The sequence below is a fragment of the Ramlibacter sp. GCM10027632 genome, assembly GCF_042675325.1.
GTDB lineage: Bacteria > Pseudomonadota > Gammaproteobacteria > Burkholderiales > Burkholderiaceae_C > Ramlibacter.
This window is the reverse complement of sequence record NZ_JBHTGW010000001.1, coordinates 432,412-543,610: the sequence shown is the minus strand read 5'-3', so window position 1 is coordinate 543,610 and position 111,199 is coordinate 432,412. Positions and strand designations below refer to the sequence as shown.

The 111,199-nt window shown below is 71.3% G+C and carries 108 protein-coding genes and 1 tRNA gene (2 of these 109 running past the window's edge); 61 read left to right on the top strand and 48 right to left on the bottom strand.

The features are described from left to right. Positions 1-1,790, top strand: the 3' portion of a protein-coding gene (locus ACFQZY_RS02450; RefSeq protein ID WP_377412154.1) for an NADP-dependent malic enzyme. The gene continues 502 nt to the left of window position 1, outside the view; only the last 1,790 of its 2,292 coding nucleotides appear in the window; its start codon lies off the left edge, out of view; it ends in the stop codon at positions 1,788-1,790. Here the strand turns inward: ACFQZY_RS02450 and ACFQZY_RS02445 are convergent. After that, a complete protein-coding gene (locus ACFQZY_RS02445) occupies positions 1,787-2,938 on the bottom strand; it encodes a four-carbon acid sugar kinase family protein (protein WP_377412151.1) in 1,152 nt (383 codons plus the stop codon). The genes ACFQZY_RS02450 and ACFQZY_RS02445 overlap by 4 nt on opposite strands. Continuing rightward, the gene (locus ACFQZY_RS02440) at positions 2,935-3,741 is read right to left on the bottom strand and encodes a DeoR/GlpR family DNA-binding transcription regulator (RefSeq protein ID WP_377412148.1); all 807 of its coding nucleotides are present in this window, start codon (positions 3,739-3,741) and stop codon (positions 2,935-2,937) included. The genes ACFQZY_RS02445 and ACFQZY_RS02440 overlap by 4 nt, the downstream gene beginning before the upstream one ends. Positions 3,742-3,877: 136 nt before the next feature. Between ACFQZY_RS02440 and ACFQZY_RS02435 the strand changes: the two genes are divergently transcribed. The 10 genes from ACFQZY_RS02435 to ACFQZY_RS02390 all read left to right on the top strand — a co-directional run bounded on the left by ACFQZY_RS02435 (position 3,878) and on the right by ACFQZY_RS02390 (position 12,571). Beyond that, positions 3,878-4,873, top strand: a complete 996-nt coding sequence (locus tag ACFQZY_RS02435; protein WP_377412145.1) for a Bug family tripartite tricarboxylate transporter substrate binding protein — start codon at positions 3,878-3,880, stop codon at positions 4,871-4,873. Between the two features lie 30 nt (positions 4,874-4,903). Next, a complete protein-coding gene (pdxA, locus tag ACFQZY_RS02430) occupies positions 4,904-5,941 on the top strand; it encodes a 4-hydroxythreonine-4-phosphate dehydrogenase PdxA (RefSeq protein WP_377412142.1) in 1,038 nt (345 codons plus the stop codon). After that, positions 5,935-7,104: an exo-alpha-sialidase gene (locus tag ACFQZY_RS02425; protein ID WP_377412138.1), complete on the top strand. Its 1,170-nt coding sequence runs from the start codon at positions 5,935-5,937 to the stop codon at positions 7,102-7,104. The genes pdxA and ACFQZY_RS02425 overlap by 7 nt, the downstream gene beginning before the upstream one ends. Before the next feature lie 13 nt (positions 7,105-7,117). After that, the gene (locus ACFQZY_RS02420; protein ID WP_377412135.1) at positions 7,118-8,287 is read left to right on the top strand and encodes an iron-containing alcohol dehydrogenase; all 1,170 of its coding nucleotides are present in this window, start codon (positions 7,118-7,120) and stop codon (positions 8,285-8,287) included. An 8-nt stretch (positions 8,288-8,295) separates the two neighbouring features. Then, positions 8,296-9,066, top strand: a complete 771-nt coding sequence (locus ACFQZY_RS02415; protein WP_377412131.1) for an HpcH/HpaI aldolase/citrate lyase family protein — start codon at positions 8,296-8,298, stop codon at positions 9,064-9,066. A 12-nt stretch (positions 9,067-9,078) separates the two neighbouring features. Beyond that, positions 9,079-9,768 (top strand): SDR family NAD(P)-dependent oxidoreductase, encoded by a 690-nt coding sequence (locus ACFQZY_RS02410; protein ID WP_377412128.1) that lies wholly within the window; start codon positions 9,079-9,081, stop codon positions 9,766-9,768. A gap of 63 nt (positions 9,769-9,831) precedes the next feature. Continuing rightward, entirely contained in the window at positions 9,832-10,797 is a 966-nt protein-coding gene (locus tag ACFQZY_RS02405) for a Bug family tripartite tricarboxylate transporter substrate binding protein (RefSeq protein ID WP_377412126.1), read from the top strand. A gap of 100 nt (positions 10,798-10,897) precedes the next feature. Beyond that, positions 10,898-11,173: an SWIB/MDM2 domain-containing protein gene (locus ACFQZY_RS02400; protein ID WP_377412123.1), complete on the top strand. Its 276-nt coding sequence runs from the start codon at positions 10,898-10,900 to the stop codon at positions 11,171-11,173. A 102-nt stretch (positions 11,174-11,275) separates the two neighbouring features. Continuing rightward, on the top strand, positions 11,276-11,989 hold the full coding sequence (locus ACFQZY_RS02395) for a hypothetical protein (RefSeq protein WP_377412120.1): 714 nt from the start codon (positions 11,276-11,278) through the stop codon (positions 11,987-11,989). A 168-nt stretch (positions 11,990-12,157) separates the two neighbouring features. Beyond that, complete coding sequence (locus ACFQZY_RS02390; RefSeq protein ID WP_377412117.1) at positions 12,158-12,571, top strand: hypothetical protein; 414 nt, start codon at positions 12,158-12,160, stop codon at positions 12,569-12,571. 53 nt (positions 12,572-12,624) lie between these two features. Here the strand turns inward: ACFQZY_RS02390 and ACFQZY_RS02385 are convergent, their stop codons facing one another. Beyond that, complete coding sequence (locus ACFQZY_RS02385) at positions 12,625-13,566, bottom strand: inositol monophosphatase family protein (RefSeq protein WP_377412114.1); 942 nt, start codon at positions 13,564-13,566, stop codon at positions 12,625-12,627. Between the two features lie 90 nt (positions 13,567-13,656). Between ACFQZY_RS02385 and ACFQZY_RS02380 the strand changes: the two genes are divergently transcribed. Both ACFQZY_RS02380 and cysE read left to right on the top strand, forming a co-directional pair. Further along, positions 13,657-14,388, top strand: coding sequence for an RNA methyltransferase (locus ACFQZY_RS02380; RefSeq protein WP_377412112.1), 732 nt, complete (start codon positions 13,657-13,659; stop codon positions 14,386-14,388). 10 nt (positions 14,389-14,398) lie between these two features. Next, on the top strand, positions 14,399-15,166 hold the full coding sequence (gene cysE, locus ACFQZY_RS02375) for a serine O-acetyltransferase (protein ID WP_377412109.1): 768 nt from the start codon (positions 14,399-14,401) through the stop codon (positions 15,164-15,166). Between the two features lie 12 nt (positions 15,167-15,178). On the opposite strand, the gene ACFQZY_RS02370 is transcribed toward cysE, so the two are convergent. The 3 genes from ACFQZY_RS02370 to yjgA form a co-directional block, all read right to left on the bottom strand. Further along, on the bottom strand, positions 15,179-15,748 hold the full coding sequence (locus ACFQZY_RS02370) for an NADPH-dependent FMN reductase (RefSeq protein WP_377412106.1): 570 nt from the start codon (positions 15,746-15,748) through the stop codon (positions 15,179-15,181). Between the two features lie 107 nt (positions 15,749-15,855). Next, on the bottom strand, positions 15,856-16,449 hold the full coding sequence (gene mog, locus ACFQZY_RS02365) for a molybdopterin adenylyltransferase (RefSeq protein ID WP_377412103.1): 594 nt from the start codon (positions 16,447-16,449) through the stop codon (positions 15,856-15,858). Then, the gene (yjgA, locus tag ACFQZY_RS02360) at positions 16,442-17,101 is read right to left on the bottom strand and encodes a ribosome biogenesis factor YjgA (protein WP_377412100.1); all 660 of its coding nucleotides are present in this window, start codon (positions 17,099-17,101) and stop codon (positions 16,442-16,444) included. The genes mog and yjgA overlap by 8 nt, the downstream gene beginning before the upstream one ends. Before the next feature lie 60 nt (positions 17,102-17,161). On the opposite strand from yjgA, the gene pmbA reads away from it, so the two are divergent. Then, a complete protein-coding gene (gene pmbA / locus ACFQZY_RS02355; RefSeq protein WP_377412097.1) occupies positions 17,162-18,538 on the top strand; it encodes a metalloprotease PmbA in 1,377 nt (458 codons plus the stop codon). A gap of 57 nt (positions 18,539-18,595) precedes the next feature. Here the strand turns inward: pmbA and ACFQZY_RS02350 are convergent, their stop codons facing one another. From ACFQZY_RS02350 to nirB, 12 genes are all read right to left on the bottom strand, one after another. Then, entirely contained in the window at positions 18,596-19,042 is a 447-nt protein-coding gene (locus ACFQZY_RS02350; RefSeq protein ID WP_377412094.1) for a GatB/YqeY domain-containing protein, read from the bottom strand. Positions 19,043-19,142: 100 nt separating this feature from the next. After that, entirely contained in the window at positions 19,143-19,355 is a 213-nt protein-coding gene (rpsU, locus tag ACFQZY_RS02345) for a 30S ribosomal protein S21 (RefSeq protein WP_012346814.1), read from the bottom strand. A 148-nt stretch (positions 19,356-19,503) separates the two neighbouring features. Then, complete coding sequence (locus tag ACFQZY_RS02340) at positions 19,504-20,259, bottom strand: amino acid ABC transporter ATP-binding protein (RefSeq protein WP_377412091.1); 756 nt, start codon at positions 20,257-20,259, stop codon at positions 19,504-19,506. Then, positions 20,260-21,393, bottom strand: a complete 1,134-nt coding sequence (locus ACFQZY_RS02335; RefSeq protein WP_377412088.1) for an amino acid ABC transporter permease — start codon at positions 21,391-21,393, stop codon at positions 20,260-20,262. It abuts the gene before it with no gap. A gap of 4 nt (positions 21,394-21,397) precedes the next feature. Next, positions 21,398-22,432 carry an amino acid ABC transporter permease gene (locus tag ACFQZY_RS02330; RefSeq protein WP_377412085.1) on the bottom strand — a complete coding sequence of 345 codons (1,035 nt, stop codon included), beginning with the start codon at positions 22,430-22,432 and terminating at the stop codon, positions 21,398-21,400. Then, entirely contained in the window at positions 22,429-23,448 is a 1,020-nt protein-coding gene (locus ACFQZY_RS02325; RefSeq protein ID WP_377412081.1) for an amino acid ABC transporter substrate-binding protein, read from the bottom strand. The genes ACFQZY_RS02330 and ACFQZY_RS02325 overlap by 4 nt, the downstream gene beginning before the upstream one ends. 81 nt (positions 23,449-23,529) lie before the next feature. Then, positions 23,530-24,765, bottom strand: coding sequence for an NAD(P)/FAD-dependent oxidoreductase (locus ACFQZY_RS02320; RefSeq protein WP_377412078.1), 1,236 nt, complete (start codon positions 24,763-24,765; stop codon positions 23,530-23,532). Between the two features lie 59 nt (positions 24,766-24,824). Beyond that, positions 24,825-25,595, bottom strand: a complete 771-nt coding sequence (gene cobA / locus ACFQZY_RS02315; RefSeq protein WP_377412075.1) for a uroporphyrinogen-III C-methyltransferase — start codon at positions 25,593-25,595, stop codon at positions 24,825-24,827. A 17-nt stretch (positions 25,596-25,612) separates the two neighbouring features. Continuing rightward, a complete protein-coding gene (gene ybiB, locus ACFQZY_RS02310) occupies positions 25,613-26,557 on the bottom strand; it encodes a DNA-binding protein YbiB (protein ID WP_377412072.1) in 945 nt (314 codons plus the stop codon). Between the two features lie 44 nt (positions 26,558-26,601). Then, positions 26,602-29,376, bottom strand: a complete 2,775-nt coding sequence (locus tag ACFQZY_RS02305) for a molybdopterin-dependent oxidoreductase (protein ID WP_377412627.1) — start codon at positions 29,374-29,376, stop codon at positions 26,602-26,604. A gap of 2 nt (positions 29,377-29,378) precedes the next feature. Beyond that, positions 29,379-29,768 carry a nitrite reductase small subunit NirD gene (gene nirD / locus ACFQZY_RS02300; protein WP_377412068.1) on the bottom strand — a complete coding sequence of 130 codons (390 nt, stop codon included), beginning with the start codon at positions 29,766-29,768 and terminating at the stop codon, positions 29,379-29,381. 2 nt (positions 29,769-29,770) lie between these two features. Beyond that, positions 29,771-32,230 (bottom strand): nitrite reductase large subunit NirB, encoded by a 2,460-nt coding sequence (nirB, locus tag ACFQZY_RS02295; RefSeq protein WP_377412065.1) that lies wholly within the window; start codon positions 32,228-32,230, stop codon positions 29,771-29,773. 57 nt (positions 32,231-32,287) lie between these two features. Here nirB and ACFQZY_RS02290 point away from each other — a divergent pair, with 57 nt between their 5' ends. Continuing rightward, the gene (locus ACFQZY_RS02290; protein ID WP_377412063.1) at positions 32,288-34,006 is read left to right on the top strand and encodes a bifunctional protein-serine/threonine kinase/phosphatase; all 1,719 of its coding nucleotides are present in this window, start codon (positions 32,288-32,290) and stop codon (positions 34,004-34,006) included. Positions 34,007-34,024: 18 nt separating this feature from the next. On the opposite strand, the gene ACFQZY_RS02285 is transcribed toward ACFQZY_RS02290, so the two are convergent. Beyond that, positions 34,025-35,254 (bottom strand): nitrate/nitrite transporter, encoded by a 1,230-nt coding sequence (locus ACFQZY_RS02285; protein ID WP_377412060.1) that lies wholly within the window; start codon positions 35,252-35,254, stop codon positions 34,025-34,027. 211 nt (positions 35,255-35,465) lie between these two features. Here ACFQZY_RS02285 and ACFQZY_RS02280 point away from each other — a divergent pair, with 211 nt between their 5' ends. Beyond that, positions 35,466-36,749 carry an ANTAR domain-containing protein gene (locus ACFQZY_RS02280; protein WP_377412058.1) on the top strand — a complete coding sequence of 428 codons (1,284 nt, stop codon included), beginning with the start codon at positions 35,466-35,468 and terminating at the stop codon, positions 36,747-36,749. Positions 36,750-36,791: 42 nt separating this feature from the next. Here ACFQZY_RS02280 and ACFQZY_RS02275 read toward each other — a convergent pair whose 3' ends face one another. From ACFQZY_RS02275 to ACFQZY_RS02260, 4 genes are all read right to left on the bottom strand, one after another. Further along, on the bottom strand, positions 36,792-37,607 hold the full coding sequence (locus ACFQZY_RS02275) for an ABC transporter ATP-binding protein (protein WP_377412054.1): 816 nt from the start codon (positions 37,605-37,607) through the stop codon (positions 36,792-36,794). Then, a complete protein-coding gene (gene ntrB / locus ACFQZY_RS02270; RefSeq protein ID WP_377412051.1) occupies positions 37,604-38,518 on the bottom strand; it encodes a nitrate ABC transporter permease in 915 nt (304 codons plus the stop codon). The genes ACFQZY_RS02275 and ntrB overlap by 4 nt, the downstream gene beginning before the upstream one ends. A 12-nt stretch (positions 38,519-38,530) precedes the next feature. Further along, positions 38,531-39,775 carry a CmpA/NrtA family ABC transporter substrate-binding protein gene (locus ACFQZY_RS02265; RefSeq protein ID WP_377412048.1) on the bottom strand — a complete coding sequence of 415 codons (1,245 nt, stop codon included), beginning with the start codon at positions 39,773-39,775 and terminating at the stop codon, positions 38,531-38,533. 273 nt (positions 39,776-40,048) lie between these two features. Further along, complete coding sequence (locus ACFQZY_RS02260; protein WP_377412046.1) at positions 40,049-40,675, bottom strand: ANTAR domain-containing response regulator; 627 nt, start codon at positions 40,673-40,675, stop codon at positions 40,049-40,051. Positions 40,676-40,764: 89 nt separating this feature from the next. On the opposite strand from ACFQZY_RS02260, the gene tsaD reads away from it, so the two are divergent. Next, positions 40,765-41,805 carry a tRNA (adenosine(37)-N6)-threonylcarbamoyltransferase complex transferase subunit TsaD gene (gene tsaD / locus ACFQZY_RS02255; protein ID WP_377412044.1) on the top strand — a complete coding sequence of 347 codons (1,041 nt, stop codon included), beginning with the start codon at positions 40,765-40,767 and terminating at the stop codon, positions 41,803-41,805. A gap of 7 nt (positions 41,806-41,812) precedes the next feature. Here tsaD and ACFQZY_RS02250 read toward each other — a convergent pair whose 3' ends face one another. Further along, the gene (locus ACFQZY_RS02250; RefSeq protein WP_377412042.1) at positions 41,813-42,196 is read right to left on the bottom strand and encodes an Hsp20 family protein; all 384 of its coding nucleotides are present in this window, start codon (positions 42,194-42,196) and stop codon (positions 41,813-41,815) included. Positions 42,197-42,344: 148 nt separating this feature from the next. Here ACFQZY_RS02250 and ACFQZY_RS02245 point away from each other — a divergent pair, with 148 nt between their 5' ends. From ACFQZY_RS02245 to ACFQZY_RS02125, 25 genes are all read left to right on the top strand, one after another. Then, positions 42,345-43,505 (top strand): pyridoxal phosphate-dependent aminotransferase, encoded by a 1,161-nt coding sequence (locus ACFQZY_RS02245; protein ID WP_377412040.1) that lies wholly within the window; start codon positions 42,345-42,347, stop codon positions 43,503-43,505. Between the two features lie 107 nt (positions 43,506-43,612). Beyond that, positions 43,613-43,873 carry a 30S ribosomal protein S15 gene (gene rpsO / locus ACFQZY_RS02240; RefSeq protein WP_377412038.1) on the top strand — a complete coding sequence of 87 codons (261 nt, stop codon included), beginning with the start codon at positions 43,613-43,615 and terminating at the stop codon, positions 43,871-43,873. Between the two features lie 182 nt (positions 43,874-44,055). After that, entirely contained in the window at positions 44,056-46,254 is a 2,199-nt protein-coding gene (gene pnp, locus ACFQZY_RS02235) for a polyribonucleotide nucleotidyltransferase (RefSeq protein ID WP_377412035.1), read from the top strand. 84 nt (positions 46,255-46,338) lie between these two features. Then, positions 46,339-47,325, top strand: a complete 987-nt coding sequence (locus tag ACFQZY_RS02230) for an NAD(P)H-quinone oxidoreductase (RefSeq protein ID WP_377412033.1) — start codon at positions 46,339-46,341, stop codon at positions 47,323-47,325. Between the two features lie 8 nt (positions 47,326-47,333). Beyond that, positions 47,334-48,101 carry a triose-phosphate isomerase gene (gene tpiA, locus ACFQZY_RS02225; protein ID WP_377412030.1) on the top strand — a complete coding sequence of 256 codons (768 nt, stop codon included), beginning with the start codon at positions 47,334-47,336 and terminating at the stop codon, positions 48,099-48,101. A 25-nt stretch (positions 48,102-48,126) separates the two neighbouring features. Next, positions 48,127-48,519 (top strand): preprotein translocase subunit SecG, encoded by a 393-nt coding sequence (secG, locus tag ACFQZY_RS02220; RefSeq protein ID WP_377412028.1) that lies wholly within the window; start codon positions 48,127-48,129, stop codon positions 48,517-48,519. Positions 48,520-48,635: 116 nt separating this feature from the next. Then, a tRNA-Leu gene (locus ACFQZY_RS02215) sits at positions 48,636-48,720 on the top strand. Between the two features lie 53 nt (positions 48,721-48,773). After that, on the top strand, positions 48,774-49,145 hold the full coding sequence (locus ACFQZY_RS02210; protein WP_377412026.1) for an NADH-quinone oxidoreductase subunit A: 372 nt from the start codon (positions 48,774-48,776) through the stop codon (positions 49,143-49,145). Positions 49,146-49,184: 39 nt separating this feature from the next. After that, a complete protein-coding gene (locus ACFQZY_RS02205; RefSeq protein ID WP_377412023.1) occupies positions 49,185-49,664 on the top strand; it encodes a NuoB/complex I 20 kDa subunit family protein in 480 nt (159 codons plus the stop codon). Between the two features lie 13 nt (positions 49,665-49,677). Continuing rightward, positions 49,678-50,292 (top strand): NADH-quinone oxidoreductase subunit C, encoded by a 615-nt coding sequence (locus ACFQZY_RS02200; protein WP_377412021.1) that lies wholly within the window; start codon positions 49,678-49,680, stop codon positions 50,290-50,292. Between the two features lie 11 nt (positions 50,293-50,303). After that, on the top strand, positions 50,304-51,557 hold the full coding sequence (locus ACFQZY_RS02195) for an NADH-quinone oxidoreductase subunit D (RefSeq protein ID WP_377412018.1): 1,254 nt from the start codon (positions 50,304-50,306) through the stop codon (positions 51,555-51,557). Beyond that, positions 51,554-52,042, top strand: coding sequence for an NADH-quinone oxidoreductase subunit NuoE (nuoE, locus tag ACFQZY_RS02190; protein WP_377412016.1), 489 nt, complete (start codon positions 51,554-51,556; stop codon positions 52,040-52,042). The genes ACFQZY_RS02195 and nuoE overlap by 4 nt, the downstream gene beginning before the upstream one ends. A gap of 2 nt (positions 52,043-52,044) precedes the next feature. Beyond that, entirely contained in the window at positions 52,045-53,388 is a 1,344-nt protein-coding gene (gene nuoF / locus ACFQZY_RS02185) for an NADH-quinone oxidoreductase subunit NuoF (RefSeq protein WP_377412624.1), read from the top strand. A gap of 5 nt (positions 53,389-53,393) precedes the next feature. Next, entirely contained in the window at positions 53,394-55,529 is a 2,136-nt protein-coding gene (gene nuoG / locus ACFQZY_RS02180) for an NADH-quinone oxidoreductase subunit NuoG (RefSeq protein WP_377412014.1), read from the top strand. Continuing rightward, positions 55,526-56,608 carry an NADH-quinone oxidoreductase subunit NuoH gene (gene nuoH / locus ACFQZY_RS02175; RefSeq protein WP_377412012.1) on the top strand — a complete coding sequence of 361 codons (1,083 nt, stop codon included), beginning with the start codon at positions 55,526-55,528 and terminating at the stop codon, positions 56,606-56,608. Before nuoG ends, nuoH begins: the two co-directional genes overlap by 4 nt. 4 nt (positions 56,609-56,612) lie before the next feature. Beyond that, positions 56,613-57,131, top strand: a complete 519-nt coding sequence (gene nuoI / locus ACFQZY_RS02170) for an NADH-quinone oxidoreductase subunit NuoI (RefSeq protein ID WP_377412010.1) — start codon at positions 56,613-56,615, stop codon at positions 57,129-57,131. 21 nt (positions 57,132-57,152) lie between these two features. Next, complete coding sequence (locus ACFQZY_RS02165; RefSeq protein ID WP_377412007.1) at positions 57,153-57,785, top strand: NADH-quinone oxidoreductase subunit J; 633 nt, start codon at positions 57,153-57,155, stop codon at positions 57,783-57,785. Beyond that, positions 57,782-58,090: an NADH-quinone oxidoreductase subunit NuoK gene (nuoK, locus tag ACFQZY_RS02160; protein ID WP_377412005.1), complete on the top strand. Its 309-nt coding sequence runs from the start codon at positions 57,782-57,784 to the stop codon at positions 58,088-58,090. Before ACFQZY_RS02165 ends, nuoK begins: the two co-directional genes overlap by 4 nt. A gap of 13 nt (positions 58,091-58,103) precedes the next feature. Then, a complete protein-coding gene (gene nuoL / locus ACFQZY_RS02155; RefSeq protein ID WP_377412003.1) occupies positions 58,104-60,140 on the top strand; it encodes an NADH-quinone oxidoreductase subunit L in 2,037 nt (678 codons plus the stop codon). Between the two features lie 21 nt (positions 60,141-60,161). After that, positions 60,162-61,637, top strand: coding sequence for an NADH-quinone oxidoreductase subunit M (locus tag ACFQZY_RS02150; protein WP_377412001.1), 1,476 nt, complete (start codon positions 60,162-60,164; stop codon positions 61,635-61,637). 21 nt (positions 61,638-61,658) lie between these two features. Next, positions 61,659-63,146 carry an NADH-quinone oxidoreductase subunit NuoN gene (gene nuoN, locus ACFQZY_RS02145; protein WP_377411999.1) on the top strand — a complete coding sequence of 496 codons (1,488 nt, stop codon included), beginning with the start codon at positions 61,659-61,661 and terminating at the stop codon, positions 63,144-63,146. A gap of 22 nt (positions 63,147-63,168) precedes the next feature. Continuing rightward, positions 63,169-63,471: a DUF2818 family protein gene (locus ACFQZY_RS02140; protein WP_377411997.1), complete on the top strand. Its 303-nt coding sequence runs from the start codon at positions 63,169-63,171 to the stop codon at positions 63,469-63,471. Between the two features lie 31 nt (positions 63,472-63,502). Continuing rightward, complete coding sequence (locus ACFQZY_RS02135) at positions 63,503-64,087, top strand: NUDIX domain-containing protein (protein ID WP_377411995.1); 585 nt, start codon at positions 63,503-63,505, stop codon at positions 64,085-64,087. Beyond that, entirely contained in the window at positions 64,084-64,548 is a 465-nt protein-coding gene (locus ACFQZY_RS02130) for a DUF1178 family protein (protein ID WP_377411993.1), read from the top strand. The genes ACFQZY_RS02135 and ACFQZY_RS02130 overlap by 4 nt, the downstream gene beginning before the upstream one ends. A 74-nt stretch (positions 64,549-64,622) precedes the next feature. Next, complete coding sequence (locus ACFQZY_RS02125; protein WP_377411991.1) at positions 64,623-65,117, top strand: VOC family protein; 495 nt, start codon at positions 64,623-64,625, stop codon at positions 65,115-65,117. 28 nt (positions 65,118-65,145) lie between these two features. Here ACFQZY_RS02125 and ACFQZY_RS02120 read toward each other — a convergent pair whose 3' ends face one another. Next, positions 65,146-66,933, bottom strand: coding sequence for an ABC transporter transmembrane domain-containing protein (locus tag ACFQZY_RS02120; protein WP_377411989.1), 1,788 nt, complete (start codon positions 66,931-66,933; stop codon positions 65,146-65,148). A 65-nt stretch (positions 66,934-66,998) separates the two neighbouring features. Between ACFQZY_RS02120 and ACFQZY_RS02115 the strand changes: the two genes are divergently transcribed. From ACFQZY_RS02115 to ACFQZY_RS02055, 13 genes are all read left to right on the top strand, one after another. Further along, entirely contained in the window at positions 66,999-67,499 is a 501-nt protein-coding gene (locus tag ACFQZY_RS02115) for a MarR family winged helix-turn-helix transcriptional regulator (RefSeq protein WP_377411986.1), read from the top strand. Then, a complete protein-coding gene (locus tag ACFQZY_RS02110; protein WP_377411985.1) occupies positions 67,496-68,962 on the top strand; it encodes an efflux transporter outer membrane subunit in 1,467 nt (488 codons plus the stop codon). The genes ACFQZY_RS02115 and ACFQZY_RS02110 overlap by 4 nt, the downstream gene beginning before the upstream one ends. Before the next feature lie 26 nt (positions 68,963-68,988). Then, positions 68,989-70,215: an efflux RND transporter periplasmic adaptor subunit gene (locus ACFQZY_RS02105; protein ID WP_377411983.1), complete on the top strand. Its 1,227-nt coding sequence runs from the start codon at positions 68,989-68,991 to the stop codon at positions 70,213-70,215. A gap of 2 nt (positions 70,216-70,217) precedes the next feature. Beyond that, positions 70,218-71,849, top strand: coding sequence for a DHA2 family efflux MFS transporter permease subunit (locus tag ACFQZY_RS02100; RefSeq protein ID WP_377411981.1), 1,632 nt, complete (start codon positions 70,218-70,220; stop codon positions 71,847-71,849). A 44-nt stretch (positions 71,850-71,893) separates the two neighbouring features. Continuing rightward, positions 71,894-72,574 (top strand): response regulator, encoded by a 681-nt coding sequence (locus tag ACFQZY_RS02095; RefSeq protein WP_377412622.1) that lies wholly within the window; start codon positions 71,894-71,896, stop codon positions 72,572-72,574. Then, entirely contained in the window at positions 72,555-73,970 is a 1,416-nt protein-coding gene (locus ACFQZY_RS02090) for a sensor histidine kinase (RefSeq protein ID WP_377411979.1), read from the top strand. Before ACFQZY_RS02095 ends, ACFQZY_RS02090 begins: the two co-directional genes overlap by 20 nt. A gap of 123 nt (positions 73,971-74,093) precedes the next feature. Beyond that, a complete protein-coding gene (locus ACFQZY_RS02085; protein WP_377411977.1) occupies positions 74,094-74,792 on the top strand; it encodes a TerC family protein in 699 nt (232 codons plus the stop codon). Positions 74,793-74,826: 34 nt separating this feature from the next. Further along, on the top strand, positions 74,827-75,264 hold the full coding sequence (locus ACFQZY_RS02080; RefSeq protein ID WP_377411974.1) for a universal stress protein: 438 nt from the start codon (positions 74,827-74,829) through the stop codon (positions 75,262-75,264). A gap of 92 nt (positions 75,265-75,356) precedes the next feature. Continuing rightward, the gene (locus ACFQZY_RS02075; RefSeq protein WP_377411972.1) at positions 75,357-76,520 is read left to right on the top strand and encodes a PilT/PilU family type 4a pilus ATPase; all 1,164 of its coding nucleotides are present in this window, start codon (positions 75,357-75,359) and stop codon (positions 76,518-76,520) included. Between the two features lie 203 nt (positions 76,521-76,723). Then, positions 76,724-77,905 carry a muconate cycloisomerase family protein gene (locus tag ACFQZY_RS02070; RefSeq protein ID WP_377411970.1) on the top strand — a complete coding sequence of 394 codons (1,182 nt, stop codon included), beginning with the start codon at positions 76,724-76,726 and terminating at the stop codon, positions 77,903-77,905. Positions 77,906-77,929: 24 nt separating this feature from the next. Continuing rightward, on the top strand, positions 77,930-78,220 hold the full coding sequence (gene catC / locus ACFQZY_RS02065; RefSeq protein ID WP_377411968.1) for a muconolactone Delta-isomerase: 291 nt from the start codon (positions 77,930-77,932) through the stop codon (positions 78,218-78,220). Positions 78,221-78,242: 22 nt separating this feature from the next. After that, positions 78,243-79,220, top strand: a complete 978-nt coding sequence (locus ACFQZY_RS02060) for a tripartite tricarboxylate transporter substrate binding protein (RefSeq protein WP_377411966.1) — start codon at positions 78,243-78,245, stop codon at positions 79,218-79,220. Positions 79,221-79,256: 36 nt separating this feature from the next. Further along, positions 79,257-80,231, top strand: a complete 975-nt coding sequence (locus ACFQZY_RS02055; protein WP_377411964.1) for a Bug family tripartite tricarboxylate transporter substrate binding protein — start codon at positions 79,257-79,259, stop codon at positions 80,229-80,231. 21 nt (positions 80,232-80,252) lie between these two features. Here the strand turns inward: ACFQZY_RS02055 and ACFQZY_RS02050 are convergent, their stop codons facing one another. The 9 genes from ACFQZY_RS02050 to mutL all read right to left on the bottom strand — a co-directional run bounded on the left by ACFQZY_RS02050 (position 80,253) and on the right by mutL (position 92,840). Further along, positions 80,253-82,685: a hypothetical protein gene (locus ACFQZY_RS02050; RefSeq protein WP_377411962.1), complete on the bottom strand. Its 2,433-nt coding sequence runs from the start codon at positions 82,683-82,685 to the stop codon at positions 80,253-80,255. Positions 82,686-82,744: 59 nt separating this feature from the next. After that, positions 82,745-83,803, bottom strand: coding sequence for a lipocalin-like domain-containing protein (locus ACFQZY_RS02045; protein WP_377411960.1), 1,059 nt, complete (start codon positions 83,801-83,803; stop codon positions 82,745-82,747). After that, positions 83,803-86,478 (bottom strand): ABC transporter permease, encoded by a 2,676-nt coding sequence (locus ACFQZY_RS02040; RefSeq protein WP_377411958.1) that lies wholly within the window; start codon positions 86,476-86,478, stop codon positions 83,803-83,805. The genes ACFQZY_RS02045 and ACFQZY_RS02040 overlap by 1 nt, the downstream gene beginning before the upstream one ends. A 45-nt stretch (positions 86,479-86,523) precedes the next feature. Beyond that, positions 86,524-87,027, bottom strand: coding sequence for a hemerythrin domain-containing protein (locus tag ACFQZY_RS02035; RefSeq protein WP_377411956.1), 504 nt, complete (start codon positions 87,025-87,027; stop codon positions 86,524-86,526). A 90-nt stretch (positions 87,028-87,117) separates the two neighbouring features. Beyond that, positions 87,118-87,780, bottom strand: coding sequence for an ABC transporter ATP-binding protein (locus tag ACFQZY_RS02030; protein WP_377411955.1), 663 nt, complete (start codon positions 87,778-87,780; stop codon positions 87,118-87,120). After that, on the bottom strand, positions 87,777-88,793 hold the full coding sequence (gene miaA / locus ACFQZY_RS02025; protein ID WP_377411953.1) for a tRNA (adenosine(37)-N6)-dimethylallyltransferase MiaA: 1,017 nt from the start codon (positions 88,791-88,793) through the stop codon (positions 87,777-87,779). The genes ACFQZY_RS02030 and miaA overlap by 4 nt, the downstream gene beginning before the upstream one ends. After that, positions 88,786-90,018 (bottom strand): multidrug effflux MFS transporter, encoded by a 1,233-nt coding sequence (locus tag ACFQZY_RS02020; protein WP_377411950.1) that lies wholly within the window; start codon positions 90,016-90,018, stop codon positions 88,786-88,788. Before ACFQZY_RS02020 ends, miaA begins: the two co-directional genes overlap by 8 nt. A 44-nt stretch (positions 90,019-90,062) precedes the next feature. Further along, positions 90,063-90,920: an alpha/beta hydrolase gene (locus ACFQZY_RS02015; RefSeq protein ID WP_377411948.1), complete on the bottom strand. Its 858-nt coding sequence runs from the start codon at positions 90,918-90,920 to the stop codon at positions 90,063-90,065. Positions 90,921-90,953: 33 nt separating this feature from the next. Further along, positions 90,954-92,840 (bottom strand): DNA mismatch repair endonuclease MutL, encoded by a 1,887-nt coding sequence (mutL, locus tag ACFQZY_RS02010; RefSeq protein WP_377411946.1) that lies wholly within the window; start codon positions 92,838-92,840, stop codon positions 90,954-90,956. An 84-nt stretch (positions 92,841-92,924) separates the two neighbouring features. Between mutL and ACFQZY_RS02005 the strand changes: the two genes are divergently transcribed. Continuing rightward, positions 92,925-93,581, top strand: a complete 657-nt coding sequence (locus tag ACFQZY_RS02005) for a DedA family protein (protein ID WP_377411944.1) — start codon at positions 92,925-92,927, stop codon at positions 93,579-93,581. Positions 93,582-93,587: 6 nt separating this feature from the next. Here ACFQZY_RS02005 and ACFQZY_RS02000 read toward each other — a convergent pair whose 3' ends face one another. Both ACFQZY_RS02000 and tsaE read right to left on the bottom strand, forming a co-directional pair. Continuing rightward, the gene (locus ACFQZY_RS02000) at positions 93,588-94,919 is read right to left on the bottom strand and encodes an N-acetylmuramoyl-L-alanine amidase (RefSeq protein ID WP_377411942.1); all 1,332 of its coding nucleotides are present in this window, start codon (positions 94,917-94,919) and stop codon (positions 93,588-93,590) included. Next, positions 94,916-95,407: a tRNA (adenosine(37)-N6)-threonylcarbamoyltransferase complex ATPase subunit type 1 TsaE gene (gene tsaE / locus ACFQZY_RS01995; protein WP_377412620.1), complete on the bottom strand. Its 492-nt coding sequence runs from the start codon at positions 95,405-95,407 to the stop codon at positions 94,916-94,918. Before tsaE ends, ACFQZY_RS02000 begins: the two co-directional genes overlap by 4 nt. Positions 95,408-95,434: 27 nt before the next feature. Here tsaE and queG point away from each other — a divergent pair, with 27 nt between their 5' ends. Further along, on the top strand, positions 95,435-96,493 hold the full coding sequence (gene queG / locus ACFQZY_RS01990; RefSeq protein ID WP_377412618.1) for a tRNA epoxyqueuosine(34) reductase QueG: 1,059 nt from the start codon (positions 95,435-95,437) through the stop codon (positions 96,491-96,493). On the opposite strand, the gene ACFQZY_RS01985 is transcribed toward queG, so the two are convergent. After that, complete coding sequence (locus ACFQZY_RS01985) at positions 96,482-97,399, bottom strand: AEC family transporter (RefSeq protein ID WP_377411940.1); 918 nt, start codon at positions 97,397-97,399, stop codon at positions 96,482-96,484. The two genes, queG and ACFQZY_RS01985, sit on opposite strands and share 12 nt — an antisense overlap. A gap of 97 nt (positions 97,400-97,496) precedes the next feature. On the opposite strand from ACFQZY_RS01985, the gene ACFQZY_RS01980 reads away from it, so the two are divergent. The 3 genes from ACFQZY_RS01980 to ACFQZY_RS01970 all read left to right on the top strand — a co-directional run bounded on the left by ACFQZY_RS01980 (position 97,497) and on the right by ACFQZY_RS01970 (position 100,067). After that, entirely contained in the window at positions 97,497-98,468 is a 972-nt protein-coding gene (locus ACFQZY_RS01980; protein WP_377411937.1) for a tripartite tricarboxylate transporter substrate binding protein BugE, read from the top strand. 14 nt (positions 98,469-98,482) lie between these two features. After that, on the top strand, positions 98,483-99,388 hold the full coding sequence (gene xerD, locus ACFQZY_RS01975) for a site-specific tyrosine recombinase XerD (RefSeq protein WP_377411935.1): 906 nt from the start codon (positions 98,483-98,485) through the stop codon (positions 99,386-99,388). Positions 99,389-99,578: 190 nt separating this feature from the next. Continuing rightward, complete coding sequence (locus tag ACFQZY_RS01970; protein WP_377411932.1) at positions 99,579-100,067, top strand: hypothetical protein; 489 nt, start codon at positions 99,579-99,581, stop codon at positions 100,065-100,067. A gap of 76 nt (positions 100,068-100,143) precedes the next feature. On the opposite strand, the gene ACFQZY_RS01965 is transcribed toward ACFQZY_RS01970, so the two are convergent. From ACFQZY_RS01965 to ACFQZY_RS01925, 9 genes are all read right to left on the bottom strand, one after another. Next, a complete protein-coding gene (locus tag ACFQZY_RS01965; protein ID WP_377411930.1) occupies positions 100,144-101,025 on the bottom strand; it encodes a sugar phosphate isomerase/epimerase family protein in 882 nt (293 codons plus the stop codon). A gap of 7 nt (positions 101,026-101,032) precedes the next feature. Beyond that, on the bottom strand, positions 101,033-101,902 hold the full coding sequence (locus ACFQZY_RS01960; RefSeq protein ID WP_377411927.1) for a VOC family protein: 870 nt from the start codon (positions 101,900-101,902) through the stop codon (positions 101,033-101,035). Between the two features lie 32 nt (positions 101,903-101,934). After that, positions 101,935-102,816 (bottom strand): shikimate dehydrogenase, encoded by an 882-nt coding sequence (locus tag ACFQZY_RS01955; RefSeq protein ID WP_377411923.1) that lies wholly within the window; start codon positions 102,814-102,816, stop codon positions 101,935-101,937. A gap of 5 nt (positions 102,817-102,821) precedes the next feature. Next, positions 102,822-103,829 carry a TRAP transporter substrate-binding protein gene (locus ACFQZY_RS01950; RefSeq protein WP_377411920.1) on the bottom strand — a complete coding sequence of 336 codons (1,008 nt, stop codon included), beginning with the start codon at positions 103,827-103,829 and terminating at the stop codon, positions 102,822-102,824. A gap of 28 nt (positions 103,830-103,857) precedes the next feature. Continuing rightward, complete coding sequence (locus ACFQZY_RS01945) at positions 103,858-105,138, bottom strand: TRAP transporter large permease subunit (protein WP_377411918.1); 1,281 nt, start codon at positions 105,136-105,138, stop codon at positions 103,858-103,860. Continuing rightward, positions 105,135-105,689 (bottom strand): TRAP transporter small permease, encoded by a 555-nt coding sequence (locus ACFQZY_RS01940; RefSeq protein WP_377411915.1) that lies wholly within the window; start codon positions 105,687-105,689, stop codon positions 105,135-105,137. Before ACFQZY_RS01940 ends, ACFQZY_RS01945 begins: the two co-directional genes overlap by 4 nt. A 164-nt stretch (positions 105,690-105,853) precedes the next feature. After that, complete coding sequence (locus tag ACFQZY_RS01935) at positions 105,854-106,504, bottom strand: TetR/AcrR family transcriptional regulator (protein WP_377411913.1); 651 nt, start codon at positions 106,502-106,504, stop codon at positions 105,854-105,856. A 21-nt stretch (positions 106,505-106,525) separates the two neighbouring features. Beyond that, positions 106,526-107,308, bottom strand: a complete 783-nt coding sequence (locus ACFQZY_RS01930; RefSeq protein ID WP_377411912.1) for a formylglycine-generating enzyme family protein — start codon at positions 107,306-107,308, stop codon at positions 106,526-106,528. Between the two features lie 45 nt (positions 107,309-107,353). After that, positions 107,354-108,850 (bottom strand): sulfatase-like hydrolase/transferase, encoded by a 1,497-nt coding sequence (locus tag ACFQZY_RS01925; RefSeq protein ID WP_377411910.1) that lies wholly within the window; start codon positions 108,848-108,850, stop codon positions 107,354-107,356. Between the two features lie 205 nt (positions 108,851-109,055). Here ACFQZY_RS01925 and ACFQZY_RS01920 point away from each other — a divergent pair, with 205 nt between their 5' ends. After that, entirely contained in the window at positions 109,056-110,063 is a 1,008-nt protein-coding gene (locus ACFQZY_RS01920; RefSeq protein WP_377411907.1) for an ABC transporter substrate-binding protein, read from the top strand. A gap of 42 nt (positions 110,064-110,105) precedes the next feature. On the opposite strand, the gene ACFQZY_RS01915 is transcribed toward ACFQZY_RS01920, so the two are convergent. Both ACFQZY_RS01915 and ACFQZY_RS01910 read right to left on the bottom strand, forming a co-directional pair. After that, positions 110,106-110,918 (bottom strand): ferritin-like domain-containing protein, encoded by an 813-nt coding sequence (locus ACFQZY_RS01915; RefSeq protein WP_377411905.1) that lies wholly within the window; start codon positions 110,916-110,918, stop codon positions 110,106-110,108. Between the two features lie 23 nt (positions 110,919-110,941). Beyond that, a protein-coding gene (locus ACFQZY_RS01910; RefSeq protein ID WP_377411903.1) for an EAL and HDOD domain-containing protein crosses the window boundary here: on the bottom strand, positions 110,942-111,199 show its 3' portion. It continues 984 nt past the right edge of the window; only the last 258 of its 1,242 coding nucleotides appear in the window; its start codon lies off the right edge, out of view; the stop codon is at positions 110,942-110,944.

Genomic DNA, 111,199 nt, shown 5'->3' with positions numbered 1-111,199 from the left:
ACGACCAGCACGGCACCGCCATCATCTCGGCGGCGGCCATGCTCAATGGCCTGGAGCTGGTGGGCAAGGAGATCGGCCAGGTCAAGGTGGCCGTCTCCGGCGCCGGCGCCGCGGCCCTGGCCTGCCTGGACGTGTTCGTCGGCCTGGGCGTGAACCCGCGCAACATCTTCGTGTGCGACTCCAAGGGCGTGATCTACGAAGGCCGCCCCGGCGGCTACGACGAGTCCAAGGCCCGCTACGCGCAGGACACCGGGGCCCGCACCCTGGCCGACGCGGTGAAGGACGCCGACGTCTTCCTCGGCTGCTCCGCCCCCGGCGTGCTGACCGCCGAGATGGTCAAGACCATGGCCAGCAAGCCCATCATCCTGGCGCTGGCCAACCCCGAGCCCGAGATCCGCCCCGAGCTGGCCAAGGCCGTGCGGCCGGACTGCATCATCGCCACCGGCCGCTCGGACTACCCGAACCAGGTGAACAACGTCCTGTGCTTCCCGTACATCTTCCGCGGCGCGCTGGATTGCGGGGCCACCAAGATCACCGAGGCGATGAAGCTGGCCTGCGTGCGCCAGATCGCCGACCTGGCCAAGGCCGACATCAGCGAGGAAGTGGCCAGCGCCTATGCCGGCCAGGACCTGGCCTTCGGCCCCGACTACCTGATCCCCAAGCCCTTCGACTCGCGCCTGATCCTGCGCATCGCCCCGGCCGTGGCCAGGGCGGCCGCCGAGTCCGGCGTGGCCACCCGCCCCATCACCGACTGGGAGGCCTACCGCCAGCAGCTGCAAAGCTTCGTCACCCAGACCGGCCTGCTGATGCGGCCGGTGTTCAACGCCGCCAAGGCCCGCCCCGCCGACGCCAAGCGCGTGGCCTATGCCGACGGCGAGGACGAGCGCGCGCTGCGCGCCGCGCAGATGGCGATCGACGAAGGCGTGGCCACGCCGATCCTGATCGGCCGCCCGGCGGTGATCGCCGCGCGCATCGAGAAGGCCGGCCTGCGCATGCGCCTGGGCGTGGACGTGGAGAACGTCAACCCCGAGTCCGACGCGCGCTTCCGCCAGTACTGGGAGGCCTACCACCGCCTGATGAAGCGCAATGGCGTGAGCCCCGAGACGGCCAAGGCCACGGTGCGCCGCTCCAACACCGTGATCGGCTCGCTGATGGTCGCCCTCAAGGACGCGGACGCCCTGATCTGCGGCCTCGCCGGCGACTGGATGACGCACCTGGAGCGCGTCGACTCCATCCTGGGCCGGCGCGCCGGCGTGCGCAATTACGCCGCGGTCAATGCGCTGATGACGCCGCGCGGGCCGCTGTTCGTCGCCGACACCTACGTCAACGAGGACCCCACCGCCGAACAGCTCGCCGAGATCGCCGCCATGGCGGCCAAGGAAGTGGCGCGTTTCGGCATCGTGCCCAAGGTGGCCTTCCTCTCGCACTCCAGCTACGGCTCGTCCAAGCGCGCCTCGGCCCGCAAGATGCGCCTGGCGCGCGACCTGTTCGTGGCCCAGCACCCCGACATCGAGTGCGACGGCGAGCTGCATGGCGACGCCGCCCTGGAGCCGAACATCCGCAGCGTCTACCTGGACGACAGCACGCTCACCGGCTCGGCCAACCTGCTGGTGTGCCCGAACCTGGATGCCGCCAACATCCTCTACAACGTGCTCAAGACGACCACCAGCGGCGGCGTGACCGTGGGTCCGATGCTGCTCGGCGTGGCCGGCTCGGCCCACATCCTGACGCCGGCGGCGACGGTGCGCCGGGTGTTCAACATGACCGCGGTCGCCGCGGCGTCGGCTTAAACGCTGCCGACGACCTCCAGCAGGTCCCGGGGCCCGCCGAAGGCCCCGGACCGGGTGTGGCACACCAGCCCGTCCCAGCGGCCGCCCACCATGCGCGCGCAGCCCCAGCCGGGGCGGTCCAGCGGCACCTGCGAGGTGAGGCCGGTGGCGCCCAGGTGGCGGCACAGCGCCAGCAGCGTGTCGCCGCCCACCACCACGAGCACGCGCGGGCGCGGCGCATGAGCCGCGAGCGCGCGGGCCTGGGCGTCGAGCAGCTGCGCGGCTTCCCCGGGGGACAGGCGCCCGCTGGCGCACAGGTCGACCAGGGGCGGGTAGCCGCGGGCATCCCGCGCCAGCGTGCGCGGGTCCTCGGCATGGAGGCAGTCGCCGCCGCGCGGCGAGCCGCGCAGCACCTGCCACTGTTCGCGCGAGACCGGGTGGTGGCTGGCGCTGACCAGCATCACCGGGCCCCCGGCGTCGCCGGCGGCCCGGACGTCCGGTGAGGCGGGCGAGGCCGGTGCCGCCGAACCCGCGGGCCGGGCGGCCGGCAGCCGCCGCGCGAGCGCATGCGCCAGCCCCGCGCTGCCGCACCACAGCCAGCCGGCGCCGGCGTCCACGGCCCGGGCCGCGACGGCATCCATGTCGGCATCGCCACGCACGTCGGGCACCCAGGCGACGAGGCCATCGCCCATCGCGGGCGCGGGCGGCGTGGCCCCGGTCTCCACGCGCCAGCCGCGCGCGGCCAGGGCCTCCCGGATCGAGGCAGCCACCGCGGTGCGCGTGCCGTCGGCCTTGACCCACCACTGCTGCCCGCCCTCGGTGAGACGCCCCTGCGCCGGGAAGGCGGGCGCGAACGCCAGGCCGCGCAGGCCGGCGGCGCGGGCCAGGTGGTCGGCCTCGTCGAAGGTGTTGCCACGCAGCAGGCTGTCCACCTTCTTGAAGGCGAGGTCCGCCCCGCGCAGCCAGGGCACGCAGGGCGCCAGCAGGCTGGGCAGGTCCGCCACCGGCACGTCGCGCGTGGCGGTGGCCACGAGGTCCAGGCCCGGGGCCTCGGGCGAGGCCGGCCGTCCCAGGTGCACCGGCGCGCCGGCGCCGAAGGCGGCGGCGCAGTCCAGCGCGCCGGTGAGGTCGTCGGCCAGGATGCGAAGGCGCTGCACCGCGCCGGTCATGGCTGGACCACCGTGAGCTTCAGGGGCAGGGCGCGCAGGCGCTCCTCGTCGGCGGCGGGCAGGGCGCGGTCGGTGATCACCTCCTCGAAGTCGGCGAGCGAGCCGAACTGCTTGAAGGCGCGCGGCCGGAATTTGGAGGAGTCCACCAGCAGGCGGCGGCTGTTGGCCGCGCCCATGAGGGCGCGCTTGACGGCGGCCACTTCGGCGGAGGTCTCGGAGAGGGCGTCGCCGGTCACGGCATGCGCCCCCATGAGAAGCAGCTCGGCGCGCAGGGTGCCGGCCTGTTCCACCAAGGGCTGGCCGATGACGGTGTGGCTGCCCGGGCGCAGCACGCCCCCGAGCACATGCACCTGCACCAGCGGCGATTGCCCCAGCACCTGGGCGATGGCCAGGTCGTTGGTCACCGCCGTCAGCGGGATGCCGCGGCGGACCGCGGCGCGCGCCGCCTCCAGCACCGTGGTGCCGCTGTCGAAGATCACGCTCTGGCGCGGCACCAGCGCCGCGGCGGCGGCCTGGCCGATGGCGGCCTTCTCGCGCGGCGAGAGTTCCGCGGCGGCCTCCGCCTCCGGCTCGAAGGTGGTGTAGGCCGGGGCCTGCTGCCGCAGCAGCGCGCCGCCATGGGTGCGGTCCACGATGCCCTCGGCCGACAGCGTGTCCAGGTCGCGGCGCAGGGTGGACAGCGAGGCCCCCAGGGCCTGCTCCAGCTGGCCGATGGTGACCGCACCGTGGCGCTGCAGGAAGTCCACGATGCGCTGGCGGCGCTGCGCCGGCATCAGGGGAGGGGCCGTCAACTCGTTGCTCATGGGGCGTCCGGGGTGGGGTGGCGCGGGGCCACGAAGTTCGCACATCTTGCCATAACCGGTCATCGGGTTTGACCGATGTTGCGCGTTTATGATTGTTTGTGGTTGAATCCGCTCCAAATCAACCAGGAGACCTCCCATGACCGACCTGAAGCTCGCCTCCCGCCGCCAGTTCATCGCCACCGCGGGTGGGGCTGCCGCGCTCGCCGCCTGGGGCAGCCCGGCCTTCGCGCAGGCCGCCTTCCCGAGCAAGACCCTGACCTTCGTCGTGCCGTACCCCGCCGGCGGCGCGAACGACATGCTGGGCCGCCTGATCGGCCAGAAGATGGCCGACGCCCTGGGCGGCAGCGCCATCATCGACAACAAGCCCGGCGCCGGCGCCATGCTCGGCGCCTCCGCCGTGGCCCGCGCCCAGGCCGATGGCCACACGCTGCTGATCGGCGGGCTGGCCACCCACGCCGCCAGCCCGCACATGCTCAAGGCCGACTACGACCCGCTGAAGGACTTCGAGCCGGTGGGCATGATCGGCAGCGCGCCCATCATCGCCATCACCTTCAACGAGTCGCCGTTCAAGACGCTCAAGGAAGTGGTCGACGCCGCCCGCAAGGACCCCAAGGGCGTGATGTACGGGTCGTCGGGCAACGGCTCGCCGCTGCACCTGGCGGGCGAGCTGTTCGTGTCGCAGACCAAGGTCGACATGACCCATGTCCCGTACAAGGGCGGCAACGCGCACATCATGGACCTCATGGGCGGCCGCGTGCCGGTGATCTTCGACACCGCCACCAACTGCATGCCCCTGCTCAAGTCGGGCAAGGTCCGCGCCCTGGCCGTGGGCACCTCCGCCCGCCTGGCCGACCTGCCGAACGTGCCCACCTTCGCCGAGGCCGGCTTCCCGCAGTTCGACTTCGCCGCCTGGTACGCGGTGTTCGCGCCGGCGAAGACGCCCAAGGACGTGGTGGCCAAGCTCTCCGCCGCCCTGGGCACCGCCTTGAAGAATGCCGACGTGATTGCCAAGCTGAATGGCGTCGGCGTGGCCGTCGGCACCGGCGAGGCGGCGCAGCTCGCCCGCTTCCTGCCCGGCGAGAACGAGCGCATCGGCCGCCTGATCAAGGCCGCCAACATCAAGCCCGATTGATCCCCACCCCTTGCGAAAAGGACACTCCGAATGACCCCCCCCATCCGCCTGGCCTTCACCATGGGTGACCCCGCCGGCATCGGCCCCGAGATCGCCGCCAAGGCCACGCGCCAGATGGCCGGCCTGGCCCGCAGCGGCCGCGCCGAGTTCATCGTCCTGGGCAGCGCCGCCGCGATCCGCGAGGCCGAGGCCCGCATGGGCCTGCCGGCCACCGACGACGAGGGCCGCCCGTTCTACCGCATGGTCGACGTCGGCCCGGTGGACCCGCCCTTCACCACCGGCCAGGTCAGCGCCGCGGGCGGGGAGTGGTCCTACCGCGCCGTCGCCAAGGCAGTGGAGCTGGTCCAGGCCGGCGAGGCCGACGCCATCGTCACCGGCCCCCTGTGCAAGGAAGCCCTGCACCTGGCCGGCCACCCGTTCGAGGGCCACACCGAGATGCTGGCCCACCTCACCGGCCAGCGTGACGCGGTGATGATGCTGGCCCACGGCGCCATGCACGTGACCCACGTCACCACCCACTGCGCCCTGGCCGACGTGCCGGGCCGCATCACCCCGACCCGCCTGCGCCGCGTCTTCGACGTCACCCTGGACGCCCTGCGCGCCCTGGGCATCGAGAACCCGCGCGTCGCCGTGGCCGGCCTCAACCCGCACTGCGGCGAGGGCGGCATCCTGGGCAAGGAGGACGACGAGATCATCGCCCCCGTGATCCGCGAGTACGCGGCCAGGGGCGAGGGCGTCACCGGCCCCTGGCCCGGCGACACCGTGTTCATCAAGCTGCGCGCGCGCCAGTTCGACGCGGTGGTGGCCATGTTCCACGACCAGGGCCACATTCCGGTCAAATTGCTCGGCTTCCAGGTCGACCCGGAGACGGGCAAGTGGAACGCCATCAACGGCGTGAACATCACCCTGGGCCTGCCGATCCTGCGCACCTCGGTGGACCACGGCACCGCCTTCGACATCGCCGGACAGGGCATCGCCAACGCCGACAGCCTGGTCGAGGCCGCCGAGTACGCCTTCAAGCTGATCTCCGGCCAGCGCGCCACCGCCAAGGAGGCCTCCGCATGCTGACCGGGCACCTCCACACCCACCCCGAGGACCCGGCCCGCCAGGTTGCCGACCTGCCCACCGCGCGCGTGCAGGCCCACGCTGCCAACCTGATGGAACTGCCCGATGGCACGCTGGCCTGCGTGTGGTTCGGCGGCTCCATGGAAGGCCGCTCGGACATCTGCGTCTTCATGTCGCGCCTGGCCCCCGGCAGCACGCAGTGGACCGAGCCGGTGCAGCTGTCCGACGACCCGGACCGCTCCGAGCAGAACCCCATCCTGTTCAACGCGCCCGACGGCAGCCTGTGGCTGCTGCACACCGCGCAGAGCGCCGGCCACCAGGACACCGCCGTGGTTCGCCGCCGCGTCTCGCACGACAACGGCCTGACCTGGGGCCCGGTCGAGACCATCGCCGACGCCGGCACCGGCACCTTCGTGCGCCAGCCGGTGGTGGTGCAGGCCGACGGCTCCTGGCTGTTGCCGATCTTCCGCTGCAAGCCGGTGCCGGGCCGCGCCTGGGACGGCAGCCTGGACGACAGCGCCGTGCTGCGCTCCACCGACCAGGGCAAGACCTGGACCCGCATCGAGGTGCCGGACAGCCTGGGCTGCGTGCACATGAACATCATCGCCTGCAAGGACGGCGGCCTGGTCGCCTTCTTCCGCAGTCGCTGGGCCGACCACGTGTGGCGCACCCGCAGCAGCGACGGCGGCCTGACCTGGGAAGCGCCGAAGCCCACGACCCTCCCGAACAACAACTCCTCGATCCAGGCGATCCGCCTGGCCGACGGCCGCCTGGCGATGATCTTCAACGCCAGCAGCGCGCTGGACGCCACCGGCCGCCGCGAGTCGCTGTACGACGAGCTCGAGGACGAGGGAGACAAGAAGCCCGAGGCCGCCGCCCCCGCCGTGGCCGCCCCCGAGCGCCGTGCCTTCTGGGGCGCGCCGCGCGCCCCGCTCACGCTGGCCCTGTCCGACGACGACGGCCTGACCTGGCCCTGGCAACGCAACCTCGAAACCGGCGACGGTTTCTGCATGACCAACAACAGCGAGCAGCGCCTGAACCGCGAGTATTCCTACCCCTCGATCCGCCAGGGCGCGGACGGCGCGCTGCACCTGGCCTACACCGTCTTCCGCCAGCACATTCGCCATGCCCGCGTGATGCCCGAGTGGGTCACGCGCGTGGCCTGACCCCAGGTATTCCATGACGACCCAACCCTACCTCCTGCTCAATCCGGGCCGCGTGCACTCCGGTGCCGGCAGCCTCGGCCAGTTGCCCGAACTGGCGCGTGGCCACTTCCGCGCGCGCCGCGTGCTGATCGTCAGCACGAAGCGCGTCGCCGCTACCGGCCACCTCGAGGCCACCCGCCGCAACCTGGAAGCGGCCGGCATCGCCGTCACCGTCATCGCCAACACCCCCGCCGAGCCCGATGTGGCTGACGTTCAGGCCATCGAAGCCACCGCCCGCGCCGCCGGCCCGTTCGACCTGGTGGTCGGCATCGGCGGCGGCAGCGCGATCGACGTTGCCAAGATCCTCGCCGTCATGCTGCCCCAGGGCCAGGACCTGCGCGACCTGCTGTCGAAGAAGGTGGAGATCACCGCGCGTGGCCTGCCGAACATCATGGTGCCCACCACCTCGGGCACCGGCGCCGAGGCCACGCCCAACTCCATCATCCTGGTGCCCGAGGACGAACTGAAGATCGGCATCGTCAGCCCCTACCTGCTGCCCGACGCGGTCATCCTCGACCCGCTGCTCACGCTCACGCTGCCGGCCGACGTGACGGCCTCCACCGGCATGGACGCCCTCACGCACTGCATCGAGTGCTACTGCTCGAAGAAGGGCAACCCCTTCAGCGACCTGTACGCGCTGGAAGGCATCCGCCTGATCGGTCGCAGCATCCGCCGCGCCGTGGCCGACGGCGGCGACATCGCCGCCCGCGAAGACATGCTCATGGGCGCCTACTGGGGCGGCGTGTGCATCGCCACCTCCAGCACCACCGCGGTCCATGCGCTGGCCTACCCGCTGGGGGGCAAGTACCGCATGCCGCACGGCCTGTCGAACGCCATCCTGCTGCCCTCGGTCATGGCCTACAACCGCGTCGGCAACGAGGCGCGCTTCGCCGCCATGGCGCGGGCGATGGGCCTGTCCGTCGACGGCCTGTCCGACGCCGCCGCGGCCGACGCCTTCGTCGCCGCCCTGACCCAGCTGAACGCCGACCTCGGCATCCCCGACACGCTGCGCCATGTCGGCATCGGCGAGCAGGACCTCGACGGCCTGGTCGACGGCGCCGCCAAGGTCACCCGCCTCCTGGACAACAACCCCCGCCCCATGGGCCGCGCCGAGATGCGCGCGATCTATGCCGCGCTGATCTGAGAACAACGATGAACAACTCCCTGCCCGTCAACCAATTCAAGCGCGCCCTGGCCGAGAACCGCCGCCAGGTCGGCCTGTGGGTCACCTTCGCCCACCAGCAGATCGCCGAGGTCGTGGCCGACTCCGGCTTCGACTGGCTGCTGTTCGACATGGAGCACAGCCCCACCGACCTGTACGACGTGGGCCAGCAGCTCCTGGCCTGCCGCGGCCGCGACGTCGCCCCCATCGTGCGCGTGCCGATCCTCGACATGGGCTGGATCAAGCGCGTGCTCGACGCCGGCGCGCCCAACATCATGATCCCCAACGTGCGCAACGCCGCCGAGGCCCGCGACGCCGTGGCCTTCACCCGCTTCGCGCCCGAGGGCGTGCGCGGCGTGGCCGGCAGCACCCGCGCCGGCAACTACACCCGCTACAAGGACTACATGGCCCGCGCCAACGACGAGATCGGCGTGATCGTGCAGATCGAGTCGCGCGAGGCGCTGGATGACCTGGACGCGATCTGCCGCGTGCCCGGCGTCGATGCCGTCTTCATCGGCCCCTCGGACCTCGCCGCCGCCCTGGGCTACCGCGGCCAGGCCAACCACCCCGAGGTGCAGGCGGCCATCCGCCAGGCCTTCGCCGTGGCCACTGCCGCCGGCAAGGCCAGCGGCGTGCTGGCCGCCGACGGCAAGGCCGACCACTACTTCGAGGGCGGCGCGACCATGGTGGGCGTGGGCACCGACCTGCACCTGCTGATCGCCGGCGCCGACGCCGTGGCCGCGCGCTACCGCCTGGCCTGAGGTCCTGCCCCCATGGCCGCATCCACCCCGCGCCACGCCGTCATCACCGGCGTCTCCTCCGGCATCGGCCGCGCCATCGCGCTGCGGCTGCTGCAGGAGGGCTGGCAGGTCACCGGCCTGTGCCGCTCGCAGCCGGCCGACACGCACGAGCGCCTGCGCATCGTGCAGGCCGACGTGGCCGACCCGGCGCACATTGATGCCGCCTGCGCAGGCATCGGCCGGCTCGACGCCCTGGTCCACGCCGCCGGCTTCATGCGCACCGCGCCCCTGGGCGAGCTCGACGCCGAGGCCTCGCAGGGCATGTGGCAGGTGCACGTGCAGGCCGCCGAGCGACTGGCCAACCAACTGGTTGGCCGCATGAACGACGGCGGCCGCATCGTCCTCGTGGGCAGCCGCGTCGCCATCGGCGCGCCGACCCGCAGCCAGTACGCCGCCACCAAGGCCGCCCTGGTCGGCATGGCGCGCTCCTGGGCCGCCGAACTCGCGCCGCGCGGCATCACCGTCAACGTGCTGGCGCCCGGCGCCACCGACACCCCTTTCCTGCGCGATCCCGCGCGGGCGCAGACCCCGCCGCGCATGCCCCCCATCGGCCGCCTCGTGCGTCCTGAGGAAGTGGCAGGCATGGCGGCCTTCCTGGTGGGCCCCGAGGGCGGGGCCATCACCGGGCAGCAGATCGTGATGTGCGGCGGGGCCTCCCTCTGAACCGCGCCGCGCGACCCCGCATCGCTACCCTCTGCAACCCATAACCATCCAATGGAGACAACCATGCGCCGCAAGCTTCTCACCCTGATCGCCGCGTCCGCCGCCCTGGCGGCCGCTCCCTGGCCCGCGCTGGCCGACAACTACCCGAGCAAGCCGGTTCGGGTGATCATTCCCTTCCCGCCGGGCGGCACGCTCGACGCCGTGGGCCGTGGCCTGGCGCAGAAGCTCAGCGAGCAGACGGGGCAGCAGTTCGTGGTCGAGAACCGCCCGGGCGGCAACGGCATCATCGGCGCGGACGCGGTGGCCAAGGCCCCCGCCGACGGCTACACGCTCCTGTTCAACGCCTCCACCTTCACCACCGCGCCGATGACGATGAAGCAGGTGCCGTACAGCGTGGTCAACGACTTCGCGCCGGTGGCCATGGTCGCCAAGGCGCCGCTGTCGGTGGCGATCAACAAGAACCTGCCGGTCACCGACATCAAGTCGCTGATCGCCTACGCCAAGGCCAACCCGGGCAAGATGACCTTCGCGGTGGGCTCGGTCGGCTCGGCCGGCCACCTGGCCACCGAACTCCTCAAGCGCACCGGCGGCCTGGACTACACCGTGGTCCCGTACAAGGGCACGGCGCCGGCCTTCCAGGACCTGATCGGCGGCCAGATCGATGGCTTCATCGACCCCATCCTCGGCTCGCTCCAGTACCACAGGAACGGCCTGCTGCGGGTGGTGGCGGTGACGTCCAACACGCGCACGCCCAACCTGCCGGACGTGCCGACGGTGGCCGAGACCATTCCCGGCTACGAGGCCTACAGCTGGTACGGCCTGTGGGCGCCGGTCAAGGTGGCCCCGGAGATCCGCAGCCTGCTGAACGCGCAGGTGAACAAGGCCCTGGCCGGCGAGATGCGCGATCGCCTCGTGCAGCAGGGGCTGCTGGTGTCCACCGGCAGCATCGAGGACTTCCGCAAGTTCCAGGCGGACGACATGGCCAGGTCCCAGAAGATCATCACCGAAGGCCGCATCCGCATCGACTGAGGCATCCCACTAAAGGGGGAGGGCGCGCCATGCGGTTAGGATGGCGTGCCTTTGCACGGGCCGTGCCCGTGCTGCCCACCCCCTACACAAGGAGATACGCATGACCGAAAAAGCCACCCCCGCCAAGCGCGCCGCCAACCCGGCCTTCATGAAGGCCATGAAGCCCAGCGCCGCCCTGGCCGCCGTGATCGGCGCCGAGCCCCAGCCGCGCACCGAAGTGACCAAGAAGATCTGGGAATACATCAAGAAGCACAACCTGCAGGACGCCGCCAACAAGCGCAACATCAACGCCGACGCCAAGCTGCTGGCGATCTTCGGCAAGCCGCAGGTCACGATGTTCGAGATGACCAAGCTGGTGAACGCCCACCTGTCCTGATCCTCCTGCACGGCCCGGCATGACGCCCGGGCCGTGAACCATCGTGGCTCGGGCGTCACGGACCCGGTCGCGGCCTCGCCGGGAGGCCGGACCGGAGCTCCCATGACCTCTCCAGACATCCGCCTCGATGACGCCGCGCAAGCCTGGCGCAACTTCTCCCGGGATACTCCCCCTCCTTCGTCCTTCCAGCGCGCCGTGGCCCGTTTCTGCGGCCGCTACGTGTCCGTGGCGCTCGTGTCCCGGCTGCCGGTTCTGCGTCGCATCGTCACGGCTTGCAGGGACTGGGACTCGCGGGACGCACGCCTGCGCAGTCGATTCGTGAGGGAGAGCCTGCGTGCCGAAGGATGTCGTCTGCCGGTGAGGGTCCTGGCCAGCGTCGTGGACGACATGGCCCCTCGGCAGACGGCTGTCGATGAAAAGACAATTTTTGCGATCTATGGGGCTGTCGGGCGCCTGAACCCGAGGCCGCTCCCCCCTGTCGATCGATCGCTGGAGCTTCCGGCAATGCATGTGACATCGACCGCATCGACGCTGGTGCAGTCGGCCGCCCCGCCGACCGAGTCGCCCAGGGGGCACGGCGATGCGGGCGTGGTGCCCCCCGTGGATCCCGACGATGCGGGGTTGATGTGGGACCTGATCGCGATGCAGGTGGACAACGAGATCCTCGATGACGTCGAGGCCCCTGCCCTGGATCGCTCCATGCTTGAAGATCCGGTTGCCCTGGACCGCTTCAGCGCAGAGGTCGAGCAACATGTGGCACGGATCGAGGGCGCCGAGCGAGCCGTGAAAGTCGCTCGGTCGATCGCGATGAACTGACCGTTTGCAAAACGAGCCTTCCATCGACTAATGTGAGTATGGCGCGCCGATGGCGCCACGCCTTGGCGCTGCGTGCCGAAAGGATCCGCCATGGCCTCTCCCTTCTCAAGACACGTCCGCCGCCCGGACCCGTCCGGGCAGCCGCAGATGCCCGAGGCGAAGGACAGCATGCCCGCTCGCCCCACCGACACCGCCTGGCACCTGGGCGACTGGCTGCGGGCCCGCTTCGAGGGCGCGCGCAGCATGATGCCCTGGGCCATGCCCGCGGGCATGTCGGGCGACTCGTCGATGGTGAGCCGCGAAGGCATGCCGGCGCACGATGTCCATGCCGAGGCGATGCGCCGCATCATGGGCATGTACGAGGACCGGGTGCATGCCGCCGAGGCGCAACTCGATGCGGACGAGGCCCACGCGGTCACGGTGCGCCTCGGTGCCCTGGTCGACGTGCTGGTGTCCAGCATCCAGGACACCCCCGACCACCTGCTGGCGAAGATGCTCGACCACTCGATGATGCAGGACTACGAGCGTCGCTTCGACGAGGTGATGCGCCTGCCGCACCCCTCGGACGGCGACCACCACTGAGGCCGGGGCGGCGCCAGCCGCCCGCAGGCCATCAGCCGGGGATCACCCAGGGATCAGAACGGCGCGTCCTGCGCCGGTGCGTCGCCCGCGGCGGGCGCATCGGCGGCCGGCGCTGCCTCTGCGGCATCGCCGGATTCTTCCGCGGCCGCGGGCACAGCCTGGCGCAGGGCCGCCTTCTCGCCGGCGCCGGCGAATTTGCTGTACTTGTGCAGGATCGGCACCAGCTGGCCGTACACGCGCGGCGCGCCGGCCAGGCATTCCTTCTGCTCGAGGAAGTCGGACTCGCCGGTGAAGTTGCCCACCAGGCCGCCGGCTTCCTGCACCAGCAGCGAGCCGGCCGCCACGTCCCAGGGCGCCAGGCCGGTCTCGAAGAAGGCGTCGGTGAAGCCGGCCGCCACATAGGCCAGGTCCAGCGCCGCGGCGCCGGGGCGGCGCAGGCCGGCGGTGCGGGGCATGATGTCCGCCATCATGCGCAGGTAGTTGTTGAAGTTGTCGCCGGAGCGGAACGGGAAGCCGGTGGAGATCAGGCACTGGCGCAGGTCGGTGCGCTTGCTCACGCGGATGCGGCGCTCGTTCAGGAAGGCGCCGCGGCCGCGGGTGGCGGTGAACAGGTCGTTGCGGGTGGGGTCGTACACCACCGCCTGTTCAACCTTGCCCTTCACGGCCAGGGCGATGCTCACGCAGTACACCGGGAAGCCGTGGATGAAGTTGGTGGTGCCGTCCAGGGGATCGATGATCCAGACGAAGTCGGAGCCCTGGCGGCCCTCGGTGCGGCCCGACTCCTCGGCCCAGATGGCGTGGTCGGGGTAGGCGGTGAGCAGGGTCTCGATGATGGCCCGCTCGCTGGCGTGGTCCACCTCGGTCACGAAGTCGTTCACCTGTTTCTGCGAGATGCGCACGGATTCCACATCAAGCGCGGCGCGGTTGATGATGGCGCCGGCGGCGCGGGCGGCCTTGATGGCCATGTTGAGCATCGGGTGCAGGGTGGACGACATCGGTGGTAAAGGGCTGGGCGCGTCCGCGGGCGGACGGGAAGGCCCGGCGATGCGGGCGGCGACAATAGGCCCGTATTCTACTTTCGACGCGTGAAGACCCGTTTCATCCTCATTCAGACCAGCCACGCCGGCAATGTCGGGGCCGCCGCCCGGGCCATGAAGGTCATGGGTTTCGACGACCTGGTGCTGGTCGACCCCCGCTGGCCCGACGTGCTCCAGCGCGAGGAAACCCTGCAGCGCGCCAGCGGCGCCACCGACATCCTCGAGCGCGCCCGCATCGTCGCCACGCTGGACGAGGCGCTCGACGGCGTCTCCCACCTGTGCGCCACGGCCATGACCCCGCGCGATTTCGGTCCCCCCACTGCGGCCCCGCGCGAGCACCTGGCGGGACTGGTGGCCGCGCCCCAGCCGCCCGATGGCGTGGCCTTCCTCTTCGGCCCCGAGCGCTTCGGCCTGGCCAATGCCGACGTGTACCGCTGCCACGTGGCCCTGAGCATCCCCACCAATCCCGAGTTCGGCTCCCTGAACCTGGCCTCGGCGATCCAGGTGATCGCCTACGAGTGGCGCCAGGCCCTGGGCGGCTACACGGTGGCCCCGCCGGCGCCCCCGGCCGAGGCCGACGCGCAGTCGGTGGCGGGCCTGCTGGCCCACTGGGAGCGCTCCCTGGTGGAGATCGGCTTCCTCGACCCGGCCGCGCCCAAGAAGCTGATGCCGCGCCTGAACCAATTGTTCAACCGGGCCCGGCTCACGCCCGAGGAAATCCATATCCTGCGCGGCGTGGCGAAGTCCATGAGCCAAGCTGCCCGATCCCACAAGGGCTAGACTGCGCGCCATGTTCAGCCGCTTGCGTTCCGATATCCAGTGCATCCTCGACCGCGACCCTGCCGCGCGCAGCAAGTGGGAGGTGGTCACCTGCTATCCGGGCCTGCATGCGCTGGTGCTGCACCGCGTGGCCCACTGGTTCTGGGGGCGCGGCCTGCGCTGGCTGGGGCGCTTCACTTCGCAGTTTTCGCGCTGGGCCACCGGCATCGAGATCCACCCCGGCGCGAAGATCGGTGACGGCGTCTTCATCGACCACGGCATGGGCGTGGTGATCGGCGAGACCGCCGAGGTCGGCGACGGCTGCACCATCTACCAGGGCGTCACCCTGGGCGGCACCTCGCTGACCAAGGGCGCCAAGCGCCACCCCACCCTGGGCCGCAACGTGGTCGTGGGCGCCGGCGCCAAGGTGCTGGGCGGCTTCGAGGTGGGCGACGGCGCGGCCATCGGCTCCAATGCGGTCGTGACCAAGCCGGTGCCCGCCGGCGCCACGGCGGTGGGCATCCCGGCGCGCATCATCCAGGCCGAGGACTCGGCCCGCCGCGAGGAAGTGGCCAGCAAGATGGGTTTTTCCGCCTACGGCATTACCCAGAGCGACGACCCGCTGTCCCAGGCCATGAAGGGCCTGATCGACAACGCCGCCTCCCAGGAGCACCAGATCGCGCTGCTCTGGGCCGCGATCGAGAAGCTCTCCACGAAGCAGCAGGACTGCGTGCCGCTGGATGCGGCCAAGAAGGAGAGCTTCGAGGCCGACAAGCTGCAGCAGCTGGTGGGCAAGTAGCCCGGCGCCCGGTCAGGTGCGTGGCAGCACCGTGAGGACCCGGGCCACGAAGGCCTGCATCTCGACGAGGTAGTTGGCCAGGAACTCCCGCACGCGCTCCTCGGTCACCGTGCCGTCGTCCGTGATCAGCCCGGGCTTGAACTGGATGTAGGCCTCGACGGTGTTCATCAGCGGCGAGTTGCAGAAGCACAGCACGCTGCGAAGGTGGCTCTGCGCCACGGCGGTGCCGATCGAGCCCGGCGAGGTGCCGATCACGCCCGAGGCCTTTTTCGAGAAGGCATTCTGGCCCCAGGGCCGGCTGGCCCAGTCGATCGCGTTCTTCAGGCAGCCCGGGATCGAGCGGTTGTACTCCGGCGTCACGAACAGCACCGCGTCGCAGTCGGCGATGGCCTGCTTGAAGGCGCGCGCCACCGGCGGGTAGTCGGCGTCGTAGTCGGGGCTGTACAGGGGCAGGTCGCGGATCGGGATCTCCACCATCTCCAGCTGCGGCGGGGCCAGCTTCACCAGGGCCCTGGCCAGGAGGCGGTTGATGGAGGTGGAGGACAGGCTGCCGACGAAATAGCCGACCTTGTAGCGGGTCATGGGATCTCCTTCGCGGGGGCGGCGCCGGGACCGCCCCGGCGCCAGGAGTCACTCTAGGAGCCGGGCGCGCCCGCCACAAGCGGCGTCCGTAGCCAGACGCGAAGGGATCAGGCCTTGGGCGGGCGGATCGCGTTCTTGGGCCGGAAGGCCTTGCACACCGCCTCGTCGGCCTCGAGGTAGGGGCCGCCGATCAGGTCGATGCAATAGGGCACGGCGGCGAAGATGCCGGGCACCAGGCTCCTGCCCTCGGCGTCCTTCAGGCCCTCCAGCGTCTCCTGGATGGACTTGGGCTGGCCCGGCAGGTTGATGATCAGGCTGCGGCCCCGGATCACCGCCACCTGCCGCGACAGGATGGCCGTGGGCACGAATTTCAGCGAGATCTGGCGCATCTGCTCGCCGAAGCCGGGCATCTCCTTGTCGGCCACGGCCAGGGTGGCCTCGGGGGTGAGATCGCGCGGCGCCGGGCCGGTGCCGCCGGTGGTGAGCACCAGCGAGCAGCCGGCGTCGACCAGCTCGACGAGGGTGGCGCTGATGCGGTCCTTCTCGTCGGGGATCAGGCGCGGCTCGAAGGTGATCGGGTTGCGCAGGGCGCGGGTCAGCCAGTCCTGCAGGGCGGGCAGGCCCTTGTCCTCGTAGACGCCGCTGGAGGCGCGGTCGCTTATGGAGACGATGCCGATCCTGACCGGGTCGAAATCACTCATCGCCGTCGTCCTCGCCGCTGTCGGCGGCTTCATCCGCGCGGGCCGCGTCGAGCTGCTCGCGCACCAGCTGGAAGATCTCGCGGTAGGCACGGCCCTGGCGCGGGGCCTGGCCCCTGGATACCGCGTCGGCATCCGGCGCGGGCCGGTCCTTGCGGGCCTGGCGCACCAGGGCGCGCAGCTGCTGCGAGTCGGTGCCGGGGTACTGGGTGAGCCATTCGCCCACGGCCTCGTCGCGCTCGATCAGGTCGTCGCGCCAGCGCTCGGCCAGGTGCAGGGCCATCGTCTCGGCGGCCGAGCCTTTCTGCTGCACCTCGAGCGCGGCGCGGATCGCGTCGACCTGCGCCTCGTCGAGCTGGCGCATCAGCTTGCCGACGAACTGCATCTGCCGGCGCTTGCCCTCGAAGTTGGTGATGCGGCCGGCCTCGGCCAGGGCCTCGACCAGCTTGTCGGGCAGCTGCAGTCCGTCGAACAGGTCGCGGCGCAGCGTCATGAGATCCTGCCCGAGCTTCTGCAGCTCGGTGCTCTCGCGTTTCAGGTCGGTCTTGCTGATCTCCGAGCCTTTGAGTTCGGCCTTGAGCTGCAGGTCCAGTTCGCTGCCTTCGGCGACGAACTGGCCGCGCACGAAGTAGCCTCGTTTGGGTTTGCGTGACATGGTGGGAATCAGGGAGCGCGGCCATTGCCGCGACGGGGTCGCAAGTATCATAGCCCCGCCATGACGAAGACCTCCGACCGCGCCGAATCCGGCTTCTCGTACAGCCGTGCCCACTTCGAACACCTGGTGGACACCGCCCTGGCCCACGCCAAGCGGCTGGGGGCCACCGACGCCGGCGCCGAGGCCTCCGAGGGCTGCGGCCTGAGCGTCTCGGTGCGCAAGGGCGAGCTGGAGAACGTGGAGCGCAACCGGGACAAGTCCCTGGGCGTCACCGTCTACATCGGCCAGCGCCGGGGCAATGCCAGCACCTCCGACTTCTCGGAGGCCGCCATCCGCCAGACCGTGCAGGCGGCCTACGACATCGCCCGCTTCACCGCCGAGGACCCGGTGGCCGGCCTGCCCGACGCGCAGGACATCGCCCAGCCCCACGAGCAGCCCGACCTCGACCTGTTCCACCCCTGGGCCATCGACAGCGAGCAGGCGGCGCAGATGGCCCTGGCCTGCGAGGCCGCGGCCCTCAAGACCAGCCGGAAGATCACCAACAGCGAGGGCGCGGGCGTCTCCGCGCAGCAAAGCCACTTCTTCAGCGCCCACACCCGGGGCTTTCGCGGCGGCTACGCCAGCTCGCGGCACTCGCTGTCGGTGGCGCCGATCGCCGGCCGCGGCGACAACATGCAGCGCGACGCCTGGTACAGCTCCATGCGCGACGCCCGGGACCTGGCCTCGCCCGAGGCCGTCGGCCGCTACGCCGCCGAGCGCGCGCTCTCGCGCCTGAACGCCCGCAAGATCTCCACCCGCGAGTGCCCGGTGCTGTTCGAGTCGCCGCTGGCCGCGGGCCTGCTGGGGTCCTACGTGCAGGCCACCAGCGGCGGCGCCCTGTACCGCCGCAGCACGTTCCTGCTGGACTCGCTGGGCAAGCAGGTCTTCCCCAGGCATGTGGACATCACCGAGGATGCCCATGTCCGTGGCGGCAAGGGCAGCGCCCCGTTCGACGAGGAGGGCGTGCGCACCGGCGCGCGCCAGGTGGTGGAGGCCGGCAAGGTCGGCGGCTACTTCCTCTCCAGCTACTCGGCCCGCAAGCTGGGCATGCGCACCACCGGCAACGCCGGCGGCTCGCACAACCTGGTGCTGACCTCGCGCCGCACGAAGACGGGGGACGACCTCGACGAGATGCTGCGCAAGCTGGGCACCGGCCTGTTCGTGATCGAGCTGATGGGGCAGGGGGTGAACTACGTCACCGGCGACTACTCGCGCGGCGCGAGCGGCTTCTGGGTCGAGAACGGCGAGATCGCCTTCCCGGTGCAGGAGATCACCATCGCCGGCAACCTCAAGGACATGTTCAAGGGCATCGAGGCGATCGGCGCCGACGCCTACAGCTACGGCGCCAAGACCGTGGGCTCGATCCTGGTCAACCGGATGAAGGTCGCCGGCAGCTGATTCCCCTCCGTCCCCCACGGGGGAGGGGCCGGCCGGAGGGGGCGCCTGCCCCCTGCCTCAACCCGCCAGGGCCGCCTTCACCGCGGCGGAGACCTGGCCCATGTCGGCCTTGCCCGCCAGCTTCGCCTTCACCGCGCCCATGACCTTGCCCATGTCGCCGGGGCCGGAAGCGCCCAGCTCGGTGACGATGGCCTTGACCTCGGCGGCCACTTCCTCGGCGGACAGGCGCGCCGGCAGGTAGGCCTGCAGCACCGCCATCTCGGCGGCTTCCTTGTCGGCCAGGTCCTGGCGGGCGGCCTTCTGGAAGGCGTCGATGCTGTCCTTGCGCTGCTTGATCAGCTTGTCGACGATGGCGACCACGCCGGCGTCATCCAGTTCGACGCGCTCGTCCACTTCCTTCTGCTTGATCGCGGCCTGCAGCAGGCGGATGGTGCCCAGGCGCTCCATGTCCTTGGCGCGCATGGCGGCCTTCATGTCGTCGCTGAGGGTCTGCTTGAGGGACATGGTCTTCTCCTTGAGGGATTCGGGTGATTCTGAAAAAACGAAAGCCCGCGCGGGCGTCCCCGGGCGGGCTTTGTGGATGCCTAGGCAGCCGGGAAGCTGATTAGTACAGCTTCTTGGGCAGCTGCATGCTGCGCACGCGCTTGTAGTGGCGCTTGACGGCGGCGGCCTTCTTGCGCTTGCGCTCGGCGGTGGGCTTCTCGTAGAACTCGCGGGCGCGCAGTTCGGTCAGCAGGCCCAGCTTTTCGATGGTGCGCTTGAAGCGGCGCAGGGCCACGTCGAAGGGCTCGTTTTCTTTGACACGGATGGTCGTCATTCGTCTTTGGATCCAAATTGGTGCTGCAAGAAGATCGGGCTTGCAGCGGGGGTTCCCCGGCTATGTAGTTGATCAGGCCGCCGGGGGTTTGCCAGCAAAGCCCCAGATTATAGCCATTGTGAAGGGCATGCCAAACAGCCGGGGCCGCTCAGGTCCGCAGGCTGTCCAGGAAGGCCCGGGCGCGGGGGCTTTGCGGCCGCTCGAAGAAGGCGGCCGCAGGGGCTTCCTCCATCACCTGGCCCTGGTCCATGAACACCATGCGGTCGGCCACCGCCCGGGCGAAACCCATCTCGTGGGTCACGCAGACCATGGTGATGCCCTGGCCGGCCAGCTCGGTCATCACGCCCAGCACCTCGCCCACCATCTCCGGGTCCAGCGCGGAGGTGGGCTCGTCGAACAGCAGCACCTGGGGCTCCAGGCACAGCGCCCGGGCGATCGCCACCCGCTGCTGCTGCCCGCCCGAGAGCTGCAGCGGGAATTTGTGCGCCTGGTCGGCGATGTGCACCCGCTCGAGCTGCGCCAGCGCCGTCGCCTCGGCCTGCGCGCGGGGCAGCTTCTGCGCATGGATCGGGCCCAGGGTGAGGTTGTCCAGCACGCTCAGGTGCGGAAACAGGTTGAATTGCTGGAACACCATGCCCACCCGGCGGCGAACCTCCCGGATGGCGCGCTCGTCCTGCCGGCCCTCGGCCTCCAGCGTGACGCCGCCCACCACCAGCCGGCCCTCCTGGAACGGCTCCAGCGCATTGACGCAGCGGATCAGGGTCGACTTGCCCGAACCGGAGGGGCCGCACACCACCACGCGCTCGCCGCGGCGCACCTGCAGGTCGATGTCGCGCAGCACATGGAAGTTGGGGCCGAACCACTTGTTGACCTTGTCGAAGCGGATCAGGGTGTCTGGGGTCATTCAGCGGGCCTGCGAGCGCGCCTGCCGTTGCTCGACCCACAGGCTGTAGCGGGACATGGCGGCGCAGAAGATGAAGTAGATGACGGTGATGAACAGGTAGCCCTCGGCCAGGAAGGGGCGCCACTCGGGGTCGCCGGAGAGGGCCAGGCCGAGGGAGCCGGTGAGTTCGTACAAGCTCACGATGGTGACCAGGGAGCTGTCCTTGAAGATGGAGATGAAGCTGTTCATCAGGCCGGGCACCACCGCGCCCAGGGCCTGCGGCAGCACCACCCGGCGCTGGGTCGCCCACCAGCCCAGGCCGACGCTGGCGGCGGCTTCGAGCTGCCCGCGCGGCACGGATTGCAGGCCGCCGCGGATCGTCTCGGCCAGGTAGGCCGCGGCGAACAGGGCGATGCCCGCCACCACCCGCACCAGCACGTCCGGCGTGGTGCCGGGCGGCAGGAACAGGGGGAACAGGAAGCTGGCCATGAACAGCACCGAGATCAGGGGCACGCCGCGCACCAGCTCGATGTAGGCCGCGCACAGCGTGCGGATGGCGGGCATGCCGCTGCGCCGGCCCAGCGCCAGGGCCACCGCCAGCGGGAAGGCCAGCACGATGGCCAGGGTGCTCAGGACCAGGGTCAGGGGCAGGCCGCCCCAGTGGTCGGTGGGCACGCGGGCCAGGCCGGCCACGCCCCCATGCAGCAGGGCGAAGCAGGCCGCGCCGGCCAGCGCCCAGGCCAGCACCAGCCATTTCGACCAGCACCGGCGGATGCCGCTGGCGGCCACCATCACCAGCAGCAGCCCGGTGGCCAGCACCGGCCGCCACTGCGCCTCCAGCGGGTAGCGTCCGAGCAGGATCACCCGGTACTTCTCGGCGATCACGCCCCAGCAGGCGCCAGTTCCGCGGGCGGCCTGGCAGGCGTTCGCGTCGGGCTGCCAGACGGCCCGCCACAGGGCCCAGTCCGCCAGGGGCGGCAGGGTCCAGGCGATCCAGGCCAGGAAGGCGAGGGTGGTCAGGCTGCCCAGCGTTCCGCCGAACAGCTCGCGGCGCAGGCGCGCTGCCAGGCCGCCGGGGGCGGCGGGCGCCGGGCGGGCCGGCAGGAAGCCATCACGGGCCCGGGCGGCCTGGGTGGGCGGGGTGGCTTCGTCCATGGCCTCAGCGCTCCCGCAGCGCGGCGCGCCGGTTCACGAGTCCCATGGCCAGGGCGGTGGCCAGCGACAGCGCCAGGTAGACCGCCATCACGATCGCGATGCACTCCAGCGCCCGGCCGGTCTGGTTCAGGCTGGTGTTGGCGATGGACACCAGCTCGGGATAGCCCACCGCCACCGCCAGCGACGAGTTCTTGGTCAGGTTCAGGTACTGGTTGGTCAGGGGCGGCACCATGACCCGCAGCGCCTGCGGGCCGGTGACGCGGCGCAGCACCTGCCAGCGGGTGAGGCCGATGCTCTGGGCCGCCTCCACCTGGCCGCGCGGCACGGCGGCGATGCCGGCGCGCACCACCTCGGCGACGAAGGCCGCGGTGTAGAACGACAGGCCCGCCAGCACCGCCAGGAATTCCGAGGTCAGCGTCGCGCCGCCCTCGATGGCGAAGGCGCCCGGCGCGGGCACGCTCCAGTGCCAGCCGGCCTCGCCGGGCGCGGGAAAGGGCAGGCTCAGGCCCGCCTTGCTCACGAACACCGCCTCGCCCCAGCGCCAGGCCTGGGCCGGCTCGGGCAGGGTCTCCATCAGCAGCAGGTACCAGACCAGCAGCTGCACCAGCAGCGGCACGTTGCGGAAGGCCTCGACGTAGGCGCGGCACAGGGCGCGCACCGGCCCGTTGGGCGAGAAGCGGCCCACGCCGACCGCCGCGCCGACCACCGTGCACAGGACGATGGCGGCCACCGCCACCCGCAGGGTGTTGAGCAGGCCCACCCCGAAGGCCTTCCAGTAGGCGTCGGCCGCGTCGAAGGCGATCGGCTGCTCGCCGATGTCGAAGCCGGCGGGCTGGGTGAGGAAGTCCCAGCCGCTGCGGATGCCGCGGGCCGCCATGTTGGCCTGGGTGTTGTGCGCCAGCCAGGCGACCAGGCCCAGCACCGCGGCCACCGCCAGCGCCTGCCACACCAGGGCGCGGGTGGCCGGGTTGCGCCAGGACCAGGCGGCGCGCGGCGCGGGCGGCGCCGGCCGCGCCGGGATCGGGGCGCGGGCGCTCAACGCACCGGCAGGGCGTACATCAGGCCGCCCTGGGTCCAGAGCTGGTTCTTGCCGCGCGGCAGGCCCACCGGGGTCTTCTCGCCGACGTTGCGCTCGTAGATCTCGCCGTAGTTGCCCACCGCGCGGATCGCGCGGGCCAGCCAGTCGCGGTCCAGGCCCAGGGGCTTGCCCATGTCCTCGGTGGTGCCGAGCAGTCGGCCCACCACCGGGTCGGTGGTCTCGGCCTTGAGCTTGTCGACGTTGGCGCGGGTGATGCCGTTCTCCTCGGCCTCGACCAGGCCGTGGATCACCCAGCGCACGATGGACTGCCACTCGTCATCGCCGCGGCGCACCAGCGGGCCCAGGGGCTCCTTGGAGATCAGCTCCGGCAGGATCACGTGGGCCTTCGGGTCCTGCGCCTCCTTGGCGCGCACCGAGGCCAGGCCCGAGGCGTCGGTGGTGTAGGCCTGGCAGCGGCCGGCGAAGTAGGCGGCGTTGGCGGCGTCGAACTTGTCGAACACCACCGGCTTGAGATTGAGCTTGAAGGTACGGGAGAAGTCGGTGAGGTTCTTCTCCGAGGTGGTCCCCGACTGCACGCAGACGGTGGCGCCCTTGAGCTGCTTCGCGCTCTTCACGCCCGTCTTGGCCGGGACCATGAAGCCCTGGCCGTCGTAGAACACCACCGCGGTGGTGGCCAGGCCCATGGAGGCGTCGCGGGTGAGGGTGACGGTGGTGTTGCGCGAGAGCACGTCCACCTCGCCGGATTGCAGGGCGGTGAACCGCTGCTGCGAGGCCAGGGGCACCCACTTGACCTTGTCGGGGCTGCCCAGCACGGCGGCGGCGACGGCGCGGGCGATGTCCACGTCCAGCCCGCTCCAGCGGCCCTGGCTGTCAGCCGCGGAGAACCCCGGCACGCCGGTGCTCACGCCCACGGCGATCTGGTCCTTCTGCTTGATCGTGTCCAGCGTCTTGCCCGCGTGGGCGCTGGTGAGGGCCGCGAGCAGCGCGGCGAGCAGGGTCAGGCGAATCGGTTTCATGGGGGCCTCTCTGTTCTGCCGGCCGCCCCGGGGCGGGGTGGCCGGGCTGCGTGCGCAGCGCGCCCGAGTCTACCGGCGCGCTCAGGCGCGTGCAGCCGCCTCGGCCTGCCGCTGCGCCATCCCCTGCGCGCAGGCCCAGCCGCTGGACCAGGCCCACTGGAAGTTGTAGCCGCCCAGCCAGCCGGTGACGTCGACCACCTCGCCGATGAAGTACAGGCCCGGCTGGCGCGACTCCATCGTCTGCTGCGACAGCTCGCGCGTGTCCACGCCGCCGGCGGTGACCTCGGCCTTCTTGTAGCCCTCGGTGCCGGTGGGCACCAGCTCCCAGGCCGCCAGGCGCTGGGCCAGGGCGGCCAGGGCCTTGTCGGAGGCCTCGTTCACCGGGCGCTGCAGGCCCGGGTCCTGCTGCACCCAGGCGTCGGCCAGGCGCGCGGGCACGAAGGCCGCCAGCTCGTTGGCCACCAGCCGGCGCGAGCGCGCCTTGGCCTCGGCCAGCGCGCCGGCCAGGCTGGCGCCGGGCGCGAGGTCCAGGCGGATCGGGGCGCCGGGCTTCCAGTAGCTGGAGATCTGCAGCACGGCGGGGCCGGACAGGCCGCGGTGCGTGAACAGCAGGTCCTCATCGAACGCCATGCGCTCCTTCTTCGCGCCGGTCTCGATACGCACCGGCAGGGCCAGGCCGGCCAGCTGCGCGTAGGGCGTCCAGGCCTCGCCGTCGAAGGTCAGGGGCACCAGGGCGGGGCGGGTCTCCACGATGCGCAGGCCGAACTGGCGGGCCAGGCGGTAGCCGAAGTCGCTGGCGCCGATCTGGGGGATGGACAGCCCGCCGGTGGCGACCACCAGCTGCGGCGCGCGCACGGCACCGCGGTCGGTGTCGACCTCGTAGCCGGTGGCTTCCGAGTGGCGTACCGCCTCCACCTTGCACGGCTGCCAGCGCTGCACGCCGCCGGCCTCGCACTCGGCCAGGAGCATGCGGATGAAGTCCTCCGAGGAGCGGTCGCCAAAGAGCTGGCCCTTGTGCTTCTCGTGGAAGGGGATGCCGTGGCGCCTGACCAGGTCGATGAAGTCCTGCGCGGTGTAGCGGGAGAGGGCGGAGCGGCAGAAGTTCGGGTTCTCGCCCAGGAAGTGCTTCTGCGGGGCGCGCGGGTCGAGGTCGCGGTTGGTGAAGTTGCAGCGGCCGCCGCCGGCGATGCGGACCTTCTCGGCGACCTTGGCGCCATGGTCGATGACCAGGACCTTCAGGCCCAGCTGGCCGGCGACGCCGGCGCAGAACAGGCCGGCCGCGCCGGCACCGATGATGACGGCGTCGAACTGTTGCATGGGGTGCCGAGTGTAGTCGGCGGGGTGCCGCGCCCCCGGGCGCGGCAGGCAGGCCGGGATCAGGCCGCGCGGCGCTGCGCCTCGCGGGCGCTGGCGGCGGCGACGCCGGCCATGACGTCGCCCACCACGATGACCGCGGGGCTGCCCAGGCCCTCGCGGGCGATGGCGGCGGGCAGCTCGCCCAGGGTGCAGCCCACCTGGCGCTGGTGGGGCAGGCTGGCGTGCTGGATCACGCCCACCGGGGTGGAGGCGGGCAGGCCGGCCAGCAGGCCCTGCTGGATCTCGCGGCAGCCGCTCACGCCCATGTAGATCACCAGGGTCAGCCTGGCCGAATGCGCCGCCGCGGACAGGGCGGCCCAGTCGGTGCCGGCATCGCCGGGCTTGGCATGGCCGGTGACGAAGACGACGCCGTGGGCGTGGTCCCGGTGCGTCAGCGGCACGCCCAGCGAGGTCACGGCGGCCAGGCCGGCGGTGATGCCGTTGACCACGGTCACCGGGATGCCGGCGGCCTGCAGGTGCTCGCGCTCCTCGCCGCCGCGGCCGAAGATGAAGGGGTCGCCGCCCTTGAGGCGCACCACCACCTCGCCCTCGCGGGCGGCGGTGATCATGAGCTTCTCGATGAAGGCCTGCGGCGTGCTCTTGCAGCCGCCGCGCTTGCCCACGTGCACCACCCGGGCGGTGGGGGCGGCCAGGGCCACGATCTCGTCGCCGACCAGGTCGTCCACGAACACCACGGTGGCGGACTGGATCGCCTTGACGGCCTTGAGCGTCAGCAGCTCCGGGTCGCCGGGGCCTGCGCCCACGAGGGTGACGGTGCCGGGGAATGCCATGGGTGTCTCCGAGAAATTCATGCCTGCAACGCCAGTTGCACGATGTGTGCCACCTGGGTTGCGATCGAGGCCGGCAAGGGCAGGTTCCCGGCCATCACCCGGCGGATATAGGCCGCGGTGGCGGCGGCGTCAATCGCGGCGGGCATGTCGGGCAGGTCGGTCAGGGTGCCCTTGCGGCCTTCCTCGAGCAGCACGCGCCGCCCTCGGATGAATCCTTCCATCTTCGGCAGCCGGCGGGCGTCGGCCACCGGCTCGCCCTCGGTGCCGCGCAGCAGCAGGGCGGTGGCGCCCACGCGCTCGAAGACCTCGGCCATGGAGATGGCGTATTCGGGGTGGGTGTAGCTGCCCACCACCACGGCCGGCCCCTCGCTGGGGTTCATCAGCTTGACCAGGCTGTGGGCCGAGTTGCGCAGGCCGACCACGCGGCGCACATCGAGCAGGCGCTGCAGCCCGGGGCACAGGGTCGCGGTGGGCAGGAAGGCCACCTCCCCGGGGGCGATGGCGCGCACCGCGTGCAGCGGGGCGATCTCGAGGGCGCGCAGCACGGCGGGCGCGGTGACCCGGCTGCCCTGCACGACCTCGGTGGCCGCGCCGTGCACCAGCACCGGCAGGCCCTCGCGCGCCACCAGCAGCGCCAGCAGGGGCGTGAGCACCGGCAGCTTGCGCGCACCGTTGTAGCTCGGAAGCACCACCAGGGTGCGCTCGCCCGCCGGCACCCGCTGCATGCGCGAGGCGGTGGCGTCCAGGAAGCCGGCCATCTCGTCGGCCGTCTCGCCCTTGATCCGCATGGCCAGGCAGAACGCGCCCACCTCCAGGTCGCTCACGCTGCCATCGAGCAGCTGGCCGAACAGGTCGGCGGCCTGCTCGCGCGTGATCGCGCGGGCGCCGTCCTTGCCGCGGCCGATGTCCTTGATGTAGTGGCTGATGCTGCCCATGGGGCGAGATTGTCGGGGATGGCTCATGACTTCCAGCGATAAGCTGATTCAGGCCACCCCCGCCGCCGCCCTCACGCGGCCTGGGCCGCGGGCATCGTCGCCCGCACCAGCCGCTTCAGCTCCGGCACGCAGGAGCCGCAGTTGGTGCCGCACTTCAGGTCGGCCTGCAGGCTTGCCAGGCGGGCGTCCGGCCCGCCGTGGCAGGTGGCCAGGCGGTCGCGGATCGCGTCCTCGGTGATGTTGAAGCAGGTGCAGACCTGCTTGCCCCGGGCCTGCACCGCCACCGGCGCCTTGGCGCCGGGCGAGAGCAGCAGGCGGCCGTAGGCCTGGGCGGGCAGTTCGTCCTGCAGCAGGGCCTTGATCCAGGCCTCGGAGGTGGTGTCGCCGGCCAGCACGAAGGCTTCCAGCCGGGCCTCGCCATCGGCCTGGCGCGCCAGGCGCATGGCGCGGCGCTGGCCCTTGCGCGGGTCGGCGTAGCGGATCGCGTCGGCGCCGGACAGCCCCAGCAGCGACTCCAGCCGCGCCAGCACCTCGGCGGGCGGCGCCTCGTAGGCGGCGGCGCGCAGCAGGAGGCCGGTGCGCTCGCGGCCGAAGGGCACGCAGGTGGCGAAGGGGAACCGCGTCATCATCTGCCGGCATTGCTCGCGCACCGCGAGGGCGTCGTCCTCGGGCAGCCAGGCCACCGCCAGGAGCGACCAGGGCATCTCGGCTTTCAGGATCTTCACCGCGGCGTGCTTCAGCTCGGGCTGCTTGGAGCCGGGGCAGTAGGCCGAGGTGGTGAGCTGGTTGACGCCGGCCAGGGGCTCGCCGGTGCTGGAGACGCCGCCCAGGAACTCGCCGCCCCAGTGCATGCCCATGAAGGCCTGCGAGGGCGCGACCTCGCTGGACGCCTGGGCCGGCACCACGATGGAGCCGCGCTTGGAGGTGACGTGGACCAGGTCGCCCTCGGCCAGGCCGCGGCGCGCCATGTCCTGCGGGTGCATCTGGATCACCGGCTCGGGCACATGCCCGAACAGCCGGCCCAGGGTGCCGGTGCGGCTCATGCCGTGCCACTGGTCACGCAGGCGGCCGGTGATGAGGGAGAAGGGAAAGCGTGACTCGCGCGGCTCGGCCACCGGCACGTAGGCCACGTCGGCGAAACGGGCCTTGCCGTCGGCGGTGGGGAAGATGCCGTCCTCGTAGAGGCGGGCCCGGCCCTGGTCCTCGCCGGGGCGCAGCGGCCACTGGCGCGGCGCCTCCTCCAGCATGGCGTAGGTCAGGCCGGTGATGTCCAGGTCGCGGCCGCGGGTGGATTCGCGATGCTCGAGCCAGACCTGTTCCGGGGTCTCGTACGGGAACAGCGTGGGCTGGCCGGGACGCAGGCGGGCCTCGAGGCGGCGCGCGAAATCCAGCGCGATCTGCCAGTCGTGCCGGGTGCCGCCGGGGGCGGCCACGGCGGGACGCACGCGGCTGATGCGGCGCTCGGAGTTGGTGACGGTGCCGTCCTTCTCGCCCCAGGTGGTGGCGGGCAGGAGCAGGTCCGCGTAGTCGCACGTGGCCGTGGTGGAGAAGGCCTCCTGCACCACCACGAACTCGGCGCGCTGCAGCGCCCGGCGCACGGTGGCCTGGTCGGGCATGGACTGGGCCGGGTTGGTGCAGGCGATCCACAGCGCCTTGATCTCGCCGTCGGCCGCGGCCTGGAACATCTCCACCGCGGTCTTGCCCGGCTTGGCGGGCACGTCGGGCAGGCCCCAGAGCGCGGCGACCTCGGCGCGGTGCTGCGGGTTGGCCAGGTCGCGGTGCGCGGACAGCAGGTTGGCCAGGCCGCCCACCTCGCGCCCGCCCATGGCGTTGGGCTGGCCGGTCAGGGAGAAGGGGCCGGCGCCGGGGCGGCCGATCTGGCCGCAGGCCAGGTGCAGGTTGATCAGGGCGGCGTTCTTGGCCGTGCCGTTGGCGGACTGGTTCAGGCCCTGGCAGTACAGGCTCAGGGTGGCCGGCGAGGCGGCGAACCACTTCGCCGCGGTGTGCAGGTCGGCCACCGGGATGCCGCAGGTGCGCGAGACCGCCTCGGGCGTGCAGTCACGCACGCGGGCCTTGAGCGCCTCGAAGCCGGTGGTGCGGGCCTCGATGTAGGCCGGGTTCGTCCAGCCTTCCCACAGCATGATGTGCAGCAGGCCGTGGAACAGCATCACGTCGGTGCCGGGCTCGATCGGCAGGTAGAGGTCGCAGATCTCGGCGGTGTCGGTGCGGCGCGGGTCGCAGAAGATCACCTTCATCTGCGGCCGCTTCGCCTTGGCCTCCTCGATACGGCGGAACAGGATCGGGTGCGCCCAGGCGGTGTTGCTGCCGACGATGAACAGGCAGTCGGCATGGTTCACGTCGTCGTAGCAGGCGGGCGGCGCGTCGGCGCCCAGCGTGAGCTTGTAGCCGGCCACCGCGCTGGACATGCACAGGCGCGAGTTGGTGTCGATGTTGTTGGTGCCGACCAGGCCCTTGGCCAGCTTGTTGAAGACGTAGTAGTCCTCGGTGAGCAGCTGGCCCGAGACATAGAAGCCCACCGCGTCGGGGCCATGGGCCTCGATGGTGCGGGCGAACTTGCGCGCGGCCAGGTCCAGCGCCGCGTCCCAGCCCACGCGGTGGGCGGGGGCGCTGCGCTCCTCGCGCAGCATCGGGTGCAGCAGGCGGGCCTGGTGCGTGATGGGGGCGGAGGCCGTGTGGTGCAGGGTCGAGCCCTTGGTGCACAGGCGGCCGAAGTTGGCCGGGTGCAGCGGGTCGCCGCGCACGCCGGTCACCTGGTCGCCCTGCGATTCGATGATGACGCCGCAGCCCACCCCGCAGTAGGGGCAGGTGGAGCGGGTTTCCTTCAGGGTCATGGGCAGGCGGTGGTGCGCCGGGCCGGGCCGGCGATGGGTCGGGATTCGGTGAGGGCCAGGGTGGCGAGCTCGTTCGCGTCGAGGTAGACGGCGCCGCCGTCTACCTTGACCGAGAAGCGCTGGGTGCAGCCCTGGTCGGGCGCGCGGGCCGCGCCGTCCTCCAGGCCGATGGTCCAGTTATGGAGCGGGCAGGCCACCTGGGTGCCGAAGACGATGCCCTGCGACAGCGGGCCGCCCTTGTGCGGGCAGCGATCGAGCAGGGCGAAAACCTGGCCGGCGTCGTTGCGGAAGACGGCCACGTCCAGGCCCTGGGGGCGTTGCACGCGGCGCGCGCCGAGCACGGGGATGTCCTCGACCCGGCAGATCAGTTTCCAGTCGTTGTTCATGGTCACACCTTGGGCGCGGGGAGGGTGGAGAGGGCGGGAAGCCTGTCGAACTGGCGGGTGTCGACCCGGGCCTGCTCGAAGTCGAACCACGGGTCGGGCTCGCCATCGAGCGCGAACTGCAGGCGTTCCCACAGCGCCTGGCGGCCTTCATGGTCCTCGAGGATCTTCTGCTTCACGTAGTCCAGGCCGACGCGGCTCACGTAGTGCACGGTGCGCTCCAGGTACCAGCCTTCCTCACGATACAGCTGCAGGAAGGCGCCGCTGTATTCCAGCACCTCCTGCGCGGTCTTCAGCTTGCACAGGAAGTGGGCCACCTCGGTCTTGATGCCGCCGTTGCCGGCGATGTAGATCTCCCAGCCGGAGTCCACGCCGATCACGCCCACGTCCTTGATGCCGGCCTCGGCGCAGTTGCGCGGGCAGCCGGAGACGGCCAGCTTGACCTTGTGCGGCGCGTACATGCGCCACAGGGCGCGCTCCAGGTCCTTGCCCATTTGCGTCGAGTCCTGGGTGCCGAAGCGGCACCACTCGCTGCCCACGCAGGTCTTCACCGTGCGCAGGGCCTTGGCGTAGGCATGGCCGCAGGGCATGCCCAGGTCCTGCCAGACGCCCACCAGGTCCTCCTTCTTCACCCCGAGCAGGTCGATGCGCTGGCCGCCGGTGACCTTGACGGTGGGGATCTGGTACTTGTCCACCACGTCGGCGATGCGGCGCAGCTCGCCGGCGGTGGTCTCGCCGCCCCACATGCGCGGGATCACCGAGTAGGTGCCGTCCTTCTGGATGTTGGCGTGCGAGCGCTCGTTGATGAAGCGGCTCTGCGGGTCGTCCTGCGCCTCGCGCGGCCAGGTCGAGATCAGGTAGTAGTTGATCGCGGGGCGGCAGGTGGCGCAGCCATTGGGGGTGCGCCACTCCAGGAACTTCATGGTGTCGGCCACCGTGAGCAGCTTGTTGGCGCGGACCGCTTCGCGCACGTCCTGGTGCGAGTGCTCGGTGCAGCCGCACAGGGCCTTCTTCTTCGGGGTGGCGGAGTAGTCGCCGCCGGCGGTGAACATCAGGATCTGTTCCACCAGGCCGGTGCAGGAGCCGCAGCTGGCGCTGGCCTTGGTGTGCTTGCGCACCTCGTCCAGGGTGAACAGGCCCTTGTCCTTGATCGCCTTGCAGATCGTGCCCTTGCTCACGCCGTTGCAGCCGCAGACCTCGGCGTCGTCGGGCATGGCGGCGGCCTTGCTGTGGCCCTCGTGTCCGGTGTCGCCGATGTTGGACTCGCCGAACATCAGCTTGTCGCGGATGTCGGCCACGCTGCGGCCCTCGCGCAGCAGCTTGAAGTACCAGCTGCCGTCCACCGTGTCGCCGTAGAGGCAGGCGCCGACCAGCTTGTCGTCCTTCAGCACCAGCTTCTTGTAGACCCCGCCGAAGGGGTCGGACATGACGATCTCCTCGGTGCCCTCGCCGCCCATGAAGTCGCCGGCGGAGAACAGGTCGATGCCGGTCACCTTGAGCTTGGTCGAGGTGAGCGAGCCGACATAGCGGCCGATGCCGTACTGCGCCAGGTGGTTGGCCGCCACCTTGGCCTGCTCGAACAGCGGGGCCACCAGGCCGTAGGCGATGCCGCGATGCGCGGCGCATTCACCCACCGCGTAGATGCGGGCGTCGGTGACCGTCTGCAGGGTGTCGTTGACCACGATGCCGCGGTCGCAGTGCAGGCGCATGGACTGGGCCAGCTCGGTGTTGGGCCGGATGCCCGCGGCCATCACCACCAGGTCGGCGGGGACCTCGGTGCCGTCCTTGAACTGCACGGCCTTCACCCGGCCGTCCTCGCCGCCCACCAGCGCCTGGGTCTGGGCCTTCATCAGGAACTTCAGGCCGCGTTCCTCCAGCGACTTGCGCAGCAGGCCGCCGGCCACGTCATCGAGCTGGCGCTCCATCAGCCAGTCGTTCACGTGGACCACGCTGACGTCCATGCCCCGCAGCTTCAGGCCGTTGGCGGCCTCCAGGCCCAGCAGGCCGCCGCCGATGACGACCGCGTGTCTGTACTTCGACGCGGCGTCGATCATGGCCTCGGTGTCGGCGATGTCGCGGTAGGCGATCACGCCCTGCAGGTCCTTGCCCGGCAGGGGCAGGATGAAGGGGTTGGATCCGGTGGCCAGGAGCAGCCGGTCGTAGGGCGCCTCGGTGCCGTCGTCGGCGCGCACCACGCGGCGCACGCGGTCCACCGCCACCACCTTCCTGCCCGCGTGCAGGGTGATGCCGTTCTCGCGGTACCACTCCCAGGAGTTGAGGATGATCTCGTCCACCGTCTGCTCGCCGGCGAGCACCGGGGACAGCAGGATGCGGTTGTAGTTCGGGTGCGGCTCCGCGCCGAACACGGTGATGTCATACAGGTCGGGCGCGATCTTGAGGAGCTCCTCGATCGTGCGCACGCCGGCCATGCCGTTGCCGACCATCACGAGTTTCAGTTTCTTCATGATCGATTCCTTTCAGTGAAGCAGGGAGTGGGCCCGCGCCTTCGCTACGATGGGCGCATGGCACTGGATGTGGATATCGGCTGGCACAGCGTGCGCGGCCCGAGGGACGACAACGAGGATTTCGCCGCGGCGCAGGAGGCGCCGCCCCACGAGGCGCAGCGAGGCCTGGTGGCCGCCATCGCCGACGGCGTGTCCACCGGCGGCCGCGGCCGCGAGGCGGCCCAGAGCACGGTGATGTGCGTGGTGCAGGACTACTTCGGCACGCCGCCGACCTGGGAGACCAGCGTGGCGCTCGACCGCCTCATCGGCGCACAGAACGCCTGGCTGGCCGCCAGCAACCGGCGCAATGCGCGCGGCGCCATGACCACGCTCACCGCGCTGGTGCTGCGGGGCCACAGCTACACCCTGGCCCACGTGGGCGACACCCGGGCCTGGCTGCTGCGCGGCGGCGAGTGGACGCAGCTCACGCAGGACCATGTCTTCGACCACCCGGACATGAAGAGCCGGCTCACCCGCGCCATCGGCCTCGACGAGCGGGTGCATGTCGACTACCTGCAGGGCGAGCTGCAGGCCGGCGATGTCTTCGTGCTGACGAGCGATGGCGTCCATGGCGTGCTCGCAAGCAAGCAGCTGGCCAGCGCCGCGGCCCAGGCCGCCGCCAGCGCGCAGGCGGCGAGCCAGGCGATGGTCGATGCCGCCCTCAAGGCCGGCAGCTGGGACAACGCCAGCGCCCTCGTGATCCATGTGCGCGAGCTCGCCGCGATCCGCCTGGAGGACGTGCTGCTCGGCGCGCGCCAGCTGCCGGTGCCCGGCCCCCTCAAGGTGGGCGATGTCCTGGACGGCTTCACCGTGACCGCGCGCGTGGCCGACACCGGCGTGCACCGCCTCTACCAGGCCCGCGACGGCGCCAGCGGCGCGCTGGTGGCGATCAAGACGCTGCACGAGGCCCGCGCCAGCGACCCGCAGGAGCGCGCCATGCTGGCCCACGAGGCCTGGCTGGGCCTGCGGCTCGCGGAGCAGGGCGGTGCGGACACCGGCTTCATCGGCGTGCGCGAGCCGCGCGCGCCCAGCGCCTTCTACGCCGTGTTCGACTGGCATGCCGGCGCCACCCTGGAGCAGCTCCTGGCGCAGCGCCAGGCCTTCGCCGTGGGGCAGGTGGTGGCGGGCGGCATCGCCGTCGCCAAGGCCCTGGGCCGGCTGCACCGCCAGGGCGTGATCCACCGCGACATCAAGCCCGGCAACCTGCACCTGGGCGACGACGGCCGCTGGCGCATCCTGGACCTGGGCGTGGCCGTCTCCGGGCAGGAGTCGGCCCTGGACCGCACCCTGCACGCCGGCACGCCCAGCTACATGAACCCCGAACAGTGGGAAGCGCCCGAGGGCGAGGCGGTGGCCGACGCCCGCAGCGACCTCTACGCCCTGGGCGTCACGCTGTACCAGTGGCTCACCGGCCACCTGCCGTACGGCGAGGTCGAGCCCTACCAGCTGGCCCGCTTCCGGCGCGACCCCAAGGCCCCGAGCCGGCTGCGGCCCGACGTGCCGATCTGGCTGGACCACGTGGTGCTGCGCGCCGTGGCGCGCGACCCGCGCCAGCGCTTCGAGACCGCCGAGGAACTGGTGCTGGCCCTGGAGCGCGGCGCCTCGCGCCCGCTGGAGCGGCCCGCCGCCACGCCGTACTTCGCGCGCGACCCGGCCGGCATCTGGAAGGCCGCCCTCGCGGCCTCCGCAGCGCTCAACCTGCTGCTGCTGTTCTGGCTGCTGTTCCTGCCTCGATGACATCGCGGGGCTCCGGCCTCAGCGCGCGGCGGCGGGGCGCAGGCGGGCGCGGCCGCCTTTCTCCGCCCAGGTGCGGGTCCAGCGGATCTGCATCACCCGCATGACGGCCAGCACCGCCAGCGACAGGCCCGCGAACAGGAAGAAGCCGGCGCTGTAGCTGCCCAGGTACTGCTTGGACAGGCCCAGCGCATTGGGCACGATGCCGCCGCCCAGGGCGCCGAGCTCGCCGATCATGGAGCCGGCCACCGCGGTGGTGGTGGGCCAGCGCAGGGGCACCAGCTGGAACAGCGCGCCGTTGCCTGCGCCAAGGGCGGCGAAGCACAGCATCATCAGCAGGGTGGTGAGCACCAGCGAGTGGCCGGTGAAGCCGATCAGGGTGAGGGTGCCGGCCACCACCAGGAGCACCAGGCTGAGGGTGTTCACGCCGCCCCAGCGGTCGGAGATCCAGCCACCGACCACGCGCAGGGTGGCGCCCATGAAGGCCGCCAGCATCGTGAGCTGGCCCGCCTGCACCTTGCTCACGCCGAACTGGCTGAAGTAGTACGAGGGCAGGAAGCTGGTCAGCCCGATGAAGCCGCCGAAGGTGACGCAGTAGATCAGGCTGAAGACCCAGCCATCCTTCTCGAACAGGCAGGCCACGTGCTCGCGCAGGCTGGCGTGGGCGTCGACGTCGTCGGGCTCCTTGGCCCAGAGGACCATGACGACGGCGGGGATCAGGATGGCCACCGCGGCGACGCCGTAGACCGCCTTCCACCCGAGCCACAGGGCCAGGGGCGGGGCCAGCAGCACCGAGACCGCGGTGCCGACGTTGCCCGCGCCCACCAGGCCCATGGCCAGGCCCTTGTGCTGCGGCGGGAAGGAGCCCGCGCCGAGGGAGAGGGCGACGCCGAAGCTGGCGCCGGCGATGCCCAGGAGCACGCCCATGGCGAGCAGGTCGTTGAAGCTGTCCACGTAGAGCAGGCCGAACAGCATGGCCACCGCGATCAGGCCCATCTCCACCAGCGTGGCGGACTTGCGGCCGATGTACTGGGCCAGCAGGCCGAGCGGGAAGCGCATGAGGGCGCCGGCGATGATGGGGACGGAGAGCATCAGGCCCATCTGGGCGGGCGAAAGCTGGTAGGCCTCCGAGATGAAGGGGGCCATGCCGCCATTGAGCACCCAGATGCCGCAGGAAAAGGCGAAGTACAGGAAGGCCGCGAACAGCGTGGGCACATGGCCGGACTTCAGGAAGGGGGTAGGAGCGCTCATCTCACGTGTTGGTGTCGTTTCCATGGGGCGGCCGGGGCACGGCCCTTCCCACGGGGAAGTACAGGACAGCACACCACGTCGTGCGCAGGGCCGGCGGTACGATGCACGGCCAGGGTGCGGCGTCACACCCGTTAATTCCTTTTGAGCAGCTTCCGTGCCAGGGGATTGGCCTATCCTTCGCCCCTTTGCGCGTCCCCTTCGAGTGCCTGCCTTGACCTCCGTCCTCCTGCTCCAGACCTCCGACCCGGGCGCGCCCGACCTGCGTGCCGACTTCACGGCGGCCGGTTTCACCGTTTGCGGGCAGGGGGACTGCACCCACTTGGTGCGCGATGCCCTGCGCACCCAGCCCGACGTGGTGGTGTGCTGGGCGCCGCAGGTGCCCGAGGCGCTGCTGCAGGCGGTGGCGGTGCTGCAGCGGGAGCAGTCCTTCCCCCTGCTGGTGTTCACCCGCGACAACGACGTCGCCCTGATGCAGCGCGCGCTGGAGGCGGGGGTGCACGGCTGGATCGTCCAGGGCTACGGCGGCCACCGCCTGCGCCCGCTGGTGGCCCAGGCCCGCGAGCGGGAGAAGCGCGAGCGGCAGTGGCGCCAGCGGCTGGACGACCTCGAGGGCCGCCTCGAGGAACGCAAGCTGGTGGACAAGGCCAAGGGCATCCTGATGCGGGCGCGCTCGCTGACCGAGGACGAGGCCTTCCGCCTCCTGCGCACCGCTTCGATGCACGGCAACCAGAAGGTGGGCGAGGTCTCGCGCCAGGTGATCGACGCCGCGCGCGTGGCCGAGGCGATCAACCGCGCGGGGCAGCAGCGCATGCTGTCCCAGCGCCTGGTGAAGCTCTATGCCCTGGCCTGCAGCCGCACCGACGGCCAGGCCGCGGCCCTGCTGATGCGAGAGAGCGTGGCGCGGGTGGACGAGAACCTGAAGGCGCTGGAGGCCGAGCTGTCTCCGGCCACCTTCGGCGACCTGGTGGCCGCGGGCCGCGCCGCCTGGGCCGACCTGCGCCAGGGCCTGGAGGCCGCGCCGCGCGCCACCGAGCTGCCGCGGCTGGATGCCCTGGCCGAGGCGGTGCTGGCCAATGCCGACGCCCTGGTGCTGGCGCTGGAGTCCTCCGGCGTGGCGCAGCCGGTGGGCGTGGTCAACGTGGCGGGCCGCCAGCGCATGCTGTCGCAGCGGGTGGCCAAGCTGGCCCTGGTGCTGCCGGCGGCGGCGCCGGCCGACGCCGAGGCGGTGCGGCGCGAGCTGGCGGCCAGCGAGGCCGCGTTCGAGGAGGGCCTGCGGCAGCTGGAGTCGGCGCCGCTGTCCACCCCCGCCATCCGCCAGATGCAGGCCGAGGGCCGGCAGGCCTGGGCGGCGCTGCGCGGCACCGTGCCGCTGGCGGCGCAGCCCGGCGGCCGCATGCAGCTGGCCGCGGCCAGCGAGGACCTGCTCGCGGTCTTCGACCGGCTCACCGAGGCCTACCAGACCAGCGTCGAGATGCTGCTCGGGTCGGCCGGCTGAGGGGGCCGCAGCCGCCCCCAGCCAGGCCCAGGCAGGCTCGCCTCAGGCGGCCTGCTTCTCCACGTGCGCCTGGCGGGTGTAGAGGAAGTCGATCACCGCCTTGCGGTAGCCCAGGTAGCGAGCGTCCTCGGCCAGCGCCACGCGGTCGCGGGGGCGCGGCAGGTCCACGTGCAGCACCTCGCCGATGGTGGCGGCCGGGCCGTTGGTCATCATGACGATCTTGTCCGAGAGCAGCACGGCCTCGTCCACGTCGTGCGTCACCATGACCACGGTGCTGCGGGTCTTGGCCACGATCTGCAGGAGCTCGTCCTGCAGCTTGGCGCGGGTGAGGGCGTCGAGCGCGCCGAAGGGCTCGTCCATCAGCAGCACGTTGGGCTCCATCGACAGGGCGCGGGCGATGCCCACGCGCTGCTTCATGCCGCCCGAGATCTCGCCGGGGCGCTTGGCGCTGGCGTGCGACAGGCCGACCAGCTCCAGCGCCGCGTCGGTGCGCGCCTTGAGCTGGGCGCGGGTCTCGGTGGAACCGAAGACGCGTTCCACCGCGAGGTAGACGTTCTCGAAGCAGGTGAGCCAGGGCAGCAGCGAGTGGTTCTGGAACACCATCGCCCGGTCCGGGCCGGGCCCGGCGATCTCGCGGTTGGCGCAGATCAGGGCGCCCTGCGTGGGGCGGGTGAGGCCGGCGACCAGGTTCAGGAGCGTGCTCTTGCCGCAGCCCGAGTGCCCGATCAGCGCGACGAACTCGCCCTTGGCCACGGTGAGGTCCACCCCCTGCAGCGCCACGAAGGGGCCCTTGGCGGTGCGGAAGGTCTGGCCGACGCCCTGGACCTGGATGTACTTGGTGGTGAGGCTCTCGTTCATGCCCGGGTCTCCTCGTAGGTGAATGCGGTGGCCAGCTTGACCAGGGCCAGCTCCAGCAGCAGGCCGACGATGCCGATCACGAAGATGGCGATGATGATGTTCTTGACGTTGAGGTTGTTCCACTCGTCCCACACCCAGAAGCCGATGCCGACGCCGCCGGTGAGCATCTCGGCGGCCACGATCACCAGCCACGCGGTGCCGACGGCCAGGCGCACGCCGGTGAGCATGTAGGGCAGCACCGCGGGGAACAGGATCTTCGTGACGATCTTCCACTCGGACAGATTGAGCACGCGGGCCACGTTCATGTAGTCGGCCGGCACGCGCTGCACGCCGACCGCGGTGTTGATGATCATGGGCCAGATCGAGCAGATGAAGATGGTCCAGATCGCGGCGGGGTTGGCGCCCTTGAACACCAGCAGGCCGATCGGCAGCCAGGCCAGGGGGGAGACCGGGCGCAGCAGGCTGATCAGCGGGTTGAACATCCGCGAGAGGAAGGTGAAGCGCCCGATCAGGAAGCCGGCCGGAATGCCCACCACCGCGGCCAGGCCGAAGCCCACCGCCACGCGCTGCAGCGAGGCGAGCACGTTCCAGCCCACGCCCTGGTCGTTGGGCCCCTTGCGGTAGAACGGGTCGCTGAAAACCTCCACCGCCTGGTGGAAGGTCTCCGCCGGCGAGGGGATGCTGCCGCCCGAGCCCATGGAGACCAGGGCCCAGATCCCCACCAGGAAGCCCAGGCCGAAGCACGGGGGCAGCACGCGCAGCCACAGGCCGCGCCAGTCGATGGAGGTGCGGGCCGGCCGGGGAGCGGCCGGTGCGGGAGCGGGGGCTGCGGCCACCGTGGGGGCCGTGCGCGCTGCGGGAGCGGAAGGCGCCGGTTCGTCGACCGGGCCGTGGAAGACTGCGCTGACCATGTCCGTGACTCCTTAGGCGTGGACCTTGAACGACTCGGCGTACTTCTTCGGGTCCTTGCCGTCCCAGACCGCGCCATCGAGCAGCTTGCTCGAGCGCATCACGTCCTTGGGCACGGCGACCTTGGCTGCGGTGGCGGCCTGCTTGTACAGGTCCACCTGGTTGATCTGCCTGGCGATCGCGAGGTAGTCCGGGTGGTCCTTGACCAGGCCCCAGCGCTTGTGCTGCGTGAGGAACCACATGCCGTCGGAGAGGTAGGGGAAGTTCACGTAGCCGTCGTTGAAGAACTTCATGTGGTTGGGGTCGTCCCAGGTCTTGCCCAGGCCGTTCTGGTAGCGGCCCAGGATGCGCTGGTTGATCACGTCCACGCTGGTGTTGACGTAGGCCTTGTCGGCCACGGTCTCGGCCATCTTGTTCTTGTTGGACAGGCTGGCGTCGATCCATTTGCTCGCCTCCAGGATGGCGGCGATGACGGCGCGGCAGGTGTTGGGGTACTTCTTCGCGAAGTCGCCGGTGGTGCCCAGGGCCTTCTCGGGGTGGTCCTTCCAGATGTCCTGGGTGGTGGCGGCGGTGATGCCGATGCCGTCGGCGATCGCGCGGTGGCCCCAGGGCTCGCCCACGCAGTAGCCGTCCATGTTGCCCACGCGCATGTTGGCCACCATCTGCGGCGGCGGCACGGTGATGACCTTGGCCTCCTTCAGCGGGTTCACGCCCACGCTGGCGAGCCAGTAGTACAGCCACATCGCGTGCGTGCCGGTGGGGAAGGTCTGGGCGAAGGTGTAGTCACGCTTCTCGGTGGCCATGAGCTTGGCCAGCGAGGCGGCGTCGACCGCGCCCTTGTCGGCGAGCTTCTTCGACAGGGTGATGGCCTGGCCGTTGTGGTTCAGGTTCATCAGGACGGCCATGTCCTTCTTCGGGCCGGAGGTGCCCATGTGCACGCCATAGATCAGGCCCCAGAGCACGTGGGCCATGTCGAGTTCGCCGTTGACCAGCTTGTCGCGAACGCCGGCCCAGGAGGCTTCCTTGGTGGGGATGATCTTCACGCCGTACTTCTTGTCGAAGCCCAGCACGGAGGCCATCACCACGCTGGCGCAGTCGGTCAGGGGGATGAAGCCGATCTTCACTTCCTCCTTCTCGGGCTTGTCGGAGCCCTGCGCGTGGACCGCGGTGCGCAGCGCCGGTGACACGCCGGCGGCGCCAACGGCGGCGGCTTGCAGCAGGCTGCGGCGGGAGAGGCGGGTTTTCAGCAGGTCGGTCATCACGGGGCTACTCCATCAACAAGGAATCGAACAAAAAAGAAAAGGCGTCCTCACGCGCACGGACAACTGCCGTGGGTGGGGACGCCTTCGTCCGGTCAAGGCCACCGGGATGCTTCGCCGTTGAAGCGGGGTGGCCCGAAAACCATCATTGGTTATTCGGATTCACTTGTGCAAAGCGCGTGCCAGGTTTTCCGGGCGGGGAGGGTGGGGTGTGAACCAACGTTTTGGTGCGGGTCGCCGCACTGCGCTTGTGCGGCGCACCATCACGGCGCATCAACCGAGCAGGTCGGCCACGTCGAGGATGCGCTGGGCCACGTCGGCGATCTTCAGGCCCTTGTCCATGGCCGTGCGGCGCAGCTTCTCGTAGGCCTCGGGTTCGCTCAGGCCCTGGCGCTGCATCAGCAGGCCCTTGGCGCGATCGATCACCTTGCGGTCGGCCAGCTCGGAGCGGGCGGCGGCCAGCGCCTGGCGCAGGCCCTGCTCGTGCTGGAAGCGGGCCATGGCCACGTCGAGGATGGGGCGGATGCGGTCGGGGGCGAGGCCGGCCACGATGTAGGCGGAGACGCCGGCGGCGACCGCGTCCTTCACGTGCGTGGTGTCGTCGTCGTTCGTGAACAGGACGATCGGCCGGCGCTCGTCGCGGGTGGCCATCACCACATGCTCCAGCGAGTCGCGGGCGGCGCTCTCGGCGTCCACGATGATCAGGTCCGGCTGCAGCTGCGCGATGCGCTCGGCCAGGAAGGGGTCGGCCGGCAGGCTGGCGATGAGGTTGAAGCCGTTTTCCAGCAGGCCGATGCGCAGGCTGCGCGAACGCGCGGCCTGCTCCAGGGCGTGTTCGTCGTTCGGGTCGTCCACCACCAGGTCGGGGGCGACGACCAGGATGCGCAAGGGTTCGGTCATGGGTCGGACGTGTACGGAAAAAGCGGTGCAATTTTCGCGCCAAAGTGCCAAAGGGGAGGGCGCCCCACCGGCGCGCCTACACTCGGGACATGCTTGTCCTGGGTATCGAGTCTTCCTGTGATGAAACCGGCGTGGCCCTGGTGGAGGCCGCCGGCGCCGGCGTGCCGCGCCTGCTGGCGCACGCCCTCCACAGCCAGATCGAGATGCACCAGGCCTATGGCGGCGTGGTGCCCGAGCTGGCCAGCCGCGACCACATCCGCCGGGTGCTGCCCCTGGCCAGCCAGGTGCTGGACGAGGCGGGCCGCGGCCTGCCCGAGGTGGACGTGGTGGCCTACACCCGCGGCCCCGGCCTGGCCGGCGCGCTGCTGGTGGGGGCGGGCGTGGCCTGCGCCCTGGGCGCGGCGCTGGGCAAGCCGGTGCTGGGGGTCCACCATCTCGAGGGGCACCTGCTGTCCCCGTTCCTGAGCGCGGATGCGCCGGAGTTCCCGTTCGTGGCGCTGCTGGTGTCCGGCGGCCACACGCAGCTGATGCGGGTCGATGGAGTGGGGCGCTACGAGCTGCTCGGCGAGACCATCGACGACGCGGCGGGCGAGGCCTTCGACAAGTCGGCCAAGCTGCTGGGGCTGGGGTATCCGGGCGGGCCGGCGCTGTCGCGGCTGGCGCAGTCGGGCGACCCGCAGGCCTTCAAGCTGCCGCGGCCGCTGCTTCACAGCGGCGACCTCGATTTTTCCTTCGCCGGCCTGAAGACCGCGGTGCTCACGCAGGCCAGGAAGCTGGGCGACGAGCTCGAGGCCCGCCGGGCCGACCTGGCCGCCGCGACGCAGGCGGCGATCGTGGAGGTGCTGGTGAAGAAGTCGATCGCCGCGCTCGATGCCACCGGCCTCAAGCGCCTGGTGGTGGCCGGTGGCGTGGGCGCCAACCGCCTGCTGCGTGAGCAGCTCGACGCGGCCTGTGCGCGCCGCCGCGTGCGGGTGCACTACCCGGAGCTGCACCTGTGCACCGACAACGGCGCCATGATCGCCCTGGCCGGCGCGATGCGGCTGCAGTCCGGCGCGCAGCAGGCCAGCGAGGCGTATGCCTTCGACGTGAAGCCGCGCTGGCCGCTGCACGAGATCGTGCCGGCGGCCTGACGCCCGCTCACTGCAGCGGGATCGTGCGCGCCTTGCTCACCGGGACCTGCTTGGCCAGGGTCAGCGTGAGCACGCCGTTCTCCAGCCTGGCGGCGGTGGCATCGACATCGATGTCCTGCGGCAGCTCATAGGCGGCCTTGTACTGGCGCGGCGCCTCGGCGCGCGTCTCGATGCGCACCACCGGGCCCTCGACGCTGATGGACAGGTCCTCGCGCGCGATGCCGGGCATGTCCAGGGTCACGGTCCAGGCCTTGTCGTCCTCCGACACGGTGGCGCCGCGGGCGGGCGTGGGCTGGAAGAAGGCCTCGTCGATGAAGCGCTCGAAGCCGCGGTTGAAGGTGCGGCGGGTGGGGATCACGGCGCGGGTGCGGACGACGGGTGCGAAAAACATGGCGACTCTCCTGGAAGACGGTTCCGGGCGGGCCCCAGGCCCCCCTTACACTGCGCGGCATCCGCCAGCCGAATGCCGCCCTGCACCCGATCTGCGAGCGGCCGGCGACTTTTCAAGGGCTGGCTGTTCTTGACGCGAAAGCCCGCCCATGCGCCACGCCATCCAGAACCTCGAGGCCTCGAAGATCCGCGAGGTCGCCAACGCCGGCCTCGGCCGCAGCGACGTGCTGGCCTTCTGGTTCGGCGAGAGCGACGAGGCCACGCCGGACTTCATCCGCGAGGCGGCCATCGCCTCGCTGCGGGCCGGCGAAACCTTCTATGCCCACAACCTCGGCCTGCCCGAGCTGCGCGCGGCCCTGGCGGCCTACACGACGCGCCTTCACGGCCCGGTGGACGCCGGCCGCATCGCCGTCACCTCCGGCGGCGTGAGCGGGCTGATGCTGGCCGTGCAGGCCCTGGTGGATGCGGGCGACGAGGTGGTGGCCGTCACCCCGGTCTGGCCCAACCTCACGGCCCAGCCCCTGATCATGGGCGCGGCGCTGCGCACCGTGTCCCTGAAGCCCGTCGGCGGCGCCTGGGTGCTGGACCTGCAGGCCCTGCTCGATGCGGTCACCCCGGCCACCCGCCTGCTGGTGCTCAACGCCCCCAACAACCCGACCGGCTGGACACTCCGGCGCGAGGAGCAGCAGGCCATCCTGGACCACTGCCGCCGCACCGGCACCTGGATCCTGGCCGACGAGGTCTACGAGCGGCTCTACTACGCGCCCAGCGACACGGGCTGCGCCCCCAGCTTCCTCGACATCGCCGCCCCGGACGACCGCCTGGTCGTGGCCCACAGCTTCTCCAAGAGCTTCCTCATGACCGGCTGGCGCCTGGGCTGGCTGGTGATGCCGCCGGCGCTGGTGGAGCCCATGGGCAAGCTGATCGAGTTCAACACCTCCTGCGCCAGCACCTTCACCCAGCGCGGCGCGATTGCCGCCGTGACCCGCGCCGACGAGGTCACCCCGCGCGTCGTGGCCCACCTGAAGGCCTGTCGCGACACCCTGGTGCCGCTGCTGCAGGCCCTGCCGCAGGTGCGGGTGGCCCCGGCCCCGGGCGGCATGTACGCCTTCTTCCAGCTCCAGGGCCACCCCGACTCGCTGGCCACGGCCAAGCGGCTGGTGGCCGAGGCCGGCCTCGGCCTGGCTCCCGGCAGCGCCTTCGCGCCCGAGGCGGACGGCTGGCTGCGCTGGTGCTTCGCCTCGAAGGACCTGGCGCGGCTGGGGCAGGGCGTGGAGCGCCTCCAGGGCTGGCTGGCCGCCCAGGCCTGATCCCAGGCTATAATCCCGCAGTTCTACCCCTCACGGGGTGGTGCTTTCGCACGTTGGAGCCGCATTCCAGCATCCAACGCAAGTCAATTCTTCCCAAGGAATCACTGATGGCCATCAACAAGGCTGAAATCGTTGCCGCCAACGCGCGCGGCGCCGCCGACACCGGCAGCCCCGAAGTGCAGGTCGCCCTCCTGACCGCCCGCATCAACGAGCTGACCCCCCACTTCAAGACCCACGCCAAGGACCACCACGGCCGCCGCGGCCTGCTGCGCCTGGTGAACCGTCGCAAGAGCCTGCTGGCCTACCTGAAGGCCAAGGACGCCGACCGCTACACCGCGCTGATCGCCAAGCTGGGCCTGCGCAAGTAAGCACCGAACCCACGAAAAGCGCCTGAGTTAGTCCCGCTAGCTCAGGCGTTTTTCACTTCCGGGAGCCCTCCAGACGAATACGCGCTGTGTCATTCCACCAGCCGCCCCCACGCAGGATGCGGGCGATTGATGGAATGGCATCGTGTTCGCCTGAAGCTCCGCCCACCAGAGAGAGCAAGAACATGAGCATCTTCAACAAAGTCACCAAGACCTTCCAGTGGGGCCAGCACACGGTCACCCTGGAGACCGGCGAGATCGCCCGCCAGGCGTCCGGCGCCGTGATCGTCAACATCGACGACACCGTGGTCCTGGCCACCGTGGTCGCCTCCAAGTCCGCCAAGCCCGGCCAGGACTTCTTCCCGCTGACCGTCGACTACATCGAGAAGACCTACGCCGCCGGCAAGATCCCCGGCTCGTTCTTCAAGCGCGAAGCCAAGCCCTCCGAGCTGGAGACGCTGACCTCCCGCCTGATCGACCGCCCGATCCGCCCGCTGTTCCCCGAGGGCTTCCTGAACGAAGTCCACGTGGTGATCCACACCCTGTCGCTGAACCCCGAGGTCGACGCCGACATCGCCGCCATGATCGGCACCAGCGCCGCGCTGGCCATCTCCGGCGTGCCCTTCGCCGGCCCGATCGGCGCCGCCCGCGTGGGCTACATCAACGGCGAGTACGTCCTGAACCCGGGCCAGACCCAGCGCAAGGACAGCCAGATGGACCTGGTCGTCGCCGGCACCGAGGCCGCCGTGCTGATGGTCGAGTCCGAGGCCCTGCAGCTGTCCGAGGAGATCATGCTGGGCGCCGTGGTGTTCGGCCACGAGCAGGGCAAGATCGCCATCAACGCCATCCACGAGCTGGTGCGCGACGCCGGCAAGCCGGCCTGGGACTGGCAGCCGCCCGCCAAGGACGAGCCCTTCATCGCCAAGGTCACCGCCCTGGCCGAGGACAAGCTGCGCGCCGCCTACCAGATCCGCTCCAAGCAGGCCCGCACCCAGGCCCTGCGCGAGGCCTCCGCCTCGGTGCATGCCGCGCTGAAGGCCGAGGGCGTCGAGTACGAGGCCGGCAAGGTCGACGACCTGCTGTTCGCCATCGAGTCGAACATCGTGCGCAGCCAGATCCTGGCCGGCGAGCCCCGCATCGACGGCCGCGACACCCGCACCGTGCGCCCCATCGAGATCCGCAACAGCGTGCTGCCCCGCACCCACGGCTCGGCCCTGTTCACCCGCGGCGAGACCCAGGCCCTGGTCGTCTCCACCCTGGGCACCGAGCGTGACGCCCAGCGCATCGACGCGCTGGCCGGCGAGTTCGAGGACCGCTTCCTGTTCCACTACAACATGCCCCCCTTCGCCACCGGCGAAGTCGGCCGCATGGGCTCCACCAAGCGCCGCGAGATCGGCCACGGCCGCCTGGCCAAGCGCGCCCTGGTGGCGTGCCTGCCCACCAAGGAAGAATTCCCGTACACGATCCGCGTGGTCTCCGAGATCACCGAGTCCAACGGCTCCTCCTCCATGGCCTCCGTCTGCGGCGGCTGCCTGGCGATGATGGACGCCGGCGTGCCGATGAAGGCCCACGTGGCCGGCATCGCCATGGGCCTGATCAAGGAAGGCAACCGCTTCGCCGTGCTGACCGACATCCTGGGCGACGAGGACCACCTGGGCGACATGGACTTCAAGGTGGCCGGCACCACCAACGGCATCACCGCCCTGCAGATGGACATCAAGATCCAGGGCATCACCAAGGAAATCATGCAGGTCGCCCTGGCCCAGGCCAAGGAAGCGCGCATGCACATCCTGGGCAAGATGCAGGACGCCATGGGCGAGGCCAAGACCGAGGTCTCCAGCTTCGCGCCGAAGCTGTACACGATGAAGATCAACCCCGAGAAGATCCGCGACGTGATCGGCAAGGGCGGCGCCGTGATCCGCGCGCTGACCGAGGAGACCGGCTGCCAGATCAACATCGAGGAAGACGGCACCATCACCATCGCCGCCACCGATTCCGCCAAGGCCGACGAGGCCAAGAAGCGCATCGAGCAGATCACCGCCGAAGTGGAGATCGGCAAGGTCTACGAAGGCCCGGTCACCAAGATCCTGGACTTCGGCGCCCTGGTCAACCTGCTGCCCGGCAAGGACGGCCTGCTGCACATCTCGCAGATCGCCCACGAGCGCGTGGAGAAGGTCACCGACTACCTGTCGGAAGGCCAGGTCGTGCGCGTGAAGGTGCTCGAGACCGACGAGAAGGGCCGCGTCAAGCTGTCCATGAAGGCCCTGCTGGACCGCCCGGCCCGCGACGAGCGCGAGCCGCGTGAGGAGCGTGCGCCGCGTGAGCGTCGCGAGCCGCGCGAGTCCCGCGACCAGGCCCCGGCCGCCGACGCCCAGGGCGAGTAATCACCGCCTTGCGAGCTGCGGCCCGCGCCCTCCGGCGCGGGCCGTTTTGACGATGGACGACCATTCGACGAGCGAGAGCAATCCATGAAGGCCGTTGAGATCACCACCCCCGGCGCCCCCGAGGTGCTGCGCCTGGGCGAGCGCCCGATGCCCGTGGCGGGCGCGGGCGAAGTGCTGGTGCGCGTCGCCGCCAGCGGGGTCAACCGCCCCGACGTGCTGCAACGCACCGGCAACTACCCCGTGCCCCCCGGCGCCTCCGACATCCCCGGCCTCGAGTTCGCCGGCGTGATCGAGGGCGGCGACGCCGCCGCGATGGCCGCGGCCGGCCTGAAGGTGGGCGACCGCGTCTGCGCGCTGGTCGCCGGCGGCGGTTACGCCGAGTACTGCGTGGCGCCCGTGGGCCAGTGCCTGCCCGTGCCCGCCGGCCTGTCCGACGTGGAGGCGGCCTCGCTGCCCGAGACCTTCTTCACCGTCTGGAGCAACGTCTTCGACCGCGCCCGCCTGCAGGCCGGCGAGACCCTGCTGGTGCAGGGCGGCTCCAGCGGCATCGGCGTCACCGCGATCCAGATGGCCAAGGCCCTGGGCGCGACGGTGATCGTCACCGCCGGCAGCGACGACAAGTGCGCTGCCTGCCTGAAGCTCGGCGCCGACCACGCCATCAACTACAAGACGCAGGACTTCGTCGCCGAGGCCAAGCGCCTCACCGGCGGCGCCGGCGTCAACGTCATCCTCGACATGGTGGCCGGCAGCTATGTCGCCCGCGAGGTCGAGGCGCTGGCCGAGGACGGCCGCCTGGTCATCATCGCGGTGCAGGGCGGCACCAAGGCCGAATTCAACGCCGGCCTGGTGCTGCGCCGCCGCCTGGCCATCACCGGCTCGACGCTGCGCCCGCGCCCGGTGGCCTTCAAGGCCGCGATCGCGCAGTCCCTGCGCGAGAAGGTCTGGCCGCTGCTGGCGTCCGGCGCCATCAAGCCCGTCATCCACAGCACCTTCCCGGCGGCGAGTGCGGCCCAGGCCCACGCGCTGATGGAATCCAACCAGCACATCGGCAAGATCGTGCTGACCTGGTGAGACACGACATGAAGAAGAAACTGATTGCCGGCAACTGGAAAATGAACGGCAGCGTGCAGGCCAACGACGCGCTGGTGCGCGCCGTGATCGCCGGCCTGGGCGAAGCCTCCCGTGACGGCGCCTGCGAGGCCGCGGTCTGCGTGCCCGCGCCGTACCTGGCGCAGGTGCAGATGCTGCGCCACGGCACCCGCCTGGAACTCGGCGCCCAGGACTGCTCGGCGCACGAGCAGGGCGCCTACACCGGCGAGGTCGCGGCCGCCATGCTCAAGGAGTTCGGCGCCCGCTACGTGATCGTCGGCCACTCCGAGCGCCGCCAGTACCACGGCGAGAGCGACCAGCTCGTGGCCGACAAGGCCAAGGCGGCCCTGGCCCACGGCATCACGCCCATCGTCTGCGTGGGCGAGACCCTCGCCGAGCGCGAGGCCGGCCAGACCGAGGCGGTGGTCAAGCGCCAGCTGGCCGCGGTGATCCATACCAACGGCCACTGCATCAGCGAGATCGTCGTCGCCTACGAGCCCGTGTGGGCCATCGGCACCGGCAAGACCGCCACCCCCGAGCAGGCCCAGCAGGTGCACGCCGTGCTGCGCGCCCAGCTGCACGCCGCCACCGAGCACAGCGACCGCGTGCGCATCCTCTACGGCGGCAGCATGAACGCGGCCAACGCGGCCAGCCTGCTGTCCCAGCCCGACATCGACGGCGGCCTCATCGGCGGCGCCTCGCTGAAGGCCCCCGATTTCCTGCAGATCATTGCCTCGGCCAGCGCGAACGCGGCCTGAGTCTTCCCGCATTAGGAGTGCATCCATGAGTTTCCTGTTCAACATCGTGCTGGCCGTCCAGCTCATTTCGGCGATCGGCATGATCGGCCTGGTGCTGGTGCAGCACGGCAAGGGCGCCGACATGGGCGCCGCCTTCGGCAGCGGCGGCTCCGGCAGCCTGTTCGGCGCCTCGGGCAGCGCGAACTTCCTCTCGCGCACCACCGCCGTCCTGGCCACGGTGTTCTTCGTGTGCACCATGGGCCTGGCCTACCTGGGTACCAACCGCCCGGTGGAATCCGGCTCGGTCCTCGAGCGCGCCGCCGCGCCCGCGGCCCCGGCAGCGTCCGGCGCAGCCGCCCAGATCCCCGCCACGGCGGCCTCCGCCGCCCCGGTGCCGGCCGTTCCCGCCTCGGGCGCCGCACAGATTCCGGGTCGCTGAGCTAATTTCCTTCGCTTTCCCCCGGGAAGCGACATGGTTTCAGGGTAAACTCTCAGGCTGTTCGGAGCAGCGGGTTGAAAATTCAAACAACGCCCGCAGTACCGGATGCACAAACCGCCGTCGTGGTGAAATTGGTAGACACGCTATCTTGAGGGGGTAGTGGCGAAAGCTGTGCGAGTTCGAGTCTCGCCGACGGCACCATACAAAAAAGTCACGGGCCCGGATCCCGTGACGCAGCGGTAGCGGAGCCCCAGATGAACCTAGAGCAGTATCTCCCCGTCCTCCTGTTCATTTTGGTGGGCGTCGCAGTCGGGGTGATCCCCCAGGTTCTCGGGTTCATCGTCTCCACCGCAGTCGGCTTCAACAAGCCCGACGCAGCCAAGAACTCCCCCTACGAGTGCGGGTTCGAGGCCTTCGAGGACGCGCGCATGAAGTTCGACGTGCGCTACTACCTCGTGGCCATCCTCTTCATCCTGTTCGACCTGGAAATCGCCTTCCTCTTTCCCTGGGCCGTCGCGCTCAAGGAGATCGGTGCCGTGGGCTTCTGGTCGGTGATGGTTTTCCTGGCCATCCTGGTCGTGGGCTTCGTCTACGAGTGGAAAAAAGGCGCCCTGGACTGGGAGTGAGCACGGCCCGGTCACGGGCGTGCAGAAGGAAGTACGGCAATGGCAAACGAAGGCATTCTCGACAAGGGCATCGTCACCACCACGGTGGATACGGTGATCAACTGGGCCAAGACCGGCTCGCTCTGGCCGATGACGTTCGGCCTCGCGTGTTGCGCGGTGGAAATGATGCACGCGGGCGCGGCCCGCTATGACATCGACCGCTTCGGCATGCTGTTCCGGCCCAGTCCCCGGCAGTCCGACCTGATGATCGTGGCCGGCACCCTGTGCAATAAGATGGCCCCGGCCCTGCGCAAGGTCTATGACCAGATGCCCGAGCCGCGCTGGGTCATCTCCATGGGCTCGTGCGCCAACGGCGGCGGCTACTACCACTACAGCTACTCCGTGGTCCGGGGCTGCGACCGCATCGTGCCGGTCGACGTCTACGTGCCCGGTTGCCCGCCCACCGCCGAGGCCCTGCTGTACGGAATCATCCAGCTGCAGCAGAAGATCCGCCGCACCCAGACCATCGCCCGCGCCTGAAGGACCCGCCTCGATGACGACTCCTGTCTACGCCGTTGATCCGCAGGCCCTCAAGGCGACGATCGAAAACACCCTCGGTGCCCTGGCCAAGCGCGTCGACCTCCACCTCGGCGAGGTCACCGTGACCGTCGCCGCCGCCGACTACCTGCAGGCCGCCAAGACCCTGCGCGATGCCGCCGGCCTGCAGTTCGAGCAGCTGATGGACCTGTGCGGCCTCGACATGTCCGAGTGGCGCAACGGCACCTGGGACGGCCCGCGCTACGCCGTGGTCTCGCACCTGCTGTCCGTGAGCCTGAACCAGCGCGTCCGCCTGAAGGTCTTCTGCCCCGATGACGACCTGCCCGCCGTCGACTCGGTCAACGGCCTGTGGAGCGCGGCCAACTGGTTCGAGCGCGAAGCCTTCGACCTGTTCGGCATCGTCTTCGAAGGCCACGCCGACCTGCGCCGCATCCTGACCGACTACGGCTTCATCGGCCACCCGTTCCGCAAGGACTTCCCGGTGTCCGGCCACGTCGAGATGCGTTACGACCCCGAGCGCCAGCGCGTGATCTACCAGCCCGTGACGATCGAGCCGCGCGAGATCACGCCGCGGATCATCCGCGAAGACAACTATGGAGGCCTCCAGTAAGGAGGACGACCATGGCAGAAATCAAGAACTACACCCTGAACTTCGGTCCCCAGCACCCGGCCGCCCACGGCGTGCTGCGCCTGGTGCTCGAGCTCGACGGCGAAGTCATCCAGCGCGCCGACCCGCACATCGGCCTGCTGCACCGCGCCACCGAGAAGCTGGCCGAGACCAAGACCTACATCCAGTCGCTGCCCTACATGGACCGCCTCGACTACGTGTCGATGATGTCCAACGAGCACGCCTACTGCCTGGCCATCGAGAAGATGCTGGGTCTGGAAGTTCCGGTGCGCGCCCAGTACATCCGCGTGATGTTCTCGGAGATCACCCGCCTGCTGAACCACCTGCTCTGGCTGGGTTGCCACGGCATGGACTGCGGCGCGATGAACATGCTGATCTACTGCTTCCGCGAGCGGGAAGACCTGTTCGACATGTACGAGGCGGTCTCCGGTGCGCGCATGCACGCGGCCTACTTCCGCCCGGGCGGCGTCTACCGCGACCTGCCGGAGACGATGCCGCAGTACAAGGCCAGCAAGGTCAAGAACGAGCGGACCATCCGCCAGCTCAACGAGAACCGCCAGGGCTCGCTGCTGGACTTCATCGAGGACTTCACGAACCGCTTCCCGAAGTACGTCGACGAGTACGAGACCCTGCTCACCGACAACCGCATCTGGAAGCAGCGCACCGTGGGCATCGGCGTGGTCACGCCCGAGCGCGCCCTGAACCTGGGCTTCACCGGCGCCATGCTGCGCGGCTCGGGCATCGCCTGGGACCTGCGCAAGAAGCAGCCCTACGACGTCTACGCCCAGATGGACTTCGACATCCCGGTCGGCAAGACCGGCGACTCGTATGACCGCTACCTGGTGCGCGTCGAGGAGATGCGCCAGTCCAACCGGATCATCCAGCAGTGCGTGGCCTGGCTGCGCGCGAACCCCGGCCCCGTCATCACCGACAACCACAAGGTGGCGCCGCCGGACCGCGAGTCCATGAAGTCCAACATGGAAGAGCTGATCCACCACTTCAAGCTCTTCACCGAAGGCTTCCGCGTCCCCGAGGGCGAGGCCTATGCGGCCGTCGAGCACCCCAAGGGCGAGTTCGGCATCTACATCAACAGCGACGGCGCCAACAAGCCCTACCGCCTGAAGATCCGCGCCCCGGGCTTCGCCCACCTGGCCGCCCTCGACGAGATGGGCCGCGGCCACATGATTGCCGATGCCGTGGCCATCATTGGCACCATGGACATCGTGTTCGGAGAGATTGACCGATGATTTCTGAAACCACCCGCGCCCGCTTCGATCGTGAAGTGGCGAAGTACCCCGCGGACCAGAAGCAGTCGGCCGTGATGGCCTGCCTGTCCATCGTTCAGCAGGAGCAGGGCTACGTCAGCCCCGAGAGCGAGCAGCAGATCGCCGACTACCTCGGCATGCCCGCGATCGCCGTGCACGAAGTCACGACCTTCTACAACATGTACAACCAGCGGCCGGTGGGCAAGTACAAGCTCAACGTCTGCACCAACCTGCCGTGCCAGCTGCGCGGCGGCCAGGAAGCCCTGCACCACCTGGAGCAGCGCCTGGGCGTCGAAATGGGCGGCACCACGGCCGACGGCCTGTTCACCCTGCAGCAGTGCGAGTGCCTGGGCGCGTGCGCCGATGCGCCGGCCATGCTGGTGAACGACCGCACCATGTGCAGCTTCATGAGCAAGGACAAGCTGGACCAGCTGATCGACGGCCTCAAGAAAGCGGAGCAGCAATGAGCATGAATGCCCAGCAAGTCCTGGCGCAGTTCCAGGCCACCGGCGTGCAGACCTGCTTCCACGGCCGCCACATCAACCCCCAGATCTACGCGGACCTGAACGGCACCAACTGGCGCCTGAAGGACTACGAGGCGCGCGGCGGCTACGCGGCCCTGCGCAAGATCCTTGGCAAGGATGGCGGCGAAGGCCTCACGCAGGACCAGGTGATCGCCACCGTGAAGGAATCCGCCCTGCGCGGCCGCGGCGGCGCCGGCTTCCCCTCGGGCCTCAAGTGGAGCTTCATGCCCCGCCAGTTCCCGGGCCAGAAGTACCTGGTGTGCAACTCCGACGAGGGCGAACCCGGCACCTGCAAGGACCGGGACATCCTCATGTACAACCCCCACATCGTGATCGAGGGGATGATCATCGCCGCCTACGCGATGGGCATCACCGTGGGCTACAACTACATCCACGGCGAGATCTTCCAGGTCTACGAGCGCTTCGAGGAAGCGCTGGAAGAGGCGAGGGCGGCCGGCCTCCTGGGCAACAACATCCTGGGCTCGAACTTCTCGTTCCAGCTGCACGGCCACCACGGCTTCGGCGCCTACATCTGCGGCGAGGAGACCGCGCTGCTCGAGTCGCTCGAAGGCAAGAAGGGCCAGCCGCGCTTCAAGCCGCCGTTCCCGGCCAGCTTCGGCCTGTACGGCAAGCCCACCACCATCAACAACACCGAGACCTTCGCGGCGGTGCCCTGGATCATCCGCAACGGCGGCCAGGCCTACCTCGAGTGCGGCAAGCCCAACAACGGCGGCACCAAGATCTTCTCGATCTCCGGTGACGTCGAGCTCCCCGGCAACTACGAGATCCCCCTGGGCACCCCCTTCAGCAAGCTGCTGGAGCTGGCCGGCGGCGTCTCCGGCGGCCGCAAGCTCAAGGCCGTGATCCCCGGCGGCTCCTCCTCCCCGGTGCTGCCCGCCTCCATCATCATGGAGTGCACGATGGACTACGACTCCATCGCCAAGGCCGGCTCCATGCTGGGCTCGGGCGCGGTCATCGTCATGGACGAGCGCCGTGACATGGTCGAGTCCCTGCGCCGCCTCTCGTACTTCTACGCCCACGAGTCCTGCGGCCAGTGCACCCCCTGCCGCGAAGGCACGGGCTGGCTCTGGCGCGTGGTGGACCGCATCCACAACGGGCACGGCCGCTCCTCCGACCTCGACCTGCTCAACTCCGTGGCGGACAACATCCAGGGCCGCACCATCTGCGCCCTGGGCGACGCGGCGGCCATGCCGGTGCGCGCCATGCTCAAGCATTTCCGTCACGAGTTCGAGGCCAAGATCCAGGCCGCCGAAGCAGCGAAGGCATAAGAACCATGGTTGAAATCGAACTCGACGGGAAAAAGGTCGAAATCGCCGAAGGCAGCATGGTGATGCATGCCGCCGAGAAGGCCGGCACCTACATCCCGCACTTCTGCTACCACAAGAAGCTGTCCATCGCGGCGAACTGCCGCATGTGCCTGGTCGACGTGGAGAAGGCGCCCAAGCCGATGCCGGCCTGCGCCACGCCCGTGACCCAGGGCATGATCGTCCGCACCAAGAGCGACAAGGCCGTGAAGGCCCAGCAGTCGGTCATGGAGTTCCTCCTGATCAACCACCCGCTGGACTGCCCGATCTGCGACCAGGGCGGCGAGTGCCAGCTGCAGGACCTGGCCGTGGGCTACGGCGCCTCGGCCTCGCGCTACGAAGAGGAAAAGCGCGTCGTCTTCCACAAGGACGTCGGCCCGCTGATCTCCATGGAGGAGATGTCCCGCTGCATCCACTGCACCCGCTGCGTGCGCTTCGGCCAGGAAATCGCCGGCGAGATGGAGCTGGGCATGATCCACCGCGGCGAGCACTCCGAGATCACCACCGTGCTGGGCGATACCGTCGACTCCGAGGTGTCCGGCAACATGATCGACCTGTGCCCGGTCGGCGCGCTGACCAGCAAGCCGTTCCGCTACAGCGCCCGCACCTGGGAGCTGTCGCGCCGCAAGAGCGTCAGCCCGCACGATTCCACCGGCGCCAACCTGGTCGTCCAGGTCAAGAACAACCGCGTGATGCGCGTGCTCCCGCTGGAGAACGACGGCGTCAACGAGTGCTGGCTGGCCGACCGCGACCGCTTCTCCTACGAAGCCCTGAACAGCGACGAGCGCCTCACCGCCCCGATGATCAAGCAGGGCGGCGAGTGGAAGACCGTCGACTGGCAGACCGCCCTCGAGTACGTCGCCAATGGCCTGAAGCAGGTCAAGGCCGACCACGGCGCCGCCGCCATCGGCGCGCTGGTGAGCCCGCACAGCACCGTCGAGGAGCTGTACCTGGCCGGCGCCCTGGTGCGCTCGCTCGGCTCCGAGAACATCGACTACCGCCTGCGCCACGCCGAGTTCACCTCGGGCGAGGGCGTGCGCTGGCTCGGCACCTCCATCGCCTCGCTGTCCAACCTGCAGCGCGCGCTGGTGGTGGGCTCGAACCTGCGCAAGGAGCACCCGCTGTTCGCCCTGCGGGTGCGCGGCGCGACCCGCAAGGGCGCCCAGGTGTCCTTCCTCCACGACGCCGAGGACGACCAGGCCATGGCCCTGGCCCACCGCGCCGTCGTGCCGGCCGGCGAGTGGCCCCTGGCCCTGGCCCGCGTGGCCGCCGCCGTCGCCGCCGAGAAGGGCGTCGCCGCCCCGGCCCAGGCCGAGGCCGACGACGCCGCACGTGCCATCGCCAAGTCCCTGCTGGGTGGCGAGCGCAAGGCCATCCTCCTGGGCAATGCCGCGGCGCACCACGCCAAGGCCTCCTCGATCCTGGCCCTGGCCCAGTGGATCGGCGCCCAGACCGGCGCCACCGTGGGCTACCTCACCGAGGCCGCCAACACCGTGGGCGCGCAGCTCGCCGGCGCCGTGCCGCGCGGCAACGGCCTGAATGCCGGCCAGATGCTGGCGGGCGGCCTGAAGGCCGCGATCCTGCTGAACACCGAGCCGGTCCATGACGCCGCCGACGGCCACCGCGCCGCCGCCGCCCTGGGCCAGGCCGAGATGGTCGTGACCCTCAGCCCGTTCAAGGCCAACCTCGGCTTCTCCGACGTGCTGCTGCCGATCGCCCCGTTCACCGAGACCCCGGGCACCTTCGTCAACGCCGAAGGCCGGGTGCAGGGCTTCCATGCCGTGGTCAAGCCGCAGGGCGAGGCCCGTCCCGCCTGGAAGGTGCTGCGCGTGCTGGGCAACCTGCTGGGCCTGCCGGGCTTCGACTTCGAGTCCGCGCAGGACGTGCTCCAGGCCGCCCGCGGCCCGCAGGACGCCGGCCAGGACTTCGTGCAGGGCGCGCGCCTGGACAACGCCACCGGCGCCGCCATCGACCTCACCGTGACCGCCGGCCGACCCGCCGCCGCGTCCATCTACCAGCTTGACGGCATCGTGCGCCGCGCGACGTCGCTGCAACTGACGGCCGACGCCCGCAAGGCCCGCGCCGCTGAAGGAGCCCCGGCATGATCGACCAGATCTACGAATTCGGTTACGGCCTGGTCGCCGCGCCCTGGTGGACCGCCATGGCCTGGCCCGTGGTGTGGAACCTGATCAAGATCGTCTGCGTGGTCGCGCCCCTGATGGGCGCCGTGGCCTACCTGACGCTGTGGGAGCGCAAGGCCATCGGCTTCACCCAGGTGCGCGTGGGCCCGAACCGCATCGGCCCGTTCGGCCTGCTGCAGCCCATCGCCGACGCGCTGAAGCTGATCACCAAGGAAATCATCCGCCCCTCGGCGGCCAACAAGGGCCTGTTCTTCCTCGGCCCGATCATGACCATCATGCCGGCCCTGGCCGCCTGGGCCGTGATCCCCTTCGGCCCCGAGACCGCGCTGTCCAACATCAACGCCGGCCTGCTGTTCCTGATGGCCATCACCTCGCTCGAGGTGTACGGCGTGATCATCGCCGGCTGGGCCTCCAACTCGAAGTACGCCTTCCTGGGCGCGCTGCGCGCCTCGGCGCAGATGGTGAGCTACGAGATCGCCATGGGCTTCTGCCTGGTGGTGGTGCTGATGGTCACCGGCAGCCTGAACATGACCCAGGTGGTCATGGTGCAGGACAAGGGCTACTTCGCGCAGATGGGCCTGAACTTCCTCTCGTGGAACTGGCTGCCCCTGCTGCCGATCTTCGTCGTGTACTTCATCTCCGGCCTGGCCGAGACCAACCGCCACCCGTTTGACGTGGTGGAGGGCGAGTCCGAGATCGTCGCCGGCCACATGATCGAGTACTCGGGCATGAGCTTCGCCATGTTCTTCCTGGCTGAATACGCCAACATGTGGCTGGTCTCCATCCTGGCCGTCATCATGTTCCTGGGCGGCTGGCTGCCCCCGATCGACTCGGCGCTGTTCAACTGGATCCCCGGCTGGATCTGGCTGGGCATCAAGACCTTCATCGTCGTCACGATGTTCCTGTGGGTGCGCTCGACGTTCCCGCGCTACCGCTACGACCAGATCATGCGCCTGGGCTGGAAGATCTTCATTCCGGTCACGCTCGTCTGGCTGATCGTCGTGGGCCTGTGGATGCAGACCCCCTACAACATCTGGAATTAAAGCCATGTCGACGCAAACCCTCGATCGACCCTCGGCGTTCTCCCTGAAGGACTTCCTGTCCAGCTTCATGCTGACGGAGTTGTTCAAGGGCCTGGCCATCACGGGCAAGTACGCCTTCGCCCGCAAGATCACCATCCAGTTCCCCGAGGAAAAGACCCCGCTGTCGCCGCGTTTCCGCGGCCTGCATGCCCTGCGCCGTTACGAGAACGGCGAGGAGCGCTGCATCGCCTGCAAGCTGTGCGAGGCGATCTGCCCCGCGATGGCCATCACCATCGAGTCGGACCAGCGCGCCGACGGCACCCGCCGCACCACGCGCTACGACATCGACCTGACCAAGTGCATCTTCTGCGGCTTCTGCGAGGAGAGCTGCCCGGTCGACTCCATCGTCGAGACGCACATCCTCGAGTACCACGGCGAGAAGCGCGGCGACCTGTACTTCACCAAGGACATGCTGCTGGCCGTGGGCGACAAGTACGAAGCCGAGATCGCTGCCAACAAGGCGGCCGACGCCAAGTACCGCTAAGAACAAGAAGAGAGAACTCTCATGGACGTCAAGACCGGTTTCTTCTACCTCTTCTCGGCGGTGCTGCTGTTCGCATCGTTCCGTGTCATCACCGCCCGCAACCCGGTGTACGCCGCCCTGTACCTGGTGCTGGCGTTCTCCCAGGCGGCCGCCGTGTGGCTGCTGCTCAAGGCCGAATTCCTAGCGATCACGCTGGTGCTGGTCTATGTGGGCGCGGTGATGGTGCTGTTCCTGTTCGTCGTGATGATGCTGGACATCAATATCGACAGCCTGCGCGCCGGCTTCTGGAAGCACTTCCCGCTGGCCGGCCTGATCGGCGCCATCATCGCCCTCGAGATGGCCGCCGTCCTCATGGGCGGCTTCCGCGTGACGGACGCCGTGCCGCAGCCCGCCGACGTGTCCAACACCCACGCCCTGGGCAAGCTGCTGTACACGCAGTACCTGTTCCCGCTGGAGATCGCCGCCACCATCCTGCTGGTGGCCATGATTGCCGCCATCGCGCTGACCCTGCGCGAGCGCAAGGACAGCCGCCACATCGACCCCGCCATCCAGGTGCGCGTCAAGGCCCGTGACCGCTTCGAAGTGGTCAAGATGCCCGCCACCGTCGCCGCCCCCCCGGCGCAACCCGAAGCCGCGCCGGAGGCCAAGGCATGACTCTCTCCCTCGGACACTTCCTCTCGCTGGGCGCGATCCTGTTCGCGCTGTCGGTGATCGGCATCTTCCTGAACCGCCGCAACCTGATCGTGCTGCTCATGGCCATCGAGCTGATGCTCCTGGCCGTGAACATGAACTTCGTGGCGTTCTCCTACTACCTGGGCGACATGCACGGCCAGGTGTTCGTGTTCTTCATCCTGACCGTGGCTGCCGCCGAGTCGGCGATCGGCCTGGCCATCCTCGTGCTGCTGTTCCGCGCCAAGTCGAACATCAACGTCGAAGAACTCAACACGCTCAAGGGCTGAAAGAACAAGAACCATGAGCCAGACCCTCAACGCATCGACCCTGCTCGCCGTTCCGCTCGCGCCGCTCGCCGGCGCGGTGCTGGCGGGCGTGCTGGGCACGAAGTTCGGCGGCAACCGCATCGGCCGTGCCGCCTCCCACAGCCTGACCATCCTGGGCGTGTTCATCGCCTTCGTGATCTCGGCGCTCACGCTCAAGTCCGTGGCCATGGACGGCGCGCGCTTCTCCGGCACCGTCTACGAGTGGATGGTGATCGGCGGCCTGAAGATGGAAATCGGCTTCCTGGTCGACGGCCTCACCGCCATGATGATGTGCGTGGTGACCTTCGTCTCGCTGATGGTGCACCTCTACACCATCGGCTACATGCAGGAAGACGAGGGCTACAACCGCTTCTTCGCCTACATCTCGCTGTTCACGTTCTCCATGTTGATGCTCGTCATGAGCAACAACCTGCTGCAGCTGTTCTTCGGCTGGGAAGCCGTGGGCCTGGTGTCCTACCTGCTGATCGGCTTCTGGTACAACAAGCCGAGCGCGATCTTCGCCAACATGAAGGCCTTCCTGGTGAACCGGGTCGGTGACTTCGGCTTCATCCTGGGCATCGGCCTGATCGCCGCCTACACCGGCACGATGAACTACGCCGAGATCTTCGGCAAGAGCGGTGAGCTGGCCAAGCTGGCCTTCCCGGGCACCGACTGGATGCTGGTCACCGTGATCTGCATCTGCCTGTTCATCGGCGCCATGGGCAAGTCCGCCCAGTTCCCGCTGCACGTCTGGCTGCCCGACTCCATGGAAGGCCCGACCCCCATCTCCGCCCTGATCCACGCCGCCACCATGGTGACGGCCGGCATCTTCATGGTGGCGCGCATGTCGCCCCTGTTCGAGCTGTCGGACACGGCGCTGAACTTCATCCTGGTGGTCGGCTCCATCACCGCCCTGTTCATGGGCTTCCTGGGCATCATCCAGAACGACATCAAGCGCGTGGTGGCCTACTCCACGCTGTCCCAGCTGGGCTACATGACCGTGGCCCTGGGCGCCTCGGCCTACTCGGTCGCCGTGTTCCACCTGATGACGCACGCCTTCTTCAAGGCCCTGCTGTTCCTCGGCGCCGGCTCGGTGATCATGGGCGTGCACCACAACCAGGACATCCGCTGGATGGGCGGCCTGCGCAAGTACATGCCGATCACCTGGATCACCTCGCTGCTCGGTTCGCTGGCCCTGATCGGCACGCCGCTGTTCTCCGGCTTCTACTCCAAGGACAGCATCATCGAGGCGGTTCACGCCACGAACCTGCCCGCTGCCGGCTTCGCCAACTTCGCCGTCCTGGCCGGCGTGTTCGTCACCGCGTTCTACTCGTTCCGCATGTACTTCCTGGTCTTCCACGGCAAGGAGCGCTACGACCAGAACCCGGACGCGCACCACGACGACCACCATGCGCACGACGACCATGGCCACGGCCACGGTGACGGCAAGCCCCACGAGTCCCCCTGGGTCGTGACCGTGCCGCTGCTGCTGCTGGCGATCCCCTCGGTGGTGATCGGCTACCTGACCATCCAGCCGATGCTGTATGGCGAGTTCTTCAAGGACGCGATCTTCGTGGACGCCGCCCGGCACCCGGCGATGGCCCAGATCGGCGCGGCCTTCCATGGCGCAGCCGCCATGGCCACGCACGCCTTCAGCACCGCGCCGTTCTGGCTGGCGCTGGCCGGCGTGGCGGTCTCCTACTACATGTACATGGTGAACCCGGCGCTGCCGGCCGCCATCAAGCGCGCGGCCATGCCGGTCTACACGCTGCTGGAAAACAAGTACTACATGGACTGGATCAACGAGAACATCCTGGCCCGCGCGGCCCGGGGTCTCGGCATCGCCCTGTGGAAGGGTGGCGACCAGGCCCTCATCGACGGCGCCGCCGTCAACGGCAGCGCGAAGCTGGTGGGCGTGTTCGCCTTCATCGTGCGCCGCGTGCAGACCGGCTACCTGTACCACTACGCGCTGGCCATGATCGTCGGCCTGTTCGTGCTGCTGACGTGGTTCGCCTCGCCGTGGTTCAAGTAAGCCAGTAGGAGAAGAACAAAAATGGGTCTCTTGAGCCTCGCCATCTGGACGCCGATCTTCTTCGGCGTCGTCCTCCTGGCCCTCGGCCGCGACGACCAGGCGCGCACGGTGCGCTGGATCGCGCTGGTCGGCGCCATCGTCAGCTTCCTGGTCACGCTGCCGCTGTACACCCGTTTCGACGCCTCCACCGCGGCGATGCAGTTCGTCGAGAAGGCGCCGTGGATCGCGCGCTTCAACGTCAACTACCACCTGGGCGTGGACGGCATCTCGCTGTGGTTCGTCCTGCTGACCGCCTTCATCACCGTGATCGTGGTGATCTCGGCGTGGGAGGCCATCACCGAGCGCGTGAACCAGTACATGGGCGCGTTCCTGATCCTGTCGGGCCTGATGATCGGCGTGTTCGCCGCCATCGACGCGATGCTGTTCTACGTGTTCTTCGAGGCCACGCTGATCCCGATGTACCTGATCATCGGCATCTGGGGCGGCCCGCGGAAGATCTACGCCGCGTTCAAGTTCTTCCTGTACACGCTCATGGGCTCGCTGCTGATGCTGGTCGCCCTGATCTACCTGTACAACAAGTCCGGCGGCAGCTTCGACATCGCGGCCTGGCACAAGCTGCCCCTGGCGGGCAACGTGCAGACCCTGCTGTTCTTCGCGTTCTTCGCCGCCTTCGCGGTGAAGGTGCCGATGTGGCCTGTGCACACCTGGCTGCCCGACGTGCACGTCGAGGCGCCCACCGGCGGTTCCGCGGTGCTGGCGGCCATCATGCTGAAGCTGGGCGCCTACGGCTTCCTGCGCTTCTCCATGCCCATCGCCCCCGATGCGGCGCACGAGTGGGCCTGGCTGATCATCGGCCTGTCCATCGTGGCGGTGATCTACGTGGGCCTGGTCGCCATGGTCCAGCAGGACATGAAGAAGCTGGTGGCCTATTCGTCGGTCGCCCACATGGGCTTCGTGACCCTGGGCTTCTTCATCTTCAACCCGCTGGGCGTGGCCGGCGGCATCGTGCAGATGATCGCCCACGGCTTCGTTTCGGGCGCCATGTTCCTGTGCATCGGCGTGCTGTACGACCGCGTCCACTCGCGCGAGATCGCCAGCTATGGCGGCGTGGTCAACACCATGCCCAAGTTCGCCGCCTTCGCGCTGCTGTTCTCGATGGCCAACTGCGGCCTGCCGGCCACCGCCGGTTTCGTCGGCGAGTGGATGGTGATCCTGGGCGCCACCCAGGCCAACTTCTGGCTCGGCCTGATGGCCGCGACCGCGCTGATCTTCGGCGCCGCCTACACCCTGTGGATGTTCAAGCGCGTCTACCTGGGCCCGGTCACCAACGACGACGTGCGTACGCTCACCGACATCAACGGCCGCGAGTTCGTGATGCTGGCGCTGCTGGCCATCGCGGTGCTGTACATGGGGATCCATCCCAAGCCCTTCACCGACGTCATGGACGTCACCGTCGCCGAGTTCCTCAAGCACGTGGCGGCTTCCAAACTGAACTGACACAAGAAGGCCGTACCTGCCATGCTGGACACACTGAGCCTCGTCGTCGTCGCGCCGGAGATCCTCCTGCTGGCGGCGACCTGCGTCATCGCCCTGGTGGACCTGGGCGTGAAGACGCGTCTTCGCAACCTCACCTACGTGCTGAGCCTGCTGACCCTGGCGGGCGTCGCCTGGATGTGCGCCCAGTTCGCCCTGGGCGGCCAGGTGCAGTACGCCTTCGGCAAGATGGTCGTGAGCGACCCCATGGGCAACTGGCTCAAGGTCTTCGCCGCGGTCGCCGTCGGCGTGACCCTGGTCTACAGCCGTCCCTACGCCGCCGACCGCGACATGATGCGCGGCGGCGAGCTGTTCTCGCTGTCCCTGCTGTCGCTCCTGGGCATCTTCGTGATGATCGGCGCCAGCAACTTCCTGGGCATCTACCTGGGCCTGGAACTGCTCACGCTCTCCAGCTATGCGCTGGTGGCCCTGCGCCGCGACAACGAGAAGGCCGTCGAGGCCGCCATGAAGTACTTCGTGCTGGGCGCCATGGCCTCGGGCTTCCTGCTGTATGGCATTTCCATGCTGTACGGCGCCACCGGCTCGCTGGACATCAACGAGGTCTTCAAGGCCATCGGCTCCAGCCGCATCAAGCATGAAGTGCTGGTGTTCGGCCTGGTGTTCATCGTCGCAGGCCTGGCCTTCAAGCTGGGCGCCGTGCCGTTCCACATGTGGGTGCCCGACGTCTACCAGGGCGCGCCCACGGCCGTGACCCTGATGATCGGTGCCGCCCCCGAGCTGGCTGCCTTCGCCATCGCCATCCGCCTGCTGGTGGAGGGCCTGATGCCCCTGGCCATCGACTGGCAGCAGATGCTGGTGGTGCTGGCCGTGGCCTCGCTGGTGGTGGGCAACCTGGCGGCGATCGCGCAGACCAACCTCAAGCGCATGCTGGCCTATTCGACCATCGCGCAAATGGGTTTCGTGCTCCTGGGCCTGGCCGCTGGCGTCGTCAACGGCAGCACCGCCAACGCCGCCTCGGCCTACAGCGCCTCGATGTTCTACATCGTGACCTACGTGCTGACCACGCTGGCCTCGTTCGGCATCATCCTGCTGCTGGCGCGCGAGCACTTCGAGAGCGACGAGATCGCCGACCTGGCCGGCCTGAACCAGCGCAGCCCGCTGTACGCCGGCATCATGGCGATCTGCATGTTCTCGCTGGCCGGCGTGCCGCCGCTGGTGGGCTTCTACGCCAAGCTGGCCGTGCTGCAGGCGCTGGTGACCGCGGGCACCGCGTTCCACATCGGCCTGGCCGTGTTCGCGGTGATCGCCTCGCTGATCGGCGCGTTCTACTACCTGCGCGTGGTCAAGGTCATGTACTTCGACGCGCCCATCACCGCCACCACCGTCTCGGCCCCGGTCGACGTGCGCGTGGTCCTGTCCGTCAACGGCGCGCTGGTGCTGGCGCTGGGCATCGTTCCCGGCGGCCTGATGACCCTGTGCGCCGAGGCGGTCCTCAAGACCCTGGCGCCCTGATCTTTCCTGGAAGGGGCGGGGCGTGTCGCTCACCGCATCGGTCTGGTTCGTGATCTTCCTGGCGCTGCTCGGCGCCAACCTGCCGTTCGTGACCGGGCGGCTGTTCGGGGTGGTGCCGCTGCGCGCCCCGAAGTCGCTGGGCCTGCGGCTGCTGGAGCTGCTGGTCCTGTACCTCGTGGTCGGCAGCGTCGGCCTGCTGCTGGAGCAGCGCGCCGGCCAGGTCGCGCCCCAGGGCTGGGAGTTCTACGCGATCACCGGCGCCCTGTTCGTGACGCTGGCCTTCCCCGGCTTCGTCTGGCGCTACCTGTTCAAGCACCGGCATTGAGGCGGCGGCGCGGCCCCGGCACCTGAAGCCCATGTCCGACGACAAGCACCTCGTCGAAGTGGCCACCGGCCGTGAGGAGCTGCTGCGCGGCGGCTTCCTGCACGCGGTGCGCGACACCGTGCGCCTGCCGGACGGCCAGACCGCCCGGCGCGAATTCATCCTCCACCCCGGCGCCGTCGTCGTCATCGGCCTGCTCGATGACGGGCAGGTGGTGCTGGAGCGCCAGTACCGGCACCCGGTGGGCCGGGTCATGGTCGAATTCCCGGCCGGCAAGCTCGATGCGGGCGAGGATCGCCTGGCCTGCGCCCGCCGCGAGCTGCTCGAGGAGACCGGCTACTCGGCGCGCGAGTGGGCCCATGCCGGCGAGATGCACCCCTGCATCGGCTACTCCGACGAATTCATCGACATCTGGTTCGCCCGCGGGCTGACCCGCGGCGAGCGCCGCCTCGACGAGGGCGAGTTCCTCGACGTCATCGCCGCCACGCCGCGCGAGCTGCTGCAGTGGGTGCGCGAGGGCAAGGTCACCGACGGCAAGACGCTGTCCTGCCTGGTCTGGCTGCAGAACGTCCTGAGCGGCGACTGGGTCTTGGACTGGCAGGGACAATCCGCTCCATGAAGGTGCTCGACCTGCAATGCGCCACGGGCCACGTGTTCGAGGGCTGGTTCGCTTCGGAAGATGATTTCCAGGCGCAGCTGCAACGCGGCCTGGTGGAGTGCCCGGTGTGCGGTGACACCCAGGTGGCCAAGAAGCTCAGTGCGCCGCGCCTGAACCTCGGCGCGCAGGCGGCGCCGGCCGCCGTCCCCGCGCCGGCCGCCGCGCGCGAGGCCGCGGTGCCCGCGCCGCAGCAGGCGGCCCTGCAGGCCGCCTGGATGAAGGCGGTGCGGCACGTGATGGCGAACACCGAGGATGTCGGCGAGCGTTTTGCCGAGGAGGCCCGCAGGATCCACTACGGCGAGACCGAGGAGCGCGGCATCCGCGGCCAGGCCTCGCGCGAGGAGACGCAGGCGCTGCTGGAGGAGGGCATCGGCGTGGTGCCGCTGCCCTTGCCGAAGGGGCTCAAGGGGCCGCTGCAGTAAGGCGGCGCGCGCCGGCGCCCGCCGTCGCACAATGTCCTCCCGGCCGCCTAGGCCCTGCTTCGGAGGACGTGCGAATGAACAGGAACACGGTCTGTCTCTGGTACGACGGCGCCGCCCTCGAGGCCGCGCAGTTCTACGCCGCGACCTTCCCTGACAGCGCGGTGCGCGCGGTGCATCGGGCGCCGGCCGACTACCCCGCCGGCAAGGCGGGCGACGTGCTCACGGTGGAATTCACCGTGCTCGGCATCCCCTGCCTGGGCCTCAACGGCGGGCCGGCGTTCCGCCACAGCGAGGCGTTCTCCTTCCAGGTCGCGACCGAGGACCAGGCCGAGACCGACCGCCTCTGGAACGCCATCGTCGGCCACGGCGGGCAGGAAAGCGCCTGCGGCTGGTGCAAGGACAAGTGGGGCCTGTCGTGGCAGATCACGCCGCGGGTCCTGCTCGAGGCCATCGCCGACCCCGACCCGGCGGCCGCGAAGCGCGCCTTCGAGGCCATGATGGAGATGGGCCGGATCGACATCGCCGCCATCGAGGCCGCGCGCCGGGGCGAGGCCCCGGGCGCGGGATGAGCGGGCAGCCCGATCCGGTCGCGGCGTCTCAGGCCATGAACTGCAGCGCCGCCAGCCGCGCGTAGACCCCGCCGCGCGCCACCAGCGCCTCGTGCGTGCCTTCCTCCACGATGCGGCCGTGGTCCAGGACCACGATGCGGTCGGCGCGCTGCACGGTGGCCAGGCGGTGCGCGATGACCAGCGTCGTGCGATCGCGCATGGCCGCCTCCAGCGCCGACTGCACCATGCGCTCGCTCTGCGCGTCCAGCGCGCTGGTGGCCTCGTCGAGCAGCAGCAGCGGCGCGTCCTTGAGCATGGCGCGGGCGATGGCGATGCGCTGGCGCTGGCCGCCTGACAGGCGCACCCCGCGCTCGCCCAGGAAGCTGCCGTAGCCCCCGGGCAGGGCCGTGATGAACTCGTGCGCGAAGGCGGCGCGCGCGGCGGCCACCACCTCCTCGTCGCTCGCCCCGGGCCGGCCGTAGCGGATGTTCTCCATCGCGCTGGCGGAGAAGATCACCGGCTCCTGCGGCACCAGGGCGATGCGCTGGCGCAGCGCCTGCAGGTCCTGCGCCGCGACCGGCACGCCATCGAGCAGGATGCGGCCGGCCTGCGGGTCGTAGAACCGCAGCAGCAGCTGGAACACCGTGCTCTTGCCCGCGCCGCTGGGGCCCACCAGGGCCACCGTCTCGCCCGGCGCGATGGCCAGCGAGACCTGCGACAGCGCCGCCGACTGCGGCCGCGAGGGGTAGTGGAAGCTGAGGTCCTCGATCACCACCGCGCTGCCGCCGGCGGGGGAGGGCGCCGCCACCGGGTGCGCCGGCGAGGCCACCGGCGAGTGCGCGTGCAGCAGTTCCATCAACCGCTCCATCGCGCCGGCGGCGCGCAGCAGGTCGCCGTAGACCTCGCCGAGCACCGCCACCGCCCCGGCGAGGATGATCACGTACACCACCGTCTGCCCCAGGTGGCCGGCGCTGATGCGCCCGGCCAGCACCGCCTGCGTGCCCTGGTACACGCCCCACAGCAGCAGGGCGGCGGTGGCGATGATCACGAAGGCCACCAGGAAGGCGCGCGCCCGGGTGCGCCGGATGCCGGTGGCGAAGGCATGCTCGGTGGAGTCGCCGAAGCGCCGCGCCTCGCGCGCCTCGGCGGCATGGCTCTGGACCACCGGGATCGCATTGAGCACCTCGGCCGCGATGGCGCTGGCGTCGGCCACCCGGTCCTGGCTGGCGCGCGAGAGCCGGCGCACCCGCCGGCCGAAGGCCATCGACGGCAGCACCACGACCACCAGCACCAGCAGCACCTGGGTCATCACGTAGGGGTTGGTCCACACCAGCATCGCCAGCGCGCCCGCGCCCATCACCGCATTGCGCAGGCCCAGCGAGAAGGAGCTGCCGACCACCGTCTGCACCAGGGTGGTGTCGGCGGTCAGGCGCGAGAGCACCTCGCCGGTCTGCGTGGTCTCGAAGAACGCCGGGCTCTGGCGCACCACATGGGCGTAGACCGCGTTGCGCAGGTCGGCGGTCACCCGCTCGCCCAGCCAGCTCACCGTGTAGAACCGCGCCGCCGAGGACAGGCCCAGGGCCACCGCCACCGCGAACAGCCCCAGGAAATGCCCGCGCAGCGCCATCGCCTGGTCGCCCCGGTCGGCGGCGAGCAGGCCGCCGTCGATCAGGCTGCGCAGGGCCAGCGGGAACAGCAGCGTGGCCGTGGCCGCCAGCCCGAGGAACAGGACCGCCAGGGCGATGCGGCCGCGGTACGGGCGCAGGAACGGCAGCAGGCCGCGCAGGGCGCGCGGCGCGCCCCGGGGGGCGTCGGAGGCGGGGTGGGAGCGGGCCATGCGGCAGTGTAGCGAGCACGGAAATTCGGTTGCGCCTACAATCATTGCAGCTGCAAGTAATTTCCATGGCATCGCGCACTCCCACCTTCTACCGCCCGGGCACCTACCAGCCCGAGGACAGCGCCATCTGGCTGATGCGCCGCATCACCATCGCCTTCGCCCGGGAGGTCGGGGAGCAGCTCGAGCCCGACGGCCTGACGCATGCCCAGTGGATTCCGCTGCTGAAGATCCACAAGGGCCTGGCGACCACCGCCGCCGAGCTGGCGCGCGAGACGCATGTCGACGCCGCCACCATCACCCGCACGCTGGACCGGCTGGAGGACAAGGGCTTCCTGCGCCGTGTCCGTTCCTCGCAGGACCGCCGGGTCGTGAACCTCGAGCTCACGCCCCGGGGCGAGGCCGTCGCCGGCAAGATCCCGGCCCTGCTGTGCGACGTGCAGAACGCCCAGCTGCGCGGCTTCAGCCGCGACGAGCTCGACACCCTCAAGGGCCTGCTGCGCCGGGTGCTGGCCAACACGCCCGAGGGCCGGGCCGATGCCGCCGCCCAGGAGGGACCCGACGCATGACCCGCCTTCCCCGCACCGCCGCCGTGGCCATGGCGCTGGCGACCGCGCTGGCCCTGGCCGGCTGCGCCAGCCCGCCCGATGTTGCGGTGCCGGCGCCGATGCGCGACGCCGCCTCGCTGGGCCTGGCCGCCGGGGCCGCCGCCAGCGTCCCCGCCATCGAGGCGCAGTGGTGGCGCGCCTTCGGCGACCCGCAGCTCGATGCCCTGGTGGACCAGGCCCTGGCCGGCCACCCCTCGCTGCGCGTCGCCCGGTCCCGCCTGGCGCGCGCCCAGGCCGTCACCGGCGTGGCCGACGCGGCGCTGCTGCCGCAGGTGAATGCGGCGGCCGAGGCCACGCGCCAGCGCTTCACGCGCAACGGCATGGTGCCGGCGCCGCTGGCCGGCAGCGTCCGCGAGTCCGGCCTGCTGCAGCTGTCGGCCTCCTGGGAGCTGGATTTCTTCGGCCGTTACCGCGCCGCGCTCGACGCCGCCCTGGGCCAGGCCCGCGCGGCGCAGGCCGAGGCCGACGCTGCGGGCGTGCTGCTCGCCGGCAACCTGGTGCGGGCCTGGGTGCAGCTGGCCCGCGTGCAGGCGCAGCTCGGGGTCGCCGAGCGCACCCTGGCCCAGCGCGGCGAGGTGCTGGCCCTGGTGAAGGACCGTGTCGCCGCCGGCCTTGACAGCCAGCTCGAGCTGCGCCAGGCCGAGGGCGCGGTGCCCGATGCGCGGGCCCAGGTCGAGGCCCTGCGCGAGCAGGCCCAGCTCGCGCGCAATGCCCTCGCGGCGCTGGCCGGCCGTCCCGGCGGCCTGAACCTGCCGGCCGACGCGCAGCTGGCGGCCCTGCGGCCGCTGGCGGTGCCCGCCGTGATCCCGGCCGACCTGCTCGGGCGCCGCGCCGACGTGGCCGCGGCCCGCGCCCGAGTCGAGGCGGCCGGCGCCGAGGTCGACAGCGCCCGCGCGCAGTTCTATCCCAACGTCAACCTGGCGGCCTTCGCCGGCCTGTCCAGCATCGGCCTGGGCCGCCTGGCCGACGGCGGCAGCACGCAGTGGGGCCTGACCCCGGCGATCCGCCTGCCGCTGTTCGACGCCGGCCGCCTGCGCGCCAACCTGCGCGGCAAGGCGGCCGACCTCGACGCCGCCATCGCCGCCTACGACGCCACCGTGATCGACGCGGTCCGCGAGGCCGCCGATGCCGCGGCCTCCAGCCAGGGCGTGGCGCGCCAGCAGGCGCAGCAGCGCGAGGCGCAGCAGGGCGCCGAGGCGGCCTACGACCTCGCGGTGCAGCGCTATCGCGCCGGCCTGGGCAACTACCTGCAGGTGCTGGCCGCCGAGAACGCGGTGCTGGCCCAGCGCCGCGCCGCGGTGGACCTCGCCGCCCGCGCGCTCGAAGCCCAGGCCGGCCTGGCCCGCGCCCTGGGCGGCGGCTGGACGGACCGGCCCGATGCCCTCGCCGCGGCCCCGGCCCCGGCCACGAAGCGCGCCCCTTGAATTCCTCGAGCCCAGCGAGTCCCGACATGACCCCAGACACGACCCTCCCCAGCCCCTGGAACCCCCGCCGCAAGAAGGCGCTGACGGTCCTGGCCGGCGTGGTGCTGGCCGGCGGCGGCGCCTACGCGGCCTACGACCATTTCGTCGCCAGCCGCTACGAGGACACCGACAACGCCTATGTCCAGGGCAACCTGGTGCAGATCACGCCGCAGATCGGCGGCACGGTCACCGCCATCCTGGCCGACGACACCGACTTCGTGAAGGCGGGCCAGCCCCTGGTCCGGCTCGACCCGGCCGACGCGCAGGTGGCCTTGCAACAGGCCGAGGCCGCCCTGGCCCAGGCCGTGCGCCAGGCCCGCCAGCTGTATGCCGGCAACGGCGCGCTGGCCGCCCAGGTGGCCCTGCGCCAGGCCGACCTCGAGCGGGCGAAGGCCGACGTGGCCCGCGCCGGCGACGACCTCGCGCGGCGCCAGTCCCTGGTCGGCAACGGCGCGGTCTCCAGGGAGGAACTGCAGCATGCCCAGTCCCTGGCCAGCGCCGCGCGCAGCGCGCAGGCCGCGGCCGAGGCCGCCCTGGCCGCGGCGCGCGAGCAGCTGGCGGCCAGCCAGGCCCTCACCGAGGGCACCGACGTCGAGCACCACCCCAGCGTGCAGGTGGCGGCCGCCCGCGTGCGCGAGGCCTGGCTGGCCACGCAGCGCCTGGCGCTGCCCGCGCCGGTCGACGGCTACGTCGCCCGCCGCACCGTGCAGCTGGGCCAGCGCGTCGCCGCCGGCGCGCCGCTGATGGCGGTGATCCCGCTGCAGCAGGTCTGGGTCGACGCCAACTTCAAGGAGGTGCAGCTGCGGCGCATGCGCATCGGCCAGCCGGTGCGCCTGGTGGCCGACGTCTACGGCAAGCAGGTCACCTACCAGGGCACGGTCGCCGGCCTGGGCGCAGGCACCGGCGCGGCCTTCGCCCTGCTGCCGGCGCAGAACGCCACCGGCAACTGGATCAAGGTGGTGCAGCGCGTGCCGGTGCGGGTGGCGCTGGACCCGAAGGAGCTGGCCGCGCACCCGCTGCGCGTGGGCCTGTCGATGCACGCCGAGGTGGACGTGAGCCGGCAGGACGGCCGCACGCTCGACGACGCCGCATCCGCCGCGGCCTCCGCCGCCACCCAGGCGCTGGGCGTGGCCGATGCCGCAGCCGACGCGCTGGTGCGCAAGGTCATCGCCGCCAACCTGGGCGCCGCGCTGGCCGCGCCCCAGGTGCGCTGACCATGGGCGGGCCTTCGGCTGACGCCGGCGCGCCGGTCGCCACGTCCACGCCCGCGTCCGCGTCCGCGTCCGCGCCCGCGCCCGCAGCGCCGGCCGGCCATGCGCCGCTGGAGGGCAGCGCGCGCGCCTGGGGCACGATCGCGCTGTCCGCCGCCACGTTCATGAACGTGCTGGACTCCTCGATCGCCAACGTCTCGCTGCCCGCCATCGCCGGCGACCTCGGCGTGAGCCCCAACCAGGGCACCTGGGTCATCACCAGCTTCGCGGTGGCCAATGCGATCGCGGTGCCGCTCACGGGCTGGCTGTCGCAGCGTTTCGGCCAGGTGCGGCTGTTCGTCGCCAGCGTGCTGCTGTTCGTGCTCGCCTCCTGGCTGTGCGGGCTGGCGCCCAGCATGCCGATGCTGATCGCGGCGCGCGCGCTGCAGGGGCTGGTGGCGGGGCCGATGATCCCGCTGTCGCAGTCGCTGCTGATGGCGAGCTACCCGCGCGCGCTGGCCGGCCTGGCGATGGCGATGTGGTCCATGACGACGCTGGTCGCGCCGGTGATGGGCCCGCTGCTCGGGGGCTGGATCACCGACAACTTCTCCTGGCCCTGGATCTTCTACATCAACGTGCCGGTGGGGGTGGCGGCGGCCTTCGCCGCGTGGATGCTGTATCGCCGCCGCGAGACGGCGGTGCGCCGGCTGCCGATCGACACGGTCGGCCTGGCCCTGCTGGTGGTCTGGGTCGGCGCGCTGCAGATGACGCTGGACCTGGGCAAGGAGCACGACTGGTTCCAGTCCCCCCTGATCACGGGGCTGGCGGTGGTGGCGGCGGTCGGCTTCGCCTTCTTCATCGCCTGGGAGCTCACGGACGACCACCCGGTGGTGGACCTGCGGCTGTTCGCGCGGCGCAACTTCTGGGCCGGCACGCTGGCCCTGTCGGTGTCCTACGGCCTGTTCTTCGGCAACGTGGTCCTGGTGCCGCTGTGGCTGCAGCAGTTCATGGGCTACACCGCCACCGACGCCGGCACCGTGATGGCCCCGGTGGGCCTGCTGGCCCTGGTGCTGTCGCCGGTGGTGGGCCGCACGATCGGCCGGGTGGATGCGCGCAAGTACGCCACCTTCGCCTTCGTGGTCTTCGCCCTGGTGCTGTGGATGCGGTCGCGGTTCACCACCGGCACCGACATGGCCACCCTCCTGGCGCCCACCCTGGTGCAGGGCGTGTCGATGGCGTTCTTCTTCATCCCGCTGATCACGATCACCATGTCCGGCCTGTCGCCCGAGCGCCTGGCCGCGGCCTCGGGCCTGAGCAACTTCGTGCGCATCACCTTCGGCGCGGTGGGCACCTCGGTCTCGACCACGCTGTGGGAGAGCCGCGCCGCGCTGCACCACGCGCAGCTGGCCGAGTCGGTGCACCCCGCCAGCCCGGCGATGCAGCAGGCCCTGGCGGGACTGCAGGCGGCCGGGATGTCGACGCAGCAGGCGCTGGCGCAGGTGAACCGGCTGGTCGACCAGCAGGCCTTCACCCTGGCGGCGGACGACATCTTCTGGCTGTCGGCCCTGCTGTTCCTGGCGATGATCCCGCTGGTGTGGCTCACGCGCCGGCCCGGCGCGGCCGGGCGGGGCGGCGAGGCCGCCGCCGGCGCCCATTGAGCCCGGTCCGCGGGAGGCCCGGGCGCATGCCTTACGATCAGCCGGTGCGAATCCTCCTGGTTGAAGACGACAAGCTGCTGGCCGACGCGATCGCCCGCGCCCTGGTGCAATCCGCCTACGCGGTCGACGTGGTGGGCACCGGCGACGAGGCCGACGCCGCCCTCGCGCAGCACGTGTACGACCTCGCCATCCTGGACATCGGCCTGCCGGGCCTGTCCGGCCTGGAGGTGGTCGAGCGGGTGCGGGGCCGGCGCTCGCGCGTGCCGGTGCTGCTGCTCACCGCGCGCGACGCCCTGTCCGACCGGGTGCGCGGGCTCGACGCCGGCGCCGACGACTACCTCACCAAGCCCTTCGACCTGCCCGAGCTCGAGGCCCGCGTGCGCGCCCTGCTGCGGCGCGGCTCCGGCGCCGACCCCTGCCTGGTGCACGGCAAGCTGCGCCTGGACACCGCGGCGCGGCGCGTCTGGCACGAGGACCAGCCGGTGGACCTGTCGGCCCGCGAGTTCGCGGTGCTGGAGCTGCTCCTGATGCGCGAGGGCCGCGTGGTGAGCAAGGAGCACATGGTCAACCACCTCTATGGCTGGGGCGACGAGGTCGGCGCCAACGCCATCGAGGTCTACGTGCACCGCATCCGCAAGAAGGTGGAGCCCCTGGGCTGCGAGATCCGCACCGTGCGGGGCATGGGCTACCTGGTGGAACGCCCGGATGGCGGCCATCCCCGCTGACGGCAGCCTGCGCCGGGCGCTGCTGCGGTGGCTGCTCGGGCCGCTGCTGCTGGTGCTGGTGGTGGACACGGGCGTGGGCTGGTGGGCCTCGCAGCGCGCCGCCGACCTCGCGCACGACCGCTCGCTGCACGATGTCGCCCGCGAGCTCGCGCTGCACGTCCAGCAGGCCGCGGGCCAGCCGCGCCTGGTGCTCTCGCCGGCCGCCGAACAGATCCTGATGGTGGACCCCGAGGACCGCCTGGCCTTCAAGGTCAGCGCCGAGGGCGGCACCTACCTCGGCGGCGAGGCCGCCCTGGCCGCGCCGGCGCGCCTGCCCGGCGCCCAGCCGGTCTACTACCGCGACCAGCTGCATGGCACGCCGGTGCGTGTGATCGCGGCCTGGCTGCCGGCGGGGGAGGGCGCCTCCACCCGCGTGCTGGTGCAGGTGGCCGAGACCCTGCACCAGCGCAATGCGCTGGCGCGCGAGATCCTCGCCCATGCCCTGGTGCCGCAGGTGGTGCTGATCATCCTGGCCACGGTCGTGATCTGGTTCGGCGTGCACCACGGGCTCGAGCCCCTGATGCGACTGCGGGACATGCTGGCGCGGCGCGACCACCGCGACCTGCAGCCCCTGCCGGTGGATGGCGTGCCCGCCGAGGTGCGCCCGCTGGTGCTGGAGGTGAACGCCCTGATGCAGCGCCTGGGCGGCACGCTGGACTCCCAGAGCCGCTTCATCGCCGACGCCGCGCACCAGCTCAAGACCCCGGTGAGCGGGCTGAAGGCGCAGATCGAGCTGGCGCTGCGCGAGAGCGACCCGCAGCGCCTGCACCACGGCCTGGCGCAGCTCTACGTGGGCGTGGAGCGCATGTCGCGGCTGGTGGGCCAGCTGCTGGCGCTGGCGCGCAACGAGCCCGGCGCGGCCGAGAGCCTGCGCATGGTGCCGCTGGACCTGGCCGCCCTGGCGCTGGACGTGGGCATGGAGTGGGTGCCGCAGGCCCTGCGCCGCGAGATCGACCTGGGCTTCGAGGGCCCGCCCCAGCCCGCCATGATCCATGCGGACGCCGAGCGCCTGCGCGAGCTCCTGAACAACCTCGTGGACAACGCCGTCCGCTACAGCCACGAGGGCGGGCGCGTCACCGTGCGCGTGGCCCTGCCCGGCGAGGACATGGCGCGCCTGTCCGTCAGCGACGACGGCCCGCGCATCCCGCCCGGCGAGCGCACCCGCATCTTCGAGCGCTTCCACCGCCTGCTCGGCGCCCCGGCCGACGGCAGCGGCCTGGGCCTGGCCATCGTCAGCGAGATCGCCACCCTGCACGGCGCGCGCATCACGCTGGAGGAGGACGTGGACGGCGTGGGCAACACCTTCAGCGTCTGGTTCCCCCTGCTGCCCGGGCCACCCGCCACCGCGCCCCTGTAAGTTGCGGGAAAGTTTCGGGACATCTTCCTGACAGGCCTCGGGAAGTGTCCCGAAAGTTGGCCTTCCTATCCTCGTCGGCACCCCGCCCGCACCCCGCGGGCGACCCAACCCCCGAGGATTCCGATGGAAATGTTTTCCAGCCCCGAGTTCTGGATCGCCCTGACCCAGATCATCCTGATCAACATCGTGCTGTCCGGCGACAACGCCGTCGTCATCGCGCTGGCCTGCCGCTCGCTGCCGCCCGTGCAGCAAAAACGCGCCATCATCGCCGGCTCGGTCGGCGCCATCGTGCTGCGCATCGTGCTGACCTTCTTCGCGGTCTACCTGCTGGAGATGCCCTACCTGAAGCTGGTGGGCGCCGTCGCCCTGGTCTGGATCGGCATCGGCCTGCTCAAGGGCGAGGACGATGAAGAGGAGATGGAGAGCCACTCCGGCCTGGCCGCCGCGATCAAGACCATCATCATCGCCGACCTGGTGATGAGCCTGGACAACGTGATCGGCGTGGCCGCCGCCGCCAAGGGCAACGTGGTCCTGCTGGTCGTCGGCCTCGCCATCAGCATCCCGCTGATCATCTACGGCTCGACCCTGATCCTGAAGCTGATGGGCCGCTTCCCGGTGATCATCACCATCGGCGCCGGCCTGCTGGGCTGGGTCGCCGGCGAGATGGCCCTGGGCGATCCCGCCATCGCCGGCTGGGCCGCCAGCCAGCACACCCTGCACGCCATCGCTCCCGCCCTGGGCGCGGCGCTGGTGGTGGCCGTGGGCAAGTGGCTGGAGAGCCGTGCCGTCGGCGCCGCCGCCGAACCGGCCGCCGCCGAATAAGCCAGATCCGCCAACCCGCAACGGAGGTTCCGCCATGCAGCACCTGCTCGTCCCGATCGATGCCCTGAGCGCCGAGCGCACCCAGACCGCCGTGGCCGAGGCCATCGCCCGCAGCCGCCTGCAGCCTGTCCATGTGCACCTGGCGAGCGTGCAGCCGCCGGTGTCCGGCCATGTGGCCCTGTTCTTCGCCGAGTCCGAACTGCATGGCCTGCAGGAGGAGACCGGGCAGAACGAGATGGCCGGCGCGCGGGCGCTGCTGGAGGCCGCCGGCGTGGCCTACACCCCGCACGTGCGGGTGGGGCGGCGCGCCGAGGCCATCGCGGCCCTGGCCCGCGAGCTCCACTGCGACACCATCCTCATGGGCCAGGATGCCAACCCCGGCCCGGTGGGCCGGCTGTTCGGCTCGGTGGCCGGCCAGGTCCGCCACCTGCTGGACACCCGTCCCGGCAGCTTCCAGGTGATCGGCTCCTGAGCCCGCGATAACCCGTCAGTGCCGTCCGCCACTCGCCCGGCACGTCATCCTTGATGCTTACAATGGGTTCGACCGGCTCAGGCAGGAAACCCATGAATCAACAAAATGGCGTCGCCGAACTGGCGGCAGCACCTGGTGTCTCCGATGACCTTGGCCCGTACCTGCACTACATGGTGCAGGCCGGGGCCTCGGACCTTTTCCTCAGCGTGGGCGCGCCGCCCACCATCAAGATCGACGGGCGCATCGCATCCCTGGGCGGCTCGCCCCTGCAGCCCGGCGCGGTCAAGCGCTTCGCCTACTCCGTGATGAGCGACGCCCAGCGGCGTGAGTTCGAGCGCGAGCTGGAGTGCGACCTCGGCGTGCCGGTCATGGGCCTGGGGCGCTTCCGGGTCAACGTCTACGTGCAGCGCGGCGAGGTCAGCCTCGTGGTGCGCCACGTCAAGAGCCACATCCCCGGTTTCGAGGAACTGCGCCTGCCCAAGGCCGTCGAGCAGCTCGCGCTGCTGCGGCGCGGCCTGGTGCTGGTGGTGGGGGCGGCCGGCTCCGGCAAGTCGACCACGCTGGCGGCGATGCTGGAATACCGCAACCAGACGCTGCCGGGCCACATCCTCACGGTGGAGGACCCGATCGAATTCGTGCACCGCCACAAGCGCTGCATCGTCGACCAGCGCGAGGTCGGCCTGGACACCCGGTCCTTCCACGAGGCCCTGCGCCACGTGCTGCGCCAAGCGCCCGACGTGATCATGATCGGCGAGATCCGCGACGAGGAGACCATGCGCCACGCGCTGCACTATGCCGAGACCGGCCACCTGTGCCTGTCCACGTTGCACGCGAACAACGCCAACCAGGCGATCGAGCGCATCATCCATTTCTTCCCCGAGGGCTCGCGGCACCAGGTGCTGATGGACCTGTCGATGAACCTGCGCGGCGTGATCGCGCAGCGCCTGATCGAGGGCAAGGCGCCCGGCCGGGTGCTGGCCAGCGAGATGATGCTCTGGTCTTCCTACATCGCGGAGTTGATCCAGAAGGGCGAGGTCGACCAGATCAAGTCGGCCATCGCCAAGTCCGGCCCGGTGGGAATGCACACCTTCGACCAGTCGCTCTACGAGCTGTTCCGCGCGGGCGCCATCACCATGGAGCAGGCGCTGGAGCATGCCGACTCCAAGACCGACCTGTCGCTGCGCATCCGCCTGAGCCAGGGCCTGCGGCCCGACGGCGATTCGATCGGGCTGGAGTACGGGCGCGGCACCGTCTGAGGGGCCGGCGGCCCCGTGTCTGGCCCGGGGCGCGATGCGCCCCTTTTTTTTGCTCGCGGGAAGCTGGCGGACGTCCGGGGAGCGGACGGTCGCCCTCAAGTTCGATTTCATCGAATGATTCATGGGAAATAAATCATTGGAGTCGAACGGACGATCCGCCTAACCTCGTGCCGTCTTCACGAATCTGAGAGCAGGCCAGGGCCATGACGGGTCGTTTCCCCATCGAGCGCATCGAGGCGCGCATCCTCGACATCCCCACCATCCGACCGCACAAGCTGTCATTCGGCGCGATCAGCCGCCAGAGCCCGGTCATCGTGCAGCTGTGGCTGGCCGGCGGCGCCTGCGGCTTCGGCGAGGCCGCCACCATCGGCGGTCCCTCGTGGAACGAGGAGTCGCCCGAGAGCATCCTGCACGCCATCCAGTCCCACCTCGCCCCGGCCCTGCTCGGGCAGGACGGCGCCGGCTTCGGCGCGGTGCTGGCCCGCATGGACCTCGCCTGCAAGGGGAACGCCTTCGCCAAGAGCGCGGTGGAGATGGCGCTCGTCGACGCCGTGGCCCGCAGCCTGGGCCTGCCGGCCTGGCAGCTGCTCGGGGGCAAGTGCCACCAGAGCCTGCCGCTGGCCTGGACCCTGGCCAGCGGTGACATCGGGCGCGACCTCGAGGAGGCCCACCTGCGCCTGGAGCAGCGCCGCCACCGCATCTTCAAGATGAAGATCGGCGCGCGCACGCCCGAGCAGGACGTGGCCCACGTGACCCAGATCGCCCGCGGCCTCGAGGGCCGGGCCACCCTGACCGTGGACGTGAACCAGGCCTGGGACGGCGCCACCGCGCGCCGCCACCTGCCGGCGCTGGTCGATGCCGGCGTGACCCTGATCGAGCAGCCGGTGGCGAAGTGGAACGTCGAGGCCCTGCGCACGCTGAGCGCCGCGCTGGGCGACCGCGCCTGCATCATGGCCGACGAGACCGTGTGCACCCCGCAGGACGCGATGGCCCTGGCCCGCGCCCAGGCCAGCCACGTGTTCTCGCTGAAGGTGGCCAAGCATGGCGGCCTGCTGCGCACCCGCGAGGTCGCGGCGGTGGCCCAGGCCGCCGACATCGGCTGGTACGGCGGCACCATGCTCGAGACCTCGGTGGGCAGTGCCGCTTCGGCCCACGTGTTCTCCACCCTCGGCCCGCAGCACCATGGCTGCGAGCTGTTCGGCCCGCAGCTGCTGGTGGACGACATCGTCACCGAGCGCATGGCGATCCGCGACTTCGAGCTGCAGCTGCCCGACGGCCCCGGCTTCGGCGTCGAGGTGGACCTGGCGCAGGTCGAGCGCTTCGACCGCGCCCGCGCGGGCCTCACGCCGGTCCATGTGGACCTCGGCGCGCTGGCCACGACCTGAGACACCCTGAGGAGAGAAGAAACCATGCTGTTCCTGGTCCGGATGGATGTGCGCATCCCCCATGACATGCCTGCGGCGAAGGCCGACGAGATCAAGGCGCTCGAGAAGGCGTATTCGCAGCAGCTGCAGCGCGCGGGCCGCTGGCGCCACCTGTGGCGCGTGGTCGGCGAGTACGCCAACTACAGCGTGTTCGACGCGCCCGACAACGCCACGCTGCACGAGATGCTCTCGAGCCTGCCGCTGTTCCCGTACATGGAGATCGAGGTGACGCCGCTGTGCCGCCATCCTTCCTCCATCCACGACGACGACCGCTGACCCCCCGACCGGAGACGACCACATGATCCGCAGACTCTGCGCAGCCCTGGCCGCCGGCCTGGCCTTCACCGTTCCCGCATCGGCCCAGGCCCCCGCCGCCGACTGGCCCGCCAAGCCCATTCGCTGGGTCGTGCCGTTCCCGCCCGGCGGCGCGATGGACGCCATCGCCCGCACCCTGGGCGAGAAAGCCGCCAAGACGCTGGGGCAGCCGGTCGTGATCGAGAACCGTGCCGGCGCCGGCGGCAACATCGGCGCCGAGTTCGTGGCCAAGGCCCCGGCCGACGGCTACACGATCATGATCACCTCGATCGGCATGGCGACCAACAAGGCGCTGTACGGCAGGCTGGGCTACGACCCGGTGAAGGACTTCGCCCCGGTCAGCCTGCTGGCCGTGGTGCCCAACGTGCTGGTGACCAATGCCACGCAGCCGAACGTCCGGAGCGTGGCCGATGTCGTCGCCGCCGCGCGCAAGGCGCCGGGTACGCTGACCTACGCCTCGGCCGGCAACGGCACCTCGATCCACCTGGCCGGCGAGATGTTCACCTCGATGACGCAGACCGAGATGCTGCATGTCCCGTACAGGGGCAGCGGCCCGGCGGTGGCCGACCTGCTCGGCGGCCAGGTGAACTACATGTTCGACAGCATCACTTCGGCGGGGCCGCACCTGCAGTCGGGCAAGCTGCGCGCGCTGGCGGTGACCACGGCCAGGCGCTCGCGCACGCTGCCGGGCGTGCCCACGATGGCCGAGGCCGGCGTGGCCGGCTATGACGTCTCGCCCTGGTTCGCGGTGTTCGCGCCAGCCGGCACGCCCCGCCCCGTCATCACCCGCCTGCATGCGGCGCTGACCGAGGCGATGAAGCAGCCCGACGTGGCGGCCCGCTTCGAGACCATCGGCGCCGAGCCGGTGGGCTCGACCCCCGAGGAACTGGCCGCCCACCTGGCCCGCGAGTCCGCGCGCTGGACCCAGCTGATTGCCCAGCGCGGCATCAAGCCCGACTGATTTCCACCCTCCCGCCAGCAAGTCCTGAAGAACAACATGAAGAAACTCCTCCAGTTCGCACTCCCCCTGGTCGCCGCGCTCGCGATGCAGCCGGCCCTCGCCCAGTCGTTCCCTGCCAAGCCGGTCACCATCGTCGTGCCCTACGCCCCCGGCGGCCCGGTGGACAACCTGGCGCGCGCGCTGGGCCTGCAGTTGCAGAAGGCCTGGGGCCAGCCGGTGGTGGTGTTGAACAAGACCGGCGCCAACGAGATCATCGGCGCCGAGTTCGTGGCCAAGAGCGCGCCCGACGGCTACACGCTGTTCGCGGCCACCGAGGCGGCGCTCACCATGAACCCGCACCTGTACCGCAAGCTGCCGTACGACGCGCAGAAGGACTTCACCCCGGTCACCCGCCTGATCAGCGTGCCCATGGTGTTTTTCGTGCCGCAGGCCTCCAAGGCCAACACGCTGAAGGACTTCGTGCAGCTGGCCCGCCAGTCCAAGGACAAGCCCCTGAGCTACGGCTCCTCGGGCGCGGGCGGCATCGTCCACCTGCCGCTGGCGATGTTCGCCAGGCAGGAGGGCCTGGAGATGGTCCACGTGCCGTACAAGGGCGCGGCGCCCCTGATCCCCGAGGTGATCTCCGGCCAGGTGGATGCGGCGGTGCTCGGCGTCTCGGTGATCGAGCAGCACGTGAAGTCCGGCAAGCTCAAGGCCCTGGCGATCTCCTCGCCCCAGCGCAGCGTGGCCCTGCCCGACGTGCCCACCTTCAAGGAGGCGGGCGTGAAGGAGATCGACGCGGTGTTCAACATCGGCCTGGTCGCGCCCGCTGGCACGCCCGCCGCGGTGGTGGAGAAGGTCGCCGCCGACGCGCGCCGCATCCTGCTCGCGCCGGAGTTCCGCAAGGCCAACATCGACGCCTACTCCTATGTCGCGGTGGGCTCGACGCCGGCGGAATTCGCCGCCTTCCTGGCCCGTGACTACAAGGTCCAGGGCGAGCGGGTGAAGACCTCGGGCGCCACGCTCGACTGAGCCCGGACGCCTCGCCGCGCGTCAGGAGGAGGCGGCCGACTTGCCATCGCCGCCGGAAGGCGGGGGCGGCGGCGCGGGAGTGGCGCCTGCCAGCAGCGGGGCGTAGTCCGCGGCCACCTGCCGCAGCAGTTCCCGCTCGGCCGGCGTCACCACGTCGGGCGGGGCCCGGCGGTGCAGGTCCTCGGCCCAGGCCAGCCGCCGCGCCATCTCCGGCACCTGCGGCGACAGCAGGTACGAGGGCGGTCCCGAGGCCGTGAGGTAGTAGCGGTACAGGGCATCCAGCTGGCTCCACAGGGACTCGCGCGGGCTCAGGGCCTGCGCCGCGCGGGGGACCGGCGGACCCTTGCCCTCGGCGGGAGCCGGGGACGGCGCCGGGTCGGCGGGCGCGCGGGCGATCGCGCCGATGACGATGTCCCGCGCCAGCAGGAAGGTCTTGGCGCCGATGGCGCGCCCGGCGTGCTGGAACAGCGCCAGCAGCATGTCGACGCGCAGCGCGTCATCTCCCCCGAAATCCGCCGTGTCCAGCAGGTCCACCTGCCGGTGCAGCGCGTCGCTGCCCGGCTGGACGAGATCGCCCCAGGCGAACTCGAGCAGCTCCATCTGGTCGGCCGGCGGCAGCTTCGTCGCACGCACGGCCGGCACCGGCGACGCCAGCAGCGCCAGGCCCTGGCCCAGCGGTGAGATGGCGCCGCCGAGGCCGCCAGGCAGGGCCCGCAGGTGAGCCGACCAGCTGCCGGGGCCCTGCCGGGCGTCATGCCAGGCGCGCAGCGCGGCGGCGATCGAGGCCCCCAGGGCGATGGCCCGGCCGGTCCCGCGCAGGGCCGGGCGGGTCAGCGCCCGCTGGAAGGCGGCCAGGGCGTCCTCCTCGCCCGGGTCCAGGGACAGGCCCAGGACGAAGCCGCCCAGCAGGCGCGCGGCATGGCTCAGGGGCGCCAGGTCGGCGATGCGGTCGACGACTTGGCTGAACAGCGGGGCCTCGCGGTCCAGCTCGTCCAGGCACTCGCCGAGGTGGCGGCCGGCCTCGATGCAGCGCGCGGTGGGCCACCGGGGCGCCCGGGTGAGCACCTCGTCGACCAGCGCCTCGGTCACCGCGGCCGGCCAGCTGGCCTGGCTCAGGCAGGTGCACAGGACCGTGAGCACGGTGCTGGCGCGCGTGTCGCCGGCCTGCTGCAGCGGCATCGGCTCGAGCAGGCCCATCAGCGCCCCGATGTGCGCCGGCTCGAGGCGCCGCAGGTGCACCGCCTGGCCGACCAGGCCCGAGACGGCCCGGCTGAACAGCCACTCGTGCCCCGGTCCGCCGGCCGACAGCACGCCGCGCAGCGCGGCGCGCCACAGGGCCGGGGAGAACCCGGTGTCGTGCCACAGGCCGTCGCAGGCGCCCGTCATCAGGTGGAAGGCGGCGCCGGCATCGGTGGTGACGGCCCACTGCGCGAGCCCGCGGAAGAAGGCCTCGATGCGCGCGGCGCCGTCCGCGCCCTGGGCCATCTCGTGGAGGTGGAATTCGGCGCCGACGTGGACGTGCATCGCCGGGTCGATTTCGGGCACCTGCCGCACCAGCGCGAGGTAGGCGGCGCCGCGCTGGGCGTGGTCCTGGGTGCGGGCGAGGGCGCGCGACATGGCCTGCAGCAGTGCCGCCCGCGCGGTGCTCGGGCCGGCCGCGCCGGCCGCCAGGGCGCGGGCGGCGATCACGGCCAGCGGTACGGGCGGCCCGTCGGGCCAGGCCGCGGGGTCGGTCAGCGCGGCCACGCAGGCGTCGGCCAGCGGCTGCTCCGGCAGGCCCTTGCCGGCGAGGTGCTCGACGAGGGTGTCCAGCAGCGCGTCCCGGTGCGCCGCGGACAGGCCCGGGCCGCCCAGTTCGCGGACCATCGCCAGCATCGCGCTCAGGAAGGTCTCGGCCGGCAGGCGCTCGCGCGCGGCCATCAGGGTGCTGGCCATCGTCCGCAGCGCCGGCACGCCGAGGGCCGGGCCGTCCAGCAGCTTGACCAGGGTGCCGGCCAGCGCGCCGATGTTGATCCCCGGTGACCGGGCCAGGGCATCGACCACCCGCGTGGCCAGCCCTTCGACGAGGCGCGTGTCCAGCGGCCGCTTGAGCGTGGGGCACAGCCGGTGCAGCTCGGCATCGCAGGTGATGAGGATCCGGCCGCACTGCTTGCGGGCCTCCTGCTCGGCGAGGGCCCTGGCCACCTCCTGGAGCACGGGGGCGGGGATGGCGGGCGACGAGGTCGTGGTCGTCGACGACGAGGCGCCGTCGGTCCCGTGGCGCGCCTGGCGCTGGCGCACCGGCAGGCCGCCCGCCGCCTCGCACGGACGCAGGGCGGCGTAGCCGCCGGCGTGCTTGGCGTCCCGCTGCGGCGGGTCCTGCTCGCCGGCGCCGGGGTGCGGCGGCGTGTCCAGCCGGGAGGCAGGCCGATGGACGGCAGGGGAGGGGCGGGTTGGGCCGGCGGCGGGTTTCATCGGGGCTCCTTCGAACGAAGCCCGCTACGTAACGCCCGCCACGGGCACCGTCCGGGCCGTCAACCGCCCAGTTGCAACCGGCTGGCGTAGCCCGTCATCTCCAGGTAGCCGCGGCCGATGGCGCGGCCGTTCGCGTCGAGCAGCTCCGACAGCCCCTCCCAGTAGATCGCGCCGGTGGAGGCCCGGCTGTCCAGCTCCTGCTCGTCGAGCAGGGCGCGTACGCGGAAGGCGCCGGCCGGCGTCTCCAGCGCCCACTCCACCGGGTAGCGCGCGCCGGAGAGCGGGCTGGTCCAGTGCCGCACCGGCGTGAAGCGGGTGCGGCCGGCCTCGAAGGCGCGGGCCTCGCGGCCCGGGGCGCGGAAGGAGCCGCCGTCCCACAGCGCGCTGCCGTCGGCGCGGCGCAGGCGGAAGGCGGTGAGGGCGCTGCCGTCGTCCAGGTTCATGCCGATCCAGTCCCAGCCCTCGGCCTGCGGGTGCAGGATCTCCTCGCTCCACTCGTGGTCCAGCCAGGCCCGGCCCTCCACCGCGTAGGCCTCGCCGTCCAGCCGCAGCGAGCCGGCCGCGCGCAGCTGGGGCTGGCTGTAGTAGTAGCTCGCCTGGCGTTCTTCCGGCCCCTTGCGCGAGAGGCCGGCCCGCCCCTGCAGCAGCAGCGGCTGCGTCGGCGTGAAGCGCAGGTCGATGGCGAAGCCGGCGGCGGGCAGCCGCGCGGCGTAGCTGCCGTCGGCGGCGCGCGCCAGCGACCAGTCCCGCAGCTTCAGGCGGGTGTCGTCCTCGGCGGCCTGGGCGATGCCGAAGCCGGCGCGGGCGATGCGCTGGTCGTGCAGCAGGCGGCGGCCCTGCAGGTCGGTGACCGCGGCATGGGCGAACACCAGCTGCTTCGCGGCGAAGGCGGAGGACAGCGGCTGCGCGGCGTCGACGCGGGTGCGGAAGAAGGTCACCTGGAAGCCGAAGACCCGCTGGCGCGAGGCGGCCTGGCCGGTGATGTACCACCACTCGGTGCGCAGCCCGGGGTGGGCGCCGTGGTCCCGCGGGAACACCAGCGCGCGCGCGGGCAGGGCCGGGACGGGCAGGGGCAGGCCGGCGGCGGCCAGCAGGGCGAGCAGGGCGCGGCGGCGCATCACCAGTCCTCCTTCACCGCCAGCACCGCGTCGCGCCCGGCGGCGGCGCGGCCGGCCAGCCAGGCGGTGAGCGTGCCGGCGGCGACCACCGCCACGCACAGCGCGAGCAGGCGGGCCCAGGGTATGAACAGGTCCATGGTCCAGTGGAAGCTTTGCGGGTTGACCACGTGCACCAGCACCACCGCCACCGCCAGCCCGAGGGCCAGGCCGGCGGCCGCGCCGATCGCGGTCCAGGCCGCGCCCTCGCCGGCCACCACCGCCAGCACCTGCCGGCGCGTGAGGCCCAGGTGCTGCAGCAGGCCGAACTCCTTGCGCCGCGCCAGCACCTGCGCGCTGAAGCTCGCGGCCACGCCGAACAGGCCGATGCCGATGGCCACCGCCTGCAGCCAGTAGGTCACGGCGAAGCTGCGGTCGAAGATGCGCAGCGAGGTGGCGCGGATGTCCTGCGAGGTGACGAAGTCCAGCAGCGCGCCGGGCGTGCCGCGGCGTTCGGCCAGCGCGCGCAGGCCGGCCTGCACCTCGGCCGGTCGGGCGCCGGGCGCGAGCCACAGCAGCAGGTCGTTCACGCCGGTGTCGCCGGTCAGGCGCTGGTAGTCGTCGCGGTCCACCACCAGGGCGCCGCCCTGGCGCGCGTAGTCGCGCCAGAGGCCGGCGACGAAGAAGGCGGGGCGGCCGTCGAAGGCCTGGGACAGGCGCGGGAAGTCCTGCCCCGGCCGCGCGCCGTGCAGGTCGGCGACCGCCTCGCTGACGTAGACGCCGATGCGCCCCGGCGGCACCGGCCGGGCCTCCCCCAGCAGCGGCAGCGTGCGGCCGCCCTCGCCGAGCGGGCGCACCAGCAGGGCCACCGCGGGCAGGGCCGGGTCGAGCAGCAGGGTGCGCAGGCGCTGGGTCGAGAGGCGGGCCACGCCGGGCGCCTGCGCGGCGTCGCGCACGAAGGCCGGGTCGAGGAAGGCGCCTTCGCCGGCGGCGGCGCCGTCGGCGGTGCGCAGGTACAGGTCGGCCGGCAGCACCTGGTCCAGCCAGCGCGAGACCGAGTCGCGGAAGCTCGCCACCATCACCGTCAGGGCCACCGCCAGGCTCAGGGCGGCGACCACGCCGCTCACCGCCACCGCGGCGCTCTCGCGCACGCGCCGGGCCCGCTCCACCGCCAGCAGCGGCAGCAGCCGGTGCGCCAGGCGCGGCGCGAGCGCGTCGTAGGCCAGGCCCACTGCCCCGGGCAGGGCGGTGATGCCGCCCACCAGCAGCAGCGCCACCGAGAAGTAGGCCGCCAGCGGCATGCCGGCGACGGGGGGCAGCAGGGCGAGCGCGCCGCCCAGGGCCAGCAGCGCTAGGCTGGCGAGGTGGCACCGGCCCCCCGCGGCGGCCTGGCCCAGGCCCTTGAGCGACTGCGCCAGGGGCAGGCGCTCGGCCTGCCGCGCGGGCAGCCAGCCGCCGACGGCGGCCGCGGCCACGCCGAGCAGGCCGTAGACCGCCGCCGCCGCCGTGCTCCATTGCAGCTGCGGGGCGACGCCGGCGAAGTAGCCGCCGCCCAGGTCGCCGCCCAGCACGCGCAGGGCCAGCCAGGCCAGGGCGGTGCCCAGGGCCAGGCCGGCGAGGCTGCCGGTCACGCCCAGGGCCATGGATTCGGCCAGCACCAGCCGCAGGCGCTGGCGCGCGGTGAGCCCCAGCACCCCGAGCAGCGCGAGCTGCTGGGTGCGCCGGGCCACGCTCAGGGACAGCACCGAGAACACCAGGAAGGCCCCGGTGAACAGCGCCACCAGGGCCAGCACGGTGAGGTTGACGCGGTAGGCGCGCGAGAGGTTGCCCACGCGCTCGGCGGCGTCGCCGGGCTCGGCCGCCGCCACGCCGGCGGGCAGGGCGAGGTCGCGCAGGAAGGCGTCGCGGGCGGTGCCGGGGGCCAGGCGCAGGTCGATGCGCGTGAGCTGGCCGGCGCGCCCGAACAGGTCCTGCGCGGCGCCGAGGTCCATCACCGCCAGGGGGGCGCCGCCCGCGGCCACGGTGCCGGCCACGCGCAGGTCCACCAGGCGCAGGCCCACCTGAAGCTGCACGCGCTCGCCGGGCAGCATCTGGCGCGCCGCGGCATTGAGGAAGACGGTGGCGGGCGCGAACAGCGCGAAGCGGTCCGCGCCGGGCGCGGGCACCGGCATCAGGGCCGGGGCGATGGTGGGCAGCACCAGGGCGTCCACGCCCAGCACGCGCAGCGGCCGGCGCGGGCCGGGCGACGGCGCGGGGGACGATGCCGGCGGGGCCTCCGCGGCGGGTGCTGCGGGTGCGGCAGGCGCTGCAGGCGCTGCAGGCGTGGCAGGCGTGGCAGGCGTGGCAGGCGTGGCAGGCGTGGCAGGCGTGGCAGGCGTGGCAGGCGTGGCAGGCGTGGCAGGCGTGGCCGCCAGCGTCGCCAGCTCCAGCACCGGGCTGGCCAGCGTGACCTGCGGGTGCGCCGCGACCCGCGCGTAGAGGGCTTCGTCGAAGCCGCCCTGCGCCGCGCGCAGCTCGAGGTCGGGCTGCCCGTTCACCGAGCGCACCGCGCTGGAGAACTCGCTCAGGGCCGACGCGTTGATCAGGTGCACCGCGAAGGCCAGGGCCACGCCCAGCATCACGGCCACGGCGGCGGCGGCGCTGCGCCAGGGGTGGTGGCGCAGTTCCTGCCAGGAGTAGGTGCGGAGCAGGGCGAGCATCGCCCCCGATTGTGGCCGGGCCGGCCGGGGCCGCGGGCTGAGGGCTCAGGCCGTCGTGGCCTCGGCCTCCTCCCGCTCGGCGAGCAGGGCCTCCTTGCGCTGCGCGATCTCCTCGCGCAGGGCGACGAGGTCCAGCTTGCGGGCGGCGCGGGCCCGGGTGAAGAGGTCCGAGCGCTCCTCCTTCACATGGTGCTCCACGTACTCGCCCAGCACCTTCACGCGGGCGTCGAAGGCATCGTCGGCGGTGTCCATGGCCTGCAGCTGCCCGATCAGGTCGCGCATCGTCTGGTGCTCCACCTCGGCCTCGTCGAGCAGTGCGCCCTCGCGGATCACCGCTCGCAGCCGGGGGTAGAAGATCTCCTCCTCGACCTGCGCATGCACCACCAGCTCGCGGCACACCTGGCGGGCCAGCCCGAGCCGGCGCTGCGCCGCGCCGCGGGCGCGCGAGCCGGCCAGTTCCTCGTATTCCTTGAACAGCTTCCTGACCGCGCGGTGGTCGGCGTCGAGCAGGTCGCAGGCATCCTTGGCGGTGCTGCTTCGGGTGGGCATGCGCATCTCCCTCGATGACGGCCCGCCACCCTAGCCCGCGCCGTGCCGCCCGGCGTCAGGCCGCGCCGGGCGATGCTGTCGGACAGGCCCTCAGGCGAAGCCCGCGGGCGTGAGGTGCAGGACGCGGTCCGCCCGCTGGGCCGCGCCTTCGGAGTGCGTGACCAGCACCAGCGCCGCGTCGTGCTCGCGGGTCTGGGCCACCAGCAGGTCCATGATCCGCCCGGCGGTGGCCGGGTCGAGGTTGCCGGTGGGCTCGTCCGCCAGCAGCAGGTCGGGCCGGTGCACCAGGGCCCGCGCGATGGCCACGCGCTGCAGCTGGCCCCCACTGAGCTGCTGCGGCAGCCGCCCGCCCAGGCCCGCCAGGCCCACGGCCTCGAGCATGGCCTGCACGCGCGGCGCGTGGGTGGCCGGCGGCTCGCCGAGCAGCATCAGGGGCAGGGCGATGTTCTGCGCCACATCGAGGTGGGGCAGCACGTGGAACGCCTGGAAGACGAAGCCGACATGCCGCCGCCGCAGCAGCGCGCCGCGCTCCTCGCCGGCGCGGCCGAGGTCGTGGCCGCACAGGGTGACCGTGCCGGCCTCGCCATGGTCCAGGCCGGCCAGGCAATTGAGCAGGGTGGACTTGCCCACGCCCGACTCGCCGACGATGGCGACGAACTCGCCGCGCTGCACCCGCAGTGACACCCCGGAGAACACCACCGACTCGCCGTAGCGGCGCGCCAGCCCCTCGACCTGCAGCACCGGCGCCGTCATGCCGGCAGCCCCCCGGCCAGGCGCAGGACCTCGTCCAGCGCGCCCGGCGCGTCGCAGGCGACCACGCGCCGCTGCGGCATGCCGCGCAGCCACGTGAGCTGGCGCTTGGCCAGCTGGCGGGTGGCGGCGATGCCGCGCTCGCGCAGCACGGACAGCGGCACGGGCCGCCCCGCGTCCTGCGCGTCCAGCCACTCCCAGGCCTGGCGGTAGCCGACGCAGCGCAGGGCGGGCAGGTCCGGCTGCAGGTCGCCGCGCGCGCGCAGGGCGCGCACCTCGTCGAGGAAGCCCGCCTCCAGCATCTGGTCGAAGCGCAGGGCGATGCGCTGGTGCAGCCAGGCGCGGTCGGCCGGCTCCAGCGAGATGAACAGCGCCGGCGCGAGGCCGCCCCGGGGCGCCTCGCCGGCATGCCAGTCGGACAGGGGCCGGCCCGAGACCTCGAACACCTCCAGCGCCCGCTGGATGCGCTGCGCATCGTTCGGCGCGAGGCGCCGGGCGGTGGCCGGGTCGACCTGCGCCAGCCGCGCGTGCAGCGCCGGCCAGCCCTCGCGCGCGGCCTGCGCGTCGAGCGCGGCGCGCACCTGCGGGTCGGCCGCGGGCATGGCGGACAGGCCCTCGAACAGGGCCTTGAAGTACAGCATCGTGCCGCCGGCCAGCACCGGCAGCGCGCCACGCGCGTGGATCTCGCCGATGAGGCGGCCCGCGTCGGCGGCGAACTCGGCGGCGCTGTAGGCCTGCGCCGGGTCGCGGATGTCGACCAGGTGGTGCGGCGCCTGCGCCAGTTCATCGGGCGCGGGCTTGGCGGTGCCGATGTCCATGCCCCGGTACACCAGCGCCGAGTCGACGCTCACGATCTCGACGGGGCGGATGCGCGCGATCGCCAGGGCCGCCGCCGACTTGCCCGAGGCGGTGGGGCCGGCCAGGGCGACGAAGGGCGGCGCCGCGCCGGGTGCAGCGCCGGGCAGCGGGCCGGGCGTGGCGGCGGGCACCGGGCCGCGGGCGGGCGTGTCAGGCATGGCGCGCCTCGCCGTGGCGCTGCATCCCCGTCCAGGCGACGGCGGCGACCACCGCGGTCCAGAACCACAGGGTGTTCGTGAGGGCGAAGACCGTGCCGTCCAGGTGCGCGCCGATCCAGCCGCCGGTGACGAAGGCGGCGCAGGTCATGAGGAAGCCGTTGAGGGCCGAGGCCGCGCCGGCGGACTGCGGGAAGGGCGCGACCGAGCCGCTCTGGCCGCAGGGCTGGTTGATGCCGTGCGACAGGGCGATCAGCCAGAACGGCCCGAGGATCGCCCACAGGCCTTGCACGCCCGCGAGCGCCAGCACGCCGATGGCCGTGCCGCCGGTGAGCGCCAGGGCCCCGCCGATGGCCACCGTGCGCCGCAGCCCGAGGCGCGCGAGCAGCCGCCGGCACAGGAAGGTGCCGGCGATGTAGAGGCTGGACATGCTGAACATGCACAGGCCGAACTGCAGCCGCGACAGGCCCAGCACCTTCATCAGCACGAAGGGCGAGGCGGCGAGGAACGTCAGCAGGGCGGCGAAGGTGGCGGTCGAGAGGGCCGCGTTGGCCTGGAAGCCCCGGTGCCGCAGGATCGCGCCCCAGCTGCGCGCGATGGCCGCGGGGTGCAGCGGCGCGCGGCTCGCGGGGCCCAGGGTCTCCTCGAAGCGCCAGGCGACCACCGCCAGGATCAGGGCGCCGAAGGCCGAGACCAGGCCCAGCAGCGCGCGCCAGCCCGCCAGGTCCACCAGCAGGCCGCCCACCGGCCCGGTGAGGCAGGCGATGGCGCCCAGGCCGGTCATGGCCTTGGACATCATGTGCGCGCCCTCCACCGGCTGGAACACGTCGCGCACCATGGCGCGCGCCACCATCACGCCGGCGCCCAGCGCCGCGCCCTGGAGGATGCGCCAGCCCACCAGGGCCTGCATCGAGCCGGCCAGGGCGCAGCCGGCCGAGGCCAGGGTGAAGAGGGACAGGCCCGCCAGCAGGATCGGGCGGCGGCCGAAGCGGTCGGACAGCGGGCCCCAGGCGAGCTGCGAGAGGCCGAAGGCCAGCAGCATGCCGGTGAGCGTGAGCTGGGCCTGGGCCACGCCGGCGCCGAAGGCCTCGGTCAGGCTCGGCAGGGCGGGCAGGTACAGGTCGGTGGCGATGGCCTGGGAGCCCAGGAGCATGGACACCAGCATCACCACCAGGTGCGGCGTCATGGCGTGGGTCTCGCCGATGGCGGCGCGGGAGGGGGCGGGCATCCGGTCGAGGGTAGCAGAAGGCCCGGCGGCGCCCTTGCGCCGGGTCAACGCAGGCTGAACAGCTCGCCCAGCGCCTCGCGGTACTGCGCCAGGCCCACGGCCATGGTGCTGTGGTGGGAGCCGCCCTCGACCAGCACGAAGCGCTTGCGGCCCGGGGCGGCCTCGTACAGGCGGCGGCCCAGGTCGGCGGGGATCAGGCGGTCCTCGCTGCCATGCACCACCAGCAGCGGCGAGCCGATGCGCGAGACCTTGGCCGCCGACTCGAAGCGCTGCGTGATCAGCGGCCCCACCGGCAGCCAGCCCCAGCGGAAGCTGGCCACCACGTCGGGGATGGAGGTGAAGGTGCCCTCGACGATGGTGCCGGCCTCGTCGTCCACCCGGGCGGCGAGGTCGATGGCGATGGCCCCGCCCAGCGAGTGGCCGAAGATGTAGCGCGGGCGGCCCGGGTGCTGGCGGGCCAGCCAGTCCCACGCGGCGCGGGCGTCCTCGTAGGCGGTGTCCTCGGAGGGCAGGGCGGCGGTGCTGCGGCCGAAGCCGCGGTAATCGATGGCCAGCACCGCGAAGCCCAGGGACTGCAGCCGGCGGATGCGGGCGGCGGAGCCCACCACGTTCCAGCGGGCGCCATGCAGGTACAGCAGCACCGGGCGGCCCTCGCGCGGCGCGTCGGCCTCCAGCCAGAGGGCGTGCAGGCGCGGCGGCGCGGCGGCCGCACCGGCCGCCGGGTCCGCGCCGGGCAGGTCGATCCAGACATCCTGCAGGCCCTCGGCCAGGTGGGCGGTGCCGGGCCAGGCGCGGTCGGACGGCTGGAAGATCCATTCGCGCTGGCGCTCGTCGAGCGTCGCGCAGCCGAAGGACAGGACGCCGGCCAGCAGGGGCGCGGCGAGCAGGAGCCAGCGTTTCATGATCAGGAGCTGATCGCCGCCGCGGCCGGAAGTTCAGCGACCGCGCAGGAACAGGGCATCCAGCTCGCGCATCGAGAGCTGGCGCCAGGTGGGGCGGCCGTGGTTGCACTGGTCGGAGCGTTCGGTCTGCTCCATCTGGCGCAGCAGGGCGTTCATCTCCTCCAGGGTGAGGCGGCGGCTGGCGCGCACCGCGCCGTGGCAGGCCATGGTGGCCAGGATCTCGTTGCGGGCGCGCTGGACCACGGTGGTGGCGTCGTGCTGCGACAGTTCGGCCAGCACGCTGCGCGCGAGTTCCACCGCGTCGCCTTGGGCCAGGCTGGTGGGCACGGCGCGCACGGCCAGGGTCTTCGCGGACATCGGCGTGACCTCCAGGCCGAGGGTGTGCAGCGTGTCGGCGCTGGCCTCCGCGGTGGCCACCTCCTGCGCGGTGGCGGCGAAGGTGGCGGGAATCAGCAGGGGCTGGCTGGCCAGGGCGCGGCCCTCGCCGTCGCCGAGCTGGGACTTGAGCTTCTCGTAGACGATGCGCTCGTGCGCCGCGTGCATGTCGACCACGACCAGCCCCTGGCGGTTCTCCGCCAGGATGTAGACGCCATGCAGCTGCGCGATCGCCCGGCCCAGGGGCCAGTCGCCCTCGGGCAGGGGCGCGGCGGGGGCGAAGGCGGCGGGCGCCTCGGCGGCGAAGGCCGTGGAGGGTGCCTCGCGCGGGGCCGCGGAGGGCTGCCACAGCAGGCCCAGGTCGGAGACGGGCTGGCCCACCGGGTCGGGGCGGCGCTCGAAGGCCATGGAGGGCTGCGACCAGCGCGGGGGCTCGGGCTGGGCGCGGGCGCCGGAGGACGGCGCGCCGGCGGCGTCATCCAGCGGAGCCTGCGCTGCGGCCTGCGCCGTCTGCGCCATCTGCGCGGCCAGCGCCGCGCGCGGCGCCGCCAGGGCGGCGTCGACCGCATGGCGCACGACCTGGTGCACGGCGCGGCCGTCACGGAAGCGGACCTCGATCTTGGTGGGGTGGACGTTCACGTCCACCTGCTGCGGGTCGATGGCCAGCGAGAGCACGTAGACCGGCTGGCGCTGGCCGTGCAGCACGTCCTCGTAGGCGCTGCGCACCGCGTGGGCCAGCACCTTGTCGCGGACGTAGCGGCCGTTGACGTAGGCGAACTGGTGGTCGGCGCGCGAGCGCGCGGCGTCGGGGACGCCGGCACGGCCGGTGACGCGCAGCGGGCCGGCCTGCCAGGCCACGGCCACGCTCTCGGTGAGGAAGTCGCGGCCCAGGACATCGGCCATGCGCTGGTCCGCCGAGTCGGCGGCGCGCCACTGCTCGACCAGCTTGCCCTCGTGCCAGATGGCGAAGCCCACCTCGGGCCGCGCCAGCGCGTGGCGGCGCACGGCCTCGATGCAGTGGGCCAGCTCGGTGGCGTCGGTCTTGAGGAACTTGCGGCGCGCCGGGGTGGAGAAGAACAGCTCCTTGACTTCCACCGTGGTGCCGGTGGCGCGGGCCGCGGGACGCAGCTCGCCGCTGCGGGCGTCCAGCAGGAAGGCCGTGGCCTCGCCCTCGGTGCGCGAGAGCAGGCTCATCTCCGAGACCGAGGCGATGGCGGCCAGCGCCTCGCCGCGAAAGCCCATGGTGCCCACCGCCTCGAGGTCGGCCAGCGAGCCGATCTTGCTGGTGGCGTGGCGCTTGAGGGCCACCGCCAGCTCGCCGCGCGGGATGCCGCAGCCGTCGTCCTCCACGCTGACCAGCCGCACGCCGCCGCCCGCCAGGCGCACGGTGACCTGGGTGGCGCCGGCGTCCAGCGCGTTGTCCACGAGCTCGCGCACCACCGAGGCCGGGCGCTCGACGACCTCGCCGGCGGCGATCTGCGAGATCAGCTCGTCGGGCAGTTCACGGATGGGGCGGCGTTGGGTGGGGGAGAGCACGGCGTTCACCGGGGAATTCTAGGGTGTGCCGTCGCAGGGCCCGCCGGGCGATCCGAGGGCCCGCCCCCAGGTGGGCGGCGATAATCGCCGCCGATGGAATACGCCGCCTTCCTGATCGACTTCATCCTGCACGTGGACCGCTACCTGGAGGCCTTCGTGAGGGACTACGGCGCCTGGGTCTACGCCCTCCTGTTCCTCATCGTCTTCGTCGAGACCGGGCTGGTGGTGATGCCCTTCCTGCCCGGCGACTCGCTGCTGTTCGTGACCGGCGCGCTGTGCGGGCTGGGCTTCATGGACCTGTCCCTGGCCATGGCGGTGCTGCTGGTGGCCGCCATCCTGGGCGACCAGTGCAACTACGCGATCGGCCGCTACCTCGGGCCCAAGGTGTTCCAGTGGGAGCAGTCCCGGTTCTTCAACCGGCAGGCCTTCCTGCAGGCCCACGCGTTCTACGAGAAGTGGGGCGGCATCACCATCGTGATCGCGCGCTTCCTGCCCTTCATCCGCACCTTCGCGCCCTTCGTGGCGGGGGTGGCGGAGATGAGCCGCTCCAAGTTCACCGCCTACAACGTGGCCGGGGCGGTGGTCTGGGTGGTGGGCCTGTGCACGGCGGGCTACTTCCTCGGGGGGCTGCCCTGGGTCAAGGCGAACCTGGACAAGATCATCTGGGCCATGATCTTCATCCCCGGCCTGATCGCGCTGGCCGGGGCCTGGCGGGCGCGCCGGGCGCACCGCGACGGCGCGTCGGCCTGAGCGGCCTCAGACGGTGCGGGTGCGCGCCAGCGGCGGGTTCGCCGCGAAGTAGCGAAGGATGCCCTTCATGAGCGCATCGGCCAGCTGCTCCTGGTAGGCCTCGCTGCGCAGGCGCTGCTCCTCCTGCGGGTTGGAGATGAAGGCCGTCTCCACCAGCACGCTGGGGATGTCCGGCGCCTTGAGCACCGCGAAGCCCGCCTGCTCCACGCGCGGCTTGTGCAGCCGGCCGACCTGGCCGATCTCGCCGAGCATGGCGCCGCCCAGGCGCAGGCTGTCGTTGATCTGCGCGGTGGTGCTCATGTCCAGCAGCACGCGGGCCACGTGGGCGTCCTGCGTCTTCACGTTGACCCCGCCGATCAGGTCGGCCTGGTTCTCCTTGTTCGCCAGCCAGCGCGCCGCGGTGCTCGAGGCCCCGCTCTCGCTCAGGGCGAACACGCTGGCGCCGCGGGCGGTGGGGGTGATGAAGGCGTCGGCGTGGATGCTCACGAACAGGTCGGCCTGCACGCGCCGCGCCTTCTGCACGCGCACGTGCAGCGGCACGAAGAAGTCGGCGTCGCGGGTGAGGAAGGCGCGCATCGGGTTGCCGTTGATGGTCGTGGCGTTGATGCGGTCATGCAGGCGCTGGGCCACGCTGAGGACCACGTCCTTCTCGCGGGTGCCGGCGGGTCCGATGGCGCCCGGGTCCTCGCCGCCGTGGCCCGGGTCCAGGGCGACGATGATCAGGCGGTCGGTCTTGGCCGCCACCGCGGGGGCCGCGGCGCGGGCCGGGGCGGCCGCGGCCGGCGCGCTGGCCCCGGCGCGCTGGCCCCGGCTGGCGATCAGCTCGCCCAGCGGGTCGGGCGCCGGGGCGGAGGCGGCCGCCATCGCGGGCGCCACCTCGCGCAGGCGCTCGGCGATCAGTTGCTCCAGCGGGTCCACCGGCCGGGTGGGGTAGAGGTCCAGCACCAGCCGGTGGGCGTAGGCCGCCACCGGCGGCAGGTTGAACACCTGGGGCAGGGCGGCCTGCTTCAGGTCGATGACCAGCCGCACCACGCCGGGCGCGAACTGGCCCGCGCGGATGCCGGCGATGTAGGGGTCGTCGGGCTTGACCTTGGCCACCAGCTCGCGCAGCTGCGGGTTCAGCTCGATGCCCTCGATGTCCACCGCCAGCCGCGGCGGGCTGGGCACCTGGGTCAGGCGGGTGGCCAGCGGCGCGTCGGACTCGATGGTGACGCGGGTGTAGTCGGGCGCCGGCCACAGCCGCACGGCCAGGATGCCGGCGCCGCGCGCGATCTGGTGGGCGCCGAGCAGCAGGACCAGCGAGCCGGCCTGGAGCAGGTCGCGGCGGCTCACCGTCATGGCGCGAGCAGCTCCTGCCCGGTGGCGGTGCCCGCGGTCACGGCGACCGTGCGGGTGTCGTCGGGCTGCGCGGTGATGTCGATGACCAGGTCCGGCGGGGGCAGCACCTCGCCGGCCTTGTCCGGCCACTCGGCGATCTTCAGGCCGGGGCTGGCGAAGACGTCGCGAAAGCCCGCGTCCTCCCACTCGCGCGGGTCGTCGAAGCGGTAGAAGTCGAAGTGCCAGATCGACAGGCCCGGCGCCTCGTGCGGCTCGACCACCGCGTAGGTGGGGCTCTTGATGCGGCCCTGCACGCCCAGCGCTCGCAGCAGGTGGCGCACGAAGGTGGTCTTGCCGGCGCCCAGGTCGCCGCGCAGCTCGATGAAGGCCTGGCGGATGGCGGGGCGCGCGGCCAGCCGGCGGGCGAAGGCCAGCGTGTCCTCCTCGCTGGCCCAGCGCAGGGCGAGGGGGCTTCCTACAATCGGCGCGTGACGTTCGGCAGCAGTCAGTGGGAGGGTCCTTCGCTCGTATCGGAGATCGGGCAGTGGGCCCGCGAGCTCGGATTTTCCCAAATCGGCGTGGCCGGTATCGATCTTTCCTCGGCGGAACCCGGGCTTTTGGCGTGGTTGTCGCGCGGCTTCCACGGCGAGATGGGCTACATGGCCGCCCACGGCCTGCGCCGCGCCCGTCCCGCCGAACTGGTGCCGGGCACGGTGAGCGTGCTCACCGCGCGCATGGACTACCTGCCGCGCGCCACGCCCGAGGGCTGGCAGGCGATCGAGTTCGAGCGCCTGCGCCGCCCGGGCGAGGGCATCGTCTCCCTCTACGCCCGCGGGCGGGACTACCACAAGGTGCTGCGCGCGCGCCTGCAGAAGCTGGCCGAGCGCATCGCGCAGCGGGTCGGCCCGCTGGGCCACCGCGTGTTCACCGACTCCGCGCCGGTGCTGGAGGCCGAGCTGGCCACGCGCAGCGGCCTGGGCTGGCGCGGCAAGCACACGCTGGTGCTGCACCGCGAGGCCGGCTCGATGTTCTTCCTGGGCGAGATCTACCTGGACATCGCCCTGCCCGAGTCGCCGGCCGCCTCCGCGCACTGCGGCAGCTGCCGCGCCTGCATGGACATCTGCCCGACGCAGGCCATCGTGGCCGAGGGCGTGGTGGACGCGCGCCGTTGCATCTCTTACCTGACCATCGAGCATGCGGGCCCGGTGCCGCACGAGCTGCGCGCGGCGATCGGCAACCGCATCTACGGCTGCGACGACTGCCAGCTCGCCTGCCCCTGGAACAAGTTCGCGGTGCGCAGCGCGCTGCCGGACTTCGACGCGCGCGAGGGCCTGGCCGGCCAGGGCCTGGCGGCGCTGCTCGGGTGGAGCGAGGCCGCGTTCCTGCGCCGCACCGAGGGCAGCCCGATCCGCCGCATCGGCCACGCGCGCTGGATCCGCAACGCGGCCCTGGCCGCGGGCAACGCCCTGCGCCAGGCCGACGACCCGGCGCTGCGCGCCGCGCTGGCCGCGCATGCCGACCACCCCGACGCGGTGGTGCGCGAGCAGGTGGCGTGGGCGCTGGCGCAGGTGCCGCCGCCGGCCTCAGCGGCCTAGCATCGGCAGCACGCCCAGCGCGAACGGCAGGCTCGCCGCCGCCAGCAGCGTGGACAGCGTGACCAGGGCCGCCACGTAGGGCCCGTTGTAGCCCATCTTCGCGGCCAGCACGTAGCAGCTGGAGGCGGTGGACAGGGCCGAGAACATCAGCAGCACCGCGGTCTGGTTGGCATCCAGCCTGAAGGCGCGCGCGATCAGCAGCGCCAGCACCGGCAGCACGAAGTGCCGGATGCCCAGGATGCTCGCGGCCAGCACCTTGCCGCGGGCCAGCGAGCCGAACTGCATGCCGGCGCCCGCGGCCATCAGGCCCAGGGCCAGCGAGGCGGCGCCGATGCGGGTGACCGCCGGCTCGATCCAGGCCGGGAGGGTGAACCCCAGCAGGTTCGCCGCCAGACCCGAGCCGGTGCCGACGATCAGCGGGTTGCGCAGCAGGGCGCCGCCGAAGTGCGCGCCCGAGCGCCGCGCCATCGGCCACACCGCGCCGATGTTGAACATGGGCACGCAGATGCCGATCAGGACCGCGATCGACAGCAGCCCTTTCGGCCCGGCGACGCGCTCGGCCAGCGCCAGGGCGATGAAGGAGTTGAAGCGGAAGGCCACCTGCGCGGCGCCCGCATGGTCGTGCCGGTCGATGTGGCGGCCGATCACCGGCACCCACGGCAGCACGTAGGCCAGGGCGATCCCGGCCAGCCCCAGCGTCACGCCCGCGCCGATCAGGCTGGAGGCCGCGCCCAGGTCCAGCGGGCTGCGCACGATGGACTGGAACAGGAGGACGGGAAAGAGAAAGTAGTAGACCAGCGCCTCGGCCTGTTGCCAGACGGTGCGATCGAGCGCGGTGTAGCGGCACACCAGCCAGCCGCACAGGATCAGGGAGAAATCGGGAAACAGCAGCTGGAAGAAATTCACCCTGCGAGGATATCAAGCACCCCGCTCCGGAAGGATTAACATGCTCGTTGATCCGTCGTTCAACGACATCCCGTTCTGCAAGAAGGAGAGAGAGTTCATGCAACGCCGTCACGTCCTGGCCCTGTCCGCCGCCTCGCTGGCCCTGTCCGCCGGTTCCGCCCTCGCGCAGGCCTACCCGACCAAGCCCGTCAAGCTGGTGGTGCCCTTCGCCCCTGGCGGCACCACCGACATCGTGGCGCGCACCATCGCCGACCCCCTGGGCAAGGCCCTGGGCCAGAGCGTGGTGGTGGAGAACAAGGCGGGCGGCGGCGGCGTGATCGGCGCCACCGAGACGGCCCGCTCCGCGCCCGACGGCTACTCCCTCGGCGTGGCCACCGTGTCCACCACCGCGGCCAACCCGGCGATCAACCCGAAGATCCCGTACAACCCGCTGACCGACTTCACGCCCATCATCAACATCGCGGCCACGCCCAACGTGATCGCGGTGCACCCCACCTTCCCGGGCAAGGACCACAAGGCCTTCCTCGCCGAGCTGAAGAAGAACCCGGGCAAGTACTCGTACTCCTCCTCCGGCACCGGCGGCATCGGCCACCTGCAGATGGAGCTGTACAAGAGCCTGACCGGCGCCTTCGTCACCCACATCCCGTACCGCGGCGCGGGCCCGGCCCTGAACGACACCGTGGCCGGCCAGGTGCCGATCATCTTCGACAACCTGCCCTCGGCGCTGCCCTTCATCAAGGAAGGCCGCCTCATCGCCATCGCGGTGGCCGCGCCCCAGCGCGTGGCGGCCATGCCCAACGTGCCCACCTTCAAGGAGCTGGGCCTGGAGCCGGTGAACCGCATGGCGTACTACGGCATCCTCGGTCCCAAGGGCCTGCCCAAGGACGTGGTCGACAAGGTCCACGCCGGCACCGTGAAGGCCCTGCAGGACCCGGCGGTGCGCAAGCGCATCGAGGACACCGGCTCGCTGGTCGTCGCCAACTCGCCCGCCGAATTCACGCAGCAGATCAAGGCCGAATTCGAGGTGTACAAGAAGGTCGTCGACACCGCGAAGCTGAAGCTGGATTGAGCGCGGCGCCGAGCGTGGACGCTCCCGCGGGCGCCACGCCCGACCCGGCCATCGACCAGTTCGTCGACGCCCTCTGGCTGGAGGAGGGCCTGTCGCGGAACACGCTGGCGGCGTACCGGCGCGACCTCACCCTGTACGACCGCTGGCTGCGCGGGCGCGGCCAGGCCCTGCTGGCCTGCGGCAAGGCCGACCTCGACGCCTACTTCTCGGCCCGCCACGCGACCACCAAGGCCACCTCCGCCAACCGCCGCCTCGCGGTGCTGCGCCGGTTCTTCCGCTGGGCCCTGCGCGAGCGCCTGGTGGCCGCCGACCCCACCCTGCAGCTGGAGAACGCCAAGCGCCTGGCGCGGGTGCCGCGCACCCTCACCCAGGCCCAGGTGGAGGCCCTGCTGGCCGCGCCCGACACCGACACGCCCCTGGGCCTGCGCGATCGCGCGATGCTGGAGCTGATGTACGCCAGCGGCCTGCGCGTGAGCGAGCTGGTCACGCTGAAGGTGCTGGACGTCAGCCTGGGCGAGCAGGTGGTGCGCGTCCTGGGCAAGGGCGCGAAGGTGCGGCTGGTGCCCTTCGGCGAGGTGGCGCATGACTGGCTGGTGCGGTACCTCGACCAGGCGCGCGGCGAGATCCTCGCCGGCCAGGCCACCGACGACCTGTTCGTCACCGCGCGCGGCGCGGGCATGACCCGGGCGATGTTCTGGGTCCTCGTGAAGAAGCACGCCCAGGCGGCCGGCATCACCGCGCCGCTGTCGCCGCACACCCTGCGGCATGCCTTCGCCACCCACCTGCTCAATCACGGGGTCGACCTGCGCGCAGTGCAGATGCTGCTGGGGCACGCGGACATCTCCACCACCACCCTCTACACCCACGTGGCGCGCGAGCGGCTCAAGCAGCTGCACGCCCGGCACCACCCGCGCGGCTGACGGCCGCCGCCACTCCGGCCGGCGCGTGGCGCGCGCGGGCCGCTGGCGCCGCGCCCCGGTCCCCGGCGCGCCGCCCGTCCCGCCCGACCCGCATCCCCGCCGGCCGACAGCCATCGGAAGACCCCCTCGCCGAACAATCGCGCGCCGCCGCGCCCCCTGCGGTGGCGCCAGTCCATCAAGGAGGATTTCCATGACCCCACGTCTGTCCTTCGCCGCGCTGTGCGCCGCGGCCTTCCTGTCGGCCTGCGGTGGCGGCGGCGTCGAGCCCTCGGGCCGGTCCGCCGTCGCCCCCGAGGTGAGCCGCAAGTACGCCGGCGTCTGGCATGGCTGCCGCGACACCGCCGCCGGCCCGTCCTTCGACGAGTTGCGCACCTTCGAGCGCGTGAGCGACACGGTGCTGCGCGCCACCTACCGCGCCATCCGCTTCGAGGTCGCCGGCTGCCAGGGCGCCGGCACCGGCTTGCCGGAGGCGGCCTGGCACGTGCAGCTGCTGGGGCCCACCCGCGAGATCGACGGCGTGGTGCTCGATGAAGTGATCGAGTCCGCTGCCGACCTGCCTGCGCGCAAGTCGCTGCTCGGGGTGGACGACGCCGGGTTCCTGCGGGTGGCGCTGCCGCAGCCGGTGGGTGCGGACGGCTACCCCACCGGACTCGCACCGGCGGTGCTGAAGCGGCCCTGAGGGGCCTCGGCGGTGGCAGGCCTTGGCGGCCCTCGAGGGCCCGGGCCTGGCGCCCGGGCGCGTCACGCTCAGGCGCTCAGGCGCCCCGCGTCCACGCCGGCAGCGGCCGCGGCAGGCGCAGCACGTCCTCGGCCAGCCACAGCGCGCTGCGGCGCGCGCGCTCGGCCACCACCGGCAGCGGCAGCTGCTGGTAGTCGTCGTTGAAGACCTCGAAGCTGTAGTCGCCGCGGTAGCCCAGTCGGTGCAGGCGCTGTACCAGGTCGGCCAGGTCGTCGCTGTGCACGCCCTCGCCGGGGAAGACCCGGAAGGTACGCGCGGTGGTCATGCGCTCCTCGAAGGTCGGCGTCTCGTTCCACATGAAGTCCGACAGCTGCACCAGGAAGATGCGCTCCGGGTCCAGGTCGTCGATGGCCGCCATCGGCGTCTTGGCCGCGAAGATGTGGAAGGAGTCGATGCCCAGGCCGAGGTTCGGGCAGTCGGCGCGCAGCACCGCCTCCCAGGCCGTGGTGAACTCGTTGACCGTGCGGCCCCACGAGAGGCCCTCGTAGGCCACCTTGATGCCGAAGGGGATGGCCAGCGTGGCCAGCTTGCGCAGGTCGCGGGCGATGTCGTCCAGGTCCTGCGAGGCATGGCGCGAGGTCGAGGAGCAGGCCAGGAGCACGCGCGAGCCGGTGGCTGCGCACATCTCCAGCATCGCCTTGGCGATGTCGATCTTGTAGCCGTGCAGGTGGCCCGACAGGCCCTCGAAGTCACGCAGCACCTGGAAGCCGGTGGGGCGCAGGCCGCTCTCGCGCACCGCGCGCACCGCCGCCTCCACGCCGCCGGGGTGGCCCACCAGGTCGCGCGCCATCAGCATCACCTGCGAGAAGCCCGCCTCGCGCATGGCCTCCAGCTTGGCCTCGAGCGGGCCCGCCAGCGTGATGGTGTCCATGCCGAAGCCGTTGATGCGTCGCTGCATGGCGGCCTCAGGCAGTGCGGTGGACCAGCTCGAACGCCACCGACCCGAGCTGGGTGCGGGTCAGGGCGCCGCGGTCGTCCGGGTGCAGCTGCGCGGAGTCCACGAACTGCACGCCGCGCGCGCGCAACGCGGCGACGGCGGCGGCCACGTCGGGCGTGCCCAGGCCGACCCGCTGCAGCAGCTCGCGCTCGTCGTCGTCGTCGATGCTGTCAGGCTCGATCAGCTGCCACATGAACTGGCCGCACGGGCTTTGCATCAGCTTGCCCGCGGGCATCACGCCATAGCGCTGGTCGTCGGGGATGCTGATGAAGCCGAACAGGCGCTCGTAGAACGAGATCCAGTCGGCGCTGCGGTCCAGGCCGATGTACTGCACCACGCCGAACCAGGTCAGGTCGGCGATGGCGGGGGGATTCATGTCGACGCTGGGGATCGGCACGAAGTCGATGTCGTAGACGGAGAAGTCGCGCCAGCGGTCGATGAACATGTAGTAGGCGCCGCCCGGGCCGCGGATGCCGGGGATGTTCAGCTCCATCGCGCCGGCGTGCGAGGGCGTCTCCCAGGCGCCGAGCTCGAGGCAGCGGGCATGGGCGGCGCGGGCGTCGTGCACGCGGAAGGCCACGGCGGACAGCACCGGGTGGCCGCCCTCCGTGGCGCTGGCGCGCGCGTCGTCGGGATGGGCATTGACCACGAGGTTCATGCGGCCCTGGCGGTACAGCGTGATCTCGCGCGAGCGGTGGCGGGCCACCGGGCGGAAGCCCATGGTCTCGAGCACCTGGCCCAGCGCCTGCGGGCGCAGGGTGGCGTACTCGATGAATTCGATGCCCTCCAGGCCCAGGGGGTTGGGCTGGTCGGGCAGGGCCTCGCGGTTCATGTCCATCTCGGGGTCTCCGGTCAGATGCGGTGAGTGACTCAGTCTCGCTGCGCGATGAGGCTGCGGAAATGCGCCTGCATGCGTTGCGGGTCGGCCTTCAGGCCGGTGAACAGCTCGAAGGCTCCCACCGCCTGTCCGACGGCCATGGTACCGCCGTCGCAGGTGCGGCAGCCGCGCGCGCGGGCTTCCTTCAGGAGCGCGGTGTCCAGCGGGAAGTAGACGATCTCCGAGACCCACATCGAGGGCTTGAGGAGGTCGGCCGGCAGCGGCAGGCCGGGCAGCTTGTCCATGCCGGTGGGCGTGGCGTGGATCAGGCCGGTGGCGCCCTCGGTGGCCGCGGCCACGTCGGCCAGGCCCTCGGCGCGCTCGCCATAGAGCGCGTTCAGCGACTGCGCCAGGGCCTGGGCCCGGGGCGCGTCGGCGTCGACGATGCGCAGCTTCTTCGCGCCCAGGCGCAGCACCGAATGGGCGATGGCCGAGCCCGCGCCGCCGGCGCCGAGCAGGACCACGCAGCCCAGGTCGGCATCGGGCAGGGTGCGCTGGAAGCCCCAGGCCCAGCCCCAGCCGTCGGTGTTGTGGCCGACGGCCTTGCCGTCCTTGAAGACGACGGTGTTCACCGCGCCCATGGCCCGCGCCTCGTCGGACAGGTCGTTCAGCAGCGGGATCACCGCCTGCTTGCACGGGTAGGTGATGTTCAGGCCGGCGTAGCCCATGAGCCGTGCCGCGGCGATCAGCGTGGGCAGCTGCTCCACGCTGCTGCCGGTGACGTCGAGGTCGATCAGCTGGTAGTGGGCCCGCAGGCCCTGGGCACGCGCCTCCTCCTCCTGCATCGAAGGGGTGAGCGAGCGCTGGATCCCCGAGCCGATCAGGCCCAGGAGAATCTTGCCGGCGGTGGCGGGGTGGGCGGTCGAAGCGCTCACGATGCTCACTTGCGCAGCTTGGCCAGTTCGGCCTGGACTTCCTGCACCACGGCGGCGCCCACGGAGGCCGAGTGCTTGTCGATCACCGGCTTCATCTTGTCACGCAGCTTGGCCACTTCGGCGGCGGGCAGTTCGGTGACCTGCATGCCGGCCTTCCTCAGGTCGGCCAGCTGGGCGGCGGCGAGGTCGCGCGAGGTCTTGCGCTGGAACGCGCCGGCTTCGACGGCGGCGTCCTGGAGGATCTTCTTCTCGGCGGCCGAGAGGGTGTCCCAGAACTTCTTGGAGATGATGACCGACTGCGGGTTGTACTGGTGGTTGGTCAGGGCCAGGTGCTTCTGCACTTCGGCGAACTTGTTCGCCAGGATCACCGAGACCGGGTTCTCCTGGCCGTCGACGGCCTTCTGCTCCAGGGCGGCGTACAGCTCGGGGAAGGCCAGCGGGGTCGGGTTGGCGCCCAGGGCCTTGACCCAGTCCAGGTTGATGGCGTTGGGGATCACGCGCAGCTTCAGGCCCTCGATGTCCTCGACCTTGTTGATCGGGCGCTTGGAGTTGGTCAGCTGGCGGAAGCCCAGCTCCCAGTAGGCCAGGCCGACGATGTTCTTGTCGGCGAGCTTGGCGTGCAGCTTCTGGCCGAAGGCGCCGTCGACCACGGCGTCGGCCTCACGCGGGCTGGCGAACAGGAAGGGGAAGTCGTAGATCTCGAAGTCCTTGACCTGCGATGCCAGGATGCCCGAGTTCAGCACGGTCATTTCGACGGTGCCGCCCTGAACGGCGGAGACGGTCTGCGCGTCGCCGCCCAGCACGCCGCCGGGGAACAGGTTGACCTTGATCTTGCCGCCCGACCTGGCCGCCACGATCTCGGCGAACTTCTCGGCGCCCATCACCAGGGGGTGGCCCTTGGGGTTCTGCTGCCCGAGCTTGATGGTGCGGTCCTTGATGTCCTGCGCGAGGGCGCCGCCGGCGACGGCGAGGGTGGCTGCAGCGACGAGGGTCTTGATGAAGAAGCGCTTCATGGGATGTCTGGATCTCGGGGAACGGGAATCAGTTGGCGAGCCAACGGGCGGGGACGGTGACGATCTCGGGGAACAGGATCATCAGGAACAGGATGGCGAACTGGGCGACCATGAAGGGCACGACGCCCTTGGTCACCTGGTCCATCGACACCTTGCCGACGCCGGCGACGGTGTTCAGGATGGTGCCCACCGGCGGGGTGACCAGGCCGATGGAGTTGTTGATGATGAACACCACGCCGAAGTAGACCGGGTCGATGCCGGCGGCCTTGACCACGGGCATCAGCACCGGGGTCAGCATCAGGATGGTGGGCGTCATGTCCAGCGCGGTGCCCACGATCATCGTGAGGATCATGATGGCCAGCATCAGCAGCTTGGGGTTGTCCATGAAGGGCTGCAGCAGCGCCACGATCTGGGCCGGCAGCTGGGCCACCGTGATCAGCCAGGCCGACACCATGGCGGCGGCCACCAGGAACATCACGACGGCGGTGGTCTTGGCCGCGGCCAGGAACACGCGGTACAGGTCCTTCAGGCCCAGCTCGCGGTAGACCAGGGTGGACACCAGCAGCGCGTAGACGGCGGCGACGACCGCGGCCTCGGTCGGCGTGAACACGCCGAACTTCAGGCCGGCCACCACGATCACCGGCAGCACCAGCGCCCAGGTGGACTCCTTGAGCGCCGACATCACCTCGGCGCCCGACTTGCGCGGCGGGGCGGTGACGTCCTCCTTGCGCACCATCCACCACCAGGTGACCCACAGTGCCAGCGCCAGGCACAGGCCCGGGAAGATGCCGGCCAGGAACAGCTTGGAGATGGAAACGTTGGCGGCCACGCCGAAAATCACGAAGCCGATCGAGGGCGGGATGATCGGGCCGATCACCGCGGACGCGGCGATCAGGCCGGTGGAGCGGGTCTTGTCGTGGCCGGCGGCGTTCATCATCGGCAGCAGCAGCGCCGTGAGCGCCGCGGCGTCGGCCACGGCGGAACCGGACAGCGCGGACAGCAGGCAGGCGGCGATGATCACCACATAGCCCAGGCCGCCCTTGATATGGCCCACCAGGGCCATGGCCAGGTTGATGATGCGGCGCGACAGGCCGCCCACGCTCATGACCTCGCCGGCGAGCATGAAGAAGGGGACGGCCAGCAGCGGGAAGCTGTCGGCGCCGTTGATGACGTTCTGCGCCAGGATCTGCGCGTCGAACATGTCCAGGTGCCACATCAGGGCGGCGCCCGTGAGCAGCAGCGCGAAGGCGATCGGGATGCCCAGGGCCATGGTGCCCAGGAGGGCGCCGAGGAAGACGGCGATGGTCATTGTTTTTTCTCCAGGGCCTCGGGGGCGAATTCCTCGAGGCCCTCCTCCTCGGATTCACGGATGGCGATGAGGTCCTTGTCGGCGACCTGGCCGGTGAGCAGGCGCCACAGGTCCAGCACCAGCACCACGGCGGCGGAGACCGCGAACAGCACCCCGCAGCCATAGAACCAGGCCACGGGCGCCTCCATCACCGCGCTGGTGGTTTCCAGGTTGATGCGCACCTGGTCCAGCGCGCCCTTGAACAGGAGCCAGGTCACGAACAGCATCAGGCACTGGCCCAGGCCCAGGCACAGCTTCTTGCCCCAGACGGGCAGGCGGGCGACCAGGAAGTCGGTGCCCAGGTGGCTGTGCTCGTGCAGGGCGACCACGGCGCCCATGAACGTCATCCACACGAACAGCCACCGCGAGAGTTCGTCGGACAGGGAAATGCCCGAATTGAAGGCGTAGCGCAACACGACGTTGCCGAACACCAGCGCCACCATGACAGCCAGGCAGGCCACCATGGCCACGCCGAGCAGGCGACAGTATTTGTCGATCAGGGAATTGAGCATGCTCTCTCGCGTCTCCTGGCTCCGCTCGGGATGGCGGCATTCCGGCCACGGGGGGATCCGGCGGCCAGCCGGTAATGTACGAACCGGTTAGTTTTGAGGGATGAGGGAAAACCCGTAATCCGCAAGGCCGTGTCCGCGGTCCCGGGCTGCGGCAGGCGCGCGGCCTACTTGCGCACGAAGCGCACGATCATCTCGACGATGTTGTCCCGGCGCGCCACGACCGAGGCGGCGGTGTCGAGGTCGCGGTCGAACAGGAGGGCGAAGGTGTGGCGGTTGGCCACGTTGAACACGGACAGCGCGCTGATCGCCGCGTGCAGTTCCACCGGGTCGATGCCGGCGCGGAACACGCCTTCGCGCTGGCCGCGGTCCAGGACGTCGCGCAGGCCCTCGATCGCCGGCACGTTCAGGCGCTGGATGATCTTGCTCTGGCGCAGGTATTCGCCGCGCAGCATGTTCTCGTTCATGACGAGGCGGATGAACTCGGGGTGGGCCAGCTGGTAGTCGACGGTGAAGCCGACCAGCTTGCGCAAGGCGCCTTCGGGCGGGAGGTCCTCGAGGTGCAGCTCGCTCTCGATGTGCCGCATGCGTGCGTACACGTCCTCGAGCACCGCGAGGTACAGGCCCTCCTTGCTGCCGAAGTAGTAGTAGATCATGCGCTTGCTGGTGCGCATGGCCTCGGCGATGTCGTCGATGCGGGCGCCGGCCAGGCCCTTCTCCGAGAACTCCCGCGTGGCCACCTCGACGATGTCGGCCCGCGTGCGCTCCGGGTCGTTGGTCCGGCCGGGGGGCTTGGCGGAATGTACCGTTCGGTTCATTCCGCGGAGTGTATGCGCTTCTCAGCGCGCGCAGCGCAAGCCGATGTAGACCACGGCGGTGCCGCGCGGCTTGGACTGCAGGTGCTCCCGGTGCATCTGCGCCGGCCCGTACCACCAGGAGCCGCCGCGGGTGGGGCGCTCGGGCGAGGCGCTGCCGTCGTCGGTCCATTCCCAGACATTGGCCGCCATTTCGTGCAGGCCGTTGACCCCGGCTCGGGTGCTGCCGGCCAGAGCGTGGCCGCGCCCGCGCGAGGTGGCCTGGCGGGGCTGCGCGAGCACCGTGGGCGGGTCGCCGCAGCCTTCGGCGCAGTTGGCGCCCTGCGGCGAATCGCCGGTGGGGTAGGGGTAGGTGCGGCCGGCGACGAATCCGGGCGCGGGTTGCGCGCGGCGCTCGGTGTAGGCCGCCTCCATCCACTCGGCGTCGGTGGGCAGGCGCTTGCCGGCCCACCGGCAGAAGGCGCGCGCCTCGTCGAAGGTCAGGTGCACCGCGGGCTCGCGGTCGTCGCCGGGGCTGCCGTAGGGCGCGCGCCAGGTCCAGCCCGGGCGCTGGACCCAGCCGCCCTCGAAGGTGCTGCCGCCGCCGGCGCGCTCGGCCTGGCTCGTGAAGCCGGTGGCCTGAGCGAACCGGCGGAACTGGCCGATCGTGACCTCGGTGCGGTCGATCTCGAAACGATCGCCGATGCGTTGCATCGGGGTCTCGGTGCCGGGCGAGGCGCGGCCCGCGGCGGGCGCCAGGAGCGCCGCGACGGCCAGGGTGACCGCGAGGCGGGCCAGCGGCCCGAGGGCCGCAGGGGAGGGGGTCAAGCGAGGAAGGGCCATGGCCGCCAATCTAGCGGCATGGACATGACCTCACGGCTCGGGGTGGATCGCCACGGCGGCGCCGCGGCCGTCCGGCAGGCCCCACAGCGCCTCGTAGAAGGCCGAACGCATGCGCAACTTGGCGTCGGCCTGCAGGTCCTGCGTGAGCGACTGGCAGTCCACCGGCCCGAGGGCGGCGCAGCCGAGTGCGAAGCGGCCGCCGCCGAGGTCGAAGCCCAGCGCGGTGAGCACCGTGGGCAGCATGTCGAAGTGGTTGATGGCGTCGCGGTTGGGGGCCAGCGCCGGCGCGTTGAACATCCGGTTGTAGATGCGCCGGTGGCGGGCCTGCTGCAGGCGCGGCGAGAGCTCGCTGTGCATGCCCAGGTGGTCGCCCATGACCACGACGAGGGTGTCGCGCAGCAGGCCCTCGCGCCGCGCGTCCTCGAGGAAGCCGGCGAGCAGGCGGGCGGTGCAGGCCACCGCGTCGCGCATGTCGCCATGGACGCCGGGGCAGCTGGGCGCGAGGAAGCCGCGCGGGGGGTGCATGCCCACCGTGAGCAGCGTGAGGTTGAAGGGCTTCCCGGCCGCGACCAGGGCGCGCAGCTGGCCGAGGGCCTGCGTGAACAGGTCGTCGTCGTCGAGGCCCCAGGCATTGGTGTGGGCGTGCGGCGCGAGCTGTTGCCAGTCCTCGAGGCCGAAGGCGGCGTGGTAGCCATGGTTCCAGAGGAACCGCCCCTTGCCGGCGAAGGCGAGCGAGCCGCCATTGAGGAAGACGTTGTGCCAGCCGTGGCGCGCCAGCACGTCGCCCAGGCAGTCGGCCCCGGGCAGGAAGGCGGGGGCGGCCTCGCCCAGGTCGTTGCGGCCCATGAAGCCCAGGGGCTTGAGGGGCAGGCCGCACTGCGAGGCGACGATGCCCGCGATCGTCCAGCCGGTGCCCGCGGCCTGCTGGAAGTCGCCGAACGAGATGCTGTGCCCGCCGAACCCGGGCAGCTCCAGCGGCGCCAGCAGCCGCTCGGGGAAGGCCGGCGTGTCGTAGGTGGCCTCCAGCGACTCCGCGTAGACCAGCAGCAGGTTGGGCTTGCGCGCCGGCGCCACCAGGCGCTCCGGCGGGCGGTGGAGTTCGGCGATCCAGTCGCGGCGCTCGAGGTCCTGCGGGTGCCAGGCCAGGGTGGACAGCCCCGCCCAGGCGGTGACCATGCAGAACGCGCCGGCCTGGCCGAGCGGATGGCGCCAGAGCGCGAGCAGGCGGCGCACGGCCGGCGCGGTGCGCCGCCAGCGGCCCAGGGCCCAGGCGAGCGCGATAGCGAGGGCGGCGTAGGCCACCGGCGCGGCGACGATGTTGCGCAGGGCGCTGCGCACCAGGGTGGTGTCGCCCGAGAGCAGGCCGGCGCTGCGTTGCTGGAGGTGGAACAGGAACTGGTCGATGTCGACCGTGCCGAAGTGCCGCTGCAGCCATCGCGCGGCGCTGGCGATGGCGAGCAGCAGGTAGGTGCCGGCGAACAGGAGGGCGGCGCGCAGGGCGGCCCGCAGCTTGTTGTTCGGGTTCATCGGTGAGCCCGATGATGTCCAATGAAAGTATCGAGAGCAAGCGGTGGATGTGTACGCGAGGTAAATCTTCCACGGCCAGGAGGGGGCGGGGCCGGGGCTGGGGGAAAACAGTTTTCCGGCGGGGCGCGCGACGGCGCCCGGGGCGCTGGCTAGCATGGCGCGGGCCCCTCGCGGCCCACGACCCTTCCAACGACAGGAGACAAGCATGCGAATCCTCAAGGCGCTGGCGCTGCTGGCGGCGGCGTGGCTGGCGGCGGCCTGCGCGCCCATGCAGGCGACGGCACCCCAGCCGCCGCGCGAACTCAAGGTCATCGTCTTCCCCGGCGGCTTCAACTGGCCGCTGTGGGTCGGGCAGTCCCAGGGCTTCTTTGCCCGCAACGGGGTCGACGTGAAGCTCACGCCCACGCCGAATTCCACCTTCCAGCTCACCGGCCTGATCAAGGGCGACTTCGACATCGCCGTGACCGCGATCGACAACCTGATCGCCTACCGCGAGGGCCAGGGCGCGCCCGGCGCCGACGGCAGCGACCTGGTGGCCATCATGGGCGGGGACAACGGCTTCCTGCGCCTGACGGCCCAGTCCTCCGTGGGCTCGATCGCCGACCTGCGCGGCAAGGAGGTCTCGGTCGACGCGCTCACCACCGGCTACGCCTTCGTGCTGCTGGAGATCCTGGAGCGCAACGGGCTGGTGCTCAATCGCGACTACCGCACCGTGCCAGCCGGCGGCGTGCTGCAACGCTACGAGCAGCTCGTGGCCGGCAAGCACGCGGCGACCATGCTGATCTCGCCGTTCGAGGTGATGGCCCAGGCCCAGGGCCTGCGCGTGCTGGCCGACGCCTCCGCCGCCCTGGGCAGCTACCAGGGCCTGGTCGGCGGCGTGCGCCGCAGCTGGGCGCAGCAGAACCCGCAGGCGGTGACGGGCTACATCCGCGGCTACCGGCAGGCGCTGGACTGGCTCTACGACCGCCGCAACAAGGACGCCGCGCTGAAGCTGTTCCTCGCCAACGTGCCCAATTCGACGATGGCGTCCGCCGAGCGCGCCTACGACATCCTGCTGCACCCCGTCACCGGGTTCCAGCGCCAGGGCCGCCTGGACGAGGCCGGCACCCGCACGACGGTGGCCCTGCGCGAGAAGTACGGCCAGCCCCGCCGCCAGATGCAGCCGGTGTCCTCCTACTACGAGCCGCGCTACTACGACGCGGCCTCGCGCTGACCGCGGCGCTCCCGCCCGGGCCGGCGCGCCGGCGGGAGCCTGTCAGCGAGCCTCTCCGGGAGCAGCCTCGAGGAAGTCGAGTTCCTCGTCGCTGAAGCCGGCGCGCCGCCGCGCCGCCTTGTTGAACGGCGGGTACAGGCGCGGCGCCGCGTACTTCTCGACCAGCACCGGGTAGTGGGCCACCGGCTCCAGGCCCTCGCGCGCGCACAGCCACCGGTACCAGTGGTTGCCGATCGCCACGTGGCCGACCTCGTCGCGCAGGATGATGTCCAGCACTTCGACCGCGCGCAGGGCCATGGGCGAGCCCACCGCGCGCAGCTTGTCCTGGATCTGGGGCGTGGCGTCCAGGCCGCGGGCTTCCAGGGTGCGCGGCACCAGGGCCATGCGCGCGACGATGTCCTCCTGGGTGCGGGTGCACATCGCCCAGAGGTTGTCGTGCGCCGGGAAGTCGCCGTAGGCATGGCCGAGGCCGGCGAGCAGGTCGCGCACCAGGCCGAAATGCATGGCCTCCTCGGCGGCCACGCGCAGCCAGTCCTCGTGGAAGGCCCGGGGCATGCCGGTGAAGCGCCAGGCCGCGTCGAGCGCGAGGTTGATGGCGTTGAACTCGATGTGGGCGATGGCATGCAGCAGCGCCGCCAGCCCCTCGGGCCGGGACGGCGAGCGCCGCGGCACCTTCGCCGGGTGCACCAGCACCGGCCGCGGCGGGCGGCCCGGCAGCAGGCCCTCGACGGCGGGCAGGGTCTCGGCCAGGGGCAGCGACGCGGCGCGCCCGTGCAGCGCGCACGCCGCCTCGGCCTTGGCCGCGGGGTCGGGTTGGAGGAGGGCCGCGAGGGCCAGGGACCGCAGTTCGTCCATGCCCCCGATCATGCCCGAGGGCGTCAGGCCGCCAGCAGTTCCTCGGCCCAGGCCAGGGCCTCGAGGTGGGCCATGTTCACCTGGTGGCTGGACAGCTGCAGGGTGCCGGCGGCGCGGGCGAAGGCGGCGTCGTCGGCCGCCTCGCAGGCCTGGGCCAGCTCGAGGAAGGGGGCGAGCACGCCGTGCCGGGACAGCAGCACGTCGCGCACCGCGTCGGGCAGCGGGAGGTCGTCCAGCGCGCGCGGCAGGGGCACGCCGGTCATGGCGTCGAGCAGGGAGAA

Coding starts and splice junctions, on each gene's coding strand:
- nuoK (WP_377412005.1), top strand. CDS start 57,782: ATGACTCTCTCCCTCGGACACTTCCTCTCGCTGGGCGCGATCCTGTTC.
- ACFQZY_RS02415 (WP_377412131.1), top strand. CDS start 8,296: ATGAACAACTCCCTGCCCGTCAACCAATTCAAGCGCGCCCTGGCCGAG.
- ACFQZY_RS01940 (WP_377411915.1), bottom strand. CDS start 105,689: ATGCTCAATTCCCTGATCGACAAATACTGTCGCCTGCTCGGCGTGGCC.
- pdxA (WP_377412142.1), top strand. CDS start 4,904: ATGACCCCCCCCATCCGCCTGGCCTTCACCATGGGTGACCCCGCCGGC.
- ACFQZY_RS02445 (WP_377412151.1), bottom strand. CDS start 2,938: ATGACCGGCGCGGTGCAGCGCCTTCGCATCCTGGCCGACGACCTCACC.
- ACFQZY_RS02080 (WP_377411974.1), top strand. CDS start 74,827: ATGCAGCACCTGCTCGTCCCGATCGATGCCCTGAGCGCCGAGCGCACC.
- ACFQZY_RS02440 (WP_377412148.1), bottom strand. CDS start 3,741: ATGAGCAACGAGTTGACGGCCCCTCCCCTGATGCCGGCGCAGCGCCGC.
- secG (WP_377412028.1), top strand. CDS start 48,127: ATGAGTTTCCTGTTCAACATCGTGCTGGCCGTCCAGCTCATTTCGGCG.
- rpsO (WP_377412038.1), top strand. CDS start 43,613: ATGGCCATCAACAAGGCTGAAATCGTTGCCGCCAACGCGCGCGGCGCC.
- ACFQZY_RS02195 (WP_377412018.1), top strand. CDS start 50,304: ATGGCAGAAATCAAGAACTACACCCTGAACTTCGGTCCCCAGCACCCG.
- ACFQZY_RS01915 (WP_377411905.1), bottom strand. CDS start 110,918: ATGGACGAACTGCGGTCCCTGGCCCTCGCGGCCCTCCTCCAACCCGAC.
- ACFQZY_RS01920 (WP_377411907.1), top strand. CDS start 109,056: ATGCGAATCCTCAAGGCGCTGGCGCTGCTGGCGGCGGCGTGGCTGGCG.
- ACFQZY_RS01960 (WP_377411927.1), bottom strand. CDS start 101,902: ATGGACATGAACCGCGAGGCCCTGCCCGACCAGCCCAACCCCCTGGGC.
- catC (WP_377411968.1), top strand. CDS start 77,930: ATGCTGTTCCTGGTCCGGATGGATGTGCGCATCCCCCATGACATGCCT.
- yjgA (WP_377412100.1), bottom strand. CDS start 17,101: ATGTCACGCAAACCCAAACGAGGCTACTTCGTGCGCGGCCAGTTCGTC.
- mog (WP_377412103.1), bottom strand. CDS start 16,449: ATGAGTGATTTCGACCCGGTCAGGATCGGCATCGTCTCCATAAGCGAC.
- ACFQZY_RS02335 (WP_377412088.1), bottom strand. CDS start 21,393: ATGGACGAAGCCACCCCGCCCACCCAGGCCGCCCGGGCCCGTGATGGC.
- ACFQZY_RS02135 (WP_377411995.1), top strand. CDS start 63,503: ATGTCCGACGACAAGCACCTCGTCGAAGTGGCCACCGGCCGTGAGGAG.
- nuoN (WP_377411999.1), top strand. CDS start 61,659: ATGCTGGACACACTGAGCCTCGTCGTCGTCGCGCCGGAGATCCTCCTG.
- ACFQZY_RS02085 (WP_377411977.1), top strand. CDS start 74,094: ATGGAAATGTTTTCCAGCCCCGAGTTCTGGATCGCCCTGACCCAGATC.
- ACFQZY_RS02200 (WP_377412021.1), top strand. CDS start 49,678: ATGACGACTCCTGTCTACGCCGTTGATCCGCAGGCCCTCAAGGCGACG.
- ACFQZY_RS02055 (WP_377411964.1), top strand. CDS start 79,257: ATGAAGAAACTCCTCCAGTTCGCACTCCCCCTGGTCGCCGCGCTCGCG.
- ACFQZY_RS02435 (WP_377412145.1), top strand. CDS start 3,878: ATGACCGACCTGAAGCTCGCCTCCCGCCGCCAGTTCATCGCCACCGCG.
- ACFQZY_RS02230 (WP_377412033.1), top strand. CDS start 46,339: ATGAAGGCCGTTGAGATCACCACCCCCGGCGCCCCCGAGGTGCTGCGC.
- ACFQZY_RS02020 (WP_377411950.1), bottom strand. CDS start 90,018: ATGCCCGCCCCCTCCCGCGCCGCCATCGGCGAGACCCACGCCATGACG.
- ACFQZY_RS02060 (WP_377411966.1), top strand. CDS start 78,243: ATGATCCGCAGACTCTGCGCAGCCCTGGCCGCCGGCCTGGCCTTCACC.
- nuoG (WP_377412014.1), top strand. CDS start 53,394: ATGGTTGAAATCGAACTCGACGGGAAAAAGGTCGAAATCGCCGAAGGC.
- ACFQZY_RS02005 (WP_377411944.1), top strand. CDS start 92,925: ATGGAATACGCCGCCTTCCTGATCGACTTCATCCTGCACGTGGACCGC.
- pmbA (WP_377412097.1), top strand. CDS start 17,162: ATGACGAAGACCTCCGACCGCGCCGAATCCGGCTTCTCGTACAGCCGT.
- ACFQZY_RS02115 (WP_377411986.1), top strand. CDS start 66,999: ATGGCATCGCGCACTCCCACCTTCTACCGCCCGGGCACCTACCAGCCC.
- ACFQZY_RS02395 (WP_377412120.1), top strand. CDS start 11,276: ATGACCTCTCCAGACATCCGCCTCGATGACGCCGCGCAAGCCTGGCGC.
- ACFQZY_RS02420 (WP_377412135.1), top strand. CDS start 7,118: ATGACGACCCAACCCTACCTCCTGCTCAATCCGGGCCGCGTGCACTCC.
- ACFQZY_RS02000 (WP_377411942.1), bottom strand. CDS start 94,919: ATGACGGTGAGCCGCCGCGACCTGCTCCAGGCCGGCTCGCTGGTCCTG.
- ACFQZY_RS01970 (WP_377411932.1), top strand. CDS start 99,579: ATGACCCCACGTCTGTCCTTCGCCGCGCTGTGCGCCGCGGCCTTCCTG.
- ybiB (WP_377412072.1), bottom strand. CDS start 26,557: ATGAGCCATCCCCGACAATCTCGCCCCATGGGCAGCATCAGCCACTAC.
- ACFQZY_RS02030 (WP_377411955.1), bottom strand. CDS start 87,780: ATGACGGCGCCGGTGCTGCAGGTCGAGGGGCTGGCGCGCCGCTACGGC.
- ACFQZY_RS02425 (WP_377412138.1), top strand. CDS start 5,935: ATGCTGACCGGGCACCTCCACACCCACCCCGAGGACCCGGCCCGCCAG.
- ACFQZY_RS02385 (WP_377412114.1), bottom strand. CDS start 13,566: ATGTCGTCCACCCTGCACCCGATGCTCAACATGGCCATCAAGGCCGCC.
- nuoH (WP_377412012.1), top strand. CDS start 55,526: ATGATCGACCAGATCTACGAATTCGGTTACGGCCTGGTCGCCGCGCCC.
- rpsU (WP_012346814.1), bottom strand. CDS start 19,355: ATGACGACCATCCGTGTCAAAGAAAACGAGCCCTTCGACGTGGCCCTG.
- miaA (WP_377411953.1), bottom strand. CDS start 88,793: ATGCCTGACACGCCCGCCCGCGGCCCGGTGCCCGCCGCCACGCCCGGC.
- ACFQZY_RS02110 (WP_377411985.1), top strand. CDS start 67,496: ATGACCCGCCTTCCCCGCACCGCCGCCGTGGCCATGGCGCTGGCGACC.
- ACFQZY_RS02040 (WP_377411958.1), bottom strand. CDS start 86,478: ATGCTCGCCCTGCTCCGCACCTACTCCTGGCAGGAACTGCGCCACCAC.
- ACFQZY_RS01925 (WP_377411910.1), bottom strand. CDS start 108,850: ATGAACCCGAACAACAAGCTGCGGGCCGCCCTGCGCGCCGCCCTCCTG.
- ACFQZY_RS02165 (WP_377412007.1), top strand. CDS start 57,153: ATGGACGTCAAGACCGGTTTCTTCTACCTCTTCTCGGCGGTGCTGCTG.
- ACFQZY_RS01965 (WP_377411930.1), bottom strand. CDS start 101,025: ATGCAGCGACGCATCAACGGCTTCGGCATGGACACCATCACGCTGGCG.
- ACFQZY_RS02275 (WP_377412054.1), bottom strand. CDS start 37,607: ATGAACGAGAGCCTCACCACCAAGTACATCCAGGTCCAGGGCGTCGGC.
- nuoI (WP_377412010.1), top strand. CDS start 56,613: ATGTCGACGCAAACCCTCGATCGACCCTCGGCGTTCTCCCTGAAGGAC.
- ACFQZY_RS02245 (WP_377412040.1), top strand. CDS start 42,345: ATGCGCCACGCCATCCAGAACCTCGAGGCCTCGAAGATCCGCGAGGTC.
- nirD (WP_377412068.1), bottom strand. CDS start 29,768: ATGAACAACGACTGGAAACTGATCTGCCGGGTCGAGGACATCCCCGTG.
- ACFQZY_RS02130 (WP_377411993.1), top strand. CDS start 64,084: ATGAAGGTGCTCGACCTGCAATGCGCCACGGGCCACGTGTTCGAGGGC.
- cobA (WP_377412075.1), bottom strand. CDS start 25,595: ATGGCATTCCCCGGCACCGTCACCCTCGTGGGCGCAGGCCCCGGCGAC.
- ACFQZY_RS02320 (WP_377412078.1), bottom strand. CDS start 24,765: ATGCAACAGTTCGACGCCGTCATCATCGGTGCCGGCGCGGCCGGCCTG.
- pnp (WP_377412035.1), top strand. CDS start 44,056: ATGAGCATCTTCAACAAAGTCACCAAGACCTTCCAGTGGGGCCAGCAC.
- nuoF (WP_377412624.1), top strand. CDS start 52,045: ATGAATGCCCAGCAAGTCCTGGCGCAGTTCCAGGCCACCGGCGTGCAG.
- ACFQZY_RS02285 (WP_377412060.1), bottom strand. CDS start 35,254: ATGAGCGCTCCTACCCCCTTCCTGAAGTCCGGCCATGTGCCCACGCTG.
- ACFQZY_RS02015 (WP_377411948.1), bottom strand. CDS start 90,920: ATGAAACGCTGGCTCCTGCTCGCCGCGCCCCTGCTGGCCGGCGTCCTG.
- ACFQZY_RS02105 (WP_377411983.1), top strand. CDS start 68,989: ATGACCCCAGACACGACCCTCCCCAGCCCCTGGAACCCCCGCCGCAAG.
- tpiA (WP_377412030.1), top strand. CDS start 47,334: ATGAAGAAGAAACTGATTGCCGGCAACTGGAAAATGAACGGCAGCGTG.
- nuoE (WP_377412016.1), top strand. CDS start 51,554: ATGATTTCTGAAACCACCCGCGCCCGCTTCGATCGTGAAGTGGCGAAG.
- ACFQZY_RS02070 (WP_377411970.1), top strand. CDS start 76,724: ATGACGGGTCGTTTCCCCATCGAGCGCATCGAGGCGCGCATCCTCGAC.
- ntrB (WP_377412051.1), bottom strand. CDS start 38,518: ATGGTCAGCGCAGTCTTCCACGGCCCGGTCGACGAACCGGCGCCTTCC.
- ACFQZY_RS01935 (WP_377411913.1), bottom strand. CDS start 106,504: ATGAACCGAACGGTACATTCCGCCAAGCCCCCCGGCCGGACCAACGAC.
- ACFQZY_RS02150 (WP_377412001.1), top strand. CDS start 60,162: ATGGGTCTCTTGAGCCTCGCCATCTGGACGCCGATCTTCTTCGGCGTC.
- ACFQZY_RS02325 (WP_377412081.1), bottom strand. CDS start 23,448: ATGAAACCGATTCGCCTGACCCTGCTCGCCGCGCTGCTCGCGGCCCTC.
- ACFQZY_RS02410 (WP_377412128.1), top strand. CDS start 9,079: ATGGCCGCATCCACCCCGCGCCACGCCGTCATCACCGGCGTCTCCTCC.
- ACFQZY_RS02265 (WP_377412048.1), bottom strand. CDS start 39,775: ATGACCGACCTGCTGAAAACCCGCCTCTCCCGCCGCAGCCTGCTGCAA.
- ACFQZY_RS02035 (WP_377411956.1), bottom strand. CDS start 87,027: ATGCCCACCCGAAGCAGCACCGCCAAGGATGCCTGCGACCTGCTCGAC.
- ACFQZY_RS02100 (WP_377411981.1), top strand. CDS start 70,218: ATGGGCGGGCCTTCGGCTGACGCCGGCGCGCCGGTCGCCACGTCCACG.
- nuoL (WP_377412003.1), top strand. CDS start 58,104: ATGAGCCAGACCCTCAACGCATCGACCCTGCTCGCCGTTCCGCTCGCG.
- ACFQZY_RS02050 (WP_377411962.1), bottom strand. CDS start 82,685: ATGAAACCCGCCGCCGGCCCAACCCGCCCCTCCCCTGCCGTCCATCGG.
- ACFQZY_RS02370 (WP_377412106.1), bottom strand. CDS start 15,748: ATGACCCGCTACAAGGTCGGCTATTTCGTCGGCAGCCTGTCCTCCACC.
- ACFQZY_RS02405 (WP_377412126.1), top strand. CDS start 9,832: ATGCGCCGCAAGCTTCTCACCCTGATCGCCGCGTCCGCCGCCCTGGCG.
- ACFQZY_RS02340 (WP_377412091.1), bottom strand. CDS start 20,259: ATGACCCCAGACACCCTGATCCGCTTCGACAAGGTCAACAAGTGGTTC.
- ACFQZY_RS02390 (WP_377412117.1), top strand. CDS start 12,158: ATGCCCGCTCGCCCCACCGACACCGCCTGGCACCTGGGCGACTGGCTG.
- ACFQZY_RS01980 (WP_377411937.1), top strand. CDS start 97,497: ATGCAACGCCGTCACGTCCTGGCCCTGTCCGCCGCCTCGCTGGCCCTG.
- ACFQZY_RS02120 (WP_377411989.1), bottom strand. CDS start 66,933: ATGGCCCGCTCCCACCCCGCCTCCGACGCCCCCCGGGGCGCGCCGCGC.
- ACFQZY_RS01950 (WP_377411920.1), bottom strand. CDS start 103,829: ATGAAGCGCTTCTTCATCAAGACCCTCGTCGCTGCAGCCACCCTCGCC.
- ACFQZY_RS02350 (WP_377412094.1), bottom strand. CDS start 19,042: ATGTCCCTCAAGCAGACCCTCAGCGACGACATGAAGGCCGCCATGCGC.
- ACFQZY_RS02075 (WP_377411972.1), top strand. CDS start 75,357: ATGAATCAACAAAATGGCGTCGCCGAACTGGCGGCAGCACCTGGTGTC.
- ACFQZY_RS02210 (WP_377412026.1), top strand. CDS start 48,774: ATGAACCTAGAGCAGTATCTCCCCGTCCTCCTGTTCATTTTGGTGGGC.
- cysE (WP_377412109.1), top strand. CDS start 14,399: ATGTTCAGCCGCTTGCGTTCCGATATCCAGTGCATCCTCGACCGCGAC.
- ACFQZY_RS02090 (WP_377411979.1), top strand. CDS start 72,555: ATGGCGGCCATCCCCGCTGACGGCAGCCTGCGCCGGGCGCTGCTGCGG.
- ACFQZY_RS02400 (WP_377412123.1), top strand. CDS start 10,898: ATGACCGAAAAAGCCACCCCCGCCAAGCGCGCCGCCAACCCGGCCTTC.
- ACFQZY_RS02125 (WP_377411991.1), top strand. CDS start 64,623: ATGAACAGGAACACGGTCTGTCTCTGGTACGACGGCGCCGCCCTCGAG.
- ACFQZY_RS02045 (WP_377411960.1), bottom strand. CDS start 83,803: ATGCGCCGCCGCGCCCTGCTCGCCCTGCTGGCCGCCGCCGGCCTGCCC.
- nirB (WP_377412065.1), bottom strand. CDS start 32,230: ATGAAGAAACTGAAACTCGTGATGGTCGGCAACGGCATGGCCGGCGTG.
- ACFQZY_RS01945 (WP_377411918.1), bottom strand. CDS start 105,138: ATGACCATCGCCGTCTTCCTCGGCGCCCTCCTGGGCACCATGGCCCTG.
- ACFQZY_RS02250 (WP_377412042.1), bottom strand. CDS start 42,196: ATGTTTTTCGCACCCGTCGTCCGCACCCGCGCCGTGATCCCCACCCGC.
- ACFQZY_RS02260 (WP_377412046.1), bottom strand. CDS start 40,675: ATGACCGAACCCTTGCGCATCCTGGTCGTCGCCCCCGACCTGGTGGTG.
- tsaD (WP_377412044.1), top strand. CDS start 40,765: ATGCTTGTCCTGGGTATCGAGTCTTCCTGTGATGAAACCGGCGTGGCC.
- ACFQZY_RS02205 (WP_377412023.1), top strand. CDS start 49,185: ATGGCAAACGAAGGCATTCTCGACAAGGGCATCGTCACCACCACGGTG.
- ACFQZY_RS02290 (WP_377412063.1), top strand. CDS start 32,288: ATGGCACTGGATGTGGATATCGGCTGGCACAGCGTGCGCGGCCCGAGG.